This window comes from Adlercreutzia wanghongyangiae (assembly GCF_035989245.1).
In the GTDB taxonomy this organism is placed as follows: Bacteria; Actinomycetota; Coriobacteriia; order Coriobacteriales; family Eggerthellaceae; genus Adlercreutzia; species Adlercreutzia wanghongyangiae.
Genome location: NZ_JAYMFF010000011.1, coordinates 57,672 through 173,014 on the forward strand (window position 1 = coordinate 57,672; position 115,343 = coordinate 173,014).

General features: G+C 64.4%; 85 protein-coding genes, 2 tRNA genes and 1 riboswitch (2 of these 88 cut by a window edge). Of the genes, 29 read left to right on the plus strand and 58 right to left on the minus strand.

From position 1 onward, the window contains the following. Window positions 1-7,829, minus strand: the beginning of a protein-coding gene (locus tag VIN30_RS06440; RefSeq protein ID WP_338210186.1) for an InlB B-repeat-containing protein. Its footprint begins 26,974 nt before the window's first position; the window shows 7,829 of its 34,803 coding nt (coding positions 1-7,829); the start codon lies at window positions 7,827-7,829; its stop codon lies beyond the left edge, outside the window. A 434-nt stretch (window positions 7,830-8,263) separates the two neighbouring features. Continuing rightward, on the minus strand, window positions 8,264-9,877 hold the full coding sequence (gene nhaA, locus VIN30_RS06445) for a Na+/H+ antiporter NhaA (RefSeq protein ID WP_326424455.1): 1,614 nt from the start codon (window positions 9,875-9,877) through the stop codon (window positions 8,264-8,266). 237 nt (window positions 9,878-10,114) lie between these two features. On the opposite strand from nhaA, the gene hpf reads away from it, so the two are divergent. Together hpf and VIN30_RS06455 are read left to right on the plus strand one after the other, a co-directional pair. After that, window positions 10,115-10,699: a ribosome hibernation-promoting factor, HPF/YfiA family gene (gene hpf / locus VIN30_RS06450; protein ID WP_338210189.1), complete on the plus strand. Its 585-nt coding sequence runs from the start codon at window positions 10,115-10,117 to the stop codon at window positions 10,697-10,699. A gap of 3 nt (window positions 10,700-10,702) precedes the next feature. Then, window positions 10,703-10,921: an acyl carrier protein gene (locus VIN30_RS06455; protein WP_016309287.1), complete on the plus strand. Its 219-nt coding sequence runs from the start codon at window positions 10,703-10,705 to the stop codon at window positions 10,919-10,921. Window positions 10,922-11,089: 168 nt separating this feature from the next. Here VIN30_RS06455 and VIN30_RS06460 read toward each other — a convergent pair whose 3' ends face one another. Beyond that, a complete protein-coding gene (locus VIN30_RS06460) occupies window positions 11,090-12,469 on the minus strand; it encodes a bifunctional folylpolyglutamate synthase/dihydrofolate synthase (protein ID WP_338210193.1) in 1,380 nt (459 codons plus the stop codon). Between the two features lie 344 nt (window positions 12,470-12,813). Here VIN30_RS06460 and VIN30_RS06465 point away from each other — a divergent pair, with 344 nt between their 5' ends. After that, window positions 12,814-13,737, plus strand: coding sequence for a magnesium transporter CorA family protein (locus tag VIN30_RS06465; RefSeq protein WP_338210195.1), 924 nt, complete (start codon window positions 12,814-12,816; stop codon window positions 13,735-13,737). 253 nt (window positions 13,738-13,990) lie between these two features. Here VIN30_RS06465 and VIN30_RS06470 read toward each other — a convergent pair whose 3' ends face one another. From VIN30_RS06470 to VIN30_RS06485, 4 genes are all read right to left on the minus strand, one after another. Further along, window positions 13,991-14,551, minus strand: coding sequence for a uracil-DNA glycosylase (locus VIN30_RS06470; protein ID WP_338210197.1), 561 nt, complete (start codon window positions 14,549-14,551; stop codon window positions 13,991-13,993). Window positions 14,552-14,739: 188 nt separating this feature from the next. Further along, a complete protein-coding gene (alr, locus tag VIN30_RS06475; protein ID WP_420915322.1) occupies window positions 14,740-15,966 on the minus strand; it encodes an alanine racemase in 1,227 nt (408 codons plus the stop codon). Window positions 15,967-16,312: 346 nt separating this feature from the next. Then, complete coding sequence (locus VIN30_RS06480; protein WP_326424461.1) at window positions 16,313-16,846, minus strand: MogA/MoaB family molybdenum cofactor biosynthesis protein; 534 nt, start codon at window positions 16,844-16,846, stop codon at window positions 16,313-16,315. A gap of 8 nt (window positions 16,847-16,854) precedes the next feature. Beyond that, window positions 16,855-18,111 carry a molybdopterin molybdotransferase MoeA gene (locus VIN30_RS06485; protein WP_338210201.1) on the minus strand — a complete coding sequence of 419 codons (1,257 nt, stop codon included), beginning with the start codon at window positions 18,109-18,111 and terminating at the stop codon, window positions 16,855-16,857. A 508-nt stretch (window positions 18,112-18,619) separates the two neighbouring features. On the opposite strand from VIN30_RS06485, the gene VIN30_RS06490 reads away from it, so the two are divergent. Next, window positions 18,620-19,741, plus strand: a complete 1,122-nt coding sequence (locus tag VIN30_RS06490; protein WP_338210203.1) for a putative NPN-dependent ornithine cyclodeaminase — start codon at window positions 18,620-18,622, stop codon at window positions 19,739-19,741. 17 nt (window positions 19,742-19,758) lie between these two features. On the opposite strand, the gene VIN30_RS06495 is transcribed toward VIN30_RS06490, so the two are convergent. Next, on the minus strand, window positions 19,759-21,288 hold the full coding sequence (locus VIN30_RS06495; protein WP_338210205.1) for a response regulator transcription factor: 1,530 nt from the start codon (window positions 21,286-21,288) through the stop codon (window positions 19,759-19,761). Between the two features lie 211 nt (window positions 21,289-21,499). Here VIN30_RS06495 and VIN30_RS06500 point away from each other — a divergent pair, with 211 nt between their 5' ends. Further along, a complete protein-coding gene (locus tag VIN30_RS06500) occupies window positions 21,500-23,218 on the plus strand; it encodes an FAD-dependent oxidoreductase (RefSeq protein WP_338210207.1) in 1,719 nt (572 codons plus the stop codon). A gap of 534 nt (window positions 23,219-23,752) precedes the next feature. Here VIN30_RS06500 and eno read toward each other — a convergent pair. Next, window positions 23,753-25,045: a phosphopyruvate hydratase gene (eno, locus tag VIN30_RS06505; RefSeq protein ID WP_338210209.1), complete on the minus strand. Its 1,293-nt coding sequence runs from the start codon at window positions 25,043-25,045 to the stop codon at window positions 23,753-23,755. Window positions 25,046-25,277: 232 nt separating this feature from the next. Beyond that, window positions 25,278-27,203, minus strand: a complete 1,926-nt coding sequence (locus tag VIN30_RS06510) for an oleate hydratase (RefSeq protein WP_338210212.1) — start codon at window positions 27,201-27,203, stop codon at window positions 25,278-25,280. A 351-nt stretch (window positions 27,204-27,554) separates the two neighbouring features. Here VIN30_RS06510 and VIN30_RS06515 point away from each other — a divergent pair, with 351 nt between their 5' ends. Then, window positions 27,555-28,508 (plus strand): DMT family transporter, encoded by a 954-nt coding sequence (locus tag VIN30_RS06515; protein ID WP_338210214.1) that lies wholly within the window; start codon window positions 27,555-27,557, stop codon window positions 28,506-28,508. Here the strand turns inward: VIN30_RS06515 and VIN30_RS06520 are convergent. The 10 genes from VIN30_RS06520 to VIN30_RS06565 all read right to left on the minus strand — a co-directional run bounded on the left by VIN30_RS06520 (window position 28,443) and on the right by VIN30_RS06565 (window position 35,451). Continuing rightward, a complete protein-coding gene (locus tag VIN30_RS06520; RefSeq protein ID WP_338210216.1) occupies window positions 28,443-29,234 on the minus strand; it encodes an energy-coupling factor transporter transmembrane component T family protein in 792 nt (263 codons plus the stop codon). The genes VIN30_RS06515 and VIN30_RS06520 overlap by 66 nt on opposite strands. A 199-nt stretch (window positions 29,235-29,433) precedes the next feature. After that, a complete protein-coding gene (locus VIN30_RS06525; protein ID WP_326424469.1) occupies window positions 29,434-29,667 on the minus strand; it encodes a BAG1 BAG family molecular chaperone regulator 1 in 234 nt (77 codons plus the stop codon). A 432-nt stretch (window positions 29,668-30,099) separates the two neighbouring features. Then, entirely contained in the window at window positions 30,100-30,762 is a 663-nt protein-coding gene (rplQ, locus tag VIN30_RS11570; RefSeq protein ID WP_326424470.1) for a 50S ribosomal protein L17, read from the minus strand. Between the two features lie 12 nt (window positions 30,763-30,774). After that, window positions 30,775-31,725, minus strand: coding sequence for a DNA-directed RNA polymerase subunit alpha (locus VIN30_RS06535; protein ID WP_016309301.1), 951 nt, complete (start codon window positions 31,723-31,725; stop codon window positions 30,775-30,777). A gap of 29 nt (window positions 31,726-31,754) precedes the next feature. Beyond that, entirely contained in the window at window positions 31,755-32,351 is a 597-nt protein-coding gene (gene rpsD, locus VIN30_RS06540) for a 30S ribosomal protein S4 (RefSeq protein WP_326424472.1), read from the minus strand. An 18-nt stretch (window positions 32,352-32,369) separates the two neighbouring features. Beyond that, complete coding sequence (rpsK, locus tag VIN30_RS06545; protein ID WP_296013230.1) at window positions 32,370-32,765, minus strand: 30S ribosomal protein S11; 396 nt, start codon at window positions 32,763-32,765, stop codon at window positions 32,370-32,372. A 15-nt stretch (window positions 32,766-32,780) separates the two neighbouring features. Next, window positions 32,781-33,149: a 30S ribosomal protein S13 gene (rpsM, locus tag VIN30_RS06550; protein WP_326424474.1), complete on the minus strand. Its 369-nt coding sequence runs from the start codon at window positions 33,147-33,149 to the stop codon at window positions 32,781-32,783. 22 nt (window positions 33,150-33,171) lie between these two features. Then, window positions 33,172-33,285, minus strand: coding sequence for a 50S ribosomal protein L36 (rpmJ, locus tag VIN30_RS06555; RefSeq protein WP_016309305.1), 114 nt, complete (start codon window positions 33,283-33,285; stop codon window positions 33,172-33,174). A gap of 132 nt (window positions 33,286-33,417) precedes the next feature. Further along, complete coding sequence (gene infA, locus VIN30_RS06560) at window positions 33,418-33,636, minus strand: translation initiation factor IF-1 (protein WP_016309306.1); 219 nt, start codon at window positions 33,634-33,636, stop codon at window positions 33,418-33,420. 282 nt (window positions 33,637-33,918) lie between these two features. Next, entirely contained in the window at window positions 33,919-35,451 is a 1,533-nt protein-coding gene (locus tag VIN30_RS06565) for a helix-turn-helix transcriptional regulator (RefSeq protein ID WP_338210226.1), read from the minus strand. 137 nt (window positions 35,452-35,588) lie between these two features. Here VIN30_RS06565 and VIN30_RS06570 point away from each other — a divergent pair, with 137 nt between their 5' ends. The 4 genes from VIN30_RS06570 (at window position 35,589) to VIN30_RS06585 (ending at window position 39,904) form a co-directional block, all read left to right on the plus strand. Next, window positions 35,589-37,163, plus strand: coding sequence for an FAD-dependent oxidoreductase (locus VIN30_RS06570; RefSeq protein ID WP_338210228.1), 1,575 nt, complete (start codon window positions 35,589-35,591; stop codon window positions 37,161-37,163). Between the two features lie 92 nt (window positions 37,164-37,255). Beyond that, window positions 37,256-38,968 (plus strand): FAD-binding protein, encoded by a 1,713-nt coding sequence (locus tag VIN30_RS06575; RefSeq protein ID WP_338210230.1) that lies wholly within the window; start codon window positions 37,256-37,258, stop codon window positions 38,966-38,968. Between the two features lie 292 nt (window positions 38,969-39,260). Beyond that, window positions 39,261-39,551, plus strand: a complete 291-nt coding sequence (locus VIN30_RS06580) for an AbrB/MazE/SpoVT family DNA-binding domain-containing protein (protein WP_326424477.1) — start codon at window positions 39,261-39,263, stop codon at window positions 39,549-39,551. A gap of 2 nt (window positions 39,552-39,553) precedes the next feature. After that, on the plus strand, window positions 39,554-39,904 hold the full coding sequence (locus VIN30_RS06585) for a type II toxin-antitoxin system PemK/MazF family toxin (RefSeq protein WP_338210233.1): 351 nt from the start codon (window positions 39,554-39,556) through the stop codon (window positions 39,902-39,904). A gap of 70 nt (window positions 39,905-39,974) precedes the next feature. On the opposite strand, the gene VIN30_RS06590 is transcribed toward VIN30_RS06585, so the two are convergent. Then, window positions 39,975-41,252 (minus strand): hypothetical protein, encoded by a 1,278-nt coding sequence (locus VIN30_RS06590; protein ID WP_338210235.1) that lies wholly within the window; start codon window positions 41,250-41,252, stop codon window positions 39,975-39,977. A 257-nt stretch (window positions 41,253-41,509) separates the two neighbouring features. On the opposite strand from VIN30_RS06590, the gene VIN30_RS06595 reads away from it, so the two are divergent. Both VIN30_RS06595 and VIN30_RS06600 read left to right on the plus strand, forming a co-directional pair. Beyond that, window positions 41,510-41,585: transfer RNA gene (locus VIN30_RS06595), tRNA-Lys, on the plus strand. A gap of 22 nt (window positions 41,586-41,607) precedes the next feature. Continuing rightward, window positions 41,608-41,681: transfer RNA gene (locus VIN30_RS06600), tRNA-Gln, on the plus strand. A gap of 267 nt (window positions 41,682-41,948) precedes the next feature. On the opposite strand, the gene VIN30_RS06605 is transcribed toward VIN30_RS06600, so the two are convergent. Together VIN30_RS06605 and VIN30_RS06610 are read right to left on the minus strand one after the other, a co-directional pair. Further along, a complete protein-coding gene (locus tag VIN30_RS06605; protein WP_338210237.1) occupies window positions 41,949-43,499 on the minus strand; it encodes a helix-turn-helix transcriptional regulator in 1,551 nt (516 codons plus the stop codon). A gap of 114 nt (window positions 43,500-43,613) precedes the next feature. Next, window positions 43,614-45,404, minus strand: a complete 1,791-nt coding sequence (locus VIN30_RS06610) for an FAD-binding protein (protein ID WP_338210239.1) — start codon at window positions 45,402-45,404, stop codon at window positions 43,614-43,616. 208 nt (window positions 45,405-45,612) lie between these two features. On the opposite strand from VIN30_RS06610, the gene VIN30_RS06615 reads away from it, so the two are divergent. After that, window positions 45,613-46,488 (plus strand): LysR family transcriptional regulator, encoded by an 876-nt coding sequence (locus VIN30_RS06615; protein ID WP_338210241.1) that lies wholly within the window; start codon window positions 45,613-45,615, stop codon window positions 46,486-46,488. 95 nt (window positions 46,489-46,583) lie between these two features. Further along, entirely contained in the window at window positions 46,584-48,212 is a 1,629-nt protein-coding gene (locus tag VIN30_RS06620) for an FAD-binding protein (protein WP_338210243.1), read from the plus strand. Between the two features lie 243 nt (window positions 48,213-48,455). Here VIN30_RS06620 and VIN30_RS06625 read toward each other — a convergent pair whose 3' ends face one another. The 11 genes from VIN30_RS06625 to VIN30_RS06675 form a co-directional block, all read right to left on the minus strand. Next, window positions 48,456-49,925, minus strand: a complete 1,470-nt coding sequence (locus tag VIN30_RS06625) for a helix-turn-helix domain-containing protein (protein ID WP_338210245.1) — start codon at window positions 49,923-49,925, stop codon at window positions 48,456-48,458. Window positions 49,926-50,047: 122 nt separating this feature from the next. Next, complete coding sequence (locus tag VIN30_RS06630) at window positions 50,048-50,554, minus strand: cytochrome c3 family protein (RefSeq protein WP_326424486.1); 507 nt, start codon at window positions 50,552-50,554, stop codon at window positions 50,048-50,050. 3 nt (window positions 50,555-50,557) lie between these two features. Further along, window positions 50,558-52,300 carry an FAD-dependent oxidoreductase gene (locus tag VIN30_RS06635; protein WP_326424488.1) on the minus strand — a complete coding sequence of 581 codons (1,743 nt, stop codon included), beginning with the start codon at window positions 52,298-52,300 and terminating at the stop codon, window positions 50,558-50,560. Window positions 52,301-52,476: 176 nt separating this feature from the next. Then, entirely contained in the window at window positions 52,477-54,006 is a 1,530-nt protein-coding gene (locus VIN30_RS06640) for an MFS transporter (RefSeq protein WP_338210248.1), read from the minus strand. Then, the gene (locus VIN30_RS06645) at window positions 54,006-54,437 is read right to left on the minus strand and encodes a universal stress protein (RefSeq protein WP_326424492.1); all 432 of its coding nucleotides are present in this window, start codon (window positions 54,435-54,437) and stop codon (window positions 54,006-54,008) included. The genes VIN30_RS06640 and VIN30_RS06645 overlap by 1 nt, the downstream gene beginning before the upstream one ends. A 226-nt stretch (window positions 54,438-54,663) precedes the next feature. Further along, a complete protein-coding gene (locus VIN30_RS06650) occupies window positions 54,664-55,263 on the minus strand; it encodes an HD family phosphohydrolase (protein ID WP_326424494.1) in 600 nt (199 codons plus the stop codon). A gap of 150 nt (window positions 55,264-55,413) precedes the next feature. Then, window positions 55,414-56,817 (minus strand): APC family permease, encoded by a 1,404-nt coding sequence (locus VIN30_RS06655; RefSeq protein WP_326424495.1) that lies wholly within the window; start codon window positions 56,815-56,817, stop codon window positions 55,414-55,416. A 333-nt stretch (window positions 56,818-57,150) separates the two neighbouring features. Then, the gene (locus VIN30_RS06660) at window positions 57,151-58,053 is read right to left on the minus strand and encodes an acetamidase/formamidase family protein (protein WP_338210252.1); all 903 of its coding nucleotides are present in this window, start codon (window positions 58,051-58,053) and stop codon (window positions 57,151-57,153) included. Between the two features lie 131 nt (window positions 58,054-58,184). Next, a complete protein-coding gene (locus tag VIN30_RS06665) occupies window positions 58,185-59,147 on the minus strand; it encodes a putative manganese transporter (protein WP_338210254.1) in 963 nt (320 codons plus the stop codon). A gap of 138 nt (window positions 59,148-59,285) precedes the next feature. After that, window positions 59,286-60,560: an MFS transporter gene (locus VIN30_RS06670; RefSeq protein ID WP_338210256.1), complete on the minus strand. Its 1,275-nt coding sequence runs from the start codon at window positions 60,558-60,560 to the stop codon at window positions 59,286-59,288. Window positions 60,561-60,732: 172 nt separating this feature from the next. Continuing rightward, entirely contained in the window at window positions 60,733-61,977 is a 1,245-nt protein-coding gene (locus VIN30_RS06675) for a CoA transferase (RefSeq protein WP_338210258.1), read from the minus strand. A gap of 357 nt (window positions 61,978-62,334) precedes the next feature. Here VIN30_RS06675 and VIN30_RS06680 point away from each other — a divergent pair, with 357 nt between their 5' ends. After that, entirely contained in the window at window positions 62,335-63,276 is a 942-nt protein-coding gene (locus VIN30_RS06680; RefSeq protein WP_326424500.1) for a gamma-glutamyl-gamma-aminobutyrate hydrolase family protein, read from the plus strand. A gap of 16 nt (window positions 63,277-63,292) precedes the next feature. After that, window positions 63,293-64,042 carry a DNA/RNA nuclease SfsA gene (locus VIN30_RS06685; RefSeq protein ID WP_338210260.1) on the plus strand — a complete coding sequence of 250 codons (750 nt, stop codon included), beginning with the start codon at window positions 63,293-63,295 and terminating at the stop codon, window positions 64,040-64,042. Between the two features lie 600 nt (window positions 64,043-64,642). Here VIN30_RS06685 and VIN30_RS06690 read toward each other — a convergent pair. Continuing rightward, window positions 64,643-66,010 (minus strand): Na+/H+ antiporter NhaC family protein, encoded by a 1,368-nt coding sequence (locus VIN30_RS06690; protein WP_338210262.1) that lies wholly within the window; start codon window positions 66,008-66,010, stop codon window positions 64,643-64,645. A 176-nt stretch (window positions 66,011-66,186) separates the two neighbouring features. Here VIN30_RS06690 and VIN30_RS06695 point away from each other — a divergent pair, with 176 nt between their 5' ends. After that, complete coding sequence (locus VIN30_RS06695; RefSeq protein ID WP_338210264.1) at window positions 66,187-68,868, plus strand: DEAD/DEAH box helicase; 2,682 nt, start codon at window positions 66,187-66,189, stop codon at window positions 68,866-68,868. Window positions 68,869-69,386: 518 nt separating this feature from the next. Then, window positions 69,387-69,504, plus strand: a riboswitch (glycine riboswitch). A gap of 62 nt (window positions 69,505-69,566) precedes the next feature. Beyond that, window positions 69,567-71,042, plus strand: coding sequence for an alanine/glycine:cation symporter family protein (locus VIN30_RS06700; RefSeq protein WP_338210267.1), 1,476 nt, complete (start codon window positions 69,567-69,569; stop codon window positions 71,040-71,042). 192 nt (window positions 71,043-71,234) lie between these two features. Here the strand turns inward: VIN30_RS06700 and VIN30_RS06705 are convergent, their stop codons facing one another. The 3 genes from VIN30_RS06705 to VIN30_RS06715 all read right to left on the minus strand — a co-directional run bounded on the left by VIN30_RS06705 (window position 71,235) and on the right by VIN30_RS06715 (window position 76,542). Continuing rightward, window positions 71,235-74,750, minus strand: coding sequence for a DEAD/DEAH box helicase (locus VIN30_RS06705; RefSeq protein WP_338210269.1), 3,516 nt, complete (start codon window positions 74,748-74,750; stop codon window positions 71,235-71,237). A gap of 94 nt (window positions 74,751-74,844) precedes the next feature. Then, window positions 74,845-75,003 carry a hypothetical protein gene (locus VIN30_RS06710; protein WP_338210271.1) on the minus strand — a complete coding sequence of 53 codons (159 nt, stop codon included), beginning with the start codon at window positions 75,001-75,003 and terminating at the stop codon, window positions 74,845-74,847. A gap of 108 nt (window positions 75,004-75,111) precedes the next feature. Then, entirely contained in the window at window positions 75,112-76,542 is a 1,431-nt protein-coding gene (locus VIN30_RS06715) for a helix-turn-helix transcriptional regulator (protein WP_338210273.1), read from the minus strand. 241 nt (window positions 76,543-76,783) lie between these two features. Between VIN30_RS06715 and VIN30_RS06720 the strand changes: the two genes are divergently transcribed. After that, entirely contained in the window at window positions 76,784-78,466 is a 1,683-nt protein-coding gene (locus VIN30_RS06720; protein WP_338210274.1) for an FAD-dependent oxidoreductase, read from the plus strand. Between the two features lie 79 nt (window positions 78,467-78,545). Here the strand turns inward: VIN30_RS06720 and VIN30_RS06725 are convergent, their stop codons facing one another. The 11 genes from VIN30_RS06725 to VIN30_RS06775 all read right to left on the minus strand — a co-directional run bounded on the left by VIN30_RS06725 (window position 78,546) and on the right by VIN30_RS06775 (window position 92,088). Continuing rightward, entirely contained in the window at window positions 78,546-79,862 is a 1,317-nt protein-coding gene (locus tag VIN30_RS06725) for an ATP-binding protein (RefSeq protein ID WP_338210276.1), read from the minus strand. A gap of 178 nt (window positions 79,863-80,040) precedes the next feature. After that, window positions 80,041-81,801, minus strand: a complete 1,761-nt coding sequence (locus tag VIN30_RS06730) for an ABC transporter ATP-binding protein (RefSeq protein ID WP_420915320.1) — start codon at window positions 81,799-81,801, stop codon at window positions 80,041-80,043. A gap of 77 nt (window positions 81,802-81,878) precedes the next feature. Beyond that, complete coding sequence (locus tag VIN30_RS06735) at window positions 81,879-84,182, minus strand: HelD family protein (RefSeq protein ID WP_338210280.1); 2,304 nt, start codon at window positions 84,180-84,182, stop codon at window positions 81,879-81,881. Beyond that, the gene (locus VIN30_RS06740; RefSeq protein WP_338210281.1) at window positions 84,175-84,594 is read right to left on the minus strand and encodes a peptide deformylase; all 420 of its coding nucleotides are present in this window, start codon (window positions 84,592-84,594) and stop codon (window positions 84,175-84,177) included. Before VIN30_RS06740 ends, VIN30_RS06735 begins: the two co-directional genes overlap by 8 nt. Window positions 84,595-84,852: 258 nt before the next feature. Further along, window positions 84,853-85,899 (minus strand): hypothetical protein, encoded by a 1,047-nt coding sequence (locus VIN30_RS06745; RefSeq protein ID WP_338210282.1) that lies wholly within the window; start codon window positions 85,897-85,899, stop codon window positions 84,853-84,855. A 171-nt stretch (window positions 85,900-86,070) separates the two neighbouring features. Next, window positions 86,071-86,976, minus strand: coding sequence for a LysR family transcriptional regulator (locus VIN30_RS06750; protein ID WP_326424520.1), 906 nt, complete (start codon window positions 86,974-86,976; stop codon window positions 86,071-86,073). 105 nt (window positions 86,977-87,081) lie between these two features. Next, window positions 87,082-88,734, minus strand: a complete 1,653-nt coding sequence (locus VIN30_RS06755; protein WP_326424521.1) for an FAD-dependent oxidoreductase — start codon at window positions 88,732-88,734, stop codon at window positions 87,082-87,084. A gap of 260 nt (window positions 88,735-88,994) precedes the next feature. Beyond that, a complete protein-coding gene (locus VIN30_RS06760; protein WP_326424522.1) occupies window positions 88,995-89,240 on the minus strand; it encodes an FAD-binding protein in 246 nt (81 codons plus the stop codon). A gap of 141 nt (window positions 89,241-89,381) precedes the next feature. Then, window positions 89,382-89,789 (minus strand): HepT-like ribonuclease domain-containing protein, encoded by a 408-nt coding sequence (locus VIN30_RS06765; protein WP_338210284.1) that lies wholly within the window; start codon window positions 89,787-89,789, stop codon window positions 89,382-89,384. After that, window positions 89,786-90,088, minus strand: a complete 303-nt coding sequence (locus tag VIN30_RS06770; RefSeq protein ID WP_326424524.1) for a nucleotidyltransferase family protein — start codon at window positions 90,086-90,088, stop codon at window positions 89,786-89,788. Before VIN30_RS06770 ends, VIN30_RS06765 begins: the two co-directional genes overlap by 4 nt. A 269-nt stretch (window positions 90,089-90,357) precedes the next feature. After that, window positions 90,358-92,088, minus strand: coding sequence for an FAD-dependent oxidoreductase (locus VIN30_RS06775; RefSeq protein WP_338210285.1), 1,731 nt, complete (start codon window positions 92,086-92,088; stop codon window positions 90,358-90,360). 350 nt (window positions 92,089-92,438) lie between these two features. Between VIN30_RS06775 and VIN30_RS06780 the strand changes: the two genes are divergently transcribed. Further along, a complete protein-coding gene (locus tag VIN30_RS06780) occupies window positions 92,439-93,809 on the plus strand; it encodes a helix-turn-helix transcriptional regulator (RefSeq protein WP_338210286.1) in 1,371 nt (456 codons plus the stop codon). A 15-nt stretch (window positions 93,810-93,824) separates the two neighbouring features. Here VIN30_RS06780 and VIN30_RS06785 read toward each other — a convergent pair whose 3' ends face one another. The 3 genes from VIN30_RS06785 to VIN30_RS06795 all read right to left on the minus strand — a co-directional run bounded on the left by VIN30_RS06785 (window position 93,825) and on the right by VIN30_RS06795 (window position 98,262). Further along, window positions 93,825-95,417 carry an ABC-F family ATP-binding cassette domain-containing protein gene (locus VIN30_RS06785; RefSeq protein WP_326424527.1) on the minus strand — a complete coding sequence of 531 codons (1,593 nt, stop codon included), beginning with the start codon at window positions 95,415-95,417 and terminating at the stop codon, window positions 93,825-93,827. A gap of 274 nt (window positions 95,418-95,691) precedes the next feature. Then, on the minus strand, window positions 95,692-97,236 hold the full coding sequence (locus VIN30_RS06790) for an MFS transporter (protein WP_338210287.1): 1,545 nt from the start codon (window positions 97,234-97,236) through the stop codon (window positions 95,692-95,694). 213 nt (window positions 97,237-97,449) lie between these two features. Then, complete coding sequence (locus VIN30_RS06795; protein ID WP_338210288.1) at window positions 97,450-98,262, minus strand: MBL fold metallo-hydrolase; 813 nt, start codon at window positions 98,260-98,262, stop codon at window positions 97,450-97,452. Between the two features lie 115 nt (window positions 98,263-98,377). On the opposite strand from VIN30_RS06795, the gene VIN30_RS06800 reads away from it, so the two are divergent. From VIN30_RS06800 to VIN30_RS06810, 3 genes are all read left to right on the plus strand, one after another. Further along, complete coding sequence (locus tag VIN30_RS06800; protein ID WP_338210289.1) at window positions 98,378-99,793, plus strand: ABC transporter substrate-binding protein; 1,416 nt, start codon at window positions 98,378-98,380, stop codon at window positions 99,791-99,793. After that, on the plus strand, window positions 99,790-101,979 hold the full coding sequence (locus VIN30_RS06805; protein WP_338210290.1) for an ATP-binding protein: 2,190 nt from the start codon (window positions 99,790-99,792) through the stop codon (window positions 101,977-101,979). The genes VIN30_RS06800 and VIN30_RS06805 overlap by 4 nt, the downstream gene beginning before the upstream one ends. A 333-nt stretch (window positions 101,980-102,312) precedes the next feature. Further along, on the plus strand, window positions 102,313-103,575 hold the full coding sequence (locus tag VIN30_RS06810; RefSeq protein ID WP_338210292.1) for a RidA family protein: 1,263 nt from the start codon (window positions 102,313-102,315) through the stop codon (window positions 103,573-103,575). A 409-nt stretch (window positions 103,576-103,984) separates the two neighbouring features. Here VIN30_RS06810 and VIN30_RS06815 read toward each other — a convergent pair whose 3' ends face one another. From VIN30_RS06815 to VIN30_RS06830, 4 genes are all read right to left on the minus strand, one after another. After that, on the minus strand, window positions 103,985-106,300 hold the full coding sequence (locus VIN30_RS06815; protein WP_326424533.1) for an ATP-binding response regulator: 2,316 nt from the start codon (window positions 106,298-106,300) through the stop codon (window positions 103,985-103,987). A gap of 84 nt (window positions 106,301-106,384) precedes the next feature. Then, on the minus strand, window positions 106,385-106,642 hold the full coding sequence (locus tag VIN30_RS06820; protein ID WP_338210337.1) for a type II toxin-antitoxin system RelE/ParE family toxin: 258 nt from the start codon (window positions 106,640-106,642) through the stop codon (window positions 106,385-106,387). 18 nt (window positions 106,643-106,660) lie between these two features. Next, a complete protein-coding gene (locus VIN30_RS06825) occupies window positions 106,661-107,128 on the minus strand; it encodes a hypothetical protein (RefSeq protein ID WP_338210294.1) in 468 nt (155 codons plus the stop codon). Between the two features lie 119 nt (window positions 107,129-107,247). After that, on the minus strand, window positions 107,248-107,706 hold the full coding sequence (locus VIN30_RS06830; protein WP_338210296.1) for a hypothetical protein: 459 nt from the start codon (window positions 107,704-107,706) through the stop codon (window positions 107,248-107,250). Between the two features lie 263 nt (window positions 107,707-107,969). Between VIN30_RS06830 and VIN30_RS06835 the strand changes: the two genes are divergently transcribed. After that, entirely contained in the window at window positions 107,970-108,368 is a 399-nt protein-coding gene (locus VIN30_RS06835) for an MGMT family protein (protein WP_338210300.1), read from the plus strand. Window positions 108,369-108,621: 253 nt separating this feature from the next. Here the strand turns inward: VIN30_RS06835 and VIN30_RS06840 are convergent, their stop codons facing one another. After that, the gene (locus VIN30_RS06840) at window positions 108,622-109,944 is read right to left on the minus strand and encodes a DNA-deoxyinosine glycosylase (RefSeq protein ID WP_338210302.1); all 1,323 of its coding nucleotides are present in this window, start codon (window positions 109,942-109,944) and stop codon (window positions 108,622-108,624) included. A 72-nt stretch (window positions 109,945-110,016) separates the two neighbouring features. On the opposite strand from VIN30_RS06840, the gene VIN30_RS06845 reads away from it, so the two are divergent. The 3 genes from VIN30_RS06845 (at window position 110,017) to VIN30_RS06855 (ending at window position 113,293) form a co-directional block, all read left to right on the plus strand. After that, entirely contained in the window at window positions 110,017-111,300 is a 1,284-nt protein-coding gene (locus VIN30_RS06845) for an SLC13 family permease (RefSeq protein ID WP_338210304.1), read from the plus strand. A 126-nt stretch (window positions 111,301-111,426) separates the two neighbouring features. Further along, window positions 111,427-111,807 (plus strand): fluoride efflux transporter CrcB, encoded by a 381-nt coding sequence (crcB, locus tag VIN30_RS06850; protein WP_338210306.1) that lies wholly within the window; start codon window positions 111,427-111,429, stop codon window positions 111,805-111,807. 385 nt (window positions 111,808-112,192) lie between these two features. Further along, window positions 112,193-113,293, plus strand: a complete 1,101-nt coding sequence (locus VIN30_RS06855) for an aldo/keto reductase (protein WP_338210307.1) — start codon at window positions 112,193-112,195, stop codon at window positions 113,291-113,293. Window positions 113,294-113,311: 18 nt separating this feature from the next. Here the strand turns inward: VIN30_RS06855 and VIN30_RS06860 are convergent, their stop codons facing one another. Then, window positions 113,312-114,154 (minus strand): LysR family transcriptional regulator, encoded by an 843-nt coding sequence (locus VIN30_RS06860; protein WP_338210309.1) that lies wholly within the window; start codon window positions 114,152-114,154, stop codon window positions 113,312-113,314. Window positions 114,155-114,285: 131 nt separating this feature from the next. Here VIN30_RS06860 and VIN30_RS06865 point away from each other — a divergent pair, with 131 nt between their 5' ends. Together VIN30_RS06865 and VIN30_RS06870 are read left to right on the plus strand one after the other, a co-directional pair. Continuing rightward, on the plus strand, window positions 114,286-115,134 hold the full coding sequence (locus VIN30_RS06865) for an aldo/keto reductase (protein ID WP_338210311.1): 849 nt from the start codon (window positions 114,286-114,288) through the stop codon (window positions 115,132-115,134). A 33-nt stretch (window positions 115,135-115,167) separates the two neighbouring features. Further along, window positions 115,168-115,343 carry the 5' end (the start) of a carboxymuconolactone decarboxylase family protein gene (locus VIN30_RS06870; protein ID WP_338210312.1) on the plus strand. 577 nt of this gene lie beyond the right edge of the window, so 176 of the gene's 753 nt are visible here — the first part of the coding sequence; its start codon is at window positions 115,168-115,170; its stop codon lies off the right edge, out of view.

The window sequence follows — 115,343 nt, forward strand, 5'->3', positions numbered from 1 at the left end:
TCCGACTTGCCGCGGAACTGGGCCTTCAGCACCTTGCCCTCGTAGGACGGATCGATGGTGTCGTATTCCACCACCACCTTGCGCAGATACTTCTCCTTGGAAGTGGCGAACACGCCGGCGGTCACATCGAAGATGAAGGGGTCGCCGTCGGCCGCCTGGTAGGTGCGCAGGTTCTTCAGCAGATCGTCCAGCGTGATGACAATCGGATCTTCCACCGCACCCGTTACCGGGCTCTGGAAGTAGAACTTGATCTCCTTCAGGGCGCTGGTGCCAGCGGCGGCGCCGTGGCGCTGCAGGCCGAGCTCCAGCAAGTCGGCGCCCAAGGTGAAGGTACGCGTCTTGAAACCGAAGTTGCCCGGGCTGGGTGCCGTGGCATCCAGCTTGTTGCTCACCTGGGCCAAATCGTAGGTGATGCGGTTCGTGTCGGAGCGGGAATCGGTGGCGTTTCTCGCCTCGAAGTTATAGCCCACGCCGTCGGCGTAGTGAGCCACCTGCACCGGGGTGCCTGTCACATCGTTGGCGCTCACGGGACGCTCGGCCGCTGGCTTGAAGGCCGTTCCACTCGTGGACCAGTCGAACCAGCCAATATAGTTGCGCACCGTGTAGTTCCGCGTGATGGTGTTCGTGCCATCGGGCCTGTTGTAGCGATTGTCCAAGGGGCCGAACACGCCATTGCCGCGCGTGTAGCGATACTGGTACATGTTGTCGGCAGGCTCGTTGTGCAATCCGTAGCGATCGCTCCACGACCAGGGGCCGTAATCGTTCATCCAACTACCATGGGTCTCCATCATGCCGTACACATAGGCCACCAGCGTGCGATCGCCCGTCACGTAGCCGTTGAACAGCGTATAGCGCAGACGCACCGTCTTGGCCGAAGCCACGGCGTTGCCGTCGGGATCGGTGCCGTGCAGGGGCAGGTGCAGAACGCCATCGACATCGATGAAGGGCACCAAATCGTCCATGGTGAAGCGATGGCGCGTCACGCCGTCGGCCTCTATGATGTCGATGCCCTCGATATCGCCCGAGGTGTGATGCCAGGCATTGGGCGTCGCCGGGTCGTCGGCCGACGACTGGCTAAAGCCTCCGATAACCAGATCGGTGCCCATAAAGCCGTCCACATCGCGGTAGGGGCTCTGAGCCACATTGGATGCAGACTGCTCGTTCACCGACAGGTCGTAGTACACATTTGAAGCCGAGCTTTCCGCATCGTTGGTCAGGGTGTAGCGGAACCAGGCCTTCTCGTGGTCGGGGTTCTCGCCCCAGCGGTACGGCGTAGGAGTGGCCGATTGATAGGGATACTGATGGGCGCTTGCCGCCTTGAACGTCTCCTGCACGCCGGAGTTGTAGTTGGCGCCGTCCTTCGACCAGCCCGCCGTCACCGTGATGGCGGGGTTGATGGTGGTGGCGCTCAGCGTGGCCTTATTCTCGTGCTTCTTGTCCTTCGAGTTCGTCGCCGTCTGGTCGCCCTCGTGACGAGTGACGAGGGTGCCCTTCACCGTCACGTTGGTCAGCTCGGACGGAGCGCCGTACAACAGCACATAGGCGTCCTCGGCCGGCTTGGCGGCGGCCGTCACACTGGCCTCGAAGCGGTCGAAGTCCACCTCCACGCGCTGGAAGTACTCATCGTTCCACAGGCTGGCGGGCAGCATCACCGAGCCCACGGTGTCGGCGCCGTACTGAGCGGCCTCGGCCGAGCCGGCCTTCACGCGATAGCGCTCCAAGTCAGCCGCCGTCAGCACCACCGGCGCCGCAACGTCCAAGGCGTACAGGCGCACCTCGGTCACCTGGGCCACATCGAACAGACGCGGGCCCAGCACCACTTTCTCGGTTTGGAAACCGCGCTTCTCCACCACGGCGTTGCCCGCGCTGTCGGTAGTGCTCACGCGGTTCACGGGCACATCGCCCACCGTGAAGGTACCCGGCTGCAGGATAGAGGTGGAATTGTTGTTCAAGCGGAAGAAATAACCCGAGCGCTTCACCAGCAGGGGCGCGGTCTGGGTGCCGCCGTTGCCCGAGAACATGCTCGACTTACCGCGATCGAAGGCATAGGCGTCCACCACGGGGTTGCCGTTCTGGGGCAGCAGGATGGCCTGGCAAGGCGAGCCGGGCACCGTGGCGCCGGTCAGGTCGGTGCCCACGGAATGCACTTCCATGCCCTCGTCCCCGTACTGCGATTCCAGCATGCCCGTCACCGTCAGCTTGCTGGCCAGCCAGGTGGTAGTGCCGTAGATGCGCACCAGCGCGCCCGAACCTGCCGGCGAGCCGGCGGCCACGTTGTTCTTGAAATAGTCGAACTTCACCTCGATGGTGCTGAAGTAGTTCTTGCCCCACATATCCGGCGTCAGCACCGCGTTGCCGTCGGCATCCAGCAACGATGCCACGTTCTTGATGCTGTAGGTCTGCGGCGCATCGTTGGCATCCAGGGCGGTCACGATAATCTCGGTCACCGTGCCCGTGGCCGGGTCAGCATCGGTGCGCTTGGTGTTGTCGAACAGCGCCTTGGAAAGGGTCACCTGCGAGGTCTCGAAGCCGCGACGCACGCCCGGATCGGTGTCGGTGGCGCCGTAGCGCTCCAGGGGCATCTCGCTGGTGATGAAATGACCCGGCTGCAGCGGCGTGGGGCTGCTGTTGCCCAGATGGAAGGCGAAGCCCGACGTGGGGGCGCCCAAAGCCGAAGCGCGTCCCTGGTTCCAGCTGCCGTAGGTGCAGCTGCCGCCGGGCGTGCCCGTGAAGCCGGCGGCGTACACCACGGGCTTGGCCGGGTTCACGTTCAGCGACGCATGGGACTTGCTGGACAGCTGGGTGCTCACACCGTCATAGGCGGTGGAGAACGTGCCTTCCACCTTGTACGTGCCCGTGTAAGTGGTGTGGCCCAGCAGCGCCACGAAGCAACCGCCGTTCGGAGCCGGGGCGCTCACGGCGCCGTCGAAGATGTCGAAGTCGATGGACACCGAGCGCGCATAGGCCGCGCCCAGGCGGCTGCGCAGGGCATCCTGGGGAATGACGATGCTGCCGGCCGGCACGTTCACGCCGTGGGCCTCGGGGGCGGCCACCGCATAGCGCTGCAAGTCGGCCAGCGTGAACGTCTGCTTGGCGTTCTCGGGGTAATAGGTGCCCGGCGACGAGGCGCTGCCCGAGGGGTTCGGGTCGATGTAGTTCACCGTGACGCTCTTGATATCGGAGTTGTCCAGCAGGTCCTTCGACAGCACGATGTACTTTGTCTCGTAGCCGCGCAGCATGTAGCGGTTGTTCGCCGCGTCCTTCTTCTTGTCCACATAGGGAATGGCCGTGGTGGTGAAGGTGCCCGGCTCCAACCGCGAGGTGGAGGTGTTCGAAAGATGGAACGCGAAGCCCGAGCGAATCTGGCCCATGGGGGCGTCCACCACGCCGTCGCGGGCGCCCCAGGTGATGGTGCCGTCGTCGCGGCGGTCGTAGGGGTAGGCATCCACCCGCGGGGCCACGGCGCTCTCGGGCAGCAGGTTTGCCGAGGAGGCGTCGGAGGTGTACTTCGCCGTGGAGTAGTAGCCGCCCTGGTCGCCGATGGGCACCACCCACTGCTTGCGGCCGAAATCGGTCTTAATAGTATTAGTAAAGCGGCCGCCCGAGCCGTCGGAGGCCGGGGCGCGCATAATGCCCGAAATGGTGATATCCAGGGGCAGCGTGCTGTTCTTCGCCAGCTCCTTGGCCAGCGGGAAGCGCATGTTGCCCGTCCACACGAAACCGGTGGAGCCGGTCACCGTGCTGTTGCGGGGCTTGGCCTTCACGCCCTGGGCCTCCAGCAAGCTGGCGATGCCGTCGGCCGAGGTGACGCCGCCCACCCGATAAATGTCGTAATCGGCGTCGTTCGGGTCGGGGCCCACCAACACCGGGGCCGTGCTCAAGTTCACCCAGCTGGTGGGCGCGGTGGCCGAGGCGGCCGAGCGCACCTCGAACTGCACGCCGTTGGCCGTGTAGGGCTTGCCGTCGGCATCGGTACCCTGCAGGAAGATGTAATCGTCCAGGTCGTTCAGAATCTCCCGCTCGGTGCCGTCGGGCAGCTTCAGCACCTGCTTCACGCGCTTCATGCGGAACTCGATGTTCACCAGCTCGTAGTTGCTGGGCATGTCGTCGTTGATAACGGCGCCGTAGGGCAAGGTGAGGTCGTTGCCCGACACCGGCATGTTGCCCGTGGCCTTAATGTCCTGGATGCGGTACTTCGACAGATAGCCCAAGCGATCGCGCGCATCGGAGCGGCCGTCGCGGTAGGTGCTCGACAAGCGGTCGAAGGCGGTCTTGGTGTGCTGCAGGCCGTTTTTCGCCTCGGAGAACGAGTCGCTGTTGGAAAGCGTCTTCGACCACGAGTAGTCCTCGTCGTAATGGGCTTTCTTGCCGAAGTAGGCCACCGAGTTGGTGTCCAGCGAAACATTGGGATACACCTTCACGCCGTTCATGGTGAAGGGGGTGAAGTTGTTGGTGTAGGGCAACGCCAGCAGGAACACGCGGTTGTTGGGTGCGTTGGGGTTGCCATCGGTTTTGGGCACCAGGGTGCCGCCCTGGTCGCGGGTGACCACGAAGGTAATCTGGGCATCCATGCCGCCGGTCTGATAGCTGATAGGCCGCATGAGCGGGTTGCCGCTGTTATCGGTCAGCGCCATGAAGGTGTCGATGTTCGAGAACTTGTCCAGGTCAAGCTCGTCCCAGATGACGTCGTCCAAGGCCGTTACATCGTAGATGAGCACACCGCCCTCGTTCGGCTTGCCCTGTAGGCGGTAGGGTTTGCCAGTTTTGTCGTCGATGGCGCCGGGGTTTTCCTGATGAACGGAGGGCACCGCACGGCCGTCTTCCGTCCAGGCCATAATCTCCTCGGGCCGCATGCCACCGCCGCCGTAGCTCTCGCCGGTCATGCGGAAGGTGTAGCCCAAGTCGTCGATGACGGTATCGGCATCGGCCGACAGGTTCTTGGTCTCGATGCGGTACACCATGTAGTTGTACTTGTCCCACATGGCCGGCGACCACTTGTTGGTCACCGTGGTGGTCCATTCAAGGTTCGTCTTGATGAAGGTGATGGTACGGGCCTGGGTGGCGCCGTCATCCATGTTGCCGGGCTCCACGTCCTTGCGGCACGCATACTCGGTGGACATGTCGTTGTACACGTAGTTCGAGCCGCCCACCTGCACCGAGGCGCCGGTGTTCTCGGGAATCTCACCGATGAACTTCACCTGGAACTCGGGGCGCTTGAAGTTCAGGCCCATCTCGCCGCGGCCGTTGGAGCCACGGTAGCTCAGCGTGAAGGTGCCGGTGAAGCCGTCGGGATAGTAGGCGCTGTTGTTCCAGTTCTGGGCCGTGATGCGACGGTTGCGGTCGTCGACGATGTCCCACTCCTTGAAGATGTTGGAGTCGGGCACCAGCACCAGGCGCATCGAGTTGTAGTTGCCCACCGGCCCGTTCACGGGATTGCTCATGTACTGGCGGCGGATTTCCTCGTAGGTGTAGGCCGACATGATGGCGCCGGTGGCCTGCTCCTTATATAAGTAGGGAATGGTCACCTTGAACGAGGTCTTCTGCAGCATGCTGCCCACCCAGCCCTGCTGGAAGCCGAAGGTCATGTTCAGGTTCATGCGGGTGAGGTCGGTGGACTTCACCAGATAGGCCAGCTCGCCCTTCGATGTGTCGGCACCGGGCACCAGCTCGTTTTCCGACAGCAGCAGCGGATGGGGGTTGATGACGCTGTCGGGCGACACATTCGAGCGCGGTGTGGCGTACAGCGGCATGGCGGCAAACAGGCGCGCCTCGGGCGCGAGGGCGGCGGCATCGTCGGCTGCGGCATCCTGCGCGGCATCGGCATCGGCATCGGTGCCGTCGGCATCGTCGCCATCAGCGTCCTCGTCGCCGTCACCCTCGCCGTCACCATCATCATCGGAGTCGGAGCCGTTAGGCTCGGCGGGCGTGGCGGGGGCCGCACTCCCACTCACGGGAATGAAGCGGCTCTTCAGATTCACCACGTTGGCGTGGTACACGCTGGCGCCCTCTTCCTGGGCCAGGGCCTGCAGGCGCAAATCGGCACGTACCTCGGCGTAGGTCACCGGTGCTTCGGGGTTTTCCTCGGTGGGGCCGGCCTCCACCACCAGCGCGCCCTCGTCGTAGGGCACCGCCACATACAGCTTGCGAGTGCTGCCCGGTTTGATAACGCCCTCATCGCCCTCGCAGCGCACACTGATGGTGCCGTCGGGCACCACGGTGTAGCTGAGCGGAGCCAAATCCAGCGCCTCCAGCGTGGCAGGGTCAGCCGGGTCCAGGGAGGCCACCTGCTCGTCGGAAAGGTCGGTCACATCCAGCACCACAGCGCCGCCCATGCCGGGCACGCCGACGAACTCGTGGTCGGCCAAGGTATTCACATCGGTGATCACCGCGCCCTCGTCGTCCTGGTTGACCACCCAGCCCTCGGGAGCCTCTTCGCCGTCGGTGGCCACGCGGTAGGCAGCCAGCTCGGACAGCGGCACGCCGCCCTTGTCCTGCCAGTCGGCGGGCCACGCGGCCGTCAGCATGAACGAAGTGGCCGGCTCAGAATCGGCAGGCACCGTGAAGGCCGCCAGGGTCTTGTTCCAGCCGCGGCCGCGGCCGTCCATCTGGGGCATCTGGGGCGTGCCCACGGTGCGGGCATCCAACGTGGCGCCGGTGGCCCCGGCGCTGTTCGCCACGGTGATAGATCCGATGGCGCTGCGCAGCACGCGGGCCGTGGACACCTTCGGTTTACCGGTGGCCGGGTTAACCGCCGCCGTCGTATAGCTGTGGAACTCGTAGCCGAAGCGCACGGCCGCCGAGGCGCCCTCGGGCACCGAGCCTGCGAATCCCAGCGAGAACGACGGAGCCAGGGCATCGGCCGCCAGCTGCAGGTTGCCGTCGGCTCCCTCGTAGCGCAGCACCACGTGACCGCTCACGCCCGCCTGCAAATCTTCTTGGCTCATCCGGCGATAGGCGCCGGCATGCTCCTGCCACACCGACCACTGGGCCGGCACATCGTCGGCGAACAACGCCACGCGGGGCGCCTTCTGCTGGGCCTCGTCGTCGGGCAGGTTCGCCAGCGCGCGCTCGATGAGGGCGGCGGCATCGTCGGCGGTATCCGGGTCGTCGGCCTCCAGCTGGGCTAAGGCCGTCTGGGCGCGCCATTCCTCTTCCGAAAGCGTGCCCTCCACCGCGTCGCCCACCGCGTACAGGTAGGGCAGCTCCAAGGTCAGCACCACGGGGTCGTTCGCGTCGGTGCCGCCGATATGGCCGCCGGCCAGGGTAAGGCCCAGGTTGCCCAGATCGTAGCGCACGCGCAGCTTGCGATCCTGCAGCTGGTAGCCCACCGTGCTGTTCAGGGGCGCACCCCATGCCACCAGCGCCGGGCTGATGCGGGAGGCGATGTCGTCGGGATCGGAGAAGTCCTCGGCCGCGCCGGGCAGCACCTGGTCGGCGGAGGTCAGGCCCTCGGGCGCCAAGCCCGAAAGGTCGCTGGAGGCCAGCTGCTTGCGAGCGGCATCCCAGGGCGAGGCGGCCGCCTCGTCGGCCGTATCGGCCGCGTCGGACGAGGGATCATCGGCCGCGTTCGCAGTATCGGCGTCGTCGCCGGTAGGCTCAGGCGACTCGCCGGCCTCGCCGTACAGGGCACGCTCGCCCAAGGGCAGCGGCGCGCTGGGGGACGCGGGGGCCGCCTGGGCATCGGTGATCAACGGGCTGAGGCTGGTGGTGTCGAACATGGTAACGGCCAGCAGCACCGCCATAACGGCGGACACCACCCGCACCCAGCGCTTCGTGCGGAACGAGGGCAGCACAGCCGTCGTCTCGGATCCGGAGGCGGCAGGTGTCATAGGCCCTGACACCCCCCCCCCGTGAGCGATTTTCCTCGATGGCCAACGTATGATCGGTCGTCCGTTTATCCATGGTTGATCCCCAGATTCAATCCTTCGTTTATGCTTCGTCGAGCCCCCGTGCACCGGCTTTCGCGCGTGTCATTCCCCACCTTTTTCGCAGGTGGGCACACGAAAATACGGCATAGGTGCCCAATCCTGTTCATTTTAGAACGATTAAGGGCCAACTTCAACAAAACGGTTTCAGTTCATCAACCGTTCCATGGCGACAAAAATAAGGGTTTGACCAGGTAAAATATCGGTATTAGATGAAAATTTGACCAAAAAATGCAAAGTTGACACTTTGTTGACAAAAGAAAAAGGACACGAAATCGTGCCCTTTTCCCTGATCGTTAAGGTAATTAATGGAACCCGCGATGCCGCGGTCCAATGCCCTACGGACGCGTACCCGTCACATCCTCGGCCTCGGCCGCCTCAGCCTCGTCGACCATCGCGCGGGCCGTCTCGTGCAGCACGAACTCGGCCACGCCGCCCTCGGCCTCAAGCACCTCGCGCACATCGTCGACCAGTTCCTCGTCGCCTAAGCCCAGCACCACGTTGTCGGCGCGGTCGGCCGCCTCCTCGCCGGCCGTCTGGCGCACCACTTCGTCCAGCGACGCCGACACGTAGGAGATGCCCTGACGCTCGGCGGCCTTCGCCTGCATGAACAGGAACAAGAAGCCCACCACGCCGGCCAGAAGCGAGGCCGACAAGATGCCGATCTTCGCATCGGCTACCAGCACCGCATCGGGGAAGGCCAGATTCGCCACGAAGATGGCCATGGTGAAGCCCACGCCGCCCAAGATGCCCGCGCCCAGCATGTGCACCCAGTTCACATGATCGGGCAGGCTGGCAATTCTGAGTTTCACCGTCAGGAAGCTGAACAGCATGATGCCGATGGGCTTGCCCAGAAGCAGGCCGAAGAACACACCGAAGAACACCGGGCTGGACACCATGGCCAGCACGTCGCCGCCCAAGAAGCTCACGTCGGCGTTGGTCAGCGCGAACAGGGGCAGCACGGCGAAGTACACCCACGGGTACAGCATATGCTCCAGGCGCGTGGCCGGGGGCACCACCTGGCGCGCCACGCTGGACAGGCGCGTCACCGTGAACATGTAGCCCTTCTGCAGCACCACGGGCTCGGTTTCCACATAGGCATCGCGGGCCTCGCGCACCCGATCGCCCGACCAGGTCATGAACTTCTGCAGGTCGACCCGCGAGCCGGTGGGAATGGTGAAGGCCAGAAGCACGCCGGCGATGGTGGAGTGCACGCCCGACATGAACACCGCGAACCATAACAGGCAGCCGATGAGCATATAGGGGGCCAGCGAGTACACATGGGCCCGGTTCAGCAGCACCAGCACCACCAGAATGACCGCCGCCACGGCCAGCCACATAAGCGAGGGGCTCTGACCGTAGAAGATGGCGATGACCAGGATGGCGATGATGTCATCGGCCACAGCCAGCGTGGACAAAAACACGCGCACGCCGTTGGGCACGCGGTTGCCGAGCAGCGCCATAATGCCCAAGGCAAAGGCGATGTCGGTGGCCGTGGGCACGCCCCAACCATGGGAGGTCTCGGGATTGCCCGCGTTGAACAGCGAGTAGATGACGATGGGGGCCAGCACGCCGCCGACGGCCGCGATGATGGGCAGCGCCGCCTGGCGGATGTTCGTTAACTCGCCCACGGTCATCTCGTACTTGATTTCCAAGCCCACCAGAAGGAAGAACACGGCCATGAAGATGTCGTTGATGATGTGGGCCAGCGACATCTCGCCGATAAAGCCGCCTACGCCCACCACCACGTGGGTATGCCAGAATTCCTCGAAGGGCTCGAAGGCCGGGGAGTTCGCGACGATGAGCGCCACGATGGCCGCCGCCAGCATGATGCCGGCCGCTTTCGTGGACGAACTGGTGAACTGAACCACCTTCAGCCAGCGGCGCTGATGGCCCTGCACTTCATCGATGAAGATATGATGGGGATCGGGATTCTTCGCTGTGGGCTGCATGCCTGCTTCCTCGCTTCTCTACGCTCGTGCCTCTTCTTCGCTTAGATAAAAAACCGTTATCTTGCAGCGCTAAATTACCCAATGAATATTAGCAGAATTGCGTTATGCTTGTTTCTCATGTTGATGAGTGGACATGCACGCTACATTAAACTGGTTCCGGGAAACCGGCCGTGCCGTAGCCTGCGGCCGCACCCATTGGCATGTTGTTGTAAGTCCCGAGTTAAAGAGGTGGAAATCATGACGATCACCGTGTCCGGACGCAAAATGCCCGTCACCGACGCCCTTCGTCAATACGCCGAGGAGAAGGTGGGCAACGCCATCAAGGCCGTGGACGCCGACACCGTTTCCACGGAAGTTGTCCTGTATACCGAGAAGAACCCGGCCAACCCGCTGCCGGCCATCTGCGAGGTGACCGTGCGCATCAAGGGTCACATCGTGCGCGTGGAGGAAAGCGAAGAGGACATGTACGCCGCCATCGACGTGGCCGCCGCCAAGGTCGCCCGTCAGCTGCGCAAGTACAAGACCCGCGTGCTGGACAAGAAGGTGCGCGCCACCGAGCGCATCGTCGATTTCGCCCATGAGGATGCCCGTCCCGAGAGCGACCTCGATCTGGATCGTCTGATGGACGAACTGGCTGATGACGAGATCGTGCGCCGCAAGGAGACCGAGTTCACGCCCATGACCGAAGAAGAGGCGCTCATCCAGATCGACCTTCTGGGTCACGACTTTTTCGCGTACACTGATCGCGACACCAACCTGGTGCACATCCTGTACCGCCGCGAGGACGGCGGCTACGGTCTGCTCACGCAAAAGGAGGATTAGTTCATGGCCACTATCGACACCATCGCCGGCGTTCTCGAGAGCAACCTCGACATCGACCCCGCCACCGTCACCCCCGAGGCGACCTTCGAGTCGCTCGGCATCGACTCCCTGGACATGGTGGAGCTCATCTGCGATCTGGAGGAGGCCTGCGAGGTCGACTTCGGCGAGCCCGAGGGCCTCGTCACCGTGGGCGATCTGGTTGCCTACATCGACTCCCTGTAAGTCGCCCGCCGTATAACGGCACCTGCAAAGGCCCCGCAACTCCGGTTGCGGGGCCTTTTTTCTTCCAGAGCTGGCGGGCGGCCTGAAGCGGCATCCTCCGTAGGGCAAGGGCTCTGCCCTTGCCGCCCTCTGGCCGCGGGGCTTTTCCTTACCCAGGCCGCCCGCCTCTCATGCCCGCAAATCGCCGATGGCGTACAGGGTGCCGAAGGCCACGGCAACGCCATCGGGGCCGGCGGCGGTGCGAGCGGCGGCGAAGGCATCGGCCGGGCTCGCGCACGCTTGCACCGGCACGGCATCGGCGCGATCTGCGTTGGCGAGTTCCGCGCGTATGCATGCGGCCAGCTCGGCGGCGGGAAGGGACCGCGGGTTCGCCGGTGCGTACACGTGGAAACTGGCAGCCCAGGGGGCGACAGCGCGCACCATGGCCGGATAGTCCTTATCGGCCAGCACACCCAAGGCGAAGTGCACGGTGCCCCGCCCCGGGGCCCCAAGCAGATCGGCAAGCGAGTCGGCCAGGGCCTCGGCACCCTGGGGGTTGTGCCCCCCGTCCACGATGGCAAGAGGCGACGTTCCCACCACTTCGAAGCGCCCGGGCCACCGAGCCGTGGCGATGCCGACGGCTTCAGCGTCGTCCGAGATATCCCACCCGCGCTCGCGCAGCACACGTGCCACCTCCAAAGCGAGTGCCGCGTTATAGGGCTGATAGCTGCCCAAAAGCTGCGTCTCGAAGGCACGCCCCCGGTAGGCGAACCGACGCCGGAGGGGCACGGCGGGACCGTCTCCCCCTTCGCCCGGCTCAGCACCACGAACGCCCTCGCCTTCGACCTCGCCGGCCCCCCGCTCGGCCCCCAGCACCAGCGGCTCCACCGCAAGCTGCGCGAAGTCGGGCACCGTAAGCGCGCACCCCTGCGCCTCGGCGGCAGCGCGCACCACGGCCATGGCCTCGGGCTCCTGGGGCCAGCTGACCACCGGCGCACCCGCCTTCACGATGCCGGCCTTCTCCCCCCCCACCGCGGCCAGGGTATCGCCCAGAAGATCGGTGTGATCGAGCCCGATGCGGCAGACAACGCTCGCCTCGGGCGCATCGATGACGTTCGTGGCGTCCAGCCGGCCCCCGAGACCCACCTCCAGCACCACGATGTCGCACGCGCTGGCACGGAAGTGCTCGAAGGCCACGGCGGCCATCAGCTCGAACTCGGTGGGATGGTCGCCCGACGCCGCCTCCACGGCCTCGGCATGGGGCCGCACGATCTCCACCGCGCGCGCCAGCTCATCGGCGGTAATGTTCGCGCCGTTCACCCGGATGCGCTCCTCGAAGCAGAACACGAAAGGGCTCGTGAACAGCCCCACGCGAAAGCCCGCAGCTTGCAGCATGCCAGCCAAATACGCGCAGGTCGACCCCTTCCCGTTGGTGCCCGCCACATGCACGAAGCGCAGGCTGTCCTGAGGGCGTCCCATGCGCTCCAGCAAGTCGACCATACGGTCGAGCCCCAGACGCGACGCCTGCCAACGCGGTGTGTTAATCCACGCCACCGGATCGAATACCATGCCGTGCTCCTTTCCCTCGCCCGCACACCCGCAAGCTGCTCCCATCGTGCGTCGACCACGCGCGTGCGGCCGCCGACAGCCCGGTCGCGAACCCGCAGACGCAGCTCCTCGCGCCGCAGCTCCCGATCGCATTGCCGCGAGCGCAGGGCCGCAAGCCCGCACGCCGCCGCATCGCGCCCCCCGCCCGCATTACCACAGACGCAGGGGTCATAGGTCTGCATACCACCACGCCGTCACCGGAGACGGCGAGCCACAAGTAAGTGACAGATGATGCCACGAAAAACCTTAGCGCACGGCTCATTCTATACTGGGTGGGCAGAGAAGGGCGCCGAGAGGAGGAACCGATGGCAACCGTTTACGAGCTGAACCGCCCCCACCCCCTGGACGCGCCCAGCACGAGCGACGCGCCCCGGCCGCCACTCGTGAAGGTCATCACGTCCCACGAGTTCAGCCAGCTGCCCAACATCTCCCAAGAGGGGCGCAGCGGCCTTGCGGCCCTGGAGCCGGCGGAGATGAACTTCGTGGAGCTGTACCCCGCCTTCCTCATCGGGTCGTTCGCCGTGCCCGACAAGTCCGACCCCACAGACGACCCCGACCGGCTTTCCTTCTACCTGGACGCCGACCGGCTCATCTTCATCGACGACGGTGCGGTGACCACCGACCTCCTGCAGAAGGTGGCCGCAAGCGGCATCCTCACCAAGGGCACCACCTCGCATTGCCTGTACGCCCTCATGAAGGCGCTCATCGCCGACGACTTCACCTGGTTTTCCGTGATGGAGGATTCCATGGAGGCCGTGGAGGAGGCCATGCTCGACCACAGCGAGGCCGTCTCGTCGCAGACCATCATGAACTACCGGCGCGCCGCCATGCGCATGGGCTCGTACTACCAGCAGATCGCGGTGATGGCCGACCTCATCGCCGACAACGAGAACAAGGTGATGAGCCGGGAGGAGGCCCGCGCCTTCAGCCACATCGCGGCCCACGCGAACCACCTGGCGAACCGCGCCGAGACCCTGCGCGAGTACAGCCTGCAGCTGCGCGAGCTGCACCAGACGCAGATCGACCTGAAGCAGAACTCCACCATGCAGATTCTCACCATCGTCACCGTGATGTTCGCGCCGCTGACGCTGGTCACCGGCTGGTTCGGCATGAACCTCACCGTGCTGCCCGGGCTCGACTGGCCCTATATGGCGGTCACCATCATCACGCTTGCCCTGATCATGATCGTGGTGATGGTGCTGTTCTTCAAGCGGAAGAGATGGCTTTAAACCTCGCCGCGCAAACGCAACTGCGTCACAGACCCGCCGCCGCACTCACACCCCCGTCGCCCGTCCGCAGCAACAGCTTGCAAGCAACAAGGCCCGGGCAAATGTGGCTGGTCGAAAATCCGCCTCGATTTCCCGATTTCCACCGTTTTTCCCTTCCCAAACATGGAAATCCGGAAATCGCGCCCTATTTTTCGTCCAAAAAGGTGGAGAACCGGAAATCGAGGCGGATTTTCGCACAAGAAATCGCGCGTCCTCAGCCACGCAGCAGTTCGCCCAGGGTGGTGAAGTCGTTCTCTAGGGCCTCGCGCTTGCTGCCGTCGTACAGCGCGGCGGCCGGATGGAAGATGGGGAACACCTTGAAGCGACCGGCCCGTTGCAGCGTGCCGTGCAGGCGGGTGATGCCCACGTCGGTCTTCAGGATGAACTTTGTGGCGAAGTTGCCCAGCGTGACGATGAACTCCGGATCGATGGTGCGCGTCTGCTCGCGCAGAAACGGCGTGCAGGCCTGGATTTCCTCGGGACGCGGGTCGCGGTTCGAAGGCGGCCGGCACTTCAGCACGTTGGCGATGAACACCTCGTCGCGCGTGAGGCCCGCAATGGCCAGAAGCTCGTTCAGATACTTGCCCGCGGCCCCCACGAAGGGCTCGCCTTGGGCGTCCTCGTTCTTACCCGGCGCCTCCCCCACGATGAGCACCCGCGCGTTGGGGTCGCCCACGCCGAATACCGTCTGCGTACGCCCGTCGCACAGCGGGCACTGCCGGCACGCGGCCACCTGCGCCCGCAGCTCGTCGAGGGGGATGTGGGGTCTTTCCATCCTGAGTCCTTCCTTCTTTTCCTTCCGCTTTCCCAAACGGGCCGTAAGCCGGCCCCGATCAGGGGGCCGTCATCGTTTGGCGGCAAGGGCAGAGCCCTTGCCCTACGCGGGGGCCAGCCTCCGCAAGAGCGCCCTCCGCCGAGCGACGTTGCCCCGCCGTCGGCCGGCACCCTTCGCCAGTGCCAACGCTAAATATAAATTCGAGGCATCCGAGAGCAGCCGAACCCAATGGCCACTTCGTGCTGGATGGTGCCCAGCGTTTCGGCCATCTGGTCGATGGTGACCGCCGCCTCGCCCTGCTCGCCCACGATAACCACCTCGTCGCCGATCTGCGGGTCGAAGTCGTGGCGCTGGCGCAGGTTCACCTCGAACATGCACTGGTCCATGCAGATGTTGCCCACCTGGTGGAAGCGGCGGCCGGCCAGCAGCACATCGGTACGGCCCGAAAGCCCGCGACGCAGACCGTCGGCATAGCCGATGGGCAGCGTGCACACCTTCACCGCACCGGGGCTGCGGTAGTGCAACCCGTAGCTGACGCCCTCGCCCACCGGCACCGTCTTCACCTCGGAGATGCGGGCCTTCACGGCCATGGCCGGCTTCAGGTCGATCAGCGGGTAGGCCTCGGGGCACGGGTAGAAGCCGTACAGCGCGATGCCGAGGCGCACCATGTCCAGCTGCACCTCGGGATAGCGAATGGCCGCCGCCGAGTTCGCCGCGTGCACGATGCCGGGATTGATGCCGGCCGCCCGCAGCGCGTTCACCGCCTCGGCGAAGCGCTTCACCTGGCGGTCGAAGTCGATGGTGCCAGGGCAGTCGGCCGTAGCGAAATGGGTGAACGTGCCCTGCATGTCCAGCGCCCGGTGGAACGATATCTGTCGCACGAATTCCACCACTTCGTCCCAACGCACGCCGATACGGTTCATGCCCGTGTTCACCTTCAGGTGGAATGGCGCCATCAGACCGAAGGCATCGGCGGCCTCGGCGTAGCGGATGGCGAACTCGGCCGTGTACACGCTGGGCATGATCTTGTAGGCCAGAAGCAGCGGAATAGCGCTGGCGGGCGGCTCGCCCAGGATGAGCACCGGCGCGTTCACATAGGCCTCGCGCAGGGCGATGGCCTCGTCAACCGTGGCTACGCCCAGATATTCCGCCCCCGAGTTCAGGGCCGTTTTGGCCACCTGCACGGCACCGTGGCCGTAGGCGTCGGCCTTCACCACGGCCATCAGCCGGCAGCCCGGCTGCAGGCCGCGCTTCACGGTGGAGGCGTTGTGGCGGATGGCGTTCAGATCGATTTCCACCCACGACCAGCGGCGGTCCACCTCGGGAATGCGCGCGAGCTTTTCGGGGTCGAACTGCGGAGCCGCACCGGCAGGGGTGCCGGCTTCGGCGAACTGCAGAATGCTGGGAGAGGCCATGCGGCTGGCACCGGCACGCTGAGACGGGCCGCCAACCGACGCCGGCGCCCAGCCGGTCGCCAGGGATGCATCGCGCTTGCGAGCCGTGAAGGGCGTGTCGTCGTAGCGGGAGCTGCGCATCGCATCGCCCGCCGACACGAAATTCGGGTCGCGATGCGAGAAACCCGTGAAGCCGTTGGGGAGTTCTGCCATGAAACGCCACCTCGAAATTCGCACTTAACGCCTACATCATCAGGCTCTAGTATAGCGCTTGTTGACCCCGTCGATGCGGGCGAGGCCGCCATCTTCACGGCATAGGGCGTGACGGCACGACAAGGGCCGGGCGCTTTGTCGCGCGTCCCGAACTTTACCCGAGCTCGCCTCGGGCCGCAGCGGCGGCAAGCTTCTTCGAAAGATCCTTCTGCGTGTCGTGGCCTTCGCCGGCCATCATCTTCACGGCGTGCGGCAACGCCTCCACGATGCCCTCCCAGTTCTCGGTGGCCGCCTTGGTGGACCCGGGCAGGTTGATGATGAGCGTATGCCCGCGCTGAGCGCAGATGGCGCGCGACAGCATGGCGTAGGGGGTGATGGCCAGGCTGTGCACGCGCATGGCCTCGGCGATGCCGGGCACCTCGCGATCGGCCACGTCGCGGGTGGCCTCGGGCGTCACGTCGCGCAGCGAAAGCCCGCTGCCGCCGCAGGTGAGCACCACATCGGCATCGGTGTGGTCGCACGCGTCGATAAGCGCACCGGCAATAAAGGGGCGCTCGTCCATTTCCACGACGCGGCGGATGCACTCCCAACCCTGCTCGGCGATGAGCTCTTCCAGCTTCTGACCAGCTTCGTCGGTTTCCAGCGTGCGCGTGTCGGAGCAGGTGATGATAGCGAACTTGATGGTCATGATTCTCCTTACAGGCAAACTTCCTCGGGCACATCCAGCAGAATGCAGTCTACCACGCTTCCGGCAGGCTGGGGCTCGGTGCCGTCGGGCATGACGGCCATGCAGTTGGTCTTCTGGATGGGGCCGAATAGCCCCGAGCTCTGGTTCTTGGCCGGCGTCACCTCGTAGGTGCCGTCGGATGCGCGGGTAAGGTTCGCGCGCAGGAAGATACGACGTGGATCGCGGTTCTTCTCGTCGGCAGTGAGGCGAGCGCGCACCACGGGATGATCCATGAACGTGTAGCCCTGCATGGTGCGCAACGCCGGGCGAATGAGCATCTGGAAGCCCACGTAAGCCGCCGCTGGGTTACCCGGCAATCCAAACACCGGCGTGCCATTCACGATGCCGAAGGTCTGGGCTTTGCCGGGGCGCATGCTCACCGTGGTCATCATCAGCTCGCCCAGCTCGGCTACGACGGGCTTGATGAAGTCGTAGTCACCGTTGGCGGCACCGCCGGTGGTCACGACGAAATCGTAATCGCGAGCCGCCGCGGCCACGGCGTCGCGCAGCGCCTCGAAGGTGTCCTCCACAATGGGCAGCATGTGGGCCTCAGCACCGGCCTCGCGGGCGCAGGCGGCCATGGCATAGCTGTTCGAGTTGCGAATCTTGCCAGGACCGGGCACCTCGGATGCCGGCACCAGTTCGCTGCCCGTGGCGATAATGGCCACGCGAGGACGGCGGCACACCGGCACCTCCAGCACCCCACAACCGGCCAAAAAGCCCACACCGGCAGCGCTTATCACCTCACCGGCGCGCACGATCACTTCCCCGGCCCGAGCTTCCTCACCGGCAGGACGCACGTTGGCACCCGCCTTGGCGGGAGCGGTAAACGACACCAGCGAGCCGGTCTTCCCATCGCCTTCCACCACGCCCACGATCTCGTACTTCACCACAGCGTCGGCATCGGCGGGCAGACAGGCGCCGGTCATAATGCGCACGCACTCGCCCGGCCCGATCACGCCGTCGAACACGTCGCCGGCGCCGATCTCGGCAACGACGCGCAGGGTTGCGGGGGCGTCCTCGGCCGCCGCGGCTATCTCAGCGGCCCGCAGGGCGAACCCGTCCATAGCGGAATGGGCGAAGGGCGCCACATCGATGTCGCTTGTCAGATCGGCCGCCACGGGCCGCCCCACCGCCTCCAGCAACGGCACCGTCTCCACCTCGGTAGGCGCCACGGCTCCGCACACGAGCGCGCGGGCCTCCTCCAGCGAAATCATCTCTTTCACAGAATCGATCCTTCCCTTCCCGCTCCGCAGCCGCACAGCCGTACCGCGTAGCCAGAATCCCGCTATCGCCGTTTCACTGAGCATATTATAACTGTTTGAGAATAACCATAGAGCGAAGTCGGCACTCCCCTCCCGATGGAACGCGCGGCGCCATCGCAATGCGGGTCGACGAACCACCCGAAATTTGCATAGGATCGCGATTTATTAGCGTCTCGGAGAGGACTTCGCGATCTCGATTCAAAACTAGGCCTCAAGAGCAAGGCTGTGATCAGGCACTTTCCGAAACTCATTCCAAGGCACCATTCCCCGTTCGAATTCCCGACGCTCATAAATGACGATCTCGTGCAAAAAAGCGCATCTTCAACGACCGAATCCAACGAAGATGCGGGCCGCGGAAGCACGAGGGGAGCAGGAACACTCGCGCGCTGCAAAGAATCCGTCCCCATTGGGAGCAGGCAGCTCAAGCGTTACAATGGCTGCAACCGACTCTGAGGAAAGAAGGTCGCCCATGTCGTTCACGCCCACGCCCTACACGCCGCCCGACTTCGCACTCCCCCACCTGGCCGCAGCGCCCAACGTGCGCTTGGTGCCGGCGCCGAAAGACTTCGTGGCACCCGAGGGCTACCACGCCATGTCCATCTATCCGGAGTACCTGAAGCTGGACGGCCGCTGGGTGCTCGCCCGCGACTCGCGCATGGACTGCGTGGCCGTGGTGGAAGACGGCGAGGTGCATGTGCGCGAGTTTCGCCACATTCGCGCCGGCGATCTTATCGCCTGCGGGCGCACGGAAAACGGCGAGGAGGGCATCCTCGTGTACACCGACGGCTTCCGCAGCCTGGAGGTGCCCGAGCCCGGCGCGCCGCACCCCGGGGGCCACGACAACTTCGCCTTCCGCCTGGGGCGTTCCCGCGAGACCGCCTTCTCGCGCGACTACGACGAGCTGTACGAGCTTTTGCGTCACGACCGCGACCACGGCTCCATCGTGTGGGTCATGGGGCCGGCCTTCACCTTCAACGGGTTCTCGCGCGACGCCTTCGCGAAGATCATCGACGCCGGGTACGCTGACGCGGTGTTCGCTGGCAACGCGCTGGCCACCCATGATCTGGAAGGAGCCTACTTCCACACGTCGCTCGGCCAGGACATCGACACCCAGGAGAACCGCCCCAACGGTCACTACCACCACCTGGACACCATCAACCGTGTGCGGTACTGGGGCAGCATCGAGAAGTTCATTCAGGAAGAGTGTGTGCATGACGGCATCATGGACGCACTCGTGCGCAACGGCGTGCCCTACGTGCTGGCCGGCTCCATCCGCGATGACGGCCCCTTGCCCGGCGTGTACGGCAACGCCTATGAAGCCCAGGACGCCATGCGCGATCACGTCCGCAATGCCACCACGGTCATCTGCATGGCCACCATGCTGCACACCATCGCCACGGGCAACATGACGCCCTCCTACCGCGTGATGGACGACGGCACCATACGCCCGGTGTACTTCTACTGCGTGGACATCGCCGAGTTCGCCGTGAACAAGCTGGTGGACCGCGGCAGCCTGGCCAGCCGTGGCATTGTCACCAACGTGCAGGATTTCATCGCCAACATCGCCAAGGGCCTGGGGCTTTTGGGATAGCCGCGCGCCCGCACCCCCTACCGCAAGGGCTCGGCGGCAGGATCTTCCACCAGTCGATCGCGCTCGGCGACGATGCGATCGACGAGGTCTTGCTGGGAATGCACGTCCAGCTTACGGTAGATGGCACGCACGTGGGTCTTCACCGTATCGGGCGACACGGTGAGGGCGTCGCATATCTCGCGTCGCGTCTTTCCCTGCACGAGCAGCTCCATCACCTCGGTCTCGCGCTGCGATACCCCGCGCTCCACCGCCACGAAGCGCACGACACCGCTCAGGTCGCCCAGGTCGATGCCGCCTTCGCCGGGCACAATGGTTCCCCAACCGTATTTCATGTTGTTGCCGCTGGAAAGGAACAGCGCGCTGGCCAGAAGCAGGCACGCCATCAGGCTGCCATATTCCACCGGCGCAGCCAACGGACGCGCCGCCGCCAGCGTGCACACGAACAGCCCGCCGATCGTCGCGCCGAAGAACAGCGCCGCACCGGGGCAGGCTGCCACCCACGTCGCCGGCAGTCCCATGTTCTTGATGAGGCACGCGCCCAAGCTCCACAGCACCAAATCGAGATAGCAGAAACCCGCCATCAGCACGGCGGCTCCCCCTTCGACACCGCCCCAGCGCAACCCCGCCAGCAGAAAGCCCGCAGCCACAAAGGGGAAGGCCACCTTGTAGATGAATCGGTTGAAATCGAGCCGCAGGAACATCACCGTCAGGAACAGCAGCACGGCTCCGACCAGCTGACCGGCAATGGCACCCGGAGCAAGCAGCGGGGCGTCGCCGCACACCACGAACAGCGTCCCATACAGAATGCCCGCCGCCAGCCCCTGTATACCAGATGTGGCCACAAACTTCGTGGGGAAGGGAAGCGGTGCCGAGATGCCGTGGTCGAAGAACCGCCCGCGAGGCAGCACGCGCACCACCGAATACAGCAGGCATCCCGTCGCCGCGGGCATGGCAAGCGCCAGTACGCCGAGCGCCTCATGGCCGTCCCACAGGCCCGCCGCACTTCCGATCGCCAGGCACATCCCCAGCAACACAGCGTGCGCCGCCGTGGCCAACACGCCCTGATACAGCGTTTGCTGAGTGCCGATCCAGCCGAAAACCCGATCGATTTCCACCCGGAACAGGGCAGCCCCCACGCCCGTCAGCACGCTGGCGCCGACAAACAGAGCAAGCCGAATCTCCGCCGCCCACGCCGCTCCCTCCATCCAAGCGAAATGCAGCACGGCAGCCATCGTCATCAGGCCAATCAACATCGCAATCCACGATTTCCCGCTGCGCACCACCCGCGTCCGCCGGAAGCGCACCGCGATTACGGTGCTGGCCGCGGCATTGCACAGCAGCGGCAGAATCCACGCGGGCACCGCAAGGCCGCCCAGAAGCGGAACCTCCACCGGACGCCCCACGCAGCACGCGACCATCCACAGCGAATAGCAGCCCATGGCAACGCCGATGCGACCGCGCCCCACCACCGTCTTCCGCAATCCGCGCACGGCGCCCTCCCGCTCGGCGCGCTCGTTGAACAGCTTCCTTACTTGCTCATAGCCCATGCCCTCGTCCTTCCTCCCTGCCTTAAAGTCTAGCGTTTTGGCACTCACCCTGCGGGGTGAAAACGATTGAAACGGCTTTTTCCCTGGGATGGGCGACGCGCAAAGGGACACCCCATGATAGGTTCGTAGCCGAAGCCGGTGCGGAGGGCGCCGGCGGAACGGCAGGAGACGCCCGTCGCCTTGCCGTTCCAACGATCAGAAGGAGAGAGTCATGAGCGAGAACTTCCTCAGCATGGATCGCCGCAGCTTCCTGAAGGGCGCCATCGCCACAGGTGCCGCAGCCACTGCCGCGGCCGCGGGCGCGGCGACCTTGGCGGGCTGCGCCGCCGAGCCGAAGGGTACCGCCGACGGCAAGATGGCCTCCACGGGCACCTATGCTTTCGAGACCGCCCCCGATCCCATTCCCGAGAGCGACATCGTGGAAACCGTGGATGCCGACATCGTCATCATCGGCGCCGGCTTCTCGGGTTTGTGCTGCGCGCTGGCCGCCGCCGAGAACGGCGCGAAGGTGGTCATGTTGGAGCGCATGGACCACGTGGTGGGCCGCGGCGGCTCCATCTATGCCATGAACTCGAAGCTCACGAAGGAGAAGGGCTACGAGTGCCCCGTGGAGGAAATCGCCCAGCGCTACAAGCGCATGATGGGCTACCACTCCTACCGCGTCGACGGCCGCAAGTGGATGAACCACTTCCACCGCTCCGGCGAGGCCATGGACTGGCTCATCGACCGCATGACCACGGCCAGCGCAGTGGGCGGCAACGACCTCACGCCGGTCATGGAACACTGGTACGAGGACCCCGAGGACATCAACGGCGAGTTCCCGGGCACCCACGAGTTCCTGGACGGCCCCAACGGCCTGGGTCCCGATGACAACCCCCAGCAGGACGTATGCGACAACATGGCCGCCTACTGCGCCCAGGCCGGCGTCGACATTCGCTACCTGACCGACGCCCAGCAGCTGTTGAAGGACGGCGAGCGCGTCACCGGCGTCGTCGCGAAGACGGCTGACGGTTATGCGCAGTTCAACGGCAAGAACGCCGTGGTGCTGGCCACCGGCGACTTCGGCATGGACAAGGACATGCTCGAGAAATACATCCCCTGGGCCGCCCATCAAACCGAGTTCGGCGGCATCTGGGACGGCTCGGGCCACAAGATGGCCTACTGGGCCGGCGCGGCCGTGGACAAGAACGAGACGCCCACGCCGATGATCTTCTGCTTCCAGTGGCGCTCCATCACGCGCCAGGTGCGCGCCTTCCAAGGCCTGATGGTGAACGCCGAAGGACGCCGCTACACTAACGAGGACAACGTCATCTCCCACGGCGCTTTGGCCCTCACCCACGAGATCGGCCACCACGCCTTCGCCATCTGGGATGACGACTACGCCAACGAGCCCCAGTGGCAGAACCACCGCTACGTGGACGGCCCCAAGGTGTTCGAAACGCCCGACGACGTGCGCGCCTACTGGCAGACCACCATCGACGGCCCCGGCACCATCAACATGAACGGCTCGGGCGACATCGAGGTGAAGATGGTGAAGGCCGACACGCTGGAAGAGCTGGTGGAGGCGCTGGAGCTGCCCGCGGAAACCACCTTGAAGACCATCGAGGACTACAACGGCTTCTGCGAGACCGGCGTTGACGAGGAGTTCGGCAAGCGCAAGGAACTGCTGCTGCCCGTGAAGAAAGGCCCGTTCTACGGCATTAAGTGCACGCCGTGGTTCCTCACCACCGTAGGCGGCATCCGCTGCACCGAGAACATGGAAGTGATGAACGAGAGCAACGAGGTTATCGAGGGGCTGTACTGCCTGGGCTCCATGGTGGGCGACATGTACTGCAACTGCTACTCCACCCACTTCCCCGGCCACAACCTGGGCGGCACGTGTCTCACCTTCGGCTACCTCACCGGCCGCCGTCTGGCCGGCGCCGAATAACCTGAGGGCCGCGCGCCCGAGCCTCCCTCCCAACTCGGGCGCTTCCCGCATGCCGAAAGATCCCGTCAGAGCCACCTGGCGGGGTCTTTTCGTTTACCAGAAGCGTTTGCAACCGACCCTGATCTCACTTTGGAGTTCGCCCCCACGTCGGAAGTTCGCCCCACGTCGGGAATCCGCCCCCCACATCGGGAATCCGCCCCCATGTCGTAGCTCGGTCAACGAACTACCCGGTTTCTGCACGAGATCGCGAGTTATCAGCGTCTCGAGGATGCGAAGCACCCTCGTCCTTGAACGTCACCATCTGATCGCAACGCGATGACCAGGCATTTTTCAAAGAGAGCTCCTCGCCACGGGCTCCACTGGGAAATCAAGACGCTCATAACTCGCGATCTCGTGCAGAAACGGCCCCCTTCGTCAACCGAAAACGAGGCAAAGCGGAAGCAGACAAAGGCGATCCCGTTCCGCCGTCGCCAAACGAAGAAAGCCGCCTCATTGATGGGGCGGCCTTCTTGCTTGCTTGTATGGGGATGCAGCCTAGCGCTTGATGTTGTAGAACGCCTTCAGGCCGGCGTACTCGGCCTGGCCCTCCAGCTGCTCCTCGATGCGGATGAGCTGGTTGTACTTGGCCACGCGATCGGAACGGCAGGGCGCGCCGGTCTTGATCTGGCCGGTGTTCACGGCCACGGACAAGTCAGCGATGGTCACATCCTCGGTTTCGCCGGAGCGGTGACTCATGACGCAAGCGTAGCCGGCCTGCTTGGCCATCTCGATAGCCTCCAGCGTCTCGGTGAGCGAGCCGATCTGGTTCACCTTGATGAGGATGGCGTTGGCGCAGCCCAGCTCGATACCCTTGGCCAGGCGCTTGGAGTTGGTGACGAACAGGTCGTCGCCCACCAGCTGCACGCGGTCGCCGATGCGCTCGGTCAGCTTCTTCCAGCCGCCCCAATCCTCCTCGGCCATGCCGTCCTCGATGGAGACGATGGGGTACTTGTTCACCAGCGCCTCCCAGTAGTCCACCATCTCGTCGCTCGAAAGCTCGCGGCCCTCGCCGGCCAGCACGTACTTGCCGGTCTCGGCGTTGTAGAACTCGGTGGAAGCCGGGTCCATGGCGAACAGGATGTCGGTGCCAGGCTTGTAGCCGGCGGCCTCGCAGGCCTGCACGATGTAGGCCAGCGGCTCCTCGTTGGTCTTGAGGTTGGGGGCAAATCCGCCCTCGTCGCCCACGCCGCCGCCGAGGCCGGCGTCGTGAAGCACCTTCTTAAGCGTGTGGTAGATCTCGGCGCACCAGCGCAGGGCCTCCGCGAAGGTGGGGGCGCCCACGGGCATGATCATGAACTCCTGGAAGTCCACGTTGTTGTCGGCATGCACGCCGCCATTCAGGATGTTCATCATGGGCGTGGGCAGAAGGTGGGCGTTGGCACCGCCCACGTACTTGTACAGAGGCAGGCCCGACGCCTCGGCAGCGGCATGGGCCACGGCCAGCGACGCGCCCAGAATGGCATTGGCGCCGAAGGCACCCTTGTTGTCGGTACCATCGGCCTCGATCATGGCGGCGTCGACCATGCGCTGGTCCTCAGCCTCAAGGCCGATGAGCGCGTCGGCAATCTCGTTGTTCACATGGGCCACAGCGTCCTGCGTGCCCTTGCCCAGGTAACGGTTCTTGTCGCAGTCGCGCAGCTCCACAGCCTCGAAGGCGCCGGTGGAAGCGCCCGAGGGCACCGCCGCGCGGCCGAAGGAACCATCCTCCAGCACGACTTCCACTTCGACGGTGGGGTTGCCGCGGGAATCCAGGATCTCGCGCCCGTACACATCGATGATGACGCTCATGTAGTGCCTCCTTGCAGGTAATGTTGATGCTGTTGTTCAGCGTTTTCCATCATACCACGCAAACGCGCCCCGCACGGGAACGTTCCCGTGCGGGGCGCGAAAAGGAGGGCGCATCCGAAAACGCGCAAAGCGAACGCAGCGCCCGGGGCCGCCACACCCAAAGGTACCCGCCCGAACCGCAAGCGCCGCGCACCGGGACGGGCGCCCGCGGCACCCGGCAACCGCGGCGCTCCTAGTGGATGCCTGGCCACACCGCGCCGGGATTCGGGCCCGCCACATCGCGGTTCTCGTCGGTGGTGGGAATGACGCCGAACTCCCGCAGCAGCCCGTAGATGTCGGTGTGCTCGATCTCCTTCAGCCCGCGCGAGAGCAGCAGCTTCTCCAGCACGTTCATGTTCATGTCGGTGGCGGGCTTCCCATCGCGCAGAAGCACCGTGGCGTTCAGCAGGCAGCGCAGATCGTAGGCGCTCCCCCACACCTCGGGCACGCCGCGGTCGATGTTAAGCAGCGTGTAGACCGCCTCCATGCCCGTGCGCATGGAGTACTCGGTGGTGAAGATGGTGTCGCGCGGCGTCTCGGCGAACTGTCCGATGAAGGCGAAGTTCACCGCACCTTGCGGCACCACGAGCGGCCGGTCGCCGTCGGCGCGGGGCATGAAGAACGCCGTGATATAGGGCATCATGCAGGGCACCGTGTTCGCGGAGTGCTCAGCCAGCTCGGCGATCTCTTCCTCGGGCACACCCAGATGGTACAGCCACTCCTCGCAGATCTCGCGTCCAGTGCAGTCGCGCATGGGCTTCTTCACGTAGTCGCCCGGCACATCGGTGAACAGGCCATAGAGCCACACGCACACCTGCCCCTCGGGCTGGTCGCGGAACTGCGGCTGGCGGTTGATGGTCCACGACAGAAGCCAGCTGGAGTCGCGCACCGACACGATGCCGCCCGTCACCACGCCGCCGGAAAGAGGATCGCGCTTGCAGATGGCCTCGATATAGGGCAAGATCTTCTCGTCGAGCGTAGTCACCGTGGCGCTCTCCCAGTTGCTCTTCTCCGGGTCGCCGCAGAACTTCTCGGGTCGGCCGAAGGCGGGCGACTGGGACGCGATCTTCTTCCAGAGGTCCCACCCATCGCCGGGAGTGAGCTCGGGGGCGAAGGAGGCGGGCACGTCCTGGCTGCCGAAGGACGAGTGAGCCACCAGGCTGCCGGGCGTGATGAACACCAGGTCGTTCTCGGTTAGTGGAATGGTCTCCTCGCGGCCCGCGGCGGGCATGCGCGCCGTCTTCCCGTCGGCCGGCAGCCCCTCGGCCGCCGCCACTGCCGCGGGGCCCTCCTCGCGCACCAGGCGAATCTCGGTAGCCAGCTTGCGATTGTCGTCCTCAGCGCCGTCGCAGGAGAAGCGCACGTCGGTCACGTGGGTGTTGAACTGGAAATCGACCCCGTGGGCCTCAAGGTAGTTCACCATGGGCAGAATCATGGACTCGTACTGGTTGTAACGCGTGAAGCGCAGGGCGGAGAAATCGGGCAGGCCGCCCACATGGTGGATGAAACGCGTGATGTAGCGCTTCATCTCCAGGGCCGAGTGCCAGTTCTCGAAGGCGAACATGGTGCGCCAGTACAGCCAGAAGTTCGAGTTCAGTACCTCATCGGAGAAGTACTCGGTGATGACCTTGTCCTGCAGGTCCTCCTCAGGGGTGAAGAACAGGTTCATGATCTCGGTACAAGCCGCGTCGGACAGATCGAACTTGTTGTCGGTGCGCGCGTCTTGACCGCGCTTCTCGGTGGCGCGGCACAGCGAGTAGTTCGGGTCGCGCTTGTTCAGCCAATAGTAGTAGTCGAGCACGCTCACGTTAGGGTCTTCGATGGAGGGAATGTCGCGGAACAGGTCCCACATCACCTCGAAGTGGTTGTCCATCTCGCGGCCGCCGCGCATGGTGAAACCGAGGCCGGGGTAGGCCCACCCGTCGCAGCCGCCGCCGGCGCGCGGATCGCGCTCCAGGATGTGGATGCGCTCGCCGGCCATGCGCCCGTCGCGCACGAGGAAGCAGGCTGCGGCCAGCCCCGCCAGACCGCTGCCGATGATGTAGGCCGACTTGCCTTCCACACCCTCGGGCGGAAGCGGATGGGCGAAGGCCTCGTAGTTGCCGCTGGAGTAGTACATGACGCATATCCTCTCTGGTCGGTTGTACAAGATGGTTCCATGGTGGAGCTTCGGCGCAACGCCGTCATTCGCGGTTCGCCGCCGTTTCCCCCGTGTTGCTAATTAGTCAGCGGACGTAACCACGATCCGATCAGATCGGGTGCGAACTTGCAGAAATGCAAGATGGAGGTCGATCTGACCGGATTTGGAGGCGACCGGGGCCGGGAAACCGGTCAGATCGCCCCTTAACTTGCATTTTCGGGGCGTCCGTACGGTCAGATCGCCCCTCAACTCGCATTTCTGCAAGTTGATGGCCGATCTGACCTGCTCCGCCTTGGCAACCGGCACCATGGCTCTCTATAATGGCAACCTATGGAAACCAAGCAACATATTCCCGCCTTTGCGTACAAGCTCATGCTGCTGGCCGCCACCGTCATTTGGGGCTTTGCCTTCGTGGTGATGAAGGACGCCGTGGACGTACTGCCGCCCGCGCAGCTGATCGGGGTGCGCTTCTTGCTAACGGGCCTGCTCATGGCGGCGCTGTTCCACCGCAAGCTGCGCGGCAGCCTGAACAAGGGATTTCTGAGCGCAGGCTTGGTGCTGGGCGCGGTCACCTTCCTGGCTTTCTGGGTGCAGACGGTGGGCTTGGCCGAAACCACGCCGGGCAAGAACGCGTTTCTCACGGCCACCTATTGCGTCATCGTACCGTTCATGCTGTGGGCGATCACGCGCAAGCGGCCCACTTTCGCGAACGTGGGGGCGGCGGTGCTGTGCGTGGCGGGCATCGGGCTCGTGTCTCTCACGGCCGGCAGCTTCACCATAGGCTTCGGCGACCTCATGACGCTTCTGTGCGCCGTGTTCTTCGCCGCCCAGATCATCGCCATCGCGCGCTTCTCGAAGCGCTACGACGTGCTGGGGCTCACGGTGTACCAGTTCCTCTTCGGCGGCATCATGGGGCTTGCCTTGGGGGCCGCAACCGAGCCCTTCCCCGGCTGGCAGGCGGTGGGCAACGCAGACTTTCTCTTCAACCTGGCCTACCTCGTGGTGTTCGCCTCGGGGCTGTGCTACGTGCTGCAGAATGTGGGCCTCGCCCATGTGCCCGAAGCCCAGGGCTCGCTTCTGCTGTCGCTGGAATCGGTGTTCGGGGTGCTGGCCAGCGTGATCTTCTACGGCGAAGTGGTCACCGGACGCATGGCCGCGGGCTTCGTGCTCATCTTCGCCGCCATCCTCATCAGCGAGCTGGCACCGACGCGCAAACGCTCAGGGCAGCAAGACCAGCCCCAGGCACAGCCCGCAGCCGACGACGAGGACTACGCCGTCGCCTAGACTCAGCCGACGCGCGTTCAAGCTCGTCGGCATCGCGGTCGCCCCGAAGCAGCGTGCATCCATAGCAGCCGCCAGCCGGTCGGCACGACGGAACAAACCCACGAACAACGGCACCATCAGGGCTGCATTGGCCCGCAGACGCGCGTACAGGCCCCCTGCCTCCAACGACGCCCCGCGCGACCGCTGCGCCGCCCGCACGCAGGCCAGCTCGCGGGCCGTCAGGGGCAGGAAGCGCAGGGCGATGGAAAGGGCCGCCGTAACATCGCGCACCGGCACGCCCCACTGTGCCAGAGGAGCCAGGAGGCGCTGCAGGGCCTCGGCCAGCTGCTTCTCGGTGGAAAGAGCCGCCAAGACAAGGCCGGCGTACACCAGCAGCACAACGCGCCCGGCCACCATGGCACCGGTCGCCCACCCGGCGTTCGCCACCTGGTACAGCAGCAGAAATGCCGCCAGCACCAGGGCGGGCGCCCCCTGCCGCAACAGCCTGCCCACGCGCACGCGCCCTGCGACGACCGCCAGGGCCAGCAGCCCGGCTGCGGCCACCAGCCCCACCGTGCCGTGCAGCAGGAACAGGCTTACGGAATACGCCAACATCAGCGCGATTTTCACACGACCGTCTAAGGCGTGCAGAGCACGCGGCAGGTTCCGACATTGTTCGCAAAAGCTTGCCATGGGCGCCAGTATGCCAGAACCATCGCGCTGCCGTGTCCCGCACGCACTGCGCATCGGCCATGCGCGCAGTATGCACGGCGTTTTGTGCAGCCGTACGCAAAGGGAGCGCTCCTGCACAAGGAACGCTCCCCTTCGTCCAAAGTCATCCCGCGGGTCGCGGGTTAAGGCCGCGCCCAGGCTTTGGAGGCGCCATCGAACGGCGAGTTAGCGGACCGTCGATCGCGTACGCCGCCTCACAGGGCGGTCGCTGTTGTTATAGGGCCTCGCCAATGCCGGCGGTGCCGATCTTCGCCTGATCAAACTCGAAGGCGGTCTCGGCGGCCTCGGCGGCAGCCTGCTCGTTGCCGAGCGCGTCATCGAACTCGGTGGACATGGTGGCCTCGGCCATCACCTCTTCCTCGATGCGCTCCAGATCCTTGACGGCATCCTCGGTCTTGGCAGCCTCGGTGTCGACGAACTCCTTCATCAGCGTATCCTTGTCAGCCATGATACGGCTCCTTTCGCTTCGCAACGATCGTCGTGAACTGTCTCGTAAGAGCGCGTACCCGTGCCCTTGCAAAACCTATTCTATGGGCCGCATTGTCTACGCAAACCTGAGCGACCCGATAGTAATTCAGAGGTTGGACGAGCGTTGCCTTGCCGACACTAAGCCTATTGCTTGGAAAATGACGGGTAGCGTAGCTTAAGGCGTGGAACAGGAAGACTTCGAAGAAACTGACCTGGGAAAACTGAGAGTATTCCGCACGAAACGCCCCCTCCGACTACGCTACCCGTCATTTCCCAAGCAATTGAACCCCCCTTGCTACGCAAAAGAAAAGCGACCACCCGAAGGTGGTCGCTTTCGTATAGAACGATGTTCCCTTTTGCGGCTCATGCGGCTGGCCGCAACTGGGCGCATCCGAACGATCGGGAAAGGCGCCTACTTGACGTCGGCCTTCTCCTCTTCGATCTTCTCGGCGTCGACGGTCTCGGCCTCCTTGGCGGCCTTCTCCTCAGCCTTCTCGGCCTCCTCGCGAGCCTCCTCGACGGCCTCGGACTTCTCAGCAGCGTCCACGGCCTCGATCTGCTCGATCTTGCCGTCGTCCTCGAAGCCGAGGTTCTCGGCGAGCTCCTCGGACTTCTCCTCGGCCTTCTCCTCCTTCTTGGTCACCTTCTTGGGGGCGGCCTTCTTCGGAGCAGCCTTCTTGGCGGCGGCAGCCTGGCGCTCGGCCTTGGGCACACAGGGCTCAGTCACGAGCTCCATGATGACCATGGGGGCGTTGTCGCCCTTGCGGGGGCCCAGCTTCATGATGCGGGTGTAGCCGCCGGGACGATCCTGGAACATGCCCTGGGAAACCTTCTCGAAGATCTCGCGGACCAGTTCCTTGTCGTTCAGGTAGGCGATGGCCAGACGGCGGGAATGCAGATCGCCGCGCTTGGCCCAGGTGATGACCTTGTCCACATCGGGGCGGATCTCCTTGGCGCGAGCCTCCACCGTCTTGATGCGGTCGTTCAGGAACAGAGCGGCCACCAGGCTGCGCTTCATGGCCTTAGTGTGGCTCCAGTCGGTGCCGAGCTTCCGCCCCTTCTTGTTGTGTCTCATATCTCGTGTCTCCTAAAGCTTCAAATTGAGGTCCATGGAAATGAGCTTGTCCTTCACTTCCTCGATGGACTTCGCACCAAAGTTTCTGATGTTCAGCAGGTCGTTCTCGGAGAACTCGACGAGCTGGCGCACGGAGTGGATGCCCGCACGCTTCAGGCAATTGTAGGAGCGGACGGACAGATCCAAATCCTCGATCTGCTTGTCCAGCTCGGCGTTGGACTCCTGACCTTCCGGCGCGAAGATGGACGGGGCCTCGCCCTCTTCCTCCTCGCCCGTGGCGGCCAGGGCCAGAAACGCGCCCATGTACTGGTTGATGATGTTGGCCGCGCGGCACACCGCCTCGGTGGGGTCGATGGAGCCGTCGGTCTCAACTTCCAGAACCAGCTTGTCGTAGTCGGTGCGCTGGCCCACGCGGGTGTCGGTCACGTTCATCGTGCAGCGACGAACCGGCGAGAACAGCGAGTCCACGTGGATGATGCCGATGGGATCCTCCGTGCGCTTGTTGCGCTCGGCGGACACATAGCCGCGACCCACGCCGATGCGGATGGTCATGTCCAGCTGGCCACCGTCGGCCACCGTGGCGATGACGTGATCCGGGTTCACCAGGTTGAACTGGCCCGGAACCTCCAGGTCGGCGCCGGTCACCGTGCAGGGACCCTCGGCGAACACGTGCGCGGTCGCCTCGTCGGCCTCGTCGGACACCTGGGAGAACACCAGGCCCTTCACGTTCAGCACGATGTCGGTGATGTCCTCGATGACGCCTTCGGCAGTGGTGAACTCATGCTGCACGCCCTCGATCTGGATAGCGGTGGCCTTGGCCCCGTCCAGCGAGGAGAGCAGCACGCGACGCATGGAGTTGCCCAGCGTGTTGCCGTAACCGCGCTCGAGCGGCTCGACAATGTAACGGGCAACGGTGTCGTTGACTTCCTCCGTAGTTACTGTAGGCCTCATGAACTCTGTCATGTGTGAGTAGCCTCCTTAAAAAGCCGCGATTATTTCGAGTACAGTTCGACGATGAGCTGCTCGTTGATGTCCAGATCGATCTGGTCACGCGTCGGGAGGGACAGCACGCTGCCCTGCAGCTTCTCGATGTCGATCTCGAGCCACGCGGGCACCTGCACGCGCTCGTTGGAAACCAGCGCGCTCTTCACGACGAGGAGATCCTTGGCCTTGGGAGCCACCGAGACGAGCTCGCCGGCACGCACGCGGAAGGACGGGATGTCCACGCGGCGGCCGTTCACGCAGATGTGGCCGTGAGTGACCATCTGACGGGCTTCCTTGCGGGTGCGGGCGAAGCCCAGGCGGAAGACCACGTTATCGAGACGGGTCTCCAGGATGGTCATGAGGTTCTCACCAGTCTGACCCTGCATGGACTTGGCGCGCTTGAAGTATCCGCGGAACTGCTTCTCGAGCACACCGTAGATAAACTTGGCCTTCTGCTTCTCGCGCAGCTGCATAGCGTACTCGCTCTCCTTGCGGCGACGCTTGGGCTGGCGGATGGATTCCTTCTTGCTGGAGTAACCGAGCACCACAGGATCGATGCCCAGCTGACGGCAGCGCTTAAGAACCGGAGTTCTGTTGATTGCCATAATGTACGATCCTTTCAGTTACACGCGACGACGCTTGCGCGGACGGCAGCCGTTGTGCGGGATGGGGGTGCAGTCCTGGATGGAGGCCACTTCGAGGCCGGCAGCCTGGAGGGAGCGGATAGCGGTCTCGCGACCGGAACCCGGGCCCTTCACGTAGACGGCGACCTTCTTCAGGCCGTGCTCCATAGCCGTCTTCGCGGCGGCCTCAGCGGCCATCTGCGCGGCGAACGGCGTGGACTTGCGGGAGCCCTTGAAGCCCACGGTGCCCGCGGACTGCCAGGAGATCACGTTGCCCTGGGGATCGGTGATGGAGACGATGGTGTTGTTGAACGTAGACTTGATGTGAGCGGCGCCCACGGCAATGTTCTTACGCTCCGAGCGCTTGATGCGCGTACGTACTTGCTTCTTAGCCACGGTTTGCTTACCTCACTACTTCTTCTTGCCGCCGATTTGCTTGCGCGGACCCTTGCGGGTACGAGCGTTCGTGTGCGTGCGCTGACCGCGAACGGGCAGGCCGCGACGATGACGCAGGCCGCGATAGCAACCGATCTCCATGAGGCGCTTCACGTTCTGCGAAACCTCGCGGTGCAGGTCGCCCTCCACCTTCAGGTTCTGCTGGATGTAGTCGCGCAGCTTCGCGAGGTCTTCCTCGGAGAGGTCCTTCACGCGAATGTCGGGGTCAACGCCGGTAGCGGCGATGATCTGCTTGGCCGTAGTGAGGCCAATGCCGTAAATGTAGGTCAAGGCGATCTCAATGCGCTTATTGCGGGGAAGATCGACACCAACGAGACGTGCCATGTTCTTATCGAGTCCTTTCTTCCTAGCCCTGACGCTGCTTATGGCGCGGATTCTCGCAAATCACGAGGATCTTGCCATGGCGTCGGATGATCTTGCACTTGTCGCACATCTTCTTGACCGAGGGACGTACCTTCATGTCGTTTCCTTTCGGTATGCGGATCGTTCTATACGTGCACGCCCAGCCGCTGGCGATTGTTTTCTCAGCTGTAGCCCTGGCGCGAAGGATCCGGGTCTTCGCGGGGGCGCCGTTCGATCAGCGTGGATAAGCCTACTTGAAGCGGTAGGTGATGCGGCCGCGGTTGAGGTCGTACACCGACAGCTCCACCGTGACACGGTCTCCGGGCAGGATCTTGATGTAGTGCATGCGCATCTTGCCGGAAATGTGGGCGAGAATGGTGTGGCCGTTCTCGAGTTCCACCTTGAACATCGCGTTGGGCAGGGCTTCGAGCACCGTGCCCTCGAGTTCGATTACATCTTCTTTAGCCAAAAGTTGCTCCTCCAAGCGGACTGATAAAGCAGCAACGCAAAATAGTAGCAAAAGCGCAAGGGAAAATGAAGAAGAAATTTGCACAAGGGCGTAAAAAACCAAAAAGCGGATTTGGCTTTGAAATGACCTGCTTGTCAGGCCTGCGGTCGAGCCGCGCAGCTCTCGGAGATCAACCGGAGCCGCCAGGTATTATTCGCGCTGCCAGAGCGCCGCCGCCTTGTCGGCAAGAGGGGATAATAGCACACCAGAAAGAACGATGCAAGCCGCCCGCAAGCAGATGCGCTAAGCATCTTGCAAGCCATCCACCAATCGCATGAGCTCGTCTTTGGTCTTGATGCCCATCTTCGCATAGGCGTGGTAGGCATGGGTGTCCACCGTGCCCTTGGAGATGAACAGCGCCTCGCGCACATAGGATCGGCTGCGCCCCTGTGCGAGCAGCGCGACCACCTCCGCCTCGCGCGGTGTGAGGCGGTAAGCCCGCTCCAAAGCTGCGCCCAACTGCGCTACCGGATCTATCCCCTCTTCCCCGACGCCTTCCGATGCTACGACCGCCGAACTAGATGATTCGTCGACAGCCCTCACCACCGAATCACGACTGTTCCCCAGCACAAGGGCCACGGCAACGACAAAGGGAATAAGGGCAAAGAGCATGAGGGTGGGAAACCCGATTTGAGCCGCCACGGGCCGCAATCCACTCCATAGAAGCGATCCGAAGAGCCCCGCCGCGTTGATCACCGCCATGCCCAGCGCAAAGGCGGCGGCCTCGTGGCCGCGCCAGCGCTTGGCAACGTAGACGAAGAAAAGCTTTGCCACGATCTCGAATCCCAGATCGACCACGAGAACCATGATGAACGCGGCCGACATGAACGGCCCGAAACCCAAAGAAGCGCACGCGATTCCCCCCAACGTCAGGGGAAGGGCCCAGCGGTACAGGGTGGAGAGGCCGAACCGCCGCGTATACCGCAGGGCGAGCCAAAGCACGCCCCACAGCACCATGGCTGCCAACGCGAAAAAACCCATGATGGTGAAAAACGTGCCGTTTTGAAGGGAGGACACAACCGACCAAATGAAGGAGAGGGAAAAGAAAGCACACAGTAGGTTGACAAGCGGACCAAGGCTCTCGAGCCGCAAGCGCAGCTGCGCGCAGTGCGACACTCCCTCGCGACAGCCCGTGCCGGCATCCGGGAGCGCAGCTCGCAAAAGCCCGGACAAGCCGATTTGGGCTCCTACAGGAAGAAGCATCAGAAGACCGAGAATGGCAGGACGCAAAAGACGGGAGGCCGTCGAGGCGAAGCCAACCACGAGCACCACTGCCGCAAACGTTCCGCACCAGCTCAGTGCCGTTCGTTCCACATCCTCGGGGTCTATTTGCGTCAGAACGACACCCCACACTGTCGTGCACGCAGCCATACCGGCGCCCGCCGCAACGCCACCCAAGCCCGCAAGCCAACCGACGGAAGGAAGCAGAAAAGCTTGGCAGCCAAGGGCTCCGCCTCCCACCAACATTCCGGCGCAGCCCACCCACGACAGGGGCATCCAAGCCCGCCGGCCTCTCCGCTCGCATAAAAGAACCGCCAGAGCGTACCCACACAGTGCAGAGAGCAAATAGGAGTCTTCGGAGAACCCCAAGCCCGCAAGATGGGAGCCAGCGAAAAAATCCGGCGATATAAAGTGCACGAGATAGCCCCAGGCCCACAGCAGGCCGCTGGCATACAGCTTGAGCGACTTAGGCACGTTCCCCCCTCCCTCCAAAGGGAAACTGTACCAGAAGCACCCCCACACGATCTGGAAAAGGCCCCCTTTTCTGAAAATCAAGCAATATGCTTGAGAAGATTTGCCCAGATCAAAGCATTTCGCTCGATGCGAGGCGCATCGAGCGGCTCCATACTTCTCCCACGGCGGCATTCACCACCGAATCCGCCTCCAATCCGCACGAGAACAGGGAGGGTACCATGATCGCAATATCACGCCGCAACTTTCTCAAGACCGCTGGAGTGCTGGGCAGCGTCGCCGTCGCCGGAAACCTCGCGGGCTGCGCGCCGAAGGCCGGCGGCGAGGACAACCTGGCCGCAACCGGCGACCAGGGCAGCAGCGAGAACGCAACCTACGACATCGGCGAGACGAAGGACTGCGACATCGTCGTCGTAGGCGGTGGAATGTCCGGACTGGCCGCAGCCGTCTCGGCATCGGAGACAGGCAAGCACGTCATCCTCGTGGAGGCGAACACCGTTACCGGCGGAAACGGACACGGCACCGAAGGCATCTTCGGCTGCGGGTCCGCCCTGCAGAAGGAACTGGGCATCAACTTCACCTTCGAGGACGTCATCGGCGCGGAGTTCAACTTCTTCAACTATCTCATCGACGCCCTGGCCTGGAAGGATCTCGTCGAGGCATCGGCCGGCAACATCGATTGGCTGATCGGCAACGGTGTGCAGTTCGACGGCGTGGACAACTACCGCGGCCAGGGAAAACTCGATGCGTTCCACTGGTATGCGGGAGGCGCCGCGGAGGGCTACATCAACCCCATGACGGCCAAAGCCGAGGCGCAGGGCGTGGAAATCTTGCTGAGCACGCGCGGACGCCAGCTGGTCAGCGACGGCACAGGGGTATGCGGCATAATCGCCGAGTCATCCGATGGAACCTTTATCCAGATTAACAGCCCCGGCGGCGTCATCCTCGCCACGGGCGGTTACGCCGACAACGACGACAAGCTGCGCGAGATGGGCATCGACCCCGAGCGCGTCTCCCGCAAGGGATTCCCCTGCCACGAAGGCGACGGCCTGGACATGGCCGTTGAGGCAGGCGGCGTCGACGAGCGGCACAAGCGCTGCGTGATGCGCGAGCCGGGTACGCTGGGCTGCGACTTCGAATCGGCCTTCGGTGCCCTGGGCATTCACAACGGAGGCCCCGTTATGTACGTCAACCAGAACGGCGAGCGCTTCACCAACGAGAACGCCATCGCCGGCAATGCCGCCTTCGCCGCAAACTGCATCCTGGGTCAGAAGCGCTCTTTCACCATTGCCAATACTGAGACGATGGCCCTCATCGACGCCACGGTTCCGCCTATCGCCGACAGCCTCTCCAAAGCAGCGGACGAGGCATTGCAGGACAGCGAAAAGGGTGTCTATCGGGCCGACACCATCGAAGACCTCGCAGATCAAATCGGCGTAGACGGCCCCATGCTCGCCGCGCAGCTCGCTCGCTACAACGAGTTGTGCACCGCCGGCCGCGACAGCGATTTCGGCAAAGAGACCGAAATGATGGTGGCCATGGAGTCGGGTCCCTACTGGGCTTTCGAGCACGGACTGTTCTACTTCTCCACCATAGGAGGCATCAAGACCAACCGCAAATTCGAAGTCTGTGATGCCGACGACAACCCCATTGCCGGCCTTTGGGCGGTGGGTACCGACGGCTGCAATTTGTACGGCGACACCTACACCGTCATGATGCCTGCATCCTGCATGGCGAACAACATCAATTCCGGACGGTGCGCCGGTCAGGCCGCCATTGCCCGCTGCGACGCCTAGAGGCGCTGGGTTCTTCATAACCGCAAGATCAATTCAGCTTAGCAGCATATTTACCCGCCTATTTACCCAATAGATCGAGGAGGAACACCCTCATGGCAGAGATCACCCGCCGTAGCTTTTTCAAAACCGCCGGAGCCCTGGGAAGCATCGGACTTGCTGCCGGCCTCGCAGGTTGTGCGCCAAGCAACACTGAAACGGCAGCCTCCGGCGAAAGCAGCTCCAACGACAGCGCGACAACCGCCGGGGAGCCGTTGTTCCTTACGCCACCCGAGGCCATCGCCGATGACGCCATCGCAAATACCGTAGATGCCGACGTGGTGGTGGTAGGGGCTGGCACCTCCGGTCTAGTGACGGCACTTTCCGCCCTTGAGAATGGCCTTTCCGTACAGCTATTCTCCGCCAGCAGCGCGCCCGTCGCCCGTGGCGGCTCCAATTGCGGCATCTACAGCAAGGCCATGGAAGCCGCCGGCGTGGAGAAGATCCCCTACGACGTAGTGACCAACGAGCTGATCCAGGCCTCGTATATGCCCGACCAGCAGAAGTGGGCTCGTTACTACGAGCATAGCGAGGAATCGATGAACTGGCTCATCGACATCATGGAAAGCGCCGGCTACATGACCGTGCTCGAGCAAAACGCAGGCTTCCCGGCTACGAGTCCCTTCTACCAGCCTTTGGGCAGCCACAGCTGGTGCACGTCCGAAGAGCCCATAGCCGGCGGCGGACAGCCACTGGTCGTGGACACCTTGGCCCGGGAAATTGAGAAGGCCGGAGGCACCATCACCTATAACACCGTGGCCAAGCAGCTGGTGCGCGGCGGAAAGGCCAACGGCACCGAGGGCCGCGTTGAAGCCGTCATCGCCCAAGCCGCCGACGGCTCCTACGTTAAATACGCGGCCGCAAAGGCCGTCGTGCTCGCCACCGGCGACTTTTCGGCCAACCGCGAGATGATGGAGAAGTACTGCACTTGGGCCGCCCCCTTCTTTGAAGGCATCGACGAGGAGAATATCGACTACGACATAACCATCAACATGGGAGGCCTGTACCGCGGCGACGGCCAGCGCATGGGCCTGTGGGTCGGCGCAGCATGGCAGAACATCGACCCCAACTGCTGCATGGGCGGCAACATCTGCTGCGGCCCCTGGCGACAGCTGCAGGAGAACTTCCTGGGTCTTCTGGTGAACAAGAACGGCCAGCGCTACATGAATGAGGCCGCCACGAGCGCTCTCGGCGGCATGCCGGCACTCCAGCAGCCCGACCATACGATCACGGCCATCTGGGACAGCAACTATGCCGCCTTCCTGGGCGACACTTGGCACCCCTTCGGAGCGGCCTACGGCATTACCCCCACGCTCGCCCCCGACGAGGTGGTAGCCCAGTGGAACGAGCAGGCCAACAACGGCGCCTACATACGCGCCGATAGCCTAGAGGAGCTCATCTCCATGGCGGACTTGCCCATTGAGACTCTCGATACCATCAAACACTACAACGAACTGTGTGCCGCCGGGAACGATGCCGACTTCCACAAGGGCGCCGAATATCTTGCTCCTATCGAGCAGGGTCCCTTCTTCGCTGCGAGCAAGGACACCCCCGACGCGATGACGGTGCTCGGCGGCCTGAGGACTAACGAGCACATGCAGGTATGCGACGAGAACGACGAGCCGCTACCGGGCCTTTACAATGTGGGCACCATGGTGGGCGACTTCTACGCCGGCATCTACACCTTCCAACTGTGCGGCGTGAACCTGGGAGCCACATGCCTGACCTTCGGCTATCTCACCGGCAAACACATCGCCGAGAACGAGTAGCGCGACACCCTGGCAGTCACCGCTCAACCGCCGCCCGAAAGCCTCCCCGTGTGGCCGCCCAGCTCCTTGCTGAGCGGCCACACCTTTTCGCAATTGCCTCAACTTGCAGACAGCCTGCTAGGATAGCCCCCCCAGGATCCTCTTCCCGGAGAAACAAGAATACATTATCGTTTCAGTATTCTGCAGCAATCAGATTAACGTGCTGGGATCATTTCGAATGGAAACGGTTCCTTCCGCTTGCCCAACAGCAGCATTATGGGATATACTTATGTATATACGAAAGGAGCGTTCCATGTCGGTTGCAACAAACATAGCATCGTGGGGGAACTCCGAGGCGGTGCGCATACCCAAGAGCCTTCTTCGCTCCGTAGGCCTTTCCGCAGGCGACAGCGTGCGCATCGGAACGACAGAGCGCGGAATTATCGAGATCACGCCCATCAAGCGCGAGCATCGGCGCGTACAACCCAAACGCGGCATCACCTTTGATTCGCTTTTCGAGGGATACAAGCCCGCTCGGCAAAACGCGGCCGCTCCATGGCCGACGGATGACATGCTGGGTGCCGAGTTGGAAGCATGGTCGTAGCCATGATTGCCGAACAAGGAGACATCGTCAGCCTCAACTTCGACCCGTCTCGTCGTCACGAGCCTGCGGGAAGACACTATGCGGTGGTGCTGAGCCCTTGGCACGTGAACCGTATGTCCGCGCTTACGCTTCTTGCGCCCATAACCTCTCGAGACAACGGCTATCCGCTCCATGTGCCTATCGCCGAGGGGAACGACGTGCACGGATTCGTGCAGTGCGAGGCCATTCGAGCCATGGACCTCAATGTGAGGGAGCAGGAAAACGCGGCCGAGATCATCGGAGCCATCGACGACAATACGCTCGCCGAGGTGCTGGCCTGCGTCCTCGTCGTCCTGGGCGTGGAGGACATCTGATCTGGGTAAGCCCCGCCGCCCTTCATACGCACGTCGCAAAAAGGTCACACGAGACGGCCGAATCGCTTCCCTACTCCCCCACGTACTCGCGTTGGCGCTGGCGGGCGAGCTGCAGGCCGCGGGCGACGAAGCCCTGGCCGAACACCTCGCGGATCTTCCACGCATAGCGCGTCTCGGGCTCGTCGAACTTGCGGCGCTGAAAGGCCAGGCACTCCCGCACCGACTCGCCGAAGTCGTCGTAGAACTCCTCCATGGCATCGATGATCTTCTTCGCCGCCTTCACCACCGAGTGCGCGCTGCCATCGGGCATCACGATCTTCACCGTCTTCAGGTCGTAGTGCGCCGCGTTCTTGAAGTTCTGCACGGCCTGCACCTGATCCTTCGCGGCCAAACGCGGCCCCTCCGTGGAGGCGGCCCACACCAAGAACAGCTGGCTGAACAGCACATCGCGCTCGTCGATGCCGGCACGCACGAGCGGGTTCAAGTCCACCATGCGCAGCTCGATATGGCTGATGCCCTCCTTCAGGCCCTCCAAACTGTAGGGCCCGAAGTTCTTCAGGCGGATGGGATAGTACAGCTCGGAGGGATAGCGAATCATGCCGTTGTCGATGTAGCGCTGGATGGAGTCGGCATAGGCAGTGGCGTCTGCGTAATCCAGAATGGGCGCGAAGAAGTTCCAGTAGCCCAATTCCGAGCAGCGCACCGTCGCCAGACCCTGGAACAGGTCGCCACCGATCTTGCCTTTCTCCACAAACGATGAATCCATCACGGGGCTCGCGGCCATCACCGCCGTGAGGATCCAGCCCCAAGTGACGCAGTTCTCGGCCAGGCGTACGTACAGATTGTCGCGGTAGGCGTTGAAGTCGTCGCCACCCGTCAGGGCGAAGTCGGCGCGCAGGAGCTCCTCGCCGAGGGAGTAGTTGACGTGGATGCCCGAGAAGGCCATCTTGTAGCGGCCGTAGCGGTCGGAGAGGTACTCGCGGTAGGCTGTTTTATCCGCATCGGCGCCGAAGTACTGCGCGATGGGAATGTCCTTCTCCCCCAGGATATAAGGCGGATTGGAGAAGGGCCACAGAAGCTCGCGCTCGGGCAAGTTCGCGATGGCCTGCTGCACGAGGCCGTTGTAGTGCTCCAGCGACTGCACCGCCTCGGCGGGAGTGGGGCACACCGGTGTGTTCACCTCTACCTGGTTCTCGGAGAAATCACGCACAATGTGCACGTCGTCGGCGAAATCGGCAGGAGTGTGGGCGAGAAAGCCGCCACCGTCGATGCGCAGCGACTCCTTCTCTAGGCCGAAGCCGCCCTCTAGCAGATGCGGGCGGACCGAATCGTGACGGGCATGCAGCATGATTGCCTCCCCAAGGGTGCGACGGGCGGTACGCACCGCCCGCATGGCGGCGACCTCGGCCCCGCCATCTCTGATGTTCGCGCTTAAGTTTACCAGTTGCGACTTCTCCCCACGGAAACAACAGTGCAACGCCATCGATCGGTCACCGCCCCCCCCACCCGCGCAGCCGCTACGTTTCCCGCCCAGAATCCCCTCGCTCGATTTCACATTGACCGCACAGGACGCGAGCGGTAAACTATACGCTTGCGTGAAGAGAAGGGCCTTTAGCTCAGTTGGTAGAGCAGGGGACTTTTAATCCCAAGGTCGCGGGTTCGATCCCCGCAGGGCCCACCACTTTTTTCACTTCGCCTGGCACTGGGGTATCGTCCAACGGCAGGACTCTGGTTTTTGGTACCAGCTACCTAGGTTCGAATCCTAGTACCCCAGCCATTTTCTTCTCCCTTTCAGCAACGTGTGCATTTCAGATTCGTGCGAGACGGAGATTCGAACCGCGAGGTGAAAATGCGTTAAGAAAACAGTCCTGTGGACTGTTCTTAGCATTTTGGCCCGCAGCGCTTGCGCAAGGGCTATGAGCGTCCGCAAAGCGGACGCGGGAATCCTAGTACCCCAGCCATTTTTCTCCCCCTTCCAACAATGCCCGCCTATCAGATTCGTGCGAGATGGGGATTCGAACCGTGAGGCCAAAGCATACAGGCGCTACTCCCCCAAGCATGCCGCCACGGCGTTGAACAGCTCCACGCGCGTGTGCACCCCCAACTTCTCGTAAATGTGGCGCGTGTGACTCTTCACCGTTTCCGGCGACACGACCAGCATCTCGGCAATATAGCCCCGATCGTAGCCACGTACCAGGCAAGGGAGAATCTCCGCTTCGCGCGGCGTGAGCCCGAAACGCTCCGTCGCCCGCGCGCAGCCGAGTGCCATACCCGCCTCGCTGGCCAGAGAAGTCGGAGGCTTGTCCTCTTCTTGCATGCCCATTGCCACTGGCGCGCTCAGCTTTGCCATCAGCACGATAACCGCAAACAGCAGCACATAGATCATGGCATTGGACGCTGTCGCCATAAACGATGCCGACCCCAGAAACGCCTGCACGCCGCCGCCAGCCCAGGCGCCAACAATCTGACCTGCCTGGTTGGCGAAGAAGCCGGCGACGAACACCCGCATGGGATCGGCGGCCTGCTGAGCGTACAGAACGCAGAACACCCACATCAACCCATAGAAGTACATGAATCCCATGGTATGCAGGCCCAAGGCCAACGCCGACTGGTACGCTGCCTGCTGCACCACGACGGTAAGAATGATGAACGCCCCCGCAATAAAGGCAATGGCACGATAGAACAAGGCGAAAGACTCGCCCTCGCTGGGCACACGAGAGCCCAGCAACATAACGGCCGCCCCCAAAGTAGCCGCCCCAAACACCACGGCCCTCTGAACCAGTGTCACATCGGCGTCCATAAGCTCGCGCAACAGGCCCGCCGATACGCCCAACACCACCGCCAAGGCCAAGAACAGCGTGAGATGCTTCGACACCGGTGGTTTGACAGTCGTCTTTTCGCCGGCCTCGCCACCTACGGCCCTTCCCCTCTCGGCAGCTGCCGCCCGATCCGCGGGCTTCACTGCAGGGCCGACCGCCTCGCCGTCGAATCCCTCGGCGCCCACCGCCCGGACGAAGGAGCGTGCCAGAAGCAGCGGCAAAACCACCATCAGCCCATGGGCCGCAACAGGAGGCACCAACGCCACAGCCAGCGTCACCAGAGCGGCGCCGGCAAGCCCCACCGCCACGAACTGCATGACCGTACTGACGTCGTAGCGCGTGATCACCCGGCCCCAATAAGCCGACATAATGCCCGTGCCCACTCCCGAGGCCAAAGCACTTGCGACAAAAAGCGCCGCGCCCCACGGCGCGAAACCGTGGGAGAGTGCCGCTAACACCGCGCTGGCGGCCATGCAGCCCGTTCCCAAGTGCACGCCAGCCCGCCGCAACGTGCGCCACCGCCCCGGCAACCCCAAAAACACCAGCAAGGTGGCGGTGCACACCAGAAGCGACGTGAGCCACAGCCCATGGAGCACCAAAGACGAAGCATCTTCGCTAAAGGGCGCGCGGAACACGCCGCTCCAGCTCATGGCGAACACCCAGCCGTTGAACAGCACCAGCGACCACACGACATCGCAGCCGCCGCGCACCACCGTCGCCAAGTGCTCGGCAGAGCGCAGCAGCGTCTTTCCCGAACGCTCGGGCTTCCCCGCCATATTCCCACCTCCTCGCGCCTCCATGCCGAAGGGCGCAGCGTACCGGGAGGGAAAGCACGCTGCGCCTATCGTTTATCGCCCGTTTCCACGAGCCGCTATTGTACCCGCTCGGCTTTACTCGTTCTCAACGATGAACTTGCCCGCCAGGTAGCTGAGTGTCAGATTGGCACCGTAGGTGAATCCGGGGATCATGTAAGTGTACTGGGCGTAGAACATGTCACCGATCATGGAGCCCACATTGTACAGGCCCTCGATGGGGTTGTCGTCCTCGTCGCACACGCGCATCTCGTCATCGGTGCGCAGGCCGCCCAGAATGGTAAGGAAGAAGCTGGTGTCCGAAGCCGCCCCGTAGAAGGGGGCCTTCGCCACGGGCGTCATCAGCTTGGGATTCTTGTGGAACTGGGTGTCCACCCCGGCCTCGCAGTCGGCATTGTACGCGGCGATCTCGTCCAACGTGGTCTCGGGCAAACCCAGCTGCGCAACAAGGTCCTCCAGCGTGTCGGCCTTCACGAACATCCCGTTTTCCACCATGGGCTCCCACGATGCCACCACTTCCTCGGGCGTCATGGAGGCGTCCTGACCGTAGGGCACGCTGCCGTTGATCCACGGCAAGCCGTACTGCTCGGCATAGTTCATATCCCAGATGGCATAAGACACGCCGCCCGGGCAGCCCATCTGCGTAGTGAAGGGCATGTTGCCCAGCGCACCGTACTCGTTGCAGTAGCGCTTGCCCTCGCGGTTCACTGCGCAGCCCGTGAACGGAATGACACCGTCCATGGGACCGGCCTTCACGCCGCCGCCATTGGGGCAGGCCGGCCACGCCTTCTGCCACGCCGCGCCGCACCACAGGCCCATCTTCTGGCCGTCACCCGGATACAGGCCGCCGTAGAACAGCTCCTTGTCGTAATCGACGGGCGCGTCGAACTGGTCGGGCGTGATGTAGGCCACCGCCTGGGGCGCATATTTGGCCATCATTTGACGATTCGTGGAGAAGTCGCCCGTGGCCAGCACCACGGCCTTCGACCCTACGTACTTCGCGTAGGTGCCGTCCTCGCGCTCGGCGATAACCGCCGTCACACGGCCCTCGGTGCCATTGGGCACGTCGCCGCGCACCAGCTGGCGAGCGATGTTCTTGTAGTAGATGGTGGTGCCCGAAAGCTCCTCGAAGCGACGGGCCAGCTCGTTTACGACCAGCGGCTGGTTCATGCCCATGCCGGGATGCTCGTCGTCGTACCAGCCATGGGCGCCGATCACGTAGTAAATGGAGTCTTCCTCGTTGTTGAAGGTGGGCAGCGGGGTTTCGATGCCGGTGGTGTAGCCTGCCGCCTCCATGATGTCGATGAGCCAGTTCATCACGGCCTCGGAGTTGTTGTAGTACTTGTACCACTTGCGCGTATCAACGCGGGCGCCGTTAGCCTGCAGCTCCTTCTCGAAGAACATGGCATCGTTGCGCGGAATGCCCATGGCCTCCATATACTTGGAGTACACGGCGTGGTTCGAGCCGCCGCGGCTGATGGGTTTGCTGCTCGCCGAGATGAGCACCACCTTCGCGCCTTCCTCGGCGGCGGCGTTGGCCACCGTCAGGCCGCCCGTGCCGGCTCCCACCACCACAATATCCGCCTCAATGGTCTCGGCAATCTGGTCGTCGGCAATAGCCTCGTCGGGAATCTCGAAACTCCACTTGGCGAAATAGGAGTCGGCGTCCATGGCACCGCCCGCTGCGGCCGTGCCATCCGCCGTGTCGCCCGCGGCACCGACCTTGCCATCCTCGGCGCTCGGCGCGCAGCCAGCCAGCCCCGCCATGGCAGCACCGGTAGCCGCCACGGCTGCTCCCGCCAGGAAATTACGGCGGGACATCGCGCCCCGCGCCACAGCGCCCACGCCCTCGTTCGGATCGAAATACATCGTTCCCTCCCTTGCATTCCACAGGACAAATTTCACCGGCCGCCTTTTGCGGCCGTCTCCAATGTATCCAACTGACCTGGTCGTTTTCCATCACCCAAACGGGGGAAATGCTGCGGGGAGGCCAAAAGACCTCTCCGCATCGCCCCGAGCATGGGCAAAACACGCGCGTTCGGGTATGCTGACGGGAACTTTCGGGAAAGGACGTCTCATGCGCACTTCGCAGCTCGAGTACTTTATCGCAGTAGCCGATACGGGCAGCTTCACCCAGGCGGCCGAGCGATGCCATGTGGCGCAGCCGGCCATCAGCCAGCAGATCCAGGCCCTTGAAAAGGAGCTGGGATTCTCCTTGTTCCTGCGTAGCACCAAAGGCGTGCAGCTGACGGCGGCCGGACGCCAGTACTATCGCGACGTGTCCGGCATCCTGGATGCCCTGGAGCGCGCCGATCGGCACGCCTCCTCCATTGCCCGCGGGCAAGCCGGGTCGCTGGACATCGGCGTGGCCAGCTCGGGTCAGATGGGGCTCTTCCAGGTTATCCGCCGCTTTTGCACCACCTATCCCGAGATTCGCATCGGGCTGCACCGCGCGCTTTCCCGCATGCAGGAGGAGCATCTGCGCGCCGGCGCTTACGATGTGGCGCCCGCGCCGCCCTGCGCTTTCGCCGATCGCGAGGGGCTGGCCGTCGCCGGTGCCGCTCGCGAGCCGCTGCACATCATCATGAGCGAGTCGCACCCCCTGGCGGCGCGGCGCTTTCTGGATGTAGAAGACCTGCTTGCCTATCCGCACATCATCGCCGACACACCCGGCGACGAGCTGGCGCTGGCTACCTACCCCTACCTGGCCGAGCACCCCGAGGTCATGCTTTCGCGCGCCGAGGACCAGGGCATTGCCTGGATGATGATGACCCTGGGCCTGGGCATCGAGGCGGTGCCCGAGACCGTCATCGCATCGCTCGACCAGGGCTATGTCGCCCGCGCAGTGCAGGGCTACGACGCATCGCTGGAGATCGGGTGGGTGTATAGGGCCGACAACGACAACCCAGCTCTGGAAAAGTTCCTCGATTTCATTAGCGACCAGCATTTATAAGAAACGCTTCTAGGTATCGAGCAAAGAGATATTTCCCAAAACGCCGCCGGCGCGCCTAGACTGGGGCCATCCGAAAGAGGGAAAAGGAGGACCCCATGAACGAGAACATCACCACCTTGAAGCTGACGCGCCGCAACTTCCTGGCAGGTTCGGCCGCCGCCCTGCTCGGCACCGCCGGGGCCGCCGGCCTGGTCGGGTGCGCGCCGGCCGCCAAAGACGACGAGAAACTGGCCGACACCGGCGAGGCGCCCGCGCCGAAGGAGCCCACGGCCACCCGCGACGCCGACATCGTCATCGTCGGCTCGGGCGCGGCCGGCTGTTTCGCCGCCTACGAGGCCGCCAAGGCCGGCGCCGGCAGCGTGCTGGTGGTCACTAAGAGCGGCAACGCCACCGATTCCAACTTCAACGAGATCACCGGCACCGCCTCGGTGGAAACGGCCGCGCTGAAGGAAGCCGGCGAGACCTACACCGTGGACGACATGTACGAGCGCATGATCAACTACGCCCACTGGACGGTGAACGCCCGCCTGCTGCGCGAGTGCGTCAGCCTGCTTCCCAGCAACATCGACATCTTCGACGAGATGGGCGTCGAGACCATGGTGCTGGGCGACCGCTACAACTTCGGCTTCCTGAACGTGCACGGATTCACCGGCAAGAACAAGGGCGTGAACTTCGAAGAGGGCCTCACGGCACTTGGGGTGGAGTTCCTCTACGACGCCCCGGCCACTCACATTCTCATGGAGGACGGCCGCGCCGTGGGCGTGCAGTGCGAGAGCGGCAAGGACGTCATCAACGTGAATGCCAAGGCCGTGCTCGTGTGCACCGGCGGCTATTTGGCCAACGAGGAAAAGATGGCCGCCGAGTACGGCGGGTGCAAGGTGGTCAGCATGGGCTCGCTCAACAACACCGGCGATGGCGAGCGTATTGTGCTGGAGGCCGGCGGTGTGGCCGAGCGCATCCGCGGCCTGGGCATGAACGACATCTACGGCATGAACGAGAAGAGCACCATCTCGGTGTTCGACGCCAACCCCTTCATGCAGCTGGCCTTCTACGGCGGCCTGCTGACCGACCCGGCGGGCAAACGCTTCATGAACGAGTACATGCTGGCCCAAGAGCCCATGAACGGCGGCGGCGAGGCCACCCTGCACGAGAAGTGCTACTACGCCATCTTCAGCGAGAACACGGTGAACGCCATGAAGGACGCGCCCTACTACCAGAACATCGGCGCACCGGCGGTGTGGACGTCCGCGGCCACAATGTTCAACGCGCCCTTGGCCGACTTCGACGCGAACCTGGCCGAGGCCCAGGAAGAGGGCTGGTGCTTCAAGGCGGCGACCCTGGCCGAACTGGCCGAGCTGACGGGCCTTACCGCCCTGCCCGAGACCGTGGCCGAGTACGACCAGATGGTGGCGGCCGGCGCCGACACGCTCTTCCTGAAGGACCCCGCCTTCCTACAGCCCATCGAGGACGGCTCGGCGGCCTATTACGCCTTCGAGTACAACCCGAGCGCCTTCAACACCTTCGGCGGTCCGCGCACCGATGAGAACTGCTGCGCCCTGGACGCGAATTCCGACCCCATTCCCGGCCTGTACGTAGCCGGCGTTGAGAACGGCAGCCTGTTCTGCTCGCCCTACTACGCGGTGGGCGGATCGTGCTCGGGCCTGTCCCAGGCCTCGGGCCGCGTGGCCGCCCGCGCCATGGTGGACTACCTCAAGCAGGCTTAAGCGCACGCGAGCGGACCGCGGCCGTCGGACAGCGACGGGGGGCGTCCGCAGCATCGACCAACGTCCGCCGACTTCGGCAATCCGACCCTCCCCAGCGGAAGCTGCCCCTCTTGGCAGCTTCCGCTCTTTTTTTCGCGAAAAAGGCGCGGAAATCCGCCTGGGCTCGAACCGAAACCGCACGCCCGCTCCTTCGCGCCTGAACCCCGCGCATCAGGCACACTCGAGTCCCGCCACGGCCCGCCCCTATAGAGCGGTCTCGAGAAGCTCGGCGGCCTCGGCCTTCGAATGGACGCCCAGCTTACCGTACGCATGGCGCAGGTGCGTCTTCACCGTGTTGGCCGACAGATACAGCTCTTGCTCGATCTGCGATCGCGTCTTGCCCTGCAGCGCCAAGGTGAGCAGCTCGGACTCTCGCGCGGTAAGGCCGTAGCGCTCGGCCAAAGCGTCGCAGCGCGCCAGAAACAGCTCGTGGGGGCCCGGCTCGTGCTCGTCGGTACCGATGCCCACGCCCTGGGCTCCCCAGTCGGCGTTCACCGCCGTCTCGCTCTTCCAAATGAGCACGCACACGAGCACCAGCACCAAACCCGCCAGCGCCACCACCACGCGCACCAGCTGGCTGTCGTGCAGCGCCGTGGCCTGCACGAAGCGCATAAGCAGCAAGCCGGCCAGCAGGGGGAGCTCGGTGCATGCGCGCGTCACGGCGAACAGGCGCAGGCTGGGCACCTCGTAGCGGCGCACAATGCCCACCAGCACCAACAACACGAAAAACGTGAAGAACACGAAGGCGAATTTGGCAGTGAACGAAATCGCATTGCCCAGAAACCCGGCACCGAACGGCACCAGCACCAACGATGCCACCGCCAGCCCCAGGGCGGCCAGAGCCAGGGTGCGCGCGTCCAGCTTGTCGCGACGCAGCCACGCCAGCCCCAGCACCACCACCCCGAAGGCGCCGGTAGCGAGGATGCGGTGGATGGAGCCCATGTAGTCGGCGTTGGCCATGAACAGGCTCGACGTGCCCATGATAAAGCTGCCTATGGCCATGATGGCGAGCAACTTCAGCGGCATGGGATAACGCTGGGCCGCATCGGCGGGCGATTCCGAGGGCAGCACCCTCAGGGAAAGGGCCGCGGCCACCATAGACGCCAGCGGGCAAAGCGCCGTGGCCATCACGGCAAACGGAGGACGAAGCATGGCGATCAGGCAGGAAACGAGCAGCGCCGTGATGCACGAAAGGGCTCCGTCTACGATGGCCTGGGTCATGCCCATGGAGCAGTACACCTGGCCCCACAGGCAGAACAGCAGGGCACCGCCCACAGCCGCGGGAACCGCAAGGGAGAACACGGCCGCATAGGGCCATTCCCCGGGCAGGGCCCCCAGCCCGATCAATGCCGTCAGCACCGCCGTAAGCGTGGCCAGCGCAAAGCACGCCCGGGCATGATTCGACAGAACGCCTATCCTGCGCGCTCCTAGGGCCAAGACGATGAACGTGCCGATGTCGCCGACGCGCATGCCCATGTCGAAGGCGGTGCGGGCATCTAAGTCGCAACCCGGGCCGGGGAAGATGAGGGAGATATGGGTGCAGCTCAGCCACGCAATGAACAGCCCCATGCCCAGGAAGCGCACCGGGAAGATGCGCGCCGCCGAGGCCTCCTGCTCGAAATCGTAGGACGCCTCCTGCCCGCATCCCGGTGCCGGACGCTGCTTATCTGCCATGAAATCCCTTCCTCGCTCCCCGTTTACCAGGCAGTATAGCAACCGCCACGCCGAATAGCCAGCCACACGCAAAGGGAGCGACCGCAGTCGCTCCCTTGAAACGGCGTCTTTGCTGCCTCGTCCTAGACGGTCATCTCCTGGCCGCCGTTGGGGTGGCACTGCCCGCAGATATCGACCTGCTCGGCATGGCCCTTGTGGCACTCGTTGCAATCCTCGATGGTGCCGTGAATGGAATCGTGGGGATTGTAGTCGCCCAGATCTGCCGTACGCTCGGCCAGCGCGTCCCACGAGACATGGCAGTCGGAGCTGAGGCAGGTGGCGGTGTCGTTGTAGAACGTGCTCGAGCAGTCCGGCTCGCCCTCGATGCCGGCAGCCGCCAGCTGGTCGGCCAGGTTCCCCTGATGGCACGACGCGCAATCCTGGCCCAGAGCCGCGTGGTAGCCGGCCAGACCGGCCCCGTCCTCGGCATTGCTCCCATGCACGGGATACGCCGCCGCCAGATCGCCCGTGTCGGCGAGGGCGCCATCAGAGGCACCGCCGGCGGGCGCGCAACCCGCAGCCAGGCACAGACCGAACGCGATCGCAACCGCCGCCGCGGCGACGCCCTTCAAACGCAGTGACTTCCTCATTGCCTACACCCCCTGAGCGGCACTCTGGCCGGAAACGAAACCGAATGTAACGCAACGGCCGATGGACGGGCCGAAGATATGGCGCGGATAGTTCGTGTGGAAGAACCCGCCCGAGGCCCCGCCGGCGGCGTACAGACCCGGAATAACCTCGTTGTCGTAGTCGAGCACGCGGCACTCGTAATCCACCACCAGGCCGGATACCGTAGCCAGAATGGAGGACTGGTGCTTCACGGCGTAGTACTTCTCACCCTCGATCTTCACGGCCTTTTCCATGGGGCGGTTGAAGTCCTCGTCCAGCTTGTTGTCGACGAAGGTGTTGAAGCGCGCCACCTCGGCCACCAGGGTGTCGGCGGGCACCTCCATCAAGGCTGCCAGCTCTTCCAGGCTGTCGGCCTCGAACGCCCAGCCCTTCTCCTTGAACGGCTCCAGGGCCTCCAGCACCGCGGGAGCCGGCACCTGGGCGGAGCTGGCCACGCGCCAGCAGTTCTCGCCGTAATGGCGCTGGGCGGTAATGGCGTTGGAACGCGCCTGGAACGGCAGCGACTCGGAGGCGAAGCGACGGCCCTCCTCGTTGATCATCAGGCCGCCGGCCACCAGGCCCGTAATGCCCAGGTTAGAGGAATAGAAGGACTCGGGGCTGCCGAAATCGAAGTTCATAACAGCCGCCGGCAGCGGATCCATCTGGCCGCCCACGGCCAGGCCCATCAGCTGGCCGTCGCCGGTGGTGCCGTAATTGGGGCACCACGAGGCGGCGTTGGCGATGTCCTCGGGACGGCACCAGGCCTTCAGCATAGCCGGGTTGGCATCGAAGCCGCCCGTGGCGAGCACCACGCCCTTGGCCGCGTTCACGCGGAAGTAGCCTTCGCCGTCTTTGCAGATGGCGCCGGTCACCCGGCCGCCCTCCTCGCGCTCCAGCTTCACCACGGCGCTGCGGTAGCGCACCTCGGCGTTGGCGCGCTTGGAAAGCGTGTTCGCCAGATCCTTCACAATGTAGATGCCCGCGCCGCCGGCGTTCTTGATGGTCTGCTCGGACCACTGGGGCGACGTGAAGGTCACCTCAGTCTGCGGCACGTCGAAGTGGTGGGCGTTCTCGTTGTTGATCTTGAAGCCCTCGGTGATTTCACCTTCGCCCTCATCGAACTTGGCCTGAAGCCAGTCGGCGGCTTCCGGCGAGCGATCGGCCCACAGCTTGATGGGATCGATGGGCACGCGGTAGTAGGCGGCGTGGCGCATGCGGTCCATCATCAGCGGCTTGTCGCACACATAGTCCGCCGCGGCCATGGCGGCACCGCCCGTGACGCCCATGCCCTCGAACATGCCGCGGCCCTCGCTCATCTTCTCGAGGCAGAGCACGCGGGTGGCGCCGTCATCGGATGCCGACAGCGCGGCGCACACGCCGGTAATGCCGCAACCGGCCACCAGCACGTCGGTCTCCTCGGTGCGCACGATCTCGTCCTCGCCAATCTCGCGCAGCTCGAAGGCCACCTTGCCCTGACGGTCCATGTCCGTCGGCGCGTCCACCACGGGCACGTAGCGCACCTTGGTGGGGAACACCTGGGCGTACAGGTCGGTATCGAAGTTCGCGATGCCCGCTTCAACCGTCGCGGCGCCCTCTTCCTCGGCAAAGGCGCGCACGGGGGGAACCGCGGCAAAAGCGCCCGCCGCCGCAGCCGATCCCAAAAGGGCGATGCCGCCGGCCTTCAGGAAGTCGCGGCGACTCGGCGCGAAGCTTTTCGCCTTCTCCATCTTCACTCCTCCTTCAACGATGTCTCCCGAACGCGGGCGCCGCCGTCAAGCGCGGGCTCGCGTCTCTCGTGAACGCATTGTGAAGGCGAAAGAAGCTTTTGTCGTGGGTGAAAGGGGCGAAACGCGGGTGCGATATAGGCTCACCCCCTCTCTCACCCCATAGTTGACCAGGGAATTTACCGAACACCCTTCTCGGTTTTGGCGACCACCAGGAACAGCGCCAGGGCTGCGGCGCCTACCACGGCCATGGCCAGGTACAGGTTCGCGTACCCGATGAGCGGGGCCACAAGGCCCAGCAGGATGGGGCCGATGCCCACGCCCACGTCGAGCAGCATGTAGAAGGTGGCGTTGGCCACCGAAAGCCGCGCATCGCTCGTCACGCGCACGGCCATGGCCAGGCCGCACGACTGCACCGTACCCACGCCGAAGCCGAGCAGCGCCGCCGCGCCCAAGATCATCCAGTCGTTGGCGGCGAAGGCGAGCACCACCATGCCGGCAACGAACGACGCGAAAGCCGGCACCATGACCGGATGCGGCCCCACGCGGTCGAAGGCGCGGCCGGTGAAGGGGCGCGTGATGAACATGGCCAGGGCGTACACCACGAAGAACACGCTGGCCGCGCGGGCCAGGCCGATTTCGGTGGCGTAGGGCGTGAGGAACGTGAGCAGGCTGGAATAGCCGAAGAACAGAAGGCCGCACACCACGGCGATGGGCAGCACGCCAGCCTCCACGAAGCGCGCGAGCGGCGAGTGCTCCACCTTCGCGGTGACCACCTCTTCCAAATGAGTAGAGGGCACGCGGCTGCAGGCCGGGCAGTCGGTATCGGTGCCGGCGCACACGGGACAGACCGCGTCGTCGGCGGCAGCAGCCGGCGTGCTGACGGCGCGAGGCCCATCGGCAACGGCAGCGGCATCCTCGCGTGCCTCCTCCACGGGTGCAGCGGCCAGGACGGCAGCTGCGGCGTCGTCGGCCGCCTCAACCTCGGCCACGGCACGCGACGACGAGCCCTTCACCTTCGTAGCCGTCCCGGGACGCAGAAGCAGCGCCGCGGGAATGGACGCGGCCACCAGCACGCTCGCCACCGTGAACACCACCGGGTAGCCGAAGTTGTTCGCCAGGAAAATGCCGGCGAACGGGCCGATGGCGCTGCCCAGGGTGATGGACAGCATGAAGTAGCCGATGCCCTCGCCCTTGCGCTCGGGCGGCACCACGCTGGTGATCACCGTAGCGACGGTGGTGGAGCACACGCCGTAGGCGAACCCGTGAACCAGGCGCACGCCGATGAGCGCGCCGATAGGTTCGTTCAGCAGGTAGAGCGCCGTGAGGGCCACCTCCGCAATGCAGCCGACGATGAGCAGGGGCATGCGCCCGAAACGCTCCATGAGCGGCGCGGCGGTGAAGCGCGAGAACAGCGTGCCCACGATAAATGCGCTCGCGCAGAAGGCGGCCACCGCAGCCGGGGCCTCATACACCGCAAGCGCGTAGGCGGTCATCACCACCATGAGCATGAAGTAGTTACCCGCGATGAAGAAGTTCAGAAACGTGCCCGCCACGAAATTGCGCGTCCACAAGGGCTGGGGCGCGGGCTTGGCGCACGCGGGGGCAGCGGGCTTCGCCTGCACCCGAGCTGCAGGACGGCCCGAGCGCGTACCGGCGGAAGCGGGAGAGGTTGCGGCCGTACGGGTCGCGGCAGCAGATGAGGCCATTAGCGGCAGTCGCCTTCTTTCGCGATAAGGACGGTCATGGGCGATTCCTTGGTGACCGCGTAGCTGACCGAGCCGAGGAATCCCTTCACCCCGCCCTGGCCGCGGCTGCCCATGATGATGAGGTCGCAGCCCTCGTCCTTCGCGCAGTTCACGATGAGATCGGCCGGGGACGTGCCCTTCAGCACCTTCACCTCGGTGGGATTGGCCATATCGGCGGCGATGGCCTCAAGCTCGCCGCGCACGGCCATGGCATCCTCCACCATGACGGTGTCCATGCCCGCCGCAGCCGAGCCCGACGAGAACAGGCGCATGACGTGCACGAGCACCACCTCAACCGCAGGGTTCTGATCGGCTATCTCGCGCATCACCTCGAGGGCGCGGTGCGATGGCGCGCTTCCGTCGTAGGCCACGAGGATCTTCTTGCACCACATGGGGGCATCCTTTCTGTCGGCGAATCTGCTCGGCGGACTGTCAAGTCCACCGATCATTGTAGCCCCGCCATGCAACCCCCACGGTTTCTTTGCAAAGTTGTTGAAAAGAACGCCAAGGGGCCGCTCCGCCCGAAAGCGAAAACGGCCCCTCAACCCAGTGCACCGTTGCGATGCGCCGACCCGCCGCTGCCCCAGCCCCAGCCCCGGCAGCGGCAACGGCGCTCCCCTACTCCGCGACGAAGGTGTCGCGGTCGGGGGCGAAGGACTGCATGGCCTCGATGGTGCGGGCGAACAGTTCGTCCAGCTCCCAGCCGAGCATCTCGGCACCCGAGGCGATCACCTCGCGGCTCACGCCGGCGGCGAAGCGCTTGTCCTTGTACTTCTTCTTCAGCGACTTCACGTTGAAGTCCATGACCGACTTGCTCGGGCGCATGACCACAGCCGCGCCGATAAGTCCCGTCAGCTCCTCGGTGGCGAACAGGATCTTCTCCATCTGCAGCTCAGGCTTCGGCAGCTCGGGGTTGAAGTCCGACGTGTGCGACTGAATGGCGCGGATGAGCTCGGGCGTGCCGCCGGCCGCCTCGATAAGCGGCGCCGCGTAGATGGTGTGCAATTCCGGCTCGTCGTCGTGCTCCTCCCAGTCCAGATCGTGCAGCAGGCCCACGATGCCCCAGAACTCCTCGTTCTCGGCGTCGTACTCGCGGGCGAAGTAGCGCATGGTCTGCTCCACGGTCTCGCCGTGCTCCAGATGGAAGGGGTCCTGGTTGTGGGCGGCCAGCAGCTCGTAGGCCTGCTCGCGCGTCATGCCGGCGGAAAGTGCGGCCATGAACGTCTCCTCTCGTCTCGTTTTCATTCGGCACCACTATACCCACTTGCCCGGCCGACGGCCACCCGCGTTCCCACAAAAAGAGGGTCGCCCCTTTGGACGACCCTCCATCGATTCCGCTGCGCGCCGCGACAAAACGGCGCCGGAGCCCTACACCTCCAGGTTCTTGAAGGCCTCGGGCACTTCCTTGAAGCCCTTGGAAATGACCGCGGCAATGATAAGGCCCACGATGAACCAACTGACGCCCACGCCGTAGGTGAGCATATCGAAGCCCGTGAACACGTAGATCAGAATGAGAATGCCGATCCAGGGGCAGATGAGGTAGCGCAGAACGGCCTTGGGACCCCGCTGCTTCTCGCGGCACCAGAAGTACCAGAACACGCCGAAGTTCAGCACGATGAACGAGGCCAGGGCGCCGAAATTGACCATGGGGGCGAGCACCGTCATGCCGCCGAACTGGCCGGCCGTCAGCGTGAGCACCAGCGAGAACGCGCCGAGGAAGATGGCGGCGATCCAGGGAGTCTGGTACTTGGGGTGCACCTTGCCGAGCACACGGGGCAGCACGCCGTCGCGGCCCATGGAGAACAGCAGGCGCGAAGAGGCGATCTGCGCGTTCATGATGTTGGCAATGCCGATAGCCACGATGTTGATAACGAGCATGAAGTTCTGCAGCAGCAGGCCGCCGGCGGCGTAGCACGCATCGAAGAAGCCCATGTCGGGGTCGGTGTTCGCCCAGTCGGGCAGGATGAGGGCGGCCACGTAGGTCTGCGCCACGAACACGACGATCATGATGCAGAGCGCGATGAGGATACCCTTGCCGATGTTCTTCTCGGGCTGGCGGGTTTCCTCGGCAAGCGTGGACATGCCGTCGAAGCCGAGGAAGGACAGGCAGGCCAGCGACACGGCCGTGGCCACGAAGTGCAGATCTACCTCGCCGGGCTTGTAGAACGGCTCGGTGGAGAACTCGCCGTAGCCGCCACCGCCGGAAACGTACATACAGCCCACGGCGATGAACACGATGAGCGCCACGATCTCCACGGCGAAGATGACCCAGTCAACGCCCTTCGACATGGTGATGCCGCGAACGTTCACGAAGGTGTTGAAGGCGACGAACACCAGCACCCACAGCCACCAGGGCGATCCGGGCACCAGCGTCGTGCCCCAGTTGGCCACCATGACCAGCAAAAGCGAGGGGACCAGGATGTAATCCAGCAGAATGAGCCAGCCGGACATGAAGCCCACGTGGGGGTTGATGGCGCGCTGCACATAGGAGTACACCGACCCGGCAATGGGGAACTTGTTGGACATGGCCGCGTAGCTGAGGGCCGTGAAGCTGATGGCCACGAAGCCGATGATGTACACCAGCGGGGTGAGGCCGCCGGAATCGACCTGCAGCGAGCCCCAGATAGACTGCGGCGCAATGAGCACCATGAACAGAACGCCGTACAAAACGACGTCGTGGAGTTGCAACCCGCGGCGCAGCTCCTGCTTGTAGCCGAACGCCTCGATGTCCTCACCGAGGCCGATGGTCGGCTCTTGGACGGGCTTTCCCATACCCATCTCCTTTCCCTTGGGACCGCGACCCCCGGCGCGATGCGCTGTGCGCGACCGGCGCGCCCAGAGTGCCCGCGGCCTTCCTCTCTGCAATCGCTGTGTCGCGACGCGGCAGGATGCGCGAGGCGCTCTGCGAGGTCGCGGCACTACGATAGGGGCATTATGCGCCGCCCAGAAACACGGCGGCAGCGCGCGAACGCGGTTTTCGCCCCGATGGGGCAAAATGGCGGCGTTTCGGTTGAGCGCACAAAAACGGCGCCCCTTGGGGGACGCCGCGCATTGCGAAGCCGAAGCCGGGCACCGACGCCATCGCGGCCGGCGCGGCCGGGCCCTTTAGGCCGGCAGCGTGAAGCCGATGCCCTCCAACACGTATTTCGGCACCATGAAGCGCACCGTTTTCTGGGGGTCCACCATCTGGCACACCTGCACATCGGCCGTCAGCGACAGCAGCATCACCAGCTCGTCGGCACCCCGGCCCGTGCCCTCGTGCAGCACGTCGACCATCTGGTGCACCGCCGCATCGGCCGCCGCGTCCAGGGAATCGCCCGACACGATGATGCCGAAGTGCGTGGCCGTCTCGATGAGCGGGTTCGGCACCGCCAGATCGGGCATCGCCGTAAGGGTGACGGTGGCCCAGCCAGCCACCTCGGCACCCGACACCGACACCTCGCCGTCGCCCATGACGGCGTGCATATCGCCCAAGCCGAACAAGGCGCCCGGCACGGCCACGGGGAAGTACAGCGTGGCACCGGCGCCGATGGCGGTGTTGTCCATATTGCCGCCGTGGGAACCCGGCGTGCCGCAATTCACCGGCGCGCCGGCCGGGGCCACGCCGATGACGCCGATCATGGGAGCCAGCGGAATGGACAGGCCGTCGTCCCACACCAGATGATCGTCCTCGATGGCGCAGATCTTAGTGGACCAGGCGTCGAGCCGGTCCCCGCACACGCCCTCGTCCTTGCCGGTGCACGAGGCCGTCTGGGCATCCAGCTCGATAGCCTCGATCGTCACTTTCAGGGCACCGCCCGGCTGCGCCTCCTCCACGAAGATGGGGCCGGTGGCGGGATTGATGCGATCCCAATCGATTTCGTCCAGCTCGTCGTCGGCCGATTGCACCTGGTTGCCGAAGCAGTCCTTCGTGCGCACACGCACCGTGGTGCCCGACGGCACCGTCATCGCCGGCTCGGCATCGGCACTGAACGCGTAGATAACCTTCTCGTCTCCCAATTCCACCATGAGCTCTCCTCCTGCGGGGCCTGCACATCGCGCGCCGTCCGCTGCGGAGGCGCCACGGCCCATCTTAGCAGATGGCACGCTCCTCCCGCCACGGGCCGGGCGCCGCGCCTCGGGCAAAAGCGAATACGACCTCAGAACACGATGCCAAGCCCGTTGCAGATAAGGCCCCAGAAAACGCCCGTGGCATACAGCGCGACGATGATGGCCAGGTTCTGCTTCCAATGGCGGTTGGCGCGCACGAGCACGAGCAGGCCCACGCCGGCGCTCACGAGCAGGCCCGCGAGCATGGCGCCGCCGCCCAGCACGCCCTCCACGTACAGCTGGGCGATGACCACGCTGGCCGCACAGTTCGGAATGAGGCCCACGAGCGCCGTGGCGAAGACGGAGAAATTCGGATTCTCGCCGAGGAGGCGGGCAAGCGCGTCTTCCCCCACCGTTTCCAGCACCACGTTCAGCATAATGGTGATGAGGAAGATGAACAGGGTCACCTGCACCGTATGCTTCGTGGCGCTTTTCAGAATGCCCCGCCACCCGTGGCCGTGGCTGTGGGTGTGCTCCACGTCGTCGTGATGCTCGTAGGCGCGCTCGGGCGCGACCTCGCAGGCATGGCAGTCGTGGTTGCAACCGCACCGGTCCCGCTCGCACAGCTCGTGAATGCGCAGGCGCTCCCTATCGCGGCGCGCCAGGCGCAGCACGGCGTCCACGATAAATCCCATGACCATGCCGATGACCACCTTCGCGCCCATGATGGACAAGATGGTGTTGCCCGGCACGGCCTCGGCCAGGAAAATCGGCAGCATCTCGTCGGAGGTGGACAGGAACACGGCGAAGAGCGTGCCCAAGGTGATGACGCGGCCGGCGTACAGCGTGGCCGCCGCGGCCGAGAAGCCGCACTGGGGCACCACGCCCAGAAACGCGCCCACGATGGGCCCGGCCGCCCCGGCATGCCGGATGGCCTCCTGGGTCTTGCCGCCGGTCTTGTGCTCCAGCCACTCCATGGCCAGATAGGTGACGAACAGAAACGGGATGAGGTAGAGCGTGTCGGCAACGGAGTGCTCCAGCACGTCCCCGGCTATGTGCGTGATTTCTTCCATAGCCTCATTGTAGAAGAAAGGCGCCCCGCAGGACGCCTTTCCCTTTGTTCGTTTGTCGAGCGGTTACCCGCGGCCCGAACATGGCGTGGGCCGAGTTTGCAGCCTCGGCCCACCGAAGCAGACGCGCGTTCGCGTCGCCTACTTGTTGGCCCAGGCGCGACGGCCCATGGGCACGATGACCAGGGCCAGGATGATGATCAGCACATAGAACACGATGTTCATCCAGAAGGCACCGGCGTAGGAACCCGTAATGTCGAAGATCTGAGCGTAGATCAGGGCCGAGAAGCCCGAGAACACGTTCAGGCCCGTGGCGACCACGGCGAACACCGAGGAGTAGTCCTTGTCGCCGAAGGCCTGCTGGCAGGTCAGCGGCGGAACAACGTTCAAGGCGGAGTAGCCGATGCCGAACAGGGCGACGCCCACATAGAAGATCATCGCGCTGTCACCGGAAATAAGGGCCACCGCCGCGCCGGCGCCGCCCAAAACGCCCGCCACGATACCGGCGGCCTTGGCACCGAAGTGGTCGGAAATCCAGCCCAGGCCAAACTTGCCGATCATCGAGGTGATCATGGCCACCGACACGGCCATGGCGCCCACCTCCGGACCCAGGGCGTCCACCGTCGAGGCATAGCGGGAAAGCTGCTGCACGAACGAGGCGGAGATGACGAACATGCCGGCCATCAGCACGAGGAGCCACAGGGCGGGCTGCTTCAGGGCCTCGCTGCGCATGAGGCCGGAAGTCTCCTTAACCTCGGTGACGTTGGCTTCGGCAGACTTAGCACGATCGGCCTCGGCGGCATCGTAGCCCCAGGGCTTCACGCCCATCTTCTCAGGGGACTCGCGCAGCAAAGCCAGCGTGACACCGGCGCCAATGACCAGAACGATCACGCCGGTGATGATACGGGCGGTATGCCAGCCCATACCGGAAATCCAACCCTGCACGACAGGGCTCATGATGGCGCCGAACAGCGACACGAACACGCCGATGGTGCCGATGACCGTGCCGTTGCTCTTGGCAAACCAGCGATTGACCATGGTCGGCGTTCCAATATACATCCAGAACGCAGCAGAAGCGCCGTACAGCACGCCGAAGATGTTCCACTGCCAGGGCGCGTCGAAGAACGCGCAGGCAATCCACGACAGGCTGAAGACCAGCATGGCGGCGGTCATGATCCAGCGCGGATTGTACTTGGCGATGATTTTGCCGGCGAAAATCGTCACAATAGCCTGTACCCAAGGCTGAATGGACATGTACAGCGAGGCATCCGTCTGGCTCCAACCAAACTCATCGATGACCGGGGTCAGGAACAGACCTGAATGATTGGCGGCAAAGCCCAGCGGTACGGCATAGAATGCGATACAGGAAATCGCAATTGCCCAGGCGTAATTGCTGCCCTTAGTTGTAGTTCCCATTCTTTCTCCTTATCTCGTTACGCCCGATCTGCAAACCGGGCGTCGTATCACTAGCAAAAACCGTGCCGCAACGTCCCTCTGCAACGGAACGCGGCTACCGTTTTTGCTAATTACCCCTTACAGGGGGAGGAAGCGGAGCGGTGAGCCCCGCAACCCTCCCAGTGCGGGCAAGTTACTCGCCCTTCTTCAGCACACCCTTCTCGTAGAGCAGCTCGATTTCCTCAGGTGAATAGCCGAACTCCTCCAGAATGTCATTGGTGTCGGTGTTGTACTTGGCACCGCCGCGAATAATCTGGCCAGGATGCTTCGAGAACTTCGGCATCATGTTCACCTGCTTCACGTCCTTGCCGGTGATCTCGTCGTGCACGTCGATGAACACCTCGCGGGCCTGATAGTGCGGATCCTCCAGCATCATGGCGTAGGTCATGTGCGGGCTCACCGGAATGCCCATCTCAGAGAACGTGCGGTTCACTTCCTCCACCGTGTGCTCCTCGCACCAGGAGTCCAGCGCGGCGCGGAACTTCGCGGCGCGGGGTGGCAGGGGCTCGTCCAAGCTCTTGCAGCCGGGCGCGCGGGTGATGGAGGCGTAGGATCCCAGCGGCTGGAAGTCCTCGTCGTCGGCGAAGCCGAAGAACTCCACCAGCTTGCGCACCGGGCCGGCGCCGCCCACGGCCACCTGCACGTAGCCGTCCTTGCACTTCTGGGAGCCAGCGCAGGCGCCCACCAGGTCCTCGTTGCCGATACGCATGGGCTGGATACCGTGGTTGATGCCGTCGGAAAGCGTGGCGCCCTGAATGCGCACGAGCGACTCGAACTGGGTGCAGTCGATAGACTCGCCCTCGCCGGTCTCGCGGGCGCGAATGACGGCGGCAAGCGTCGCCCAGGCACCCATGAGGGCCGTGGCGAAGTCGCCGGTGAAGGGCTTGGTCACGTTCGGCGGGCAACCCGGGAAGCCGTTCAGGTTGGAATAGCCCGAGAACGCCTGGCCGATGGGGTCGAAGGACGCCTTGCGCACGTAGTCGGGATCGCCCCAGTTGCCGAAGCCGGAGATGTGCAGGATGACCAGCGCCGGGTTAGCCTCCCACAGCACCTCGTCGGTGAGGCCCCACTTGGCCCAGGTGCCACCCTTGGACGATTCCACCAGCACGTCGGCCCACTTCACCATCTGCAGCAGAATCTCCTTGCCCTCGGGCGAGGGGATGTTCAGGGTCATCATGCGCTGGTTGCGGCGGTCCACCGACCAGGCGTCGCCGTACATGCGGTACATATCGGGAGCCATGGTGCTTTCCAGCTCGATGACGTCGGCCCCCTGCTCGGCGAACAGCTCGCACACGAACGGCGCCGCGATAACCGCGCCGGCGTTCAAAACCTTCAGGTTCTGCAAGTTTCCGAACTTGGGACGCTCTGATGACTTCATAGGCTACCTCCTTGTCTCATGGCTGCGCCCGCAGACGCACCCCTTAGCCGCGCCGCCGAAGCGACGAGATTCCCTGTTAGGCCCTGCAAGCAACATGCGTGCCAAACTTGCAGGGCACTGCGCGGCCGCCTTCCGGCCCGCAGCAGCGGCGACGATGCCCGTACGCCTTTCGCGGGCATGAAGCGGCCCTTCGCCCCCTTCTAGCAAGGTTCGTGCCAAAGAACGGCGTTGCCGCGGCCAAGGTGGCATGGTATTTTCTAGATATTCCCAGGCCGTTGGGCGACGCCGCGCGAAGCCGCGGGCGCCTTACCGACGGCCCATCACCGCCCATCCCCCAACCGAAAGCGAGCAGCACCCGTGATCGTCGGCATCACCACAACCCTGAACGAGGCAGACGGCTTCCAGCGCGTGAACGTGGAGTACATCAACCGCGTGGCCGCCACGGGCGCCGTTCCCGTGCTGCTAACGCCGGTAGCGGGCGGTGCCGAGGCGAACCGCGCCCTGGCCCGCCAGGTGATCGACGGGCTGGACGCGGTGCTCATCACCGGCGGCGGCGACATTCACCCGCGCTACTATGTGCCCGACCCGCACCAGAACCGCGACGCGCTGGACATGGACGACGTGGCGGCCCTCGGCTGCGGTTCGTCGTCGCGCTGCCGCTCCACCGGCGAGGCGGTGCCCTTCTGCGGGCACAACGCGTCGGATGCGGCCTTCCGCCAGGCCATGGGAGGCCCTCCCGGCCCCGACGAGGTATGCGCGCTGGACGGCCGCAACGTGCTGACCAACCCCGACCGGCCCGCCGTGCCATGCCTGTCCGACCTGTTGGCCGTGAACGTGGAACGCGACGGCTTCGAGCTGGAGCTGGCCCAGCAGGCCCACGAGCGCGGGGTGCCCTGCCTGGGCATCTGCCGCGGCATGCAGGTTATGAACGTGGCATTGGGCGGCAGCTTGTACCGCGACCTGTACAACTGCGGTGTCACCGAGCGTGGCCATCGCCAGGAGCCGCCCTACGAGCGCACCACCGATACCGTCACCGTTGCCCAGGGCAGCCTGCTGGCGTCTATTCTGGGACGTCCGGGGCCCTTCGAGGTGAATTCCATGCACCACCAGGGCGTCGACCATGTGGCCCCCGGCCTGCTGGTGTCCGCCCGCAGCGACGATCGCGTGGTGGAGGCCATCGAAGACCCCGATTGGCCGTTCTACCTGGGCGTGCAGTGGCATCCGGAATACCTTGAGCACTGCCGCGGCCTCTTCACTGCCCTGGCCGCCGCCGGCGAGCGCTACGCCGCCGCGAAGTAGCCGGGCGAATGCGGCCATGGCAATCGGCGCGCCCTTTCGCTTTTCCGAACCCCTGCGCGAGGGCGTTATCCTCGCGCGGCCGAACCGCTTCATCATGGACGTCGACCTCGGCGACGACGCGCCCGTGCGCTGCCACTGCCCGGCGGTATCGCGCATCGGCGGCCTTGATCTAGCGGGGCGACCCTGCCTGGTGTCCGACTCCCGCAATCCCAAGCGCAAGATGCCGCTCACCGTGGAGGCCTTCTCGCTGCAGCAGCCCGATGACGCGGCCAAGCAGTGGATCGGCATCAACCAGAACGCCTCGAACCGCTATGTAGAGCACTTCCTGCGGGAAGGCGCCCTGGATGATGTTACGGGGCCGGTGGCCGAAGTGCGCCGCGAAGTGCCCCTCGGCGCATCGCGGCTCGATTTCCTCGTGAACGACAACTTGTTTTTGGAAGTGAAGACCCCGCTCGTGCAGGTGCAGACCGCCGTGCCCGCCTACGTGCCGCGCCTGCCCGAGGCGCCCTTCAGCTCCACCGAGCGGTCGCTGCGACATTTGCGCGAGCTGGCCGCGTCGCTTGCGCGCAACGAACGCGCCGCGGTGCTGTACTGCCTCTACTACGAGAACGACGGCTTCCGCTTCTACCATGGCACCACCTACGCCGATGTGCTCGCCACCGTGGATGCCTGCCGCGATGCCGGCGTGGAGCTGTGGCAGGCCGATTTCCGCGTCACGCCCTCCGACGTTTCCCTGATGCGCTGCTACCCCCTGGAGAAATGGTAGCGGGGTGCTTTGCCGGGTAAGGAGCCCCGCTTTTTACCCGGCAAAGCACCCCGCCGCTGGATCACCTGCCTCTGGATCACCTGTCGCCGGAACACCCGTCGCCGGAACACCCGCCGCCCCAGATCCAGTCGCCGAGCATCCGAATGCGGGGCATCTCAACGCGTTTGGTGGTCGCAAATTATAGGATCTATATACCGCTTACGCTCCCCAGACTCTTTATGGCCCAAAAACGAGGGATTTATAGTGATTCGAAAGCCGAAACGAGCCTCAAATATAGACATCCTAGCGAAAATGGCCGCAAAACAACCCTCATGCACCAGCTTTACCTTTTCCAAAACTATACATCCCACTTTATTTGACCAAAAAAACGCTCGAGGAGGTGAAAAGGCATAGACATCCTCGCTTTCTTGGCCAACCTAGCTTTCCGCCAACCTGGCCAAGACAAAAAGCGTCCGCAGGACCATCTCTCCTGCGGACGCTTATCCAGCGCTCGAAAACAAGGCCAACGCGGCGGCGCGATTACCCAGCATCGGGAAACGATCCCATCGCGCCAGCACGTTTCGCCCACCTTGACCGAGAGCTTCTCGATCACCCCTCTTCTTAGGCTTTCTCGATCGTCTCCTCGACCACTTCCTCGTAAGCCGCGTGATCGGGTTCGTAGCCACGGTTGTCGGGCACCAGGAAAATGAACACGAGCGAGCTGAGCAACAGGAAGAACGGGTAGAACAGAAACGGCATGATCTGGAAGGCCGACACGGAGTACCCCAGCTCGGCGCAGGCCGAAATAGCCACGAGCATCTGGGCACCGTAGGGGATGACGCCCTGGAACACGCAGGAGAACGTGTCCAAGATTGAAGCCGTCTTGCGACGCGAGATGTCGTAGGTCTCGGCCATCTCGTGCGCGATGGGGTTCGCCATCACGATGGCCACGGTGTTGTTGGCCGTGGCGATGTCCATGGCGCCCACGAGCAGGCCCATGCCCAGCTGGCCGCCCTTGCGCCCCTTGAACACGCGCTTGATGCCGTGCAAAAGCGCCACGAAGCCGCCGTTCTCGCGGATGAGCGCGCAGATGGCGCTCACGAGCACGGCCACCATGGTGGTCTCGAACATGCCGGACGCGCCCGTGCCCATGTTGCCCAGCAGATCCACCGCCGGCACGGCACCGGCGGCCACCACGATGATAGAGCCGGACAGAATGCCCAGGAGCAGCACGACGAACACGTTGATGCCCAAGATGCCGCCGAACAGCACAATAAGGTAAGGCACCAGCTCGATGAGGTTGTACTCGTTATGAACGGTGCCCGAGATATCGGAGCCGAGCGACAGGGCCAGAATGACCACGAGCGTCACGATGGCGGCGGGCAGGGCGATCTTGAAGTTCTCGCGGAACTTGTCCTTCATGCGGCAGCCCTGGCCCTGGCACGACGCGATGGTGGTGTCAGAGATGAACGACAGGTTGTCGCCGAACATGGCGCCGCCCATAACCGAGGCCACGCACAGCGGCATGGAGAATCCCGAGGCCGCCGCCACGGCCACGGCGATGGGCGTGATGAGCGTGATGGTGCCCACCGACGTACCCATAGAGATGGACACGAAGCAGCTGACCACGAACAGCACCGCCACCGAGAACTCCGCGGGGATGATGGACAGCATAAGGTAGGCCACCGACTCGGCCGAGTCGCGGCCCACGGTGCCCACGAACACGCCGGCAGCCATGAAAATGAGGATCATGGTGACGATGGTCTTGTCGCCGATGCCCCGACCCATGACGACGAGCTTGTCGTCGAAAGGCAGCTTCCGGTTCTGGAAGCACGCCACCAGAAGCGCCACCAGAAAGATCACCACGATGGGGATGTTGTAGAACCCCATGGAAATGCCCATGCCGTACTCGAACAGCATGCCGAGCCCCAGATACAGCACGAGGAACACCCCGATTGGCAGCAGCGCCGCCACATTTCCCTTTTTCACTTCGCACTCCATTTTCTTCGTCTCAAACAGCAGGGGCCTATAGTACACCAGAAAAACCGCTGCCGATGCGTCATCTTCCCCGCGCGGAGCTTACTTATAATGGATGGTGAACGATAGCCGCGCCCGATGGCCCATCCTCCGGGCGCGCCGCCCCTCCCACTCGCAAAGGAACCTCCATGAGCGACCAGCACGGCACCGACGAAAACCCCGCCACCGCCCCTATCGAAGAAGGCACCTACGAGACCCCCGACGACATCGCCGCCGAGGCCGCGCGCGATGCGGGCGGCGCACCTGCCACGCCGGTCGACCCCTTCGAGCCCGGTTCGCTCGGGTGGCTGCTCCCCTGGGCGGAAACCGGCGAGGGCGATGTGCTCACCCCCGATGCGGCCCTTGAGGTGTTTCTGGAATGGGTGGAATCCCGCGGCATGGAGCTGTGGCCCCACCAGGAGGACGCGCTCATGGACCTGGCTGTGGGCGACTCGGTCATCTTGGGCACGCCGACCGGCTCGGGCAAGTCCATGGTGGCGCTGGGACTGTGCTTCATGGCCGTGGCCACGGGACGCACGGCCTACTACACCGCGCCCATCAAGGCGCTCGTGTCCGAGAAGTTCTTCGACATGGTAGACGTGCTCGGCCGAGAGAACGTGGGCATGATCACCGGCGACAGCACCATCAACACCGAGGCGCCGGTCATCTGCTGCACGGCGGAGATTCTCGCGAACCAGGCGCTGCGCGAGGGGCCGGCGTCGAAGGTGGGCTGCGTGGTGATGGACGAGTTCCACTTCTACGCCGATCCCGACCGCGGCTGGGCCTGGCAGGTGCCGCTGCTCACGCTGCCGAACGCGCAGTTTTTGCTGATGAGCGCCACCCTGGGCGACGTGAGCGACATCGCCGCCGCCCTGGAGGAGCGCACCGGACGTGCCGTGGACCGCATCGTGAACGCCCCGCGCCCCGTGCCGCTTTCCTACGACTACACCTTCGAGACCCTGGAGGCCACGGTAGAGCTGGGCCTGCGGGCCGGCGAGGCGCCGATGTACATCGTGCACTTCTCCCAGGACGAGGCGCTGAAGAACGCCCGCGCGCTCGCCAGCTACGGCGTGGCTGACAAAGAACAGCGCGAGGCCGTGAAGCAGGCCATGAAGGGCACGAAGTTCACCACGCCCTTCGGCAAGATCCTCCAGCGGCTTCTGGCCTCGGGCGTGGGCGTGCACCACGCGGGCATGCTGCCGCGCTACCGCCTGCTCGTGGAGCGCCTGGCCCAGCAAGGGCTGCTTCCCGTCATCTGCGGCACCGACACGCTCGGCGTGGGCATCAACGTGCCCATCCACACCGTGGTGCTCACCCAGCTCACGAAGTTCGACGGCACCAAGATGCGCCGTCTGCGCTCCCGCGAGTTCCATCAGATCGTGGGCCGGGCCGGACGCGCCGGCTTCGATACCGAGGGCATGGTGGTGGCGCTCGCCCCCGAGCACGAGATCGAGAACCACAAGGCCTTGGCTAAGGCCGGCGACGACCCAAAGAAGCAGCGCCGCGTGAAGAAGAAGCAACCGCCCGAGGGCTTCGTCAGTTGGAACAAGCAGACCTTCGAACACCTCATTGAGAAGCCGCCCGAGAAGCTCACGCCCCGCATGCGCATCACCCACTCCATGGTGCTGTCGGTGGTGAGCCGCGGGGGCGACGCCTGGGCCAACGTGCATCAGCTCATCGCCGACTCGGCCCAGAGCCCCGAGGAGAAGATCAAGCTGAACGCGCGAGCCGACGAGATCTTCCACACGCTTTTGGAGGCCGGCGTGGTGGTGCACGGGGAAAACGAGGCGGGCGAGCCGAGCTACGAACTTACGGTGGAGCTGCCCGAGGATTTCGCCCTGGACCAGCCGCTCTCGCCGTTTTTGCTGGCGGCACTGGATTTGCTGGACCCAGAGAGCGACACCTACGCGCTGGACGTCATCTCGCTCGTAGAGGCCACCTTGGAGAATCCGGCCAAGGTGCTGCGCGCCCAGGAGCGCAAAGCACGCGATGCCGCCATGGCCGCCATGAAGGCCGACGGCGTGGAATACGAGGAGCGCATCGAGCGTTTGGCCGAGATCACCTACCCGAAGCCTTTGGAAGAGCTGCTCGCCCACGCCTTCGAGCTGTACTGCCAGGGCGTGCCGTGGGCGCGCGACTACGAGCTTCTGCCCAAGAGCGTGCTGCGCGACATGGTGGAGACGGCGAGCGACTTCAAGACCTACATCGGCCGCTACGGCATCGCGAAGTCGGAGGGCACGCTCTTGCGCTACCTGTCCGACGCCTTCCGCGTGCTCGTGCGCACCCTGCCGCCCGACACCCTGGACGACCGGCTGCGCGACATCATCGCCTGGCTCGGCTTCATGGTGCGCACCACCGACTCCTCGCTGGTGGACGCATGGGAGAGCGCCGGAGAGCTGCCCGAGGCCGGCGCGCCCCCGCAGGCACCCGACGCCGTGGTGGCCGACCGCCACGGTATGGAGGTCATGGTGCGCAATGCGCTGTTCGCCCGCGTGCGCCTGGCCGCGCTCGACCGCACCCGCGAGCTGGGCAACCTGGACGAGAACTGGGGGCACGGCGAGCGCGCGTGGAACGCGGCGTTGGACGACTACTTCGCCGAGCACAACGAGATCCGCATCGACGGCGACGCGCGGTCCGCCGCCTACCTGGTCATTGACGAGAGCCCCGAGCAGGAGGAGCACCTCTGGCACGTGCGCCAGATCTTCCTGGACGAGGACGACGCCGGCGACTTCCGCATCGAGGCCGATGTGGATTTGGATGCCACCCAGGAAGAGGGCGAGGTCATCTTCAAGAACTACCGCGTCGGATTCGTGGAGGACTTGACCGCATAGCGCCCGCGAAAACAGCGGCGGCCGCGCCCTAGCGGCGCCACGCCACCCCCCTCGTCGAATGCTTCTGCAACGCGAAAGGCCCCCGCCGAAGCGGAGCCGACCTCGCCCTCCGGCGGGACGGAAAAACCAGCCTCGGTACGCGAGGAGGTTCGTTTTTGCACGAGATCGCGATTTATAAGCGTCTGCTCGCCAGAAAACCTACTCAAATGAACGTTTTTCGATAAAACGAGAGACACGCACTCCTCGTTTGACGCTGATAAATCGCGATCTTATGCAAAAACCGGCACCTTCGAAGACCGAGGGCAACAGGGGAAGCTCGCGTCTATACTCCCGTTGCGGTGCTAGCCGCCTTTCGCGGGCGCTACGAGCACGACATGCAACGTTGACCAAAAAAGTTGTTGATTGACACAGCGCCAGAGCGTATAGTGGCCGAGTCAACATTTCTGTGATGTCTTCGGGATGCCCGAGCGACCGCAAGCCGAGAGGTACAGCGCGAGCGCGAGTGGCAAACCGGAGGCGGAGAAAACTCTGGAGAACTCTTAAGTGAGTGCCGAAGGTGCAAGGCCCCGCGCAAGCGGATAGCTTCGCGAAGCGGAGCGGGCCGAATCTCTCAGGCAAACGGACAGAGCGGCGAGGCGGCTTCAACGGCTGTCACCCATGGGTTCCCCAGAGCTTTCTCACGAGAAGAAGGGAACGCCGTGGAAGAGGCATTGCTTGGTATCGTTACCACTATCAACAACTATCTATCAAACTACGTGCTGATCATCCTGCTGCTGGGCATGGGTATCTGGTTCACCGTGCGCACGAAGGCCATCCAGTTCCGCTGCTTCGGTGAGGGCTGGCGCCGCGTGTTCGGCGACTTCAGCCTGCGCGGCGGCAACCAGGGCGGCGGCATGACGTCGTTCCAGGCGCTGTCCACCGCCATCGCGGCCCAGGTGGGCACGGGCAACATCGTGGGCGCGTGCGGCGCCATCATCATCGGCGGCCCGGGCGCCATCTTCTGGATGTGGATCATCGCGCTTTTGGGCATGGCCACCAACTACGCCGAGGCTGTCATGGCGCAGAAAACCCGCGTCGTCGACGAGGACGGCACCGTGCACGGCGGCCCGGTGTACTACATCACCACAGCGTTCACGGGCAAGGGCGGCAAGTTCCTCGCCGGCTTCTTCGCCGTGGCCATTATCTTGGCGCTCGGCTTCATGGGCTGCATGGTGCAGAGCAACTCCATCGCCGAGACCATGAACACCGCCTTCGGCATTCCCACCTGGGTTATCGGCCTGGCCGTGGTCATCCTGGCCGGCATCGTGTTCATCGGCGGCGTGTCCCGTTTGGCCGCCGTTACCGAGAAGATCGTGCCCGTCATGGCCATCTTGTACGTGCTCGGCTCGCTTATCGTGCTCATCATGAACGCGGCGAACATCCCGGCCACCTTCGCGCTCATCTTCGAGTGCGCCTTCAACCCGGCCGCTACCGTGGGCGGCGCCACCTTCGGCATCATCGCCGCTATCAGCCAGGGCGCCAAGCGCGGCCTGTTCTCCAACGAGGCCGGCATGGGCTCCACCCCGCACGCCCATGCGCTCGCCGAGGTGAAGAACCCCCACGAGCAGGGCGTGGTAGCCATGATCGGCGTGTTCGTGGACACCATCGTGGTGGTCACCATGACCGCGCTCGTGGTGCTGTCGGTGCTGTACGTGGGCGATGGCATGCTGGCCACCGGTGACTACGCCGCGCTGACCGCCGAGACCATCACCAAGACCAACATCGCCCAGCTGGCCTTCGGGCAGTTCTTCGGCGCGAACGTGGGCGCCTGGTTCGTGGCCATCTGCCTGCTGTTCTTCGCCTTCTCCACCATTCTGTCGTGGAACCTGTTCGCGAAGCTGAACGTGGAGTGGCTCTTCGGCAAAAAGGCCGTACTGCCCTTCACCATCATCGCGCTGGCGTTTATCTTCCTGGGCTCGCTGCTCTCCAACGACCTGGTGTGGGAGCTGGCCGACATGTTCAACCAGCTGATGGTCATCCCCAACGCCATCGCGCTGTTCGCGCTGTCGGGCACCGTGCTTACCATCGCCAACGCCAAGCACGACAAGCGTGCGTTAGACGTGGCCGAGGAGAAGCTCGCCGACAAGGAGCGCGCCGCCATGAACGCCATGGTGGAGAAAGACGAACGCAAGTAGGTGCCCATTCGGCAGCGTGCGGTACCCGAGGGGGAGGGCAGGACGCCCTCCCTTTTTCGTGGGCAGAAAGAGGCAACGCGGCGGCCAGACGCCAACCCGCGAACCGAACGCCGACCTCGCGGACCACACGACGCGGCAGAGGGGCCGCCAAGCCGCAAGCTGCAAGCCGCACGGCGCGACGACCCGAGGCCGCTACTCGTCGCAACCCAGAAGCTCGGCCAAGCGGTCGCGAGTGAGACCCGCCAAAGCCTCGCCGCCGCTGGCCGCCACCACGGAATCGGCCAGGTCGCGTTTGGCCTGCTGCAGCGCCACGATGCGCTCCTCGATGGTGCCCTTCGCCACCACCTTGTACACGTCAACCTCGCGGCGCTGGCCGATGCGGTGGGCGCGGTCGGTGGCCTGGTCGGTGGCCGCGGCGTTCCACCACGGGTCGGCGTGGATGACCACCGAGGCGCCGGTGAGGTTGAGGCCCGTACCGCCGGCCTTCAGCGACACGAGGAACACCGGCGTCTCATCGGCGTTGAACTCGTTCACGAGGCGCACCCGCTGCTGCTTGGGAGTGGCCCCCGTAATGGAGAAGTACGCAAGCCCCCGCCGGTCCAGCTCGGCGGCCAGCACGTCCAGATAGCTTGTGAACTGCGAGAACACGAGCACCTTGCGACCGACATCCACCGCTTCCTCCACCAACTCCATGATGGCGCCCAGCTTCTCGGCGCCGCCCTTGTAGTTCTCGAACACGAGCGCCGGGTCCAGCGCGATCTGGCGCAGGCGCGTGAGCTCCGCGAGCACTTCCACCGAGCTCTTCTCGGCCTCGGCGAGGTGCCCGCGGCGGTTCGCCCGCGAGGAATTCTGGCGCTTCTGGGCGTTCAGATCCTCGCGCAGCCGCTGCTCGGCCCCATCGTAGAGGCGCCGCTGCTCGGGACCCAAGGGCACATAGCGCACGTTCTCGCACTTGGCGGGCAGGTCGGTGAGCACGTCGGCCTTCCGCCGGCGCAGGAGGAACGGCTCCACCAGCGCCCGCAGACGGGACGCGGCCTCCTCGTCCTCGCCCAGGATGCCCAGCTCGTAGCGCTCGCGGAAGCGCTCGTAGCTGCCGAGCAGCCCCGGCATGAGGAAGTCGAAGATGCTCCACAGCTCCGAGAGGCGGTTCTCGACGGGCGTGCCCGTGAGCGCGAAGCGCAACGGCGCGCGCAGCCGCTTCACGGCGCGGGTCGTCTTAGTGGCGTGGTTCTTGATGCGCTGGGCCTCGTCGAGCACCACCATGCCCCAGGCCACCGGGCGCAGGAAGGGAGCGTCGATGCGCACGCGGTCGTAGGAGGCCACGATCACCTCGGGCACGGGCGCATCCAGATCGGCCTCCTCGTCCAACCCGGCCAGCGCGGCGACGCCGAAGACGCGCCCTTCCCCGTGCGCCCCGACACCGGCGCGGGCCGCCAGCAGCTCGCGCTGGTTCCGGGCGCCCTCCAGCGGGGCCACCGCCACATCGGGCGCGAAGCGGGCGAACTCGTCGGTCCAGTTGAACACGAGCGAGGCGGGGCAGGCAATAAGCGCGGGACCGGCCAGCTTCCCCGCATCGCGCAGGCTCTTCACCAGGGCGATGGTCTGGAGCGTCTTGCCGAGACCCATCTCGTCGGCCAGGATACCCCCGAAGCCCAGATCGGCCAGCCGCGAGAGCCAGCGGAAGCCCTCCACTTGGTAGGGGCGCAGCACCGCGCCGAGCCCCGCAGGCACCGGAGACGCCGCCGGCGGCTCGTCCAAGCGGCGCAGGTAGTCGGAAAGAGCCGTGTCGCGCACGGCGTCGGCATATTCTCGATCCAGATAGAACGCCTGGTAGGTGGGCACCTCCGCCCCTCCGTCGAGCAAATCGTCCACCGACACGCCCAAATCGCGCGTCATCTCGGCGAGCTTCGCCACATCGCCCGCCTCAAGGGCCGCGATGCGCCCGTCGCTCATGCGGTGGAAGCGCTTGCGGCGGCGGTAGGCGCCGAGCATCGCCGCCAGCTCGTCGCGGGAAAGATCGCTCTCGCGCACGTCCATCTGGATGAGGTTCGCGGCCAGCGAGAGCCCCAGCTGCACCCGCGGGGGAGTATCCACGATGAGGCGGTCGAAGGCCGGAGTGGTGAACACGTCGCCGGCAGCGCGGAACTGCGCAAGGCCGCCGTAGAGCAGTTCGCCCGCCAGTTCCGCCTGGCGCAGGGGCAGGGTCATGGAGCCGTCGAAGAACTGCGCTGCCAGCGTGATGCCGGCATCTTCCAGCGCCTGATCGCGGAAGGGCTGCTGCGAGGCGGGGCGCAGCTCGGGCTCCTCGGGCGAGTCGGCCGGGCTCGCGAGCACCACCTCGCGCTCGCCGTAGAACACCTTCACCGTGAGACGGATGAGCGCGGCTTCCTTCTTCCCCGTCTTGTCGAAGTAGAAGGCGAGCGTGCCGGCTACCGGGCGCAGGGCCTCCCATTCCGCGGGCAGCCGCACATCCACGGCCTCCTCCAGCACGGGAAGGATGCGCCGGCAGAAGGCGGCCGCGTCGCCCTCGGCAACGAAGGCCCCGCCGCCGTCGAGCGCCGCCTCATGCAGCAGCGCGAAGGCCCGTGCCTCGGCACCCGCCACCCGGGCGGCCGCGCCGTCGGCCAGCACGAAGGTGCGCTCCAGCCCGCGCACCACCAGCACATCTTGGGAAAGCCGCACGTCGTAGCCGCCATCAGCCGGCTGAAAGTCAAGGGAGAGCGCCGGAACGTCGTCGTCGATGCGCCAGAGGGACGGCGCCGCAGTCGCGACGTCCCCCTTGGACGCGGCATCGGCCCGCCCGGCAGACACCTCCCCCGCCAGCTCGCCCGCGCCCCCGCGCCCGGCCACGGCACTAATCCCGCCGGCGCGGCGCTCCAGCGTGAAGGAGCCCGCGCCCATGGCATCCAGCAGCGAAGCCACCTCCGCCTCACGCAGCCGCACCTCGCGCTTCCCAGCGCTCGTGAAGCGGAAGGTGGAGCCGCCGAATAGACGCTCGTCGGGAAAGAACTCAGCCATCTTCCGCGCCACGGCGCGCGACGGCTCATCGAAGGCCGTCAGGTCGTGCGCGAAGGCGAGCTTCTTGCCGTAGGCGTAATGCTCTCCGCGCTGCACGCGGTGGGCGAAAGCCTCCACATCGCGCACCACGTAGGTGCCGCGCGGGCCCTCCGCGTCCAATCGCAACGCCCAGACGTGCCCGTCGTAGGCGAGATGCACCGCCAGGCGAACCGAGCCCGGCGCCACCCCCAGGCCGAGCGGCACCCCCGCACCGGCCGTCGCAACGGCGCCCGCTCCTCCAGCGAGAGCCCCCTTCCCCTCCGCCAGGCAGCGGGCCAAAGCCTCGCTCGTCCGGCGGGCTGCGGGAGCGGCGGGCCGGGCGGCGCTCACGTCTTGGAAGCTGCGCGGCTGGGCGAAGTAGGCCGTCACCAGGGCGACGCAGTGCTTGCAGAGGCCATCGAACCGAGCGATGGCCGGACACGTGCACTCGTAGTCCACGATACGCGACTCGTAATCGCCGAACATCACCGAGGTATCGAAGTAGTCGGCAATGCCCGAAGCCGAGGCGACCCGCGCCGCGATAACCGTGACGTCGTCGGTGCGGCGCACGGTGCGCGCGGTGATGGACTTCGCGCTGGCCGCGATGCCCACCCCGCGCGACACTGCCCGCGGATCGGCGTAATCGGCCAGCTTGATTCCGCCCAAGCCCATGGCGCCTCCTGTCTTCTCGTGCAAATTGCGAACACTTGAGGTTACCACAACCCGCCTTTTCGCAGGGCGCACACGAGCCCTTCGCATCGGCTTGTCACGAAAACACGATGGCCGGGCATGAGAAAATACCGCGCTCCGCCTGACGGTCGGCACGGCGCATCATGCCAGGCCGCACCCACTGATACCGCGGCCGAGAACGGGCCGCCGACGCAATGGTGAAGCTGTAGGCCCCGCACTTCAGCGGTCCCGCCATCCCCCCATTCCTTATTCACCGCAAAATATGCGGCGGATAGATTGCCAATCGCCGCACGAGACGGTATGCGCGGCGCCAAGCTTCACCCCATCGCGGCATGCGAGGTCGTCAGCTTTCGGGTTGCCAATTATCGATGAGCGATATCAGCTCCTGTCGGGAATGGACATCGCATTTTGCATACAGGTGCACGATGTGAGATCTGACCGTGTTGGTGCTCACGCAAAAAGACTCAGCGATAAATGACGAGCTGCGCCCCTTCGCAAAGAGCAGCATGACCTCGCATTCCCTCGCGGTTAGCCTATAAGCCTCGGACACTGCCGCGGCCTTCTCGTCAAACGACCGCTCCCCCGCCGCCGCGTTCTTGCCGGAAACGGGAGCGTCTCCCCATAAAAAGCCTGCTATCGTCTTATCGTTCAAAAGCCAGATTGCGGTTACGATGAGCAGCGAGACGAGCAAGAGCCCGAGCACCGAGTACGCATCCGACGAAAAGAAGAGGTGCTCGACGACCGAGAGCCCCGACCCAAGCGCCTGGGCAGCTCCCGTGAACACCGTGTTCCATCCGAAAACGCGCCACGCCGACAGGCCGTTCCGACGCACAAAGTCCATCAGGGCATAGCAAATCACCAATTCGAACATACCCTCGGCCGCCTCGACCAATACTGTCGGGAACCAGGCAAAATCCCGGTAAACGGACATGAACACAAAGGCGAACAACATCGCTGTGACGGCGAGCTTCGACCCAATAGCCGGCTCCCTGTCGCGGGCAGCGTACAGGACGAGCAAAAGCATGAGCAGCGCGAGCGCGTGGGCGAAGAACTCGTGGGGCGTGTTGTCGATGTGGGAGTAATGGTACACCGTGAATTGAAGGAAGCCGAAACTCGTCATGAGAACCCCCGCGCCCACCACGGCAGCCCAGCGCCAAGGCACCAATTCGAGCGGTTTCGCGTCGGCAGCATCGCTGGAATCGGCAGCAGGCGGCTGCGCCGAGGCAGCAATGAGGATACTGGCACTCGCCGAGAACATGATTGCCGCAAGCAGGACAAGCACCGTTCCGTCAAGCGTCCACAGCAACGTTCCGGCTGTTGAGATCGCCGCCGTCACCACAATTGCCCGTCGTCCGGCATTCTCCGAGCTGCCGGAGAGCACCTTCAGCCAGCAAATCATAACGATGGCCGCGGCGACTACGAACAGAGAGAATCCCGCCAGCATAAGAAAGGGCACCTGGATAAACAGCGCGAATACGAACACCCCGATCAAGCCGACGCTCGCAACGGCATAGAGGGCCCCTCTTCGCAGAAACATGTTTCCGCGTGGACCGATCATCGCGAACAGAAGCCCCACGGCCACCACGAGGGGCCGGAGCGTCAGGTACGTCGAAGTAGGAATATCCGGGGTCCCAAGACTTCGCGATACGCAGAGGACCACCATTTCCTGAGAGGCCCAGCACAACCCCAATCCAATCGCGAACATCGCCGCAAAGACGCGACTCTCCCTATCGCCTCTCACGTCATGCCCTCCCTCATTCGCCTCTTCAGCCATCCCATTGTACCTCATTGGAAACTCCCCCATTATAGAGCTACCCCTGCCGAAGCGCAGCTACGCCCGAGCCTCTGAACGGGGGAAACGGGATTTCACTCATTTTGCATGAGAGAGTTTTTCCCATATTTCACTCATTTCTCTTGGTTTCAAGCCCCCCGATGCGCCTTTACAGTCATCCCGTCTTTTGGCGAAAACCTCAACTCTCCAAAAGAGCAACGGTAGCTCACGAAAGGAAAAGGGAATGGAAAAACACGGCTATATTCCGTCGGGGGGTCCCCAACTTAACCGCCGCAACTTCCTGCACATGGCAGTTGCAGGATTGGCAGGAGGAACTGCTTTGCTCGCCGGCTGCGCCCCCAAGCAAAGCTCCGATCCCGACGCACTCTCCGCAACCGGCGAGGCCGGCACCAAAAGCTCTTGGCGCACAGCTCCCGAGCCCATTGACGAGAGCCTCATTACCGACACGGTCGAAGCGGACGTCGTCATCATCGGTGGCGGCATTTCCGGAGTCAGCACGGGTGCCGCAGCCATCGAAAACGGCTTGAACGTCATCGTGCTCGAGCAGAACGAGGAGCCCCGCATGATGGGCTTCGACTTCGGCGGCATCAACTCCACCCTGGCAAAAGAAGCCGGATTGGAGCTGTCGGATGAGGAAATCTACCAGATGGTTCGCGACTGGACCCACATGTCGGCCAATCGCGTGCGTCCGGATATCATCCTGAACTTCGTTCGCGAAAGCGGCCCGGCGCTGGACTGGGTCGTCGAGAAAGCCGTCAACTGGGGCTGCCGACCCGTGCTGGCCGCCATGAAGAGCGAGAGCGACACCTATTACAACTACATCCGGCCCATCGAGTTCCCCGACGGGCCGTTGTACGACCCTTCCAAGGGCCAGTTCGGCGGCAACGACATCATCACATGCCTGCGCAAGGAAGTCGAGGCGTCGGGCCAGTATCTGACCAATACAAAGGCAGAGCAGCTCGAGAAAGAGGGCGGAAGCGTCACCGGCGTCATCGCGTCGAAGGGCGATGGAAGCTATGTGCGCTACAAGGCATCGAAGGGCGTCGTTTTGGCGACGGGCGATTTCGGCGCCAACGAGGAGATGATGGAAGAGCTCACCGAGTTCGACTTCGCCTCCTACAGCAACCCCCTCGACTACAGCAACGTCTCGCTCGGCACGGGCCTGGGACATCGCATGGGCCTTTGGGCCGGCGGCGTCTTCCAGATGGGACCTCAGCCCCTTATGCTTCTGCCGATGACTTACCCGTACTTCTACCTGCACGTCAACAACCTCGCCAAGCGCTACTGCAACGAAGACTGCGACTCGGTCAACATGTGCATCAATCAGCTTCAGCAGCCGAACGGAACCTCTTGGTCCATTTTCGATGCGAAATGGCGCACCGAGATTCCCGCGAGCCTTGAGGTGTCCGGCGGAATGAGCTGGGACCAAGACTTCCGCGAGCTCGGGACCCCCTGGAGCGTCGAAAACGAGGAGGCCTGGCTGCAGTACGAGCTCGAGTCGGGCTCGCTGGTTATGGCCGACACGCTGGAAGAGCTCGCCGAGAAAACCGAGCTTCCCCTGGAATCGCTCAAGGAAACCATTGCACGCTACAACGAGCTCGCCGAAGCGGGCAACGACCTCGACTTCGGAAAACGCCGCGAGCTTATGACCACCATCGCAGAGCCGCCTTTCTACGCATTGCGCATGCTCAGCGAAATGTGCGTGACGGTCGGCGGCCTCAACGTGGACGTCAACCACCAGATCCTCGACGAGAACGCCAATCCCATCCCGGGCCTGTACGGAGTCGGCAATGTTGCCGCCGGCTTGTTCGGCGTCGACTACATCGAGGCCCCCGTGCCGGGCATCAGCCTGGGCCGATGCGTGACGTTCGGCAAGAACCTCGGAGAGCACCTGGCAACTCTCTAGCAACACTCAAAGCTATACCGCAGGGCCGCAGCGCCCTTCCCAGATCGGGCCCGCATCCCCCTCCCCGGCGGGCCCGATCCTATTGAAGCAGCTCCGGTTGCAGCAGAAACGGGATGACGCCCATATAGGTTATGCCCTGCTCATCAGTCCACGGCTGCTGCGAACCGCCTACTATCACGTATTTCCTGAAGAAGTCGTCGCTCTTCAAAAGCGGAGTGATTTCCTGTCGCTTCTTCGCCTCGCCATCCAGACGGAAGGCCGACTGGATATACGCCCTCTCGTGACCGCGATTCACCACGAAGTCAATCTCGCGCATCGTGTCGGTACGCCTCCCGTCCTTCGTCTCCACAACGCGCACGGCACCAACGTCGACCGAATAACCACGCAGCGCAAGCTCGTTGAAGATGATGTTTTCCATGAGGTGCGTTTCCTCGATTTGCCGAAAATTGAGGAGGGCATTGCGAAGCCCCACGTCAGTCGCGTAGAACTTCATGGGATAGTCGAAATAGCGCTTGCCTTTGACGTCGTAGCGCTCGGCCTTCGAGAAAATAAAGGCATCCTCGAGAGCATCCAAATAGCGCTTAACGGTTTTGTCTGAAATGCCCACATGAGCCACGGTATTCAGGGTATTTGTCAGCTTGGTCGGATTGGTGAGCGATCCCACGGCAGACGCCAGCTCTTTCACCAGCTGATCGAGGGCCCCGAGGTTCTCGATATCGAAGCGCTCGACGATATCGGCCCTATAGACGGTATTGAACAGTCCCTTCAAATACGCCTCTCGCTCCCACTCGTCGGGCTCAAGCGCCGCGACGGGCATTCCGCCATACACCACGTAGCGATTCCAGGCGTCGGCCTTCTCGAGCCCGCTGTAGCCGCAATATTCCGCAAAGCTCAGCGGCCACATGCGAATCTCGCTGCCACGATCGCGGAAGTTGGTCACGATATCGGAGGAGAGCATGCGAGAATTGCTGCCCGTTACATAGACATCCAAGTTATCTCGCGCAATAAGGTCGTTGAGCACGTCGTAGAAAGTCGTATAGAGAAGGTCGCGATCCTCCTTGGGAACCATGCTCTCGTCCACGTCGGGACGCCTTACCCGGTAGCTCAGCTGAATCTCGTCGATGAACACATAGTGCATCTCAGGAGAGGCCGTGCGCTCCACGATGTACTGGTACAGCTTCTCGGGGTTGCGCAGATCCTCGAACTCTTTGCGATCGAGGGCGATGTCGACAATCCGATCATTTCTCACGCCGCTTGCCAAAAGGTGCGCTCGGTACAGGTTCGACAGGAGGAAGGATTTTCCGCAGCGGCGAATACCGGTGATGATTTTCACGCGGCCGTTGTGCTGTTTCGCAACGAGCTTCTCCAAGTAGCGAGGGCGTTCGATGACGGTCATAGCTCACCTCCCAATCATATGGCTCCGAACTTCACCCATAAAGTGGGAAAGTTCGGAGCCATATTACCGCGTATTGAGGCATTTTTCAATTTTTGGCTCCGAACTTCACCCACAAGGTGGGAAAGTTCGGAGTCAAGCTAGCTGAGTGCCTTGAGGAAAACCACGGCAGCGAAACGTCCTACTCCTCCCCATAGGCGCCGGTTTGGCGGTTCCAGAGGCGGGCGTAGTCGCCGCCTTTGGCCACCAGCTCGGCATGGGGACCGTCCTCCGCGATGCGGCCCCGGGACAGCACCACGATGCGGTCGAGGCTCGCCACCGTGGACAGGCGGTGCGCCACCACGATGGCCGTACGGCCCTCCATCAGACGCGCGAGCGCCTCCTGCACCGCCGCCTCGCTTTCCGAGTCCAACGCACTCGTGGCCTCGTCCAACACCAGGATGGGGCAGTCGGCCAGCATGGCGCGGGCGATGGCGATGCGCTGGCGCTGACCACCCGACAGCTTCACACCGCGCTCGCCGGTCACGGTGTCGAAACCCTGTGGCAGCGCCTCGATGAACTCGAGCGCATTGGCCGCGCGAGCCGCCTCGCGGATCTCATCCATGGTGGCGTCGGGCCGCCCGTAGGCGATGTTCTCGGCAATGGAGCGGTGGAACAGCAGCGCCTCCTGGGGCACGTAGGCGATGCTCCGGCGCAGACTCTGCTGGGTTACGTCGGCCACGTTCTGCCCGTCCACCAGAATCTCGCCCTCCTGAATGTCGGCCAGGCGCAGCAGAAGCTTCGTGAGCGTGGTCTTCCCCGCCCCGCTCATGCCCACGAGCCCCACGCGCTGGCCGGCGGGAATGTGCAGGTTGAAGTCGTCGAACACCTGGGTTTTCACGTTACCGTCGGTGTACCAGAAGTTGATGCCTTTGAAGTCGATGTCGCCGAGCTCCACATCGAGCGGACGGGCTCCCGGCGCATCTGCCACCAGTCGCGGCTCGTCGAGCACCGCCGTCATGCCGCTCGCGTCGCCCAAGGCCTGGTTGATGCGCTGCAGGCCCGTGTTGATGAAGTTGAACTGGTTGGTCACCGTGTTCGTGTAGGTGAACATGAGGATGACCGTGCCCGGCGTGATGCCGAACCAGGCGTTGCCGCCCGAGATGAACACCGTCACCACGCTCATGATGACCACGGTGATGGCCGCCGTGGTGATGCCTCGGGCGAGAGAGGCCCGCATGCGCTTGGAGTCGCGCGCCACCACTTCCCGATTCGCCGTGTCGAACAGCCCCCGCTCGTAGTCCTCGCGCCCGTAGGTCTTCACGGCCAGAATGTTGGCCACCGCGTCCGACAGCTCGCCCGAGAGCTGGTTCTGGGCGCTGGCGGCCTTCTCGTTCAGGTGCAGGATGCGCTTGTACATAAGGTAACTCACGGTCGCGTACACCGCGAGCATGATCAGAAGCACGGTCGCGTAGGCCGGCACCGCGGGGAACAGGATGAGGCAGGTGAAGGTGATGGAGCAGAGAATGGGCAAGAACGGGAAGTTCATGGTGCTGATCAGCTGGGTGTAGCCAGCCATGAACTTCGAGGTCTGGCTGACGAGCGTGCCGCCGAAGCGGTTGGAATGGAACGCCAGCGATTGGTTGCACAGGCAGTCGAAGGCCGTGGTGGCCAAGTCGTAGTTCACGGCGATCTGGAGTTTCCACAGCGTGTAGTCCTGCAACTTGGAACAGGCCTGGCCCGCCAAGTTGATGCCGATGAGCGCCGCAATGTAGGGCCCGAACACCGCGAACACCTCGTCGGCGGCCACCGGGGCCGCGCTGATGCGGTCCACGATGAGGCTCATCACGTAGGGGTTGCCATAGGTGAGGAAGCCGCAGAACCCGATCGTCGAGGCGACGAGCGCAACGAACAGACCCAAATGGCGGCGCGTGGCCAGCCAGTAGTAATGCAAGCTCCGCATCGTCAACGATTGCTCCTTCGCCATAGCTCCTCTTCTCGTTGTTGCATCTCCCCGCCGGTCGGAGCCGCCGGACAACCCTAGTGCGCCAGCAGTTCCGTCAGCTCGCCGTTGGCCAGGATGGTGACGTGGCGGGTGGCGCGGGAGATGGCGGTGTACAGGCGGCGGCGCGCCAGGTCGGTGACGGGGAACACGCGCGGCGAGGCGTCGGCGATCACCACGCTGTCGAACTCCAGCCCCTTCGCCAGCGCGAGCGGCAGCACCACCACACCGCCGTCGGGCAGGCTGTCGTGCTCGCCGAGCACCACGGCGCCCTCCCCCAGCACCTTCGCCATACGCCGCGCCTCGCTCTTGTAGGGCACGATGACCGCCGTGAGCTTGTCGGTACCGGCCGCATCATCCACCACGCGGCGCAGGGCGCAGGCCCACTCGTCGGCATCAGCGGCCACGACGATCTCGGGGGCGGGCGCCTCGCGCTGCACCGAGGACACCTCCATGGCCTCGCCCGGCGGCAGCAGCGACGCGAACAGGTCGGTAATGGCCGGCGTGGAGCGGTAGCTCGTCATGAGGCGGCACGCGCTCACCGCGCCGCGCTCGGCCTCGAACACGGCGCGAATCTCGCCCCAGGGTGCCGTGCCCTCGGCGATGGCCTGGTTCGGGTCGCCCAGAAGCAGGAAGTTCGCGCGGCGGAAGTAGCGGGCCATCACAGCCAGCTGGCCGGCCGAGTAATCCTGCACCTCGTCGATCATCACGTACTTTGCATCGGGGTTCGAAAGGCCCGTGAGCGCCATCTTCAGATACACCCACTCCACCGAGGTGAGCCCGTCGCGGCCCATGAGGCGTCGGGCGATCTCGTCCACGTCGAGCCAGTCCATGGCGCGCACCTGGCGCAGGGCGTCGGCGTACTTCTCGCGCACGTAGGTGAGGGCGAGCGCACGGGCCTCCTCATCGGATTGCGGCTCGAAGGTCTCGCCGAACAGGCGCAGCTGCTCCTCGATGGGCAGATCGGCTATCTCGTCGTGGGTGTCCTCGTCAGCGGCGATGCCCTTCAAGCGCGCCTCCAAGCGCGCGCTCAGCTCCTCGTTCATAAGAGTCACGCGGTGCGGCCCGGCGGGCAGATGGTCGAACTTCGCCGCCACCTTCGCCACGGCATCGCCTCCCACCAGACGCGTGCCGGCGGCCGCGATATCGCGGAAGTCGGAGCGCTCGAAGGCAAAGCCAGCCAGCGCCGCATCGATGGCCTGCAGGCGCTCGTAGGACACGTCGCCCTCGCCCGCGCCGCGGCCGGCGGGCAGAAGCGGCGCCAGGAACTCGGCCCAGGTGAGGATCTCGGGGTTGCGCTCGCCCAAATCGGGCAGCACGCGGTCGATGTAGCGCCCGAACACCGGGTTCGGCGAGATGAGGAACACCTGCGTGGGGTCGAGGGTGCCGCGGTGCTGGTAGAACAGGTACGCGATGCGCTGCATGAGCACCGAGGTCTTCCCCGATCCCGCCACGCCGGCCACCTGCAGCACCGGCACGTCGGCATGGCGCACCACCTGGTTCTGCTCCTTCTGGATGGTGGCCGTGATGGCCTGCATATGGGCGGAGCGGCCACGCGAAAGCGAAGCCAGAAGCAGCTTGTCCTCGATGGCCACGTCCGAGTCGAAATAGCCGTGCAGCGTATCGCGGCTAATCTCGAACTGGCGGCGCAGCCTCAGGTCGGCGCGAATGACGCGCCCGTCGGCCTCGTAGCTTACCGGCCCCATGGCCTGGCTGTAGTACACCTCGGCCACTGGGCTGCGCCAGTCCACCACCAGGCGGCGATAGTTCTCATCCGACACGCCGGCCGACCCGATGTAGAGTTCCTTAGTCGGCGCGCTCGGCTTGAACTGAAGCTCGATCTTCGCGAAGTAGGGCTCGCGCAAGAGCACCTCCACCGCGCGCAGCCGCTCGGCCTGCACGGAGTTGGCCATGTCGTGGGCCTCGATGATGTTGTTCATGGCCACGATGTCGGCATGGGTTTCCAGGATGTCGTCCCAGGTGGCGAAGTTCACGGCCAGCTCGTCGGCCATGTTCTTCTTGTCCTCGGCAGCTTGGGCGGCCACCGCCTCCATGGCGGCCACGGCATCGCGGCCGATCTTCTCCAACTTGCCGTAGGTTTCCGTCAGGTGCGCCTGCTCGGCAGCGAAGATGGGGTCGGCGGCTTCCCCGCCCTGGTCAGCGGGACGGCTGAAGCCGTCCCCTACGGAAACCTCCCCCGCCGTCGGGGCTCCCCCTGCGGTCGAGGCTCCCCCTGCCGTCGGGACTCCCCCTGCCGTAGGGGCGGGCTTCAGCCCGCCCGCGCAAGCTGCCGAATCCAAGACGCCCGCGCGATCGACGGGCTGCTGCGCCTCCCTAGACAAGGATGCCCTCGCAGTGATCGATCATGTGCTGCACGGCCTGGGCGGCGTTGCCTTCCATCTTCTTCTTGCGCGGCACCAGCTTGCCGTCCACCAGCGCGTCGTAGCTCACGCGAATCCACTCGTAGCGCACCACGCCCGAGGCTTCCTCGCGCGACAGACACGCTTCCACGGCGGTGTAGGGACGCAGCTTCTGCACCAGCGCGGGATTGAACAGCACCACGGGCTTGCCGGCCTCGTTCAGATAGGCCACGATGCGCTTCGTCTCGCCGATCTGGTTGGCAGCCAGGCACACCGCCTCGTCGTCGGCCAGCAGCGTGTCCACCAGATCCTCGGCAATGGCCGCGTCCTCGGCCGTGGCCGCATCGCACGGCTTCGACAGAATCTCCTCGTCGGTCACGATCTCTTTAATCACGGGGACTCCTTCAGGTTTGCGACGCCTGGGCGCCGCGTTCTCGGAAAATGCGACTATCGAGTATAGCACGCCGACGGGCCGCCACCCATGCTGCAACCATGGCGTTTCCGCGATATCGGTGCGTCCCTTCTGCGCTCTTTCCGCCCCGCGCCGCGCTTCGAAGCAGTGACGTTCTATAATGAAGTTACGGGCCACCTCCCCATCGCCGTTGCCGATCTCCCGGGAGCCCTTGCAACAGCAAGCCGTCGACCGCGGCGATCATTCGCCGTTCATGCTCAGGGCGTACACCATGCCGGCCCCGTACAGCTTCCCGAACAGGTACTTGTTGCTGGCCGATTCCTCCGACACGTACACCCGGCCCTCGTACGACTCGATGCCCTCGGTCATGGGCGGCGCCTGCACATCCTCAACCAAACTGCGGCCGTCAAGGCAATACAGCGGCACTTCCCTTCCCCCTACCGAGAACACGCCATCCTGAACCACCAGCGCCGTATCGTAAGCCAGCAGATGTGATGTCGCAATACCGTAGGACTGCGACAGCACCAGCCGTCCGTCGTCGGTCGTGCACACCCCCTGGATCATGCCGGGAATGGAATATACCCGCGCCGGCTGGGATGCCACGCCGAAGGGGGCATTGGGGTCTAGCGGAAAGGCGTAGACGACCGCCGGGTTCTCGGCGCCATCGGGTGTGGTGATGCGGTGGGCCGCCGGCGTCTCGTAGTCGCCGGGATAATAGAAGTTCCCCAGCAGCATCTGGTCGCCCTCGATGTTCATGAAAGCGGGCGAGAAATCCACGTCCACCCGCGATATGGCGCTCACCGTGCCGCCGTCGGGCACCGACCCCACCTCCTCGGCATCCAGCACCAGGTAACCGCCCTCGCAGGCCAGGTAGGCATAGGCCCCGGCGCTGGTAATGGCCGAACCGTGGCCTACATAGGGCGTGCCATCGGGATTCTCCACTTGCAAGCACGCCACCGTGCCGTCCGCATCGCGCCGGTACAGCGGCGAGGAACCGTCGCCAGTCACATAGCCGCTGAACAGCCAGCAGTCATCGGCCTCCAGGTGATCCAAATCCTGGCAGATGAAACCCTCCTGCACCCCCGGGATGGCGAACGCCGGCTCGGCTTCGGCGAAAAACGGGGCGAACGCCGTGCGCACGTAGATATTCAGCCCGATCACCACCGCCGCCACCAGGGCCGCCGCCGCAAGCACCACGATGCCGACCACTTTCAGCGGCCGCACACGCCGACGAGAAGTCGAAGCCCCCTGTGCCGCCACCTCTTCCGCCACCACGCCCTCTGCCACAAGACACCCCTTCCCGCATGGCGCGCCCGGTGTGTTTCCACGAGAACCGATGCGCCGCATTCCGCAAACCCGCTCAGCATAGGGCACGGAAACGCCGACGAGGCGCCAGATCGGCAAACCGTCAACGAGCAGAGACATACCACCTGCCACCGCCATCGGCAGGACGGCCGATCAACGCGTCCAGGCATCGGCCAGAAAGGCCGCACCCTCCTCGCGAAAGAAGCGCTCGGCGCAGGCGACGAAGTCGAGGACCGGCCGGGGAGCGTCAGCGCGGTAGATGACGCCCTGATCGATGGTGTCGCCATTCAGACGTACGGGCACAAGCGGCGGGCAGCAGCTGGCGTAGTACTGGCCCGGCAGCGGAATGACCCCGTGCCCCTCCATGACCACACGCATGATGAGTTCCTTGCTGAAATCGGCCTCCACCACCGCCGCTCCCTCCTCGGCCAGGGCGAAAAGCGCCTCAAAGGAGGGCAACCCGCGGTAGTCCGACTGGATGTAGACCGTCACGCCGTCAAGCGCCTCGTGGCCCACCTCCGTGCAGTCGGCTACGAGACTCGCCGGCGACACGCACAGGTACACCGGGTCGTTGAACAGATGGGCGAAGCGCAGGTTCTCGAAAGCCGCATCGGCGCTCGGCGGCGTGGCGAAGCACACGTCGGACAGGCCGTCGCGCACCCCCTCCACCCAGGTGGACTCCGACGCGAAGCGAAACACCACCTCGATATCGGGGAAGCTGCGGGTGAAGTAGCTGATGAGCGCCGGAAAGAACGAGGGGAACGGCTCGTTGGACAGATGCCCCACGCGCACGCGATTGCGGGCCAGCGACACTGCCCGAGCCAAGCCGTCCTCGTACACGCTTACGATCGTGCGCGCCGTCTGCAGAAACGACTCGCCAGCTGGGGTGAGCGTCACGCCCTGGGCGCTTCTCGCGAACAGGGCAAAGCCCAACTCACGCTCGAGTGTTTGAATGCGCTGGGAAAACGAGGGCACCGAAACGTAGGAGCGCGCAGCCGCCTTTGAGAGGCTGCCCTCTTCCGCGGCAACGATGAAGCTTTTCAGCTGCTGGTCGTTCACAGCCCCTCCTGCCCCGCGCCCTCGGACGCGAACGTGCGGGACGGCCGGAAGCCCCGGCCGTCCCGTTAAGTCTACCCTACTTTTCCCGCGCGAAACCGCACGCCTCTAGCCGAGCAGTCCCAAGTTCAGCGCGTGGTTGGCCGCCTTGAAGCCGCGATAGTAACCCTGGCCCGTAGTGGCCGTGGCGCCCGGATAGGCCGAGCCAAAGATGTTGGAGGCGTTGTTGCCGCAGCTGTACAGGCCCTCGATGGGGTTGCCCTCGTAGTCGAGCACCTGGGCGTCGGTGTTCACGTCCAACCCGCCGCAGGTGCCGATGGTGCCGGGTCCGACGCGCACAGCGTAGAACGGCGCCGTGGCGATCTTGCCGAGCCAGATGTTCGGCGTCTCGGGCGTCTCGGGCAGCGAGAACTCCAGAAGCGAGGTGTAGTTGCTCTTACCGCGGGCGAAGTCCTCGTCGACGCCGGTGTCGCAGAAGCCGTTGTAGCGCTCCACCTCGGCGGCAAGGCCGGCAGCATCGATGCCGCAACCGGCGGCCAGCTCCTCCAGCGTGGCGTACTCGCCGAGCCACTCCGGCTGGCTCTCCTCGTTGGCCGGCCAGCCGAAAGACGCCACATGGTCGGCGTCGAATACCAGGTAGGCCGGCAGGTTCGGCACCGAGCAGGTCTTCGCGTCAAAGGCGCCGAAGGACATGCCCATCCAGGGGTAGCCGGAGCTCTCGTCAGTGAAGCGCTTGCCGGCGGCGTTCACCATGATGGCCCCGGGCAGACCGGCGTAGTCACCCCAATCGGTGGCCGTCTCCACCATTTCGGCACCGTCGCCGAGCACGTAGAAGGGACAGCCCCAGTAGGCCTCCATGTTAGCCAGCGCCGCACCGGCAGCCACGCCCATGCGGTGGCCGTCGCCGGTGTTCTCGGCCACGCTGAGAGAGCCGTACAGCGGCACGCTCATGAAGGCCTCGCGCATGGGATCGTTGTGCTCGAAGCCGCCGGCGCCCAAAAGCACGCCCTTGTCGGCCTTCAGGAACAGATCGGACGAGCCGTCCTTGGCCTTCACGCCGACGACCGCGCCGCCGTCGCCCAGCACGAGCTCGGTGGCCTCGGTGTTGAGGTAGGTGTCAACACCGTTCTGCTCCACCTGGGGAATGAGGATGTCACCGAACAGCTGCTCGCCGACGATCATCTCGCCGTTGGCGTCCACGGGCGAGATGGAGCGGCCGGCGCGCTTCGATCCGGGAAGGGACGTGTAGTCGCCCACCAGACCGGAATCCAGCACCATGCCGAGGTTCTCCTCGCACCACTCGAACACGGCGGCAGCGTGGTCCAGGTAGTCCTGCTTGGTCTCGCGGGTCGATCCGTTGTAGACGTCGCAGGCCTCCATGTAGCCCATGATCTCCTCGTCGGAGAGATCCTCGCCAAGACCCATGGCCACCTGCTTCTGGTTCTTGGGCACCCAGGCGCCGGCGCCAGAAAGGCGCGTGGTGCCACCCAGCTGCTTGCCCTTCTCCACGATGGCCACCTTAGCGCCCTGGGAGGCGGCGGTCAGCGCGCCGACCAAGGCAGTGCCGGAGCCCACCACCACGAAGTCGTACTCGCCGTCCCACGACTCGGGCGCCCCCGTACCGGAACCGCCGTTGGTGTCGGCCATACCCTGGCCCGTCGGCGCGCAGCCGGCGGCCATGCCCAAAGCGGCCAGGCCCAGCATGCCAGCTGAAGCTGTTTTCATAAACGTGCGACGGGAGACCTGGTTGTTCTCGATCATTCCGTTACCCTCCTCAATACCTTTGCTTAACGGGCAACTCTTTTGTTGCTCTTCGCTCATCATAGTCAGTGGCATCCTGTTGCGGAATTACATGGTTTGGAAGATGGTTTAAGGTTGAACCCTTAAGCCAAGAAACCCCGCCGAGGGAGACAGCGGGGCTTATTGGCTTAAAGGCAGGCAGACATCGGCGGGGAGGGAGGGGAGCCGATGCCCGACAACGGGAAATGCTGGGAAGACCAGGGGCGAGACGTCCTTGCGCCTTAGGACTGCGCCGCCACCCGACCCGCGTGGCGGCCGAAGGTGATGGAGCGGCCCGAGGCAATGCCGGCAGCCACGCCCAAGTAGGTGGCGCCGAGGAAGCAGCTGGACACGTCGCCGGCAGCGAACAGACCGGGGATAGGCTCGTTGGCCTCGTCGAGCACGCGCATGTCCTCGTCGATGATCAGGCCGTCCATGGTGTGACACACGTCGTTCACCGTGCTACGTCGGCTGAAATCTTTGCTCATTGCCTTCCCCTCCCTCCCGTGGAATTGGGTTGGTGGCGCTCCTTCGCGCCCTGCATCCAGCATAGGAGTCCGCCCCCTTGAGCGGAATTACAGCTTCTGTTAGAAAGCCTTAGGGAAAGCGCTTAACCTTAGAGGATCAAATCATGGGACAGCGTGCCCTCGGCGATTTTCATCGACCCCTTCCGCCTCCGACGTATCGCAATGCATTTCACCCTCGCCCAATAGCCCTTCAATCTGCTCAACGACCTCTGGGAGTTCGTCGAACAGCACGGCTGCGATCATCTTCCAATTGACACCCTCGTAATCATGCACAAGGCGATGGCGCAGGCCGGCGATTTGCGCCCAAGGCACTTCGGGGTGAGCATCGGCGTATGCGCGCGAAACGCAGTTTGCCTGTTCGCCAATATTGTAGAGCGGTGTTGTGATGAGCCACTGAACCTCGAAGTCCCTCAGCACGGCCTCTTCGTCAATCGACCTTTCATCGACGACGGACAGCAACTGGCGGCCAACCTCGGAAATACGCGCAAGGCGATATGCGTCATCTCTCATAGCGCAACGGCCTCCCGAAGCACAGTATCGCGAAAGGGGCCAGCATCCAGCTCAGACATCTCGAAAACATCGACCCTCTTTCCCGAAAGCCGATGAAGATCCTCCGCAACCCCGAAAATATTCAGAGGGCGAAAACCGGGGTTTCCCTCGATAATGAGATCGATGTCCGAATCGCCATCGGCCTCGCCTCGCGCATACGAGCCGAAAAGACTCGCCGAACGCATATCGTACTTGGCCAGCAACGGAAGCACCATGGCGCGAATGTCATCCGTGCTCAACACCGTCGTAGCACTCGCCATGGCCACCTCCTTCTTCGGTTATCGGCTCTTGCATCATATCATGAAACGCAGGCATGCCTGAGCCATGTCACCCGATAGTGACGAGGCGGTCTTGATAGGCGCTGGAAAGGCGCGTCATGCCGACCAGCTGTTTGCCCTTCTCCACGATAGCCGCCTTAGCGTCCCAGGAAGCAAAACGCGCCCCCGACCGGGAGGGAGTCGGGAGCGCATCGGCCTCTTACGACGGCGGAAACAAGGGGAGGGAGGTATTCCGTCCGTCGTCGAAGGCTCTAGGATTGGGCGGCTACGCGGCCGGCGTGGCGGCCGAAGGTGATGGAGCGGCCCGAGGCAATGCCGGCAGCCACGCCCAAGTAGGTGGCGCCGAGAAAGCAGCTGGACACGTCGCCGGCAGCGTAGAGACCCTCGATAGGCTCATTGGCCTCGTCGAGCACGCGCATGTCCTCGTCGATGATCAGGCCGTCCATGGTGTGGTACACGTCCTGAAGGTTGCGCTCGGCGTAGAACGGCGGGGTGTCGAAAGGAGTCAAGCGGAACGCCGGCTTGTAGAAGTCGGTGTCCTTGCCAGCGGCCACCAGCTCGTTGTAGCGGGCCACCTCGACCTTGAAGGTGTCGGCGGGGATATCCAGGCGCTCGGCCAGCTCGTCGAGGGTGTCGGCCTTGATCACGGTACCCGACTCAACCATCTCGTCGATGGAGGCCTGCACGAACTCCGTGTCGCCGAACAGCTGCAGCGCGCCGTTGTCGTAGGGCGTGAAGCGGTAGGCATGGTATACGTTGAACTTCTGCGCGTAGTCGGCCCAGTTGCTGTCGTACAGCGTGATGAAGTACGGATCCTTCTGGTAGGCCAGCTCGTGGCTCGTGGAGTCGAACAGGTCGTCCTCGTTGCAGAAGCGCTTGCCTTCGGTGTTCACGCGCAGGAAGGGCAGCATGCCGCACATAGAGAAGCCGAGCGTCGCAGGATCGATGTCCTCGTAGGCCACACCTTCGGGAATGATCTGCTCGGGAGCGCAGCTGCAGGCATGGGCCAGGTCGAGCACGCCGCCGGCCCACAGGCCCGCCTTAATGCCGTCGCCAGTGGCGCCGGGCATGGACTCCTTGATGGCGGGAGCTACGCGCACGATCTCAGGCTGCAGGGCCGACATCATATCCGGGTTCATGGAATAGCCGCCCGTGCACAGGATGACGCCCTTGGCGGCGTTGATGCGGATGGGGCCCTCGGCGGTCTCGGCGTAGGCGCCCACCACGCGGCCGTCCTCCTTGATGAGCTTGGTCATCGTGGTCTCGAAACGACAATCGGCGCCAAGGCCGCGAGCGTAGTTGATAAGCGTCTCGCAACCCCGGTTGTTCATGGGACCGACGTTCTCGATCGGCGTCACGCCCTCTTTCCACTGAACGTAATGGCAGGTGTCGAAGGACGGAATGCCATAGGGGGTGTACTGGTCGTCGTCGGAAGGCTTCGCCTGGCGGATGCTCGCCTTGAAGCCGGCCTCAGTCACGCGGTCAGTGTACCAGTCGTAGGTCTCACCGGACTCGTTGAACCATACATTGGCCACGCGCTGGTTCTGGCGGAAGCCGGAGGTGTGCTGGAAGCAGCGGGCCAGCAGCTCCACATCAAGCGTCGAGTTCACCTCGGCCTGGATCTTGGTACCCACGGCGCCGATGTCATCGCGGATGCCACTGGAGTTGCCCTCGGCGTACTTCTCGATGAGCACCGTCTTGGCACCCTCCTCGGCAGCAGAGCACACGGCGAAGCACCCGGCGGTGCCGGCGCCAACCACAAGCACGTCGCAATCGACAGTTTCCGCAAGCGAGCTCTCATCAACCTCGGGCTCGGCGCCGAGCCAGGCGGGAGAGCCGTCGGCGGCGGCAGTCGCACCAGTCTCGCTCAGCGACTCCTGCTTCTGCGGCGCGCAGCCGGCAAGGCTCGCGGCGCCCACAGAGGCGGCGATGACGCCCGCTCCCGCGAGGAAGCTGCGTCGGGTCAGTTCGGTGTTGGACATGATCCCTCCTATTTGGTTACGTGGTGTCCTCCTCCGCGAGGCAGTCCCCTGACCAGCTCGCGGCGCATCCGACCTTTGTCGGACAAGGACAAGTCTGCCGCGTCCCATGCGCTCCCCCAAGCCCCGAAACGCTGTATTTTCGGGTCATGCAAAACGCTGTATATTTGCAAAACACCTGATCATCACCTACCGAAAAAGTGCCCTGTCGAAAAAAGTTGCGCTATCATGTTTTCAAGCACAAGTCGGCCAGGGAGGGGCCTGATATGGCGAACACGCACAGCACAGCTCACCCCTGGAAAAGCTGTGCCCTCGCCGGGGGCGCACTTGGCTGCCTTTTTTTGTACGAGGAGATGATCTGCTCGGGTCTCATGCTCACCGGCACGGCGCTCTCTGCAGTGATGTACCCGCTGTACTGCCTCGTGCAAGTGCTCGTCTTTCTGCCGCTGCTTTTCGCCCCCTCTCTTGCCGACCGCACGCCGGCCACCGCCATCGCCGTCACTGCCGCCTGCAGCATGCTGGCCGGGGCCACCATCGCCATAGTGTCCATAGGGGACTCCATGCCCTTTGCCGTCGCCTTTGCCGGATTCCTGTTGGCCGCGGCGGGACCTGCCCTTTTCAAGCCCCTCCTGCTGCTGCGCATGGCGCACTTCCCACTCAACGCCATCAAGTTCATCGTAACGGGGGCTTTTCTCGCCCGATTCTTCGTCATGCTGCTGCCCATGCTGCTGCCAGCCTCAGCCGATGTGCTCGTTCTCCTGCTGGGCCCCCTCGCCGCCATCTTCTGGATTCTCGGCTCGCGTTCCGGCTCTCCCCGCGTCGCAGCACCGGTGTGCATCGCCATCGCGCCCCGGTCCCTTCTCCCGGTCGCAGTGGCGTTTGCCATTCTCACCATAGGCTGCACGGCGCTCTCGCCGCTCTCCGTCGATCCCTCGTTCAGCTACATCGGCAGCGGCCCCTTCGGAGGCGCAACGGGATGGATCGTCACCCAATCGGCCGCGGCGCTGATCGTTGTCGCGTTGCTGTTCGCCATCCCCGACCTCGTGTATGCCACAGCCGCCAAGGCCATGGGCACAGCGGCCATTCTCGCCTTCGTGGTGTTCATGGGCGCCGGAGCCATCATGGTGTCGTGGAACGTGTCGCTGGTGGCCCTGAACCTGCTTATGATCATCCCGCTCGTCGCCATGGTCGACTTCGCCTCCTATGCCGCGTTCCGCCCCGCCCGCATCATCGCCGGTTACCTGGTAGCTTACGAGGCGTCCGTGGCCACAGGGTCGCTGCTGGGGCTGGCCGAGACCACTCTGAGTCCCCTGTTCGGCACGGTGACCGTGCTGGGACTCGCCCTGTGCTGCCTCGTGGTCATCGCCGTGGTGTGGCTCGCCACGGAACGGAACATGGACCGGTTTTTCTGGGGACAGCCCCTCAGCCTGGCGCACCCCGCCGACCCGGATGCCGCCGACGGCACCGCCAGGCATCCGGCCGCCTCCCCCGCCACGCCCGACGTTCGCGCCACGGCCGAGGCCATCGCCGCTGAGCACGGCCTTACCGCGCGCGAGACCGACGTGCTGGAACTGCTCACCCGCGGGCGTTCGTCCACTTTCATCGCCGAGGAGCTGTGCCTGAGCCCCAATACCGTGAGGACGCACATCTCGCGCATCTACGCGAAATGCGATGTCCATTCCAAGCAGGAGCTGCTCACCCTCGCCCAGAACCACGAAAGCTAGCGGGAGCGCAACCGCTCAGGCGACCTCGGCGTACTCGTCGTAGCCGTAGGGGAAATAGTAGGCCCCCTCAACGGGATCGAACACGATGAGCGCATCGGCTACAGCACGGAGAAACGCGCGGTCATGGGAAACGAACAGCACGGTGCCCGCATAGCCCCGCAGTACCCGCGCCAGCGCCTCTTTGCCAGGGATGTCCATATGGTTGGTGGGCTCGTCCAGCAAAAGGAAGTTCGGACGACGGGCCATCATGCGGCACAGCTCGAGACGCGCCCGCTCGCCGCCCGACAGGCGCGAGATCGCCTTGTTAACGTCGTCGCCGCCCAAGAGAAACGAGCCGAGGGCTCCACGCGCCTCGTTGTTGGTAAGTCCGGGAAACTCGCTCCAGAAGCTCTCCAACACCGTCTGGTCGCCCGAGGGCGCGGCAATTTGCTGCTCGAAGTACGCTAAATCGGTACTGCCGCCGAAAGCGAAACTGCCCGCCAGGGGGGCTACTCGGCCCGCAAGTGTTTCCAAAAGCGTCGATTTCCCACAGCCGTTCGGGCCGATGACGCCCACTTTGCGCCCGCGCTCAATAGAGAAGCTCAACCGGCCCAGTTCGCCTCCCTCGCGCCCGAGCGCCAGATCGCGGGCCTCAAGCGCCTCGGCGAATCCTCGCCGCGCCGGCTCGAAGAGGGGATTGAAGGTTTTCAGATCGTACTTGCGCGGGGGCTCAAGCCTCACCATGCGATCGAGCTGGCTGCGTTTGGCCCGGGCCATGGCTGCCTTGGTGGGATGCCCCTTGAATGACTCGATCGTCTGCTCAAGGCGGGCAATCTCTTCCTGCTGGGCCTCGTAGGCTCGCTGGCGCTTATCCCAGGTGCGCTCCTTCTCTGCCACGAAGGCGGTGTAGTTGCCCGCGTAGCGCTCCATGCGCCCGTACTCGATCTCGTAGACGACCTCGGCCACATTGTCGAGGAATTCCCGGTCGTGGGAGACCACGACCACAGCGCTCTCGTACGACTTTAGATAGCTCTCGAGCCACTGTATCGTGGGAATGTCCAAATGGTTGGTCGGCTCGTCGAGCAGCAACACGTCGGGCTTATTCAGCAGCACCTGGGCGAAGGCAATGCGGGTGCGCTGCCCGCCGGAAAAAGACGAAAGAGGCCGCTTCGCGTCATCGCGCGTGAACCCGAGGTGACGAAGCACCGATTCGTAATCCGCCTCGTACTCGTAGCCCCCTTGGTGGGCGAACAATTCAAGAGCGTCCACGTACTTCTGAATGACCTTCTCGTCCGGGTCGGACTCCATGCGCACCTGCAGGCGGTCGATACGTTCGCGCAGCTCGTTGATGGCGGGAAAGGCTTTCCTCACCTCGTCTTCCAAGGTAACGCTGTCATCGTTGAAGGCCACTTGCCGCAAGAAACCGACGGTAAGTCCGCTGCGACGCGACACCGCTCCTGCAGGCTCCGCCGTCTCGCTTCCGACAATGAGATTGAGCAGCGTCGTCTTCCCGCAGCCGTTACGTCCAACCACAGCTATCTTTTCGTTCCCCTTCACAGCGAACGATGCATCGGAAAGCACGATGTCCGCCCCATGAGACACCGTGGCATGACTTATGCTGATTTTCATAAAACCCCCTTCGGCTGCGCCGACGCCACAGTCGGCACCCATTCTTAGCAGCGCAAAAGCTCGATGCCCTCCGAGGCGCCGAGGTTGCGGTGGTAGCGCTTCGTTTCCACGGCATCCCAATGGTCGTGAACACCCAGTGAATCTCTTTTTGATGCACAGCGATAGCAGCAGCCTGAAGGAGGCGCGCCGACAAGGGCCGCCTCATGCAAATACCCCTCAGCGCCGTACTGGACAGACAATGCCGGGTTCCTACCTACGACCGATGGGGTCCTTCCTACTCTTCTATCTCTTCGGTAATGGAAAGGCCGTTCGGAATGAGGCGCGCAATGGCTACACAGGCCAGCGCGATGACGATGCCGCCTATGGCCGAAGCCACGACGACAGAGTGGTCGAAAGCCCGGACAGCCTCGGCGAGCAGTTCTGTCGCACCAGCCTGCTGAGCGATAGCCACGGCAGCCGGGAACGACTCGCCCGCCGCCGAGATAGAGGCAGCGTCAAGCCCCGAGGCCGCAAGTGCAGCCGGGTCAAGCCCCAGCACATACACGATGGAGGCCACCGATCCGATGACGGCAACACCCAAGACATTGCCCATATCGTAGGCAACTTCCTCGCACGCTGCCGCGCTCGAAGCCTTCTCGCGCGGCGTAGCGCACATGATGACGGCAGAGCCCACTGAAAGGGAGCCCGTGCACAAGCCCGCGAGAACCGTGGAGACGATAATAGGGGCAAGGGTGAGGTCATCGATGAAGGGCAACAGCATGAGCATTCCCACCGCACCTATTCCCAGACCACCCAGCAAGACCGGCTTGGCCCCCAAACGCATCGCCAACGCAGGAGCCGCCATGCCGGCCACGATGCTTGCCACCGCCTGGGGGATGAGCAACATGCCGGATTCGAGAGGCCCCGAGCCATTCACCAGTTGCAGCCATTGCGACAGCAGAAACAACTGGGCCGCCATACCAAACATGGAGCAGAGGGCCGTGATCACACCCCCGCGAAACGGCCTGAGCGAAAACAACCTTAAGTCGAGCAACGGCGTCTCAGAATGCAGGCACCGCACAACGAAAAGCACCATAAGGCCGATGCCCGCAACCAGAGCAGCAAGACCCTCGGAGTTGAAAAACGAAAGCTCTGCGGCCAGATGCTTGATGCCCCACATCATGAGCACCATGGCCAAAAGCGCCAGCAAGGCTGCCGGCGCATCCCACGCACCGGCTCGCCTCACTTTGATTTCAGGAAGAATGAGCAGACCGACAAACACGACAAGACCCATGAGCGGGACATTGACGAGAAATGCCGCATGCCAGCTGAAATGCTCGAGAAGAAAGCCTCCGATAAGCGGTCCTAGCACCATGCCAAGACTTCCCAGAGCCGACCAGGCCGCCAGGGCCGTAGCCCTCTCTTTTGAGTCAGTGAATACCGAGCGGATCATAGATATCGTCGTCGGCATGATAAAGGCGCCGCCGATGCCCAGCACTGCGCGAATGGCGATGACGGCGCCGGCCGAAGAAGCGAACATGATGGGCGCCGAAGCGACACCGAAGATCGCTGCGCCTAGAAGGAAGGTCTTCTTCCGGCCCAACCGGTCCGAAAGAGAGCTCGAAGGCACAAGCAGGCCTGCCAGCACCAAAGAATAGGCATCGATGATCCACAGCTGCTGGTCGGAAGTCGGTTGAATCTCCGCCACCATGTGGGGCAGCGCGATGTTCAGGATGGTCATATCCATGGACACGACCAGTTGCGCGAAGAGCAGCACAGCAAGCGACGCCCAACGTCTCCTCGCTGAAATGTGAGGGGGAATCTGAATCGTGTCGGACATAGCGCATCCTTCTCGTCGACGGGCCGAAACCTCGTTCGCCCTAACCTGCAGGCTCCGAGCTCACTCGGCATCTTCCAATCGACTGAGACGGCTCGCCGCCCGTGCCATTACGATGACCAGTCCTCCGATGACGCATCTAGTTTATTCAACTGCCAGATAAAGTCAACGAGGGCGAGACGCCCCCACCGCGCCCCCACAAAACAGCGCCTTCCCTTACTCGATGGTGACGAGGCGGTCCTGGTAGGCAACGGAAACCGCCGTGGAAAGGCCGCGCTCGGCAATGACCGCCTGGAACGTCTCGCGGGGCAGGCGGTAGGTGTTGTTCTCCTGGGACACGTGCATGGCCACCACCCGCTCCAGCCCCTCGTGGGCGAGCCGCGCCAGGGCCTCGCGCGCCTGCTCGTTGGAAAGATGCCCGCACTCGGAGGCGATGCGCTGCTTGACGACGTAGGGGTACGGGCCCGTCTCCAGCATGCGCGCGTCGTGGTTGCTCTCCAGGGCCAAAAGCCTCACACCGACCAGCGCCTCCCAGGCCTCCTCGGTCACAACGCCCGTGTCGGTCACGTACCCGAGGGAATCCGACGTCTCGCCGGCAAGCTCGTCGAAGCGGAAGCCGTAGGAGTCGGCGGCATCGTGGGAGGTGCGGAAGGGGTGCACGACCATCCCGGCAAGCGTCAGCACGTCCCCCGCGCGAAAGGACGCGAACGCGGCACCGACGCTGGCCACGGCATCGCGCAGGGGTGCTGAGGCCGCGAAGACCGCATCGCTCGCGTGCACCGCCGGGCACACGCCGGCCTTCGCCAGGCCGCGCATGACAACGCCAAGCCCCTTCACGTGGTCGCCGTGGTCGTGGGTGACGACAACGGCGCGCAGTCCCGCCACGTCGAAGCCGGCCTCGGCAGCGCGCGAAAAGAAATCGCGCTTGCAGATGCCGCAGTCCACCAGCACACCTTCGCCCGTGCGCGCGTTCTCCACAATGGCAGCGTTGCCGCGGCTCCCGCTGGCGAGCACATGCAGCTTCAACATGGACGACGACCCCTCTCAACGCGAAAATGTTATCGTACCTCGCTCTGTTGACAAAGTGCCACCCGATTCTTTGCATTACCATAGAGAAAGGGGATAACGACAGGAGAAGAACGCTATGGAACAGAAGACGGCGAAACGGCGCCGCATCCAGCGTGTCGGCATCGCGCTGGCCGCCGCGGCCCTCGTGCTGGGGATGACGGGCGCCGTCGCCTGCGCCTCGGCCGAGCCGGAGGCCTCTGGCGGGAACGGTGCGCTCTCCGGCGAGCTCGTCTTCTGGCACAGCTTCGTCCAGGCCGACCGCGCTGCGGCCATCGAGGAGGCCGCGGCCCGGTTCGAGGAGGAGAACCCCGGTACGAACATCACCATCGAGATCATGCCCTGGACCGATTTCAAGAAACGCTGGCGCGCCGGCGCCGCGAACGGCGACTTGCCCGACATCAGCACCGCCTGCAACATGTACGAGACCGAGGAGCTGGTGGCCGCAGGGCTTCTGCAGCCCGCCGACGCCGTCATCGAGGCCATCGGACGCGAGCGCTTCGCCGACAACGTGCTGGCCGAGCTCGCTCACAACGGGGACACCTACGGCGTGCCCTACTACTCCCACGCCTACGTGCTGTGGTACCGCACCGACCTTCTGGCGGCGGCCGGCCTTTCCGTGCCGCGCACCTGGGACGAGCTGGCCACGGCGGCCCGAACCCTCACCGATCCCGGGCAAGGCATCTACGGCTGCGCCATGGCGCTGTCCCCCGACGATTTCACCGCCGTCATCAACCTGCACATGTACGTGCGCGCCGCCGGGGGCAGCCTGCTGGACGACAACCTGCAGGCCAACCTCACCAGCCCCGAGGCCTTGGCGGGCATCGCCTACTGGGCCGAGCTGTACCGCGACTGCTCGCCGGCCGATGCCATCGACGACAGCGTGACCGAGCAGGCCGCGCGCTTCTACGCCGGCCAGACCGCCTTCGACTTCAACTCGGGCTTCCACGTATCCGGCGTGGCCGGCACCTCGCCCGAGCTGCTGGACGACATCTCGTGCGCACCGCTGCCCGCCATGGACGCCGACGGCGCCGCCCCCTCCAGCGTGGTCACCCACATCCCGTTGGTGCTGTACCGCCAAACGCAAAACCCGGCCCTGGCCCAAGCGTTCCTGGAATTCCTCTACGAGGACGAGAACTACGGGGCGTTCCTGGATTCGGCGCCCGTGGGCATGCTGCCCTCCATTCGCGGCATCTCGTCTACCGAGGACTACCAGAGCAACCCGCTGCGCCGCCAGTTCGCCGATGAGGAGCGCGTCATCCAAAACGCCATGCTGACCGGCAACGCCCTCGGCTTCGAGGAGGGCCCGAACCTGCACGCGGGCATTTTGGTGTCCAGCGACGCCATCGAGGTCATGTTCCGCCGCATTCTGCAAGAGAAAACGCCCGTGGAAGAGGCGGCGCAAGAGGCCGAGGACCAGCTGAACCGCCAGTTCGCCGAGGCCGATGCGACCTTGGCCGCCAACGGCTCCGCCAACGAGGTGAACAACCGGTGACGGGGCTGGCGAAACGCATCTTGGGGCCGCGGGCGATTATCGCCGCATTGTCGGGGCTCGCCTTCGTGGTGGCGGCCACCTGCTTTTACTACCACACGGTGGAAGAACAGCTCTTCGACGAGCGCGACGCCCATCTCACCGAGATTACCATGAAGGTGGCCGACCAGCTGCGCACCGTAATGGACGTGGGACTGGAAAGCGCCTCCATTGCGGGAGCCGCCCTGGCCGAGACACCGCTGACCAGCGAGGACGCCTTGATCGAGCGACTGGCGCAGCTGGAGAAGGCGGCCGACCACCGGGGCAGCATCTTCGTGGCCTTCGACGACGACGGGTCGTACTGCACCGCCGCGGGCATGACGGGGCGCTGGGTGGCCAAGGGCGCCTACGCCAACGCCGAGAACGTCACCTTCGCCATCGGCGGCCTGCCCTACGACACCATCAACACTTACCTGTTCATGATCTGCCGGCTACCCGCCCCCGTGCCCGTGGGCGACGAGGGCCGAGCGGTCACGCACCTGGCCATTGCCTCGAACATGGCCACCATCCAGGAGATGCTGGACGTGGCCGGCTTCGGCGACGAGTGCCTCACCTACCTGGTCACCCCCGAGGGCCAACGCATCTACCAGCACACCTTCGGACGCAAGTTCATCGGGACGCCCAACGTGCTGGACACCACCGACACCTATGATTTCGTCGCCGGTGGCAATGCCGGCACACTGCGCACGGCCGTGGCCGACCAGGGCACGGAATGCCTGGAGTTCCGCACCGCCGGCGGTCAGGACTACTTCGTCTGCGCCACGGCTCTCCGCGATGCGTCGCTCATGCTGTTCGTGCCCACCGACACCCTCAGCGTGGGCGAGGGCAACTTCCTCATAACCACCTTCGGCTATTTCCTGGTGGTGGCGGTGGTCGTCGTGGCCATGGCGGCGGCCATCATGTCGTTCATCTCCCAAGCCCGAGCCGATGTGGCCCTCATCGCCCAGCAGGAAGAGGCGAACCGGCGCCTCGGCGAGGCGAACCGCGCCCTCGCTGCGGCCCGCGACAAGGCGGAACTTGCCAGCCGCGCCAAAACGGAGTTCCTGTCGAACATGTCCCACGACATACGCACCCCCATGAACGCCATCATCGGCTTCACGAACCTGGCCGAAACGCACCTGGACGACCGAGCCCGCGTGCAGGACTGTCTGGAGAAGATCTCGTCGTCCAGCAACCATTTGCTGTCGCTCATCAACGACATCCTGGACATGTCGAAGATCGAGCACGGCAAGCTGCAGCTGCAGGAGGAGCCCTGCGACCTGCGCGCGGTGCTGCGCGAGCTGGCGGACATGGTGCGCGACCAAGCGCAGGCCAAGGGTCTGACGCTCGACCTGGACGACCGGGGCATCGAGCATTCCTGGGTGGTCACCGACGCGCTGCGGCTGAACCAGGTGCTCATCAACATCGTGAGCAACGCCATCAAGTACACCAAGGAAGGCGGGGTGCGCATCACCGCCGCCGAGGAGGAAGGTGCCTACCGCTTCATCGTGGCCGACACGGGCGTGGGCATGGGGGCCGACTACCTGCCCGAGATATTCGATGCCTTTACCCGCGAGCGCAACACCACCTTGAGCAACATCCAGGGCACCGGGCTCGGACTTGCCATCACGAAGAACCTCGTGGAGATGATGGGCGGCTCAATTACCGTGGAAAGCGAACCGGGCCGCGGCAGCACCTTTACCGTCACGCTGCCCCTGACCCTGGCCGAAAGGGACGATGCCGCGGCCGAGGCTGCCGAAGAGGAGGGTGCGGCCGATCTGGAGGGCCTGCACATCCTGCTTGCCGAGGACAACGAACTGAACGCCCTTATCGTCGTGGGCATTCTGGGCGATGCGGGCATTCGCATCGACTGGGTCGACAACGGGCAGAAGGCCGTGGACGCGATGGCCCAGGCCGCCCCCGGCACCTACGACGCCGTGCTGATGGACGCCCAGATGCCCGTCATGGGCGGCTACGATGCGGCACGGGCCATCCGCGACCTGCCGGGCACGCATGCGGCCTCGGTGCCCATCATCGCGCTGACGGCCAACGCCTTCGCCGAGGACAAGCAGCGCGCCTTCGAGGCCGGCATGAGCGCGCACGTGGCCAAGCCCATCAACACCAAGGAGCTCTTGGCGGTTATCGCGCGCCTGTGCGGCACCGGGAAGTAGCCTCTCCAACCGGCTCTCCCCGTTCGCCCACGACGGCAATCGCCCTCGAGCCCGACTCTGCGACATCGCGCATGCCGCCCCGCACCCGATTCCCCGCGTTCACCGCGCGAACCCAGTTTCCGGAATGGCCTCCCCACAAAACGAATATTTTTGTTCATATGCACTATTTTTTGTCAATGACCTGTGGTTTCGCTGTATTCAAGCTGTTGACCTACGGTCAACAGCGCACCTCTATACTGAATATTTGCCTTACGGCATTGACAGCGACTGTGTTGGTAAAGTTTAATGCACTTGCACAAATCGCTGCAAATTCTACCTTTGAAAGGGGTACCAATGAGCGATCCGAACGTGGTAGTGGCCCGCAACACCGATGCGGCGCCGATGAGCGATCTGTATTCGCAGACCGTGGCGTTCTCCCACTACAACAACCTGTCGGCCCAGCTGCCCATCGACCCGGCGACGGGTGCCATCGTGGCAGGCGGCGCCGCCGAGCAGGCCGAGCAGTGCTTCAAGAACCTGAAGGCCATCGTGGAGAGCATCGGCCACGACATGAACGACATCATCCGCGTGTCCATCTTCCTGGCCGACATCATGGATCTGAACGCGGTGGAGAAGGTGCAGGCCTCCTTCTTCCCCACCTACCAGCCCGCCCGCACTGTGGCCGCCGTGGACGCGCTGCCGCAGGGCGCCCTCGTGTTCATCGAGGCGCTCGTGGACAACGGCGAGGGCACGCAGTCGGTGCCCCAGGCCGGCGACCTGGTGAAGCTCACCAACAACACCCATGCCGCCCCCTTCGACGCCGCATCCACCCAGACCGTGGCGTTCTCGCACTACAACAACATCACCATGCAGCTCCCGCTGGATCCCGGCACGGGGCGCCCCATCCTGGGCGGCGTGGCCGAGCAGACCGCCCAGTGCCTGCGCAACGTGAAGGCCATCCTCGCCTCCGTGGACGTGCCGCTGGACGACATCGTGAAGGCGACCATCTTCGTGAAGGACCTGGCCGCCATGGACGCGGTGAACGAGGTGTACAAGACCTTCTTCCCCGACTCCGGCATTGCCCGCGCCGTGAACTACCTGCCGGCCCGCACCGTGGTGCCCGTGAAGGATCTGCCCTTCCACTGTGACGTGGCCGTCGAGGCCGTGGTGTCCCACGGCGACGGCACCCCGCCCCAGGCCATCGAGGACCGTCACGGCCTCATCATCGAGGCGAGCAACACCGATGCGGCCCCCAAGTGCCCCTTCTCCACGCAGACCGTGGCGTTCTCGCACTACAACAACATCTCCGGTCAGCTGCCGCTTGATCTGTCCGGCAACCTGGTGGCCGGCGGCGTGGCCGAGCAGACCGCGCAGTGCTTGCGGTATGTGAAGGCCATCGTGGAGTCGGTTGACCACGAGGTGGCCGACATCGTGAAGGTGAACGTGTATCTGGCCGATATGGCCGACCTTGACGCCATGAACGAGGCCTACGCCGCCTTCTTCGGCGACCACAAGCCCGCCCGCAAGGTCGTGGGCTGCGGCGAGCTGCCCTTCGGCGCCCGCGTCATGATCGACGCCATCGCCGGCAACTGGGAAGGCACCCCGCCCATCGCCTAGCATGCGCGCATGCACATACTTCGCGCTCTTACATGCATAGGGAGGGGATCCGAAGCACTTCGGGTCCCCTCCCGCTTTCGGCCCCTGAGCCCGCCGACCGCAAGGAGCCGCCACCGCTCACCAAGGAGGGCTCCAAAAGGAGAGCTCTGGAAAGAAAAGGGTCCCGAAAACGCCTTAAAACCCTCCCGTGTCACCTTCGACACATGAAAATGCCGATTATTTCCGCTTACGATGCAACTGCTGACCTGAAAATGCGTTTGCGATGCATTTAAACCGTCGTTTCGGCTTCATATCGGGGTAAAAGCCGGCGAAAGCCAGCAAATACCCCCTCTTCCTGCATCACAAACGCCAATTCTTGGACGAAATGTCCTCATCTCGTTGACCGTGCCCCGGGGCACCCCGACTCGCCCTACTTCTGCGGAATATGCTTGTCCAAAAGGGCGATGAGGGCGTGGGTGTTCAGCGGCTTGGTGGTCAGCGCCGTCATGCCGGCTTCGCGGGCGCGGCGCTGGCCTTCCTCGAAGGCGTCGGCCGTCTCGGCAATGATGGGCAAGCTGGCCGCATCAGGGCGGTCAAGCGCACGGATCTCACGCGTGGCCTCGTCGCCGTCCATGCGGGGCATGCGCATGTCCATGAGCACGGCATCGTAATGGAACGGCGCCACCGAAGCCACCTTGCGCACGGCCGCATCGCCGTCGCGGGCCTCTTCCACGGTGAAGCCGTAGTCCTTCAGGATTTCCATCAGAATCTCGCGGGACAGATCGTCGTCGTCTACCACGAGCACCTTGCAACCCGCGAAATCGCGGCGACACTCCTCCATTGCGGCGTTTCGCGCCTCTTCCTGGGAAACCTCCTCCGGCGAGGCCAAGCGCAGCGGCAGCGTGATGGTGAAGGTGGAACCGCGGCCCACCACGCTTTCCACCTGAATCTCGCCGCCCATGAGGTCCACGAGGCTCTTGGTGATGGTCATGCCCAGGCCCGTGCCCTCGGTCTTGTTCGCGTAGCCCAGCCCGTCGCGCTCGAAGGGCAGGAAGATGCGGTCGAGGAACTCCGGGGTCATGCCGCAGCCGGTGTCGCTCACAGTGATGGCATAGCTGCCGAAGCCGCGCGGGGCGCCCTCGCGCTCGGCCAGGGACACCGTGACCAGGCCACCGGCCGGCGTGAACTTCAGCGCGTTGCCCACGGTGTTCACCAGCACCTGATTCAAACGCAGCGGGTCGGTGACCACTTGGGTGTGGGTCAACCCGGCCGCATCTACCGTCAGATCGATACCGCAGGCCTCGGCCTTGTCGCTGAACATGGTGGCCACCTCGGCAGCCACCTCGTCCAAATCCACCACGTCCTCGTTGAACGACATGCGCCCGCTCTCGATGCGACTCACGTCCAGAATGTCGTTCACCAGGCTGAGCAGGTGATCGCTGGAAAGCGTGATCTTGCGCAGGCAATCGCGCACGCGGTCGGTGTCGTTCAGGTGATCCAGCGCGATAGCCGCGAAACCCGAGATGGAATTCATGGGCGTGCGGAAGTCGTGGGACATGTTGGTGAGGAAGGTGGATTTCGCCCGGCTGGCGTGCTCGGCCAAATCGAGCGCGTTCTGCAGCGCCAGCTTCTGCAGCAGCTGCTCGCGCATCTCGTGGGTGACGTTGCGGGCTGCCAGAATCACCTTGCTGCTGGGATGGGGCAGCCGGATGATGCGCAGCTCCACGTACTGCTCCTCATCGCCGAACAGGCGGCGGTAGCCCACCGAGAAATCGGCCTCGCCGTCCTCCAGGCGCTTCCACAAAACGTCGGGCCCCACCTCGGCGAGCACGCGGGGGCGGTCCTCCTCCACCACGTACGTTTCGATGTAGCGCCGCATGGCGGACGGATAGTCGGCCTCCTGCGCGCTTGCCAAGGCGAGCTCGGCCGTGTCGTTCTCGCCGCGACGGTACACCTCCAGCTCGTTGGTCTCCAGATCGACCAGGTACAGCGCGAAGTTCTCGGCACCCAGGCTGTCGATGACCTCCACGTACTGCTCGCTGCGCTGCTCTGCCTGCTTGGTGCGGGTGAAATCTTCCAGAAAGCCGTAGGCGAAGCGCTCGGAGCGGCCCGTGTGGTCCAAGCTGATGCGCAGCCAGCGCCCGTCGGCGAGCTGGCCCTCCTGGTAGAGGCTCGTCTGGTTCTCGAGGAAGTTTTCCATCTGACGGCGCAGATCATCGCCGGCGGTGAGCCCGAAGGTGCGCTCGATGAACTCCGCCAAGCTGATGTAGTCGGTGTCCACGCCGCTCTGCTCGCGGGCCGAGTCGGTGAGCAGCATCTGGCGGTAGCGCATGTCGAAGAAGAACAGGCCCGCAGCCGCCTTGTCGAGCGAGCGCTGGGCCGGCACAATCCAGCTCGTCACATCCTGCAGGGTGAGGGCGAACAGGCCCTCGGCCACGGGGAACACCTCGGCGCGGAAAAACTGGCGCAGCATGTCGGAAAGTGTCTCGAACTCCACGGACTTACCCTCGTAGGCCGCCTCGTAGAAATGATCGAGCCACGCCGGATCGCCGCCCCAGATGGTGTACATGCCCACGCCTATGAGGTCTTCCACCGCATGATCGGTAATGGAGGCCATGGCGGGGTTCAGATAGCGGTAGACCGCATCGTAAGGGCGCCCCTCGTCGTCAAGCAGCACCTCGGCGACACCAAAAGGCAGAGGGCTGCGGTCGAACGTCGTCGCCCAAACCCTCAGCATCTCGTCCATGGTACGCTCCCCTTCCCAGACCAGCCGGAATTCTTCCCTAGGATGCACCATAATAGTTTAGCATGATATTACCGCAAGCGCCCACTAGGCGGAAATTCCCCAGCACAGACCTGGTATCTCCTCAGCCACCAATTTTGTGCATATGAGCAAAAATAGGTAGGTGAAGGACAGCTCCTGGGACCCCGCTGACGGAAGGTCGATGAGGGCGTAGGTGTCGGTGTTCTGGTGCTGATGCAAGATGCGACACACCGTGACTGCGCGATCGTCATGGCGGTAGAAAATGCGGTAAGGGCCTGCGGGCCGGAACACAAAAAGGCGCCCCGTGGGGCGCCTTGGCAGGATCTGCGAAGTTGCGGCAGGCTATTCGGCGGCCTGACCGGCATCCTCGGTCGTGCCCGCGGCCGCAGCCAGGGCGTCGGCGGGAATCTCGCCCTTCTTGAACTTCAGAGAGTTGCCTTCCACGGCCAGCACCAGCTCGTCGCCCTCCAGGGTGGCATCGGCGGTGTCGCCCTCGAAGGTAATGGCCACGGTGTTGGCGTCCTTGGCCTCCCAGGTGCCGTTGGTGTTGGTGCCGAACAGGCTGATGACAGCGTTGCCGCCCTCGTTCAGCTGCATGTACACGTACAGGCCCATCTGCTCCATGGCCTCGATGGACTCGGCATCCAGCTCCTGGCCGTCGTTCTGGCCGCCGGACAGCATCCAGTCGCCCTGGAAGTTCGCGGCGTTGTCGCTACCGCTGTTAGTACCCCCTCCCGCGCAGCCGACGAGCGCCACACACAGCGCCATTGCGCACACGGCCACTGCAAAGATCTTCGCCTTCAGTTTCATTCCCGCTCCTTTTCGGTTGGTTATACAGACGCGCCTATGATAATCCTTAGCCGCTGAATCATCAATGAATCAGCTGGGCTCTTTCGACGGGCGCGCCCCAATCTGCGTCGCGCGCTTTCCTAGCCGCGGTGCAGGCAACCGGCAACCGGGCAACCCACGGTGCCGTCCTCGTGATGGATGTACTGGCGGATGAAGCCGATACCGGCCAGGGCGAGCGCCACGCCGAGGCCCGTGTAGAAGAAGGCCACGAACCAGCCGGGCACCACGCCGAAGGAGCGCAGGGCAATGCCGCCGCCCATCATAACGGCCATGATGAGGTAGCCCTTCACGTCGAAGAACTTCAGGACGTGCATCTTCTCCTCGCCGTAGCCGCGAATGCGCGCGGCATGCTTGGCCACGAGCTTCGAGAACATGGCGTGGAAGGCGACGAACGTGGCGGGAATGCCGATGACGAGCAACCACGAGTTGGCGGCGCCGCCCATGCACGCCTCAAGGCCCATGCGCGCCACTTGCGTTCCGGCGATGAGCCAGACAGCGGCCGCGATGAGCAGCAGGTACTTGGAGCGAGCTTTGAACATAGGCCCTCCTTAGGGCGATGGGGCGGGCGACGGGATGTGCCGGGGCACCCGCGAGGGAGCACCCGCGCAGAGCCGCCGCGGGGCGCGTTGTTTTCTCCGCGCACGATACCATCCCGCCCGTGCCTGTTCCACAAAGTGCGCTATGCTGACAGCAAAACTTCAGGAAGCCGTCACGTTGGCTCGCACCCGCGCTGCTTGTGCCGAACCGCGAGGCGGCCGGCGCTGCGAAAGGGAGCGGTGCCCCTTCGACAGGAGGAACAGCCATGGGAGATTTCGCCAACCGGGTCTTTGCGGTGGTGCGACGCATTCCGCGCGGAAAGGTGGCCACCTACGGCCAGGTGGGAAGACTCATCGGGGCGCCGCGGGGCGCCCGCTACGTGGGATATGCGCTGCACGCGAACCCCGAGCCGGGCACCGAACCGGGCTGCGTCCCCTGCCACCGCGTGGTGTTCAAGGACGGCCGCATGGCCACGGGCTTTGCCTTCGGCGGCCCCGACGAGCAGCGCAAGATGCTGGTCGCCGAGGGCGTGGGCTTCGACGAGGAGGGCCGCGTGCTCATGGACGCCTTCCAGTGGGATGGCCGCTCGGATGGCGCGGGCACGGAGAGCGAGCCCTCCGGCCCGCCGCCCGACTTCGATTGGAAGGCCGAGCTGGGCGAGTAAGCGCGTGCCGCACGGCGAGGCGCAAGGGACGCGCTGGATCGCTCACCCCCCCCCTCGCAAAGACAAATTCGAACCGCAGCCATCGAAACCTCATCATTTGCTTTGAAAATCACGGGTAGCGTAGCCTCCAAGGCCCTTCGGTGCAAAACGACCTTATCGCGACCTGGTAAAACGCAGCTTCTCCTTTACAAGAAGCGTATCAGCAGCCATCGAAAACTACGCTACCCGTGATTTTCAAAGCAATCCACCAACCTCAGCCAAGCAGTGGCTCGATATACGCGAGGGGCGCCACGCGCACACGGCCGCAGTACGGCGCGCCGGCGGGAGCGAGCAAGCCCGGCTTGGGAACGATCATGGTAACCGTAACGTCGGCGCGCACCGACTCGGCGGCCGCCGCGCCGGTCTGGGCCGAAAGGCCGCTCGGCACATCGGCGGCCACGACCGCAGTGCCGCGCTCGCGGGCGGCGTTCAGGGCGCGAATCCAGCTGTCGAAGGGCGGCTTTACCGTATCGTGGGAGAACCCCGTGCCCAAAATGGCGTCGAGAGCGAGCGGCGCGTCCGCGAGAAGCGATTCCACGGCGGCGAGGTCGGGGGCGACATGCACGGCACTGCCCGGGCCGAGTGCTGCCGCGGCGCGCAAGGCGGCCCCGCGAGCCGGCTCGGCGGTCAGCTCGTCGGGTGCCTTCGCCGTAATCACCCGTACGGGAATGCCCCAATTGTCCAGGTACTCGGCCGCCACCCAGCCGTCGCCGCCGTTGTTCCCGTTGCCGCAGAATACGACCGCCGGGCCCTCGCGGCGCACGGCGCGGCCCGCGGCGCCCTTGGCAACACCGCCGCCGCACGCCGGAAGCGGCCCGTCGGCCTTCCCCTTCTCCGTCTCGCCGCCCTTCCCTTCCAGTGCCTTGCGCGCCTCGTAGGCGAGAAAGCGGCCGGCCCGGCGCATAAGCGCATCGAGCGGAGTGCCGGCGGCGGCTATGGCCCCCTCCAGCGCCACCACCTCGGGCACTTCGAGCGCGGGCGGCCGGAAGGGCGTGACCGACTCGGCCACCGCGCGATAGGCCTCCACCAGCCGCGGCAGCGACCAGACGGCGTTGGCGGGACTCGTGGAAGGCAGCTTCTCCGCGGCCATTCCCGTGGCCGGCTCGCAGAGCTTCCCGTAGAGCCGCGCTGCAGTGGATCCCGTGCAGAACACGCGCCGCACGGGGGCCGCTTGCAAAATGCGCGCCATATCGTTCGGCTGTGCGTTGGCGATGGAGGCATCAGACGCCCCCTCGATGTCGCACGACGCCAGCACGTCCCACAGCGCGATATGGCGGCGCAGCAGCAGATCGGTGCGCTCGGCGTTGTTCTCGGGCACCGGCTCGTCGAACAGCGCCGCCAACACGCGCCAGAAGCGGTTCTGCGGATGCCCGTAGAAAAAACCCTCCTCGCGTGATTTGGGCGACGGCATGGTGCCCAGCACGAGCACCTCCGAGCGCCCGTCGTACACCGGGTCGATCGTATGCTCCACGCGCCCGGCACGGCAGAGCGCCCGACCCCCGTCGCGCGCCTTCTCACTGCGCCTTGTTCCGCTCATAGGGGCTCCTCCCCGTCGCTCATCTGCTATGGTGTCCAGTGTAGCGAAACTGGAAGGCAGGTTGGAGGGAATGTGAGGGGCTTTTCGCGCCGCGCGTGGCTCTTTGTCCGCGAGCACGGGGTGCTCGTCGCCGCAGCTCTGGCGGCTACCGCCTCCATGGTGGCGGTAGCGCCCGACGAGGCGTACTGGAGCTACTTCGACTGGCGAACCCTGGAATGCCTGTTCTGCGTACTGACCGTGGCAAGCGCCTTCCGGCTCATGGGCGCCTTCGACCACGGAGCCCGCGCCATTATCGGGCGCTTCCGCACGCCAAGCGCCCTTGCCCTGGCCCTCGTGCTCACCACAGCCGCGCTTTCCATGGTGGCCACCAACGACATGGCCCTCATCATGATGCTGCCGCTCTCCGCCGCGACCCTCATGGCGGCAGGCCAGGCGCGGATTCTTCCCGCCGTCTTCGCGCTCCAGGGAATCGCGGCGAACCTCTGCGGCATGATCATGCCCTTCGGGAACCCTCAGAACCTGTACTTGTACTCGTACTACGACCTGGGCCTTCGGGACTTCCTCGGTACCATGGCGCTCCCCTTCGCCGTCTCCACGGCGGGCGTGATCGCCTGCACCCTGACCCTAACGCGCGCAGGCTCCGAGGAGGAAAGCGGCGAGAAACCGCAGGCGAGCACGGAGCGCGACGGGACAGCGGCCTCCGGCGCGGTCGCGGGCAACGCCAGGGGCGCGGGAACCGATAAAGCCGCTTCTCCCGACAGCCCGGCGGCCGTGGCACGGAAGTCAACCTCACTCGGCTGCCTAAGCCGCCGGCGTCTCGTTGCCTACCTGGCGCTTTTCCTGCTCACGATTCTCGCCGTGTTCGGCGTCGTGCCGTCCTGGGCGGCCACCCTCGTCGTCATCGCCGTTCTCGCCGCGACGGATCGTCGGGCCCTCGCCTCCGTCGACTACCCCCTGCTGCTCACGTTCGCGTGCTTCTTCGTATTCGCTGGGAACCTCGCCCGCCTTCCCGAGCTGAACGCATGGCTTGGCGCGCTCATGGCCGACCACGGCCTTCTCGCCAGCGCGGGCCTCAGCCAAATCATCAGCAACGTGCCCGCCGCCGTGCTGCTCTCGCATTTCACCAGCGCGTGGCAGCCGCTCCTCGTCGGCGTGAACATCGGCGGCGCCGGCACTCTCGTCGGCTCGCTCGCAAGCCTCATCACTCTCCAGCACTTCACGAGCGTCCGGAAGATCTTCCCCCAAGCCCGCACCCTGCCCGAACTTTCGACAGCCCGCTTCCTCGGCCTCTTCGCTACCCTGAACTTCGCCTTCCTGGCACTGCTGCTCGTCGTTTGCTCGCTTGGCGTGCAATAACGGTGCCCAGCGCACCTGGGCGAATGCAGGTAAGCGCCGCCGCACACCCGTCATGCGTCAGAAGGCCCCATCGCGCGCCCATTGGCCTATACTGGATCGGCAGTTGCGAGACGAAGGAGGCCGATTATGCTGAGCGTGCTGTACGTGGGCGCAGGCGGATTTTTGGGGGCGGTGGCGCGCTACGGGCTGGGGCTGGTGCCCCTGTGGCCGGGGCTGCCGCTGACCACGCTGCTCATCAACTTCGCAGGTTCCCTCGTCATCGGCGCCGTAGTGGAGGCAGCTGCGCCTGCCCGCGCGGCGCTCTCCCCCGAGGCGGTACTGTTCTTGAAGGTGGGCCTCTGCGGCGGATTCACCACCTTCTCCACCTTCTCGCTCGAGACCCTGGAACTCTTGGAAGGGGGCCAGTACCTGGCCGCGGGTGCCTACGCCGTCGTAAGCGTCGTGCTGTGCGTAGCCGGCGTGCTGGCCGGCAAGTTCCTCGTGCGCGCCCTGATGCCAGCGGCCTAGGGGGCCCGGCCCCCCCATTGCGCCATCTACCACCAGATGGGGTGGCCCGGGAACACCATGTTCGCCCTCGCGGTCGACGAACATCCCGAAAATTGCAGCAAATCGCGAGTTATAAGCGTCTCGAGAGGCCGGCTGAATATGAATCTATGCGAGCGTGATCACATGTAATCCGCTGACCTGGTGTTTTGCCAATGTCGCTTCGGGCTAAACTCGTTTATTTCAGAAGCAGACGCTCATAACTCGATATCTCGTGCAAAAAGGAGGGGTTTGAGCGACCGGCTCGGTCCTTCCGCTTTCGCGGTGCGGCTTTGACGTGATGCAGTCTTGACTTGGAGTTAGCTCAAAGACCTAGGGTATCTGCAAACCTCTCGACAAAGGAGCCCTCATGGAATACCGCGCTCTTCCCCATGGTGGAGACCAAATCAGCGTCATCGGCCTCGGCATGGGCAGCATCCACAACGCAAGCCCGTCCGAAATCGTGCGCACCCTGCACGCGGCGATGGACGCCGGTGTGAACTATCTTGACTACGCGCCGAGCGACGCGGCGGCCTTCGAGCCCTACGCCCGCGCGTTGCGCGGTCGCCGCGACGAGGTCATGCTGCAGGTGCACCTGGGCGCGGACTACTCAAGCGGCCAGTACGGCTGGGCGATTCGCAACCCCAAGTTGGCCATCGCCCAGTTCGAGAAGCGTCTGCAGGACCTTGGCACCGACTACGCCGACTTCGGGTTCATTCACTGCATCGACGAGGACGACGATTTCGACGCCGTCATGAACGGGCCTCTTTGGGAATACGCCGAGCGACGCCACGAAGACGGCACCATCCGCCATTTGGGTTTCTCGACGCACAATGCCGCCATCGCGCGGCGTTTTCTGGCCACGGGCAAGATGGACATGGGCATGTTCTCCCTTAACCCCATGTACGACTACACCGACGAGTCGGCCTACGGCCAGGGCTCTGCCGGCGACCGCGCGACCCTCTACCGCGAGTTCGAGGCGGCCGGGGTGGGCATCTCGGTCATGAAGCCCTTCGCCGGCGGCCAGCTGCTCGACGCGGCAGCCTCGCCTTTCGGCGCAGCGCTCACGCGCATCCAATGTCTCCAGTACGCGCTGGACAAACCGGGCGTGCTCACCGTGCTGCCCGGCGTGCGGGGCCTGGCCGACCTTGAGGACATCCTGCGCTTTGCCGACGCCACCGCCGATGCACGCGACTACTCGGTCATCGGCAGCTTCGCCAAGCCGGCCGACACGGGTCGCTGCGTGTACTGCAACCACTGCCAACCGTGCCCCGAGGGCATCGCCATCGGACTCGCCAACAAGTACTACGACCTCGCGAACATGGGTGACGAGATGGCCGCCCGGCACTACCGCGAGCTCTCCCGACACGCCGGCGACTGCGTCCAGTGCGGCCATTGCGACGCCCGCTGCCCCTTCGGCGTGGCCCAAAGCGCCCGCATGGAAAAGATTGCCGCCTATTTCGGAGAGTAGCGCCTCGGCGGCAACCCCCTACCCCCGCGCCACCCATTCGGCTATCTCGCGGACGCGGGGCGGGGCATCCTCGCGGGTGAGCAGGTAGAACGTCGCCTTCGCCGCATCGTCGCTGATGGGGATACGCACGCGATCGGGGAAGGCGCCGGCCAGCGACGGGATGTCCGTCACGAAGATGGGAAGGTCACTTGTGGCCGCTATCTGGTTGTACACCTCGCGATCCTTCTGCAGGAACAGGCGGGAGCGAGGCATGTGCCGGCGGTGCACATCGCGCCAGACGCCGATGTCCTCCAGCATGAGGAAGTCGGTGCCGTCGATGTCGGCGAACGTGACGCTCTCGCGCTCCACCAGCGCATGATCGGGCGGCACCGCGATGAACAGCGACTCCACCATGAGCTGTGTGCTGACGATGACGGGAAGCAGAAACGGCTTGCGGGAGATGCCGAAATCGATGGCGCCCGAGAGCACCCGCTGCTCCACCTCGCGCTCGGTCATGGTCTCGGAGGACAGCACGTCGCCGGGGAAGCGCTCGACGATACGCGCCGTCAGGTTCCACAGCGGCGCCGGAGCGCAGGTGCCCACGCGCAGGGCCCGGGCACGGCGGCACTCCGCGTCCACCGCATCGCGCAGCTTCTGCGCCTCTTCCAGAACCGCCCGGCCGCGCTCGACCACCACATGCCCCAGGGCGTTCATAGTCGCGCGGTTGCGGCCGCGGTCGAACAGCTCGGCTCCCAGGTCGGCCTCCAAGCGCTGAACGGAACGGCTGAGCGCCGGCTGGGAAAGAGCAAGCCGCTCGGCGGCGGCCGACATGGTGCCCTCCTCCTCGATGGCGACCATCTGCCTCAGCTGCTCGAGCTCCACAGGCTGTCTCCTTCCCGATTACTATGCATCAAACGCATAGTAGTTTGACTAATAGGAATTGTACAACGCGGTCAATCGTCTTCACAATGAAAAGCGTTTCAACGATTTATGCGTCAAAAGAAAGGCATGCGATGATCGATTTCAAGCTTTCCAACGGGGTGGCGATTCCCGCCATGGGCTTCGGCGTCTTCCAGATGTCCTCCGCCGAGGTGGCCGAGCACCTGCCCCAGGCCATAGAGGCCGGCTTCCGCCACATCGACACCGCCAACGGCTACTACAACGAGGTGGCCGTAGGCGAGGCAGTGCGCGAAAGCGGCATCACCCGCGAGGAGTTCTTCCTTACCACGAAGCTGTGGCCGCGCGACTACGGCACCGCCACGTGCATGGGCGCCATCGACGCGTCGCTTGAGCGCCTCGGAACCGACTACGTTGATCTGCTGCTGCTCCACCAGCCCTACGGCCCCTACACGGAGGCATGGAAGGTGATGGAGGAAGCCTTGGCTGCGGGCAAGGTGCGGGCCATCGGGCTTTCCAACTTCCCGGCTCACAAGTTCCAGGAGGTGCTGGCCGTAGCCGAGGTGGCACCCCAGGTGCTGCAGGTGGAGCTGAACCCCCGCTGCAACCAGCTGGAGCTGAAAGAGCAACTGGAGCCCCTGGGCGTGGTGTTCGAGGGCTGGTACCCGCTCGGCCACGGCGACGTCGAGCTGCTGCACCTAGCGCCCATCGCGGCCGCCGCCGAGGCCCACGGCGTCGAGCCCGCCCAGGTGTGCTTGCGCTGGTCTATCCAGCACGGCAACGTGGTCTTCCCCAAAACCTGCAATCCCGAGCATATGCGCCAGAACCTCGCCGTGCTCGACTTCGAGCTGACCGGCGCCGAGATGGCCGCCATCGACGCCATTCCCCAGGCGCCCTACTACACAGTGCCCGAAGAGGCGCCCGCCTTCATCGACCAGATGGCCCCCTTCGACCAGCAGCTGTAGCGCACGATACGACCCATCGAGAAAGGAACCGCCATGCCCAAAGTAGTCCAGACCGCCGGCCGCGATGCGCTCGGCACCTTCGCTCCCCAGTTCGCCGCCTTGAACGACGACGTGCTGTTCGGCGAGGTGTGGAGCAGCGACGACCTCAGCTTGAAGACGCGCTCCATCCTGACCGTGACCACGCTGGTGGCCAAGGGCATGGCCGACAC

Excerpts from the sequence above, each read along its gene's own strand:
- VIN30_RS06465 (WP_338210195.1), top strand. The coding sequence starts at position 12,814 with ATGGCAACCGTTTACGAGCTGAACCGCCCCCACCCCCTGGACGCGCCC.
- VIN30_RS06645 (WP_326424492.1), bottom strand. The coding sequence starts at position 54,437 with ATGTGGTGCAAGAAGATCCTCGTGGCCTACGACGGAAGCGCGCCATCG.
- hpf (WP_338210189.1), top strand. The coding sequence starts at position 10,115 with ATGACGATCACCGTGTCCGGACGCAAAATGCCCGTCACCGACGCCCTT.
- VIN30_RS06525 (WP_326424469.1), bottom strand. The coding sequence starts at position 29,667 with ATGGCTGACAAGGATACGCTGATGAAGGAGTTCGTCGACACCGAGGCT.
- VIN30_RS06575 (WP_338210230.1), top strand. The coding sequence starts at position 37,256 with ATGGCAGAGATCACCCGCCGTAGCTTTTTCAAAACCGCCGGAGCCCTG.
- VIN30_RS06655 (WP_326424495.1), bottom strand. The coding sequence starts at position 56,817 with ATGGGAAAGCCCGTCCAAGAGCCGACCATCGGCCTCGGTGAGGACATC.
- VIN30_RS06685 (WP_338210260.1), top strand. The coding sequence starts at position 63,293 with ATGGCAATCGGCGCGCCCTTTCGCTTTTCCGAACCCCTGCGCGAGGGC.
- VIN30_RS06840 (WP_338210302.1), bottom strand. The coding sequence starts at position 109,944 with ATGAGCGGAACAAGGCGCAGTGAGAAGGCGCGCGACGGGGGTCGGGCG.
- VIN30_RS06825 (WP_338210294.1), bottom strand. The coding sequence starts at position 107,128 with ATGAAACTGAAGGCGAAGATCTTTGCAGTGGCCGTGTGCGCAATGGCG.
- VIN30_RS06635 (WP_326424488.1), bottom strand. The coding sequence starts at position 52,300 with ATGGAGAAGGCGAAAAGCTTCGCGCCGAGTCGCCGCGACTTCCTGAAG.
- alr (WP_420915322.1), bottom strand. The coding sequence starts at position 15,966 with ATGGCCTCTCCCAGCATTCTGCAGTTCGCCGAAGCCGGCACCCCTGCC.
- VIN30_RS06800 (WP_338210289.1), top strand. The coding sequence starts at position 98,378 with ATGGAACAGAAGACGGCGAAACGGCGCCGCATCCAGCGTGTCGGCATC.
- VIN30_RS06650 (WP_326424494.1), bottom strand. The coding sequence starts at position 55,263 with ATGGCCGCACTTTCCGCCGGCATGACGCGCGAGCAGGCCTACGAGCTG.
- VIN30_RS06775 (WP_338210285.1), bottom strand. The coding sequence starts at position 92,088 with ATGTCCAACACCGAACTGACCCGACGCAGCTTCCTCGCGGGAGCGGGC.
- VIN30_RS06830 (WP_338210296.1), bottom strand. The coding sequence starts at position 107,706 with ATGTTCAAAGCTCGCTCCAAGTACCTGCTGCTCATCGCGGCCGCTGTC.
- VIN30_RS06765 (WP_338210284.1), bottom strand. The coding sequence starts at position 89,789 with ATGAGAGATGACGCATATCGCCTTGCGCGTATTTCCGAGGTTGGCCGC.
- VIN30_RS06615 (WP_338210241.1), top strand. The coding sequence starts at position 45,613 with ATGCGCACTTCGCAGCTCGAGTACTTTATCGCAGTAGCCGATACGGGC.
- VIN30_RS06625 (WP_338210245.1), bottom strand. The coding sequence starts at position 49,925 with ATGGCAGATAAGCAGCGTCCGGCACCGGGATGCGGGCAGGAGGCGTCC.
- VIN30_RS06855 (WP_338210307.1), top strand. The coding sequence starts at position 112,193 with ATGGAATACCGCGCTCTTCCCCATGGTGGAGACCAAATCAGCGTCATC.
- VIN30_RS06725 (WP_338210276.1), bottom strand. The coding sequence starts at position 79,862 with ATGACCGTCATCGAACGCCCTCGCTACTTGGAGAAGCTCGTTGCGAAA.
- VIN30_RS06695 (WP_338210264.1), top strand. The coding sequence starts at position 66,187 with ATGAGCGACCAGCACGGCACCGACGAAAACCCCGCCACCGCCCCTATC.
- VIN30_RS06580 (WP_326424477.1), top strand. The coding sequence starts at position 39,261 with ATGTCGGTTGCAACAAACATAGCATCGTGGGGGAACTCCGAGGCGGTG.
- eno (WP_338210209.1), bottom strand. The coding sequence starts at position 25,045 with ATGAGCGTCATCATCGATGTGTACGGGCGCGAGATCCTGGATTCCCGC.
- VIN30_RS06480 (WP_326424461.1), bottom strand. The coding sequence starts at position 16,846 with ATGACCATCAAGTTCGCTATCATCACCTGCTCCGACACGCGCACGCTG.
- VIN30_RS06760 (WP_326424522.1), bottom strand. The coding sequence starts at position 89,240 with ATGAGCAAAGATTTCAGCCGACGTAGCACGGTGAACGACGTGTGTCAC.
- VIN30_RS06630 (WP_326424486.1), bottom strand. The coding sequence starts at position 50,554 with ATGAGGAAGTCACTGCGTTTGAAGGGCGTCGCCGCGGCGGCGGTTGCG.
- VIN30_RS06815 (WP_326424533.1), bottom strand. The coding sequence starts at position 106,300 with ATGGACGAGATGCTGAGGGTTTGGGCGACGACGTTCGACCGCAGCCCT.
- VIN30_RS06605 (WP_338210237.1), bottom strand. The coding sequence starts at position 43,499 with ATGGCGGGGAAGCCCGAGCGTTCGGGAAAGACGCTGCTGCGCTCTGCC.
- VIN30_RS06795 (WP_338210288.1), bottom strand. The coding sequence starts at position 98,262 with ATGTTGAAGCTGCATGTGCTCGCCAGCGGGAGCCGCGGCAACGCTGCC.
- VIN30_RS06660 (WP_338210252.1), bottom strand. The coding sequence starts at position 58,053 with ATGGTGGAATTGGGAGACGAGAAGGTTATCTACGCGTTCAGTGCCGAT.
- VIN30_RS06730 (WP_420915320.1), bottom strand. The coding sequence starts at position 81,801 with ATGCGGAGCTTGCATTACTACTGGCTGGCCACGCGCCGCCATTTGGGT.
- VIN30_RS06780 (WP_338210286.1), top strand. The coding sequence starts at position 92,439 with ATGATCTGCTCGGGTCTCATGCTCACCGGCACGGCGCTCTCTGCAGTG.
- rplQ (WP_326424470.1), bottom strand. The coding sequence starts at position 30,762 with ATGAGACACAACAAGAAGGGGCGGAAGCTCGGCACCGACTGGAGCCAC.
- VIN30_RS06770 (WP_326424524.1), bottom strand. The coding sequence starts at position 90,088 with ATGGCGAGTGCTACGACGGTGTTGAGCACGGATGACATTCGCGCCATG.
- VIN30_RS06675 (WP_338210258.1), bottom strand. The coding sequence starts at position 61,977 with ATGAAGTCATCAGAGCGTCCCAAGTTCGGAAACTTGCAGAACCTGAAG.
- VIN30_RS06810 (WP_338210292.1), top strand. The coding sequence starts at position 102,313 with ATGAGCGATCCGAACGTGGTAGTGGCCCGCAACACCGATGCGGCGCCG.
- crcB (WP_338210306.1), top strand. The coding sequence starts at position 111,427 with ATGCTGAGCGTGCTGTACGTGGGCGCAGGCGGATTTTTGGGGGCGGTG.
- VIN30_RS06610 (WP_338210239.1), bottom strand. The coding sequence starts at position 45,404 with ATGTATTTCGATCCGAACGAGGGCGTGGGCGCTGTGGCGCGGGGCGCG.
- rpsM (WP_326424474.1), bottom strand. The coding sequence starts at position 33,149 with ATGGCACGTCTCGTTGGTGTCGATCTTCCCCGCAATAAGCGCATTGAG.
- VIN30_RS06865 (WP_338210311.1), top strand. The coding sequence starts at position 114,286 with ATGATCGATTTCAAGCTTTCCAACGGGGTGGCGATTCCCGCCATGGGC.
- VIN30_RS06585 (WP_338210233.1), top strand. The coding sequence starts at position 39,554 with ATGATTGCCGAACAAGGAGACATCGTCAGCCTCAACTTCGACCCGTCT.
- VIN30_RS06460 (WP_338210193.1), bottom strand. The coding sequence starts at position 12,469 with ATGGTATTCGATCCGGTGGCGTGGATTAACACACCGCGTTGGCAGGCG.
- VIN30_RS06790 (WP_338210287.1), bottom strand. The coding sequence starts at position 97,236 with ATGTCCGACACGATTCAGATTCCCCCTCACATTTCAGCGAGGAGACGT.
- VIN30_RS06470 (WP_338210197.1), bottom strand. The coding sequence starts at position 14,551 with ATGGAAAGACCCCACATCCCCCTCGACGAGCTGCGGGCGCAGGTGGCC.
- VIN30_RS06455 (WP_016309287.1), top strand. The coding sequence starts at position 10,703 with ATGGCCACTATCGACACCATCGCCGGCGTTCTCGAGAGCAACCTCGAC.
- VIN30_RS06490 (WP_338210203.1), top strand. The coding sequence starts at position 18,620 with ATGTCGTTCACGCCCACGCCCTACACGCCGCCCGACTTCGCACTCCCC.
- VIN30_RS06570 (WP_338210228.1), top strand. The coding sequence starts at position 35,589 with ATGATCGCAATATCACGCCGCAACTTTCTCAAGACCGCTGGAGTGCTG.
- VIN30_RS06535 (WP_016309301.1), bottom strand. The coding sequence starts at position 31,725 with ATGACAGAGTTCATGAGGCCTACAGTAACTACGGAGGAAGTCAACGAC.
- VIN30_RS06755 (WP_326424521.1), bottom strand. The coding sequence starts at position 88,734 with ATGATCGAGAACAACCAGGTCTCCCGTCGCACGTTTATGAAAACAGCT.
- VIN30_RS06495 (WP_338210205.1), bottom strand. The coding sequence starts at position 21,288 with ATGGGCTATGAGCAAGTAAGGAAGCTGTTCAACGAGCGCGCCGAGCGG.
- VIN30_RS06710 (WP_338210271.1), bottom strand. The coding sequence starts at position 75,003 with ATGGCGGGACCGCTGAAGTGCGGGGCCTACAGCTTCACCATTGCGTCG.
- VIN30_RS06500 (WP_338210207.1), top strand. The coding sequence starts at position 21,500 with ATGAGCGAGAACTTCCTCAGCATGGATCGCCGCAGCTTCCTGAAGGGC.
- VIN30_RS06705 (WP_338210269.1), bottom strand. The coding sequence starts at position 74,750 with ATGGGCTTGGGCGGAATCAAGCTGGCCGATTACGCCGATCCGCGGGCA.
- VIN30_RS06785 (WP_326424527.1), bottom strand. The coding sequence starts at position 95,417 with ATGAAAATCAGCATAAGTCATGCCACGGTGTCTCATGGGGCGGACATC.
- VIN30_RS06640 (WP_338210248.1), bottom strand. The coding sequence starts at position 54,006 with ATGGCCTCATCTGCTGCCGCGACCCGTACGGCCGCAACCTCTCCCGCT.
- VIN30_RS06665 (WP_338210254.1), bottom strand. The coding sequence starts at position 59,147 with ATGGAAGAAATCACGCACATAGCCGGGGACGTGCTGGAGCACTCCGTT.
- rpmJ (WP_016309305.1), bottom strand. The coding sequence starts at position 33,285 with ATGAAGGTACGTCCCTCGGTCAAGAAGATGTGCGACAAGTGCAAGATC.
- VIN30_RS06715 (WP_338210273.1), bottom strand. The coding sequence starts at position 76,542 with ATGGCTGAAGAGGCGAATGAGGGAGGGCATGACGTGAGAGGCGATAGG.
- nhaA (WP_326424455.1), bottom strand. The coding sequence starts at position 9,877 with ATGCAGCCCACAGCGAAGAATCCCGATCCCCATCATATCTTCATCGAT.
- rpsD (WP_326424472.1), bottom strand. The coding sequence starts at position 32,351 with ATGGCAATCAACAGAACTCCGGTTCTTAAGCGCTGCCGTCAGCTGGGC.
- VIN30_RS06620 (WP_338210243.1), top strand. The coding sequence starts at position 46,584 with ATGAACGAGAACATCACCACCTTGAAGCTGACGCGCCGCAACTTCCTG.
- VIN30_RS06720 (WP_338210274.1), top strand. The coding sequence starts at position 76,784 with ATGGAAAAACACGGCTATATTCCGTCGGGGGGTCCCCAACTTAACCGC.
- VIN30_RS06515 (WP_338210214.1), top strand. The coding sequence starts at position 27,555 with ATGGAAACCAAGCAACATATTCCCGCCTTTGCGTACAAGCTCATGCTG.
- VIN30_RS06510 (WP_338210212.1), bottom strand. The coding sequence starts at position 27,203 with ATGTACTACTCCAGCGGCAACTACGAGGCCTTCGCCCATCCGCTTCCG.
- VIN30_RS06670 (WP_338210256.1), bottom strand. The coding sequence starts at position 60,560 with ATGGGAACTACAACTAAGGGCAGCAATTACGCCTGGGCAATTGCGATT.
- VIN30_RS06835 (WP_338210300.1), top strand. The coding sequence starts at position 107,970 with ATGGGAGATTTCGCCAACCGGGTCTTTGCGGTGGTGCGACGCATTCCG.
- VIN30_RS06590 (WP_338210235.1), bottom strand. The coding sequence starts at position 41,252 with ATGCTGCATGCCCGTCACGATTCGGTCCGCCCGCATCTGCTAGAGGGC.
- VIN30_RS06520 (WP_338210216.1), bottom strand. The coding sequence starts at position 29,234 with ATGCGCAGTGCGTGCGGGACACGGCAGCGCGATGGTTCTGGCATACTG.